Origin of the sequence: Pseudoalteromonas sp. AS84 (assembly GCF_038900255.1) — a bacterium.
Taxonomy (GTDB): domain Bacteria; phylum Pseudomonadota; class Gammaproteobacteria; order Enterobacterales; family Alteromonadaceae; genus Pseudoalteromonas.
In genome coordinates, this window is record NZ_JBBMQY010000015.1 from 1 (window position 1) to 104,000 (window position 104,000).

101 protein-coding genes and 3 pseudogenes are annotated in these 104,000 nt (G+C 37.5%); 37 read left to right on the forward strand and 67 right to left on the reverse strand.

The features are described from left to right. Window positions 1–374: 374 nt before the first annotated feature. Both WNY79_RS14545 and WNY79_RS14550 read left to right on the forward strand, forming a co-directional pair. Window positions 375–587 (forward strand): hypothetical protein, encoded by a 213-nt coding sequence (locus WNY79_RS14545; RefSeq protein ID WP_342876208.1) that lies wholly within the window; start codon window positions 375–377, stop codon window positions 585–587. A 192-nt stretch (window positions 588–779) separates the two neighbouring features. Further along, window positions 780–1,220: a helix-turn-helix transcriptional regulator gene (locus WNY79_RS14550; protein WP_342876209.1), complete on the forward strand. Its 441-nt coding sequence runs from the start codon at window positions 780–782 to the stop codon at window positions 1,218–1,220. A 32-nt stretch (window positions 1,221–1,252) separates the two neighbouring features. Here the strand turns inward: WNY79_RS14550 and WNY79_RS14555 are convergent. Beyond that, a pseudogene (locus tag WNY79_RS14555) lies at window positions 1,253–1,453 on the reverse strand (IS110 family transposase); the annotation flags it as partial. Window positions 1,454–1,547: 94 nt separating this feature from the next. Here WNY79_RS14555 and WNY79_RS14560 point away from each other — a divergent pair. The 3 genes and pseudogenes from WNY79_RS14560 to WNY79_RS14570 all read left to right on the forward strand — a co-directional run bounded on the left by WNY79_RS14560 (window position 1,548) and on the right by WNY79_RS14570 (window position 4,126). Next, window positions 1,548–2,592, forward strand: a pseudogene (locus WNY79_RS14560) (transposase). Window positions 2,593–2,949: 357 nt separating this feature from the next. Continuing rightward, window positions 2,950–3,546: a DUF6624 domain-containing protein gene (locus tag WNY79_RS14565; RefSeq protein WP_182693769.1), complete on the forward strand. Its 597-nt coding sequence runs from the start codon at window positions 2,950–2,952 to the stop codon at window positions 3,544–3,546. A gap of 157 nt (window positions 3,547–3,703) precedes the next feature. Next, window positions 3,704–4,126: a retropepsin-like aspartic protease gene (locus tag WNY79_RS14570; RefSeq protein WP_342876210.1), complete on the forward strand. Its 423-nt coding sequence runs from the start codon at window positions 3,704–3,706 to the stop codon at window positions 4,124–4,126. A gap of 116 nt (window positions 4,127–4,242) precedes the next feature. On the opposite strand, the gene WNY79_RS14575 is transcribed toward WNY79_RS14570, so the two are convergent. Both WNY79_RS14575 and WNY79_RS14580 read right to left on the reverse strand, forming a co-directional pair. After that, a complete protein-coding gene (locus WNY79_RS14575; RefSeq protein ID WP_170070936.1) occupies window positions 4,243–5,277 on the reverse strand; it encodes a methionine synthase in 1,035 nt (344 codons plus the stop codon). A 91-nt stretch (window positions 5,278–5,368) separates the two neighbouring features. Next, window positions 5,369–6,346 carry a DUF1852 domain-containing protein gene (locus WNY79_RS14580; protein ID WP_024599076.1) on the reverse strand — a complete coding sequence of 326 codons (978 nt, stop codon included), beginning with the start codon at window positions 6,344–6,346 and terminating at the stop codon, window positions 5,369–5,371. A 610-nt stretch (window positions 6,347–6,956) separates the two neighbouring features. Here WNY79_RS14580 and WNY79_RS14585 point away from each other — a divergent pair. From WNY79_RS14585 to WNY79_RS14605, 5 genes are all read left to right on the forward strand, one after another. Continuing rightward, on the forward strand, window positions 6,957–7,706 hold the full coding sequence (locus WNY79_RS14585; RefSeq protein WP_342876211.1) for an ATP-binding protein: 750 nt from the start codon (window positions 6,957–6,959) through the stop codon (window positions 7,704–7,706). A gap of 136 nt (window positions 7,707–7,842) precedes the next feature. Next, a complete protein-coding gene (locus WNY79_RS14590) occupies window positions 7,843–8,856 on the forward strand; it encodes a DUF5924 family protein (protein WP_342876212.1) in 1,014 nt (337 codons plus the stop codon). 71 nt (window positions 8,857–8,927) lie between these two features. Next, window positions 8,928–9,164, forward strand: a complete 237-nt coding sequence (locus tag WNY79_RS14595) for a hypothetical protein (protein ID WP_342876213.1) — start codon at window positions 8,928–8,930, stop codon at window positions 9,162–9,164. An 11-nt stretch (window positions 9,165–9,175) separates the two neighbouring features. Then, complete coding sequence (locus WNY79_RS14600) at window positions 9,176–9,619, forward strand: hypothetical protein (protein WP_342876214.1); 444 nt, start codon at window positions 9,176–9,178, stop codon at window positions 9,617–9,619. A gap of 122 nt (window positions 9,620–9,741) precedes the next feature. Continuing rightward, entirely contained in the window at window positions 9,742–10,545 is an 804-nt protein-coding gene (locus WNY79_RS14605) for a hypothetical protein (RefSeq protein WP_342876215.1), read from the forward strand. Between the two features lie 68 nt (window positions 10,546–10,613). Here WNY79_RS14605 and WNY79_RS14610 read toward each other — a convergent pair whose 3' ends face one another. Next, on the reverse strand, window positions 10,614–10,934 hold the full coding sequence (locus WNY79_RS14610) for a hypothetical protein (protein WP_342876216.1): 321 nt from the start codon (window positions 10,932–10,934) through the stop codon (window positions 10,614–10,616). 12 nt (window positions 10,935–10,946) lie between these two features. Beyond that, entirely contained in the window at window positions 10,947–11,993 is a 1,047-nt protein-coding gene (locus WNY79_RS14615) for a YHYH protein (RefSeq protein WP_342876217.1), read from the reverse strand. A 250-nt stretch (window positions 11,994–12,243) separates the two neighbouring features. On the opposite strand from WNY79_RS14615, the gene WNY79_RS14620 reads away from it, so the two are divergent. Both WNY79_RS14620 and WNY79_RS14625 read left to right on the forward strand, forming a co-directional pair. Then, window positions 12,244–12,903 (forward strand): NAD(P)H-dependent oxidoreductase, encoded by a 660-nt coding sequence (locus tag WNY79_RS14620; RefSeq protein ID WP_342876218.1) that lies wholly within the window; start codon window positions 12,244–12,246, stop codon window positions 12,901–12,903. Between the two features lie 121 nt (window positions 12,904–13,024). Then, the gene (locus WNY79_RS14625; RefSeq protein WP_342876219.1) at window positions 13,025–13,471 is read left to right on the forward strand and encodes a hypothetical protein; all 447 of its coding nucleotides are present in this window, start codon (window positions 13,025–13,027) and stop codon (window positions 13,469–13,471) included. A 114-nt stretch (window positions 13,472–13,585) separates the two neighbouring features. On the opposite strand, the gene WNY79_RS14630 is transcribed toward WNY79_RS14625, so the two are convergent. Beyond that, window positions 13,586–15,601, reverse strand: a complete 2,016-nt coding sequence (locus WNY79_RS14630; RefSeq protein WP_342876220.1) for a TonB-dependent receptor — start codon at window positions 15,599–15,601, stop codon at window positions 13,586–13,588. 225 nt (window positions 15,602–15,826) lie between these two features. Here WNY79_RS14630 and WNY79_RS14635 point away from each other — a divergent pair, with 225 nt between their 5' ends. After that, window positions 15,827–17,647, forward strand: a complete 1,821-nt coding sequence (locus WNY79_RS14635; protein WP_342876221.1) for a serine/threonine protein kinase — start codon at window positions 15,827–15,829, stop codon at window positions 17,645–17,647. 20 nt (window positions 17,648–17,667) lie between these two features. Here WNY79_RS14635 and WNY79_RS14640 read toward each other — a convergent pair whose 3' ends face one another. The 4 genes from WNY79_RS14640 to WNY79_RS14655 all read right to left on the reverse strand — a co-directional run bounded on the left by WNY79_RS14640 (window position 17,668) and on the right by WNY79_RS14655 (window position 20,411). Continuing rightward, entirely contained in the window at window positions 17,668–18,081 is a 414-nt protein-coding gene (locus tag WNY79_RS14640) for a hypothetical protein (protein ID WP_342876222.1), read from the reverse strand. 41 nt (window positions 18,082–18,122) lie between these two features. After that, window positions 18,123–18,773 carry a hypothetical protein gene (locus WNY79_RS14645; protein WP_342876223.1) on the reverse strand — a complete coding sequence of 217 codons (651 nt, stop codon included), beginning with the start codon at window positions 18,771–18,773 and terminating at the stop codon, window positions 18,123–18,125. Between the two features lie 92 nt (window positions 18,774–18,865). Beyond that, window positions 18,866–19,390, reverse strand: coding sequence for a hypothetical protein (locus WNY79_RS14650; protein WP_170070923.1), 525 nt, complete (start codon window positions 19,388–19,390; stop codon window positions 18,866–18,868). Between the two features lie 13 nt (window positions 19,391–19,403). Next, window positions 19,404–20,411 carry a YHYH protein gene (locus WNY79_RS14655; RefSeq protein WP_342876224.1) on the reverse strand — a complete coding sequence of 336 codons (1,008 nt, stop codon included), beginning with the start codon at window positions 20,409–20,411 and terminating at the stop codon, window positions 19,404–19,406. Window positions 20,412–20,615: 204 nt separating this feature from the next. Here WNY79_RS14655 and WNY79_RS14660 point away from each other — a divergent pair, with 204 nt between their 5' ends. Further along, window positions 20,616–21,047, forward strand: coding sequence for a DUF3859 domain-containing protein (locus WNY79_RS14660; RefSeq protein WP_197186188.1), 432 nt, complete (start codon window positions 20,616–20,618; stop codon window positions 21,045–21,047). 100 nt (window positions 21,048–21,147) lie between these two features. On the opposite strand, the gene WNY79_RS14665 is transcribed toward WNY79_RS14660, so the two are convergent. From WNY79_RS14665 to WNY79_RS14675, 3 genes are all read right to left on the reverse strand, one after another. Further along, a complete protein-coding gene (locus WNY79_RS14665) occupies window positions 21,148–21,564 on the reverse strand; it encodes a VF530 family protein (protein WP_024599091.1) in 417 nt (138 codons plus the stop codon). Between the two features lie 72 nt (window positions 21,565–21,636). After that, window positions 21,637–22,629 carry an MDR family oxidoreductase gene (locus WNY79_RS14670; protein ID WP_342876225.1) on the reverse strand — a complete coding sequence of 331 codons (993 nt, stop codon included), beginning with the start codon at window positions 22,627–22,629 and terminating at the stop codon, window positions 21,637–21,639. A 49-nt stretch (window positions 22,630–22,678) separates the two neighbouring features. Then, window positions 22,679–23,314, reverse strand: a complete 636-nt coding sequence (locus WNY79_RS14675; RefSeq protein WP_342876226.1) for a TetR/AcrR family transcriptional regulator — start codon at window positions 23,312–23,314, stop codon at window positions 22,679–22,681. Window positions 23,315–23,713: 399 nt separating this feature from the next. Here WNY79_RS14675 and rmf point away from each other — a divergent pair, with 399 nt between their 5' ends. Beyond that, window positions 23,714–23,884, forward strand: a complete 171-nt coding sequence (gene rmf / locus WNY79_RS14680; RefSeq protein WP_002960897.1) for a ribosome modulation factor — start codon at window positions 23,714–23,716, stop codon at window positions 23,882–23,884. Window positions 23,885–23,951: 67 nt separating this feature from the next. Here the strand turns inward: rmf and fabA are convergent, their stop codons facing one another. After that, a complete protein-coding gene (gene fabA / locus WNY79_RS14685) occupies window positions 23,952–24,467 on the reverse strand; it encodes a bifunctional 3-hydroxydecanoyl-ACP dehydratase/trans-2-decenoyl-ACP isomerase (RefSeq protein ID WP_007582756.1) in 516 nt (171 codons plus the stop codon). 203 nt (window positions 24,468–24,670) lie between these two features. Between fabA and WNY79_RS14690 the strand changes: the two genes are divergently transcribed. From WNY79_RS14690 to WNY79_RS14700, 3 genes are read left to right on the forward strand one after another with little or no spacing between them, the layout of a single operon-like run. After that, the gene (locus WNY79_RS14690; RefSeq protein WP_342876227.1) at window positions 24,671–25,528 is read left to right on the forward strand and encodes a 6-carboxytetrahydropterin synthase; all 858 of its coding nucleotides are present in this window, start codon (window positions 24,671–24,673) and stop codon (window positions 25,526–25,528) included. Beyond that, complete coding sequence (locus WNY79_RS14695; RefSeq protein WP_342876228.1) at window positions 25,521–26,339, forward strand: M23 family metallopeptidase; 819 nt, start codon at window positions 25,521–25,523, stop codon at window positions 26,337–26,339. The genes WNY79_RS14690 and WNY79_RS14695 overlap by 8 nt, the downstream gene beginning before the upstream one ends. Window positions 26,340–26,344: 5 nt before the next feature. Then, window positions 26,345–26,776, forward strand: coding sequence for an acyl-CoA thioesterase (locus tag WNY79_RS14700; protein ID WP_342876229.1), 432 nt, complete (start codon window positions 26,345–26,347; stop codon window positions 26,774–26,776). A gap of 485 nt (window positions 26,777–27,261) precedes the next feature. On the opposite strand, the gene WNY79_RS14705 is transcribed toward WNY79_RS14700, so the two are convergent. From WNY79_RS14705 to WNY79_RS14725, 5 genes are read right to left on the reverse strand one after another with little or no spacing between them, the layout of a single operon-like run. Then, complete coding sequence (locus WNY79_RS14705; protein ID WP_342876230.1) at window positions 27,262–28,584, reverse strand: Na+/H+ antiporter family protein; 1,323 nt, start codon at window positions 28,582–28,584, stop codon at window positions 27,262–27,264. A gap of 8 nt (window positions 28,585–28,592) precedes the next feature. Further along, window positions 28,593–30,563 carry a DUF3488 and transglutaminase-like domain-containing protein gene (locus tag WNY79_RS14710; protein ID WP_342876231.1) on the reverse strand — a complete coding sequence of 657 codons (1,971 nt, stop codon included), beginning with the start codon at window positions 30,561–30,563 and terminating at the stop codon, window positions 28,593–28,595. Next, entirely contained in the window at window positions 30,563–31,549 is a 987-nt protein-coding gene (locus tag WNY79_RS14715; RefSeq protein WP_342876232.1) for a DUF58 domain-containing protein, read from the reverse strand. Before WNY79_RS14715 ends, WNY79_RS14710 begins: the two co-directional genes overlap by 1 nt. Before the next feature lie 6 nt (window positions 31,550–31,555). Next, window positions 31,556–32,461, reverse strand: a complete 906-nt coding sequence (locus WNY79_RS14720) for a MoxR family ATPase (RefSeq protein WP_197186193.1) — start codon at window positions 32,459–32,461, stop codon at window positions 31,556–31,558. Window positions 32,462–32,474: 13 nt separating this feature from the next. After that, window positions 32,475–32,858 (reverse strand): response regulator, encoded by a 384-nt coding sequence (locus tag WNY79_RS14725; protein WP_096793086.1) that lies wholly within the window; start codon window positions 32,856–32,858, stop codon window positions 32,475–32,477. Window positions 32,859–33,387: 529 nt separating this feature from the next. On the opposite strand from WNY79_RS14725, the gene WNY79_RS14730 reads away from it, so the two are divergent. From WNY79_RS14730 to WNY79_RS14755, 6 genes are all read left to right on the forward strand, one after another. Next, complete coding sequence (locus WNY79_RS14730) at window positions 33,388–34,716, forward strand: hypothetical protein (protein WP_342876233.1); 1,329 nt, start codon at window positions 33,388–33,390, stop codon at window positions 34,714–34,716. 152 nt (window positions 34,717–34,868) lie between these two features. After that, window positions 34,869–36,173: a sugar ABC transporter substrate-binding protein gene (locus tag WNY79_RS14735; protein ID WP_197184326.1), complete on the forward strand. Its 1,305-nt coding sequence runs from the start codon at window positions 34,869–34,871 to the stop codon at window positions 36,171–36,173. 146 nt (window positions 36,174–36,319) lie between these two features. Continuing rightward, window positions 36,320–37,192, forward strand: coding sequence for a sugar ABC transporter permease (locus tag WNY79_RS14740; protein WP_002960879.1), 873 nt, complete (start codon window positions 36,320–36,322; stop codon window positions 37,190–37,192). A gap of 2 nt (window positions 37,193–37,194) precedes the next feature. Next, window positions 37,195–38,025: a carbohydrate ABC transporter permease gene (locus WNY79_RS14745; RefSeq protein ID WP_002960878.1), complete on the forward strand. Its 831-nt coding sequence runs from the start codon at window positions 37,195–37,197 to the stop codon at window positions 38,023–38,025. 10 nt (window positions 38,026–38,035) lie between these two features. Continuing rightward, window positions 38,036–39,037 (forward strand): ABC transporter ATP-binding protein, encoded by a 1,002-nt coding sequence (locus tag WNY79_RS14750; RefSeq protein ID WP_342876234.1) that lies wholly within the window; start codon window positions 38,036–38,038, stop codon window positions 39,035–39,037. A gap of 248 nt (window positions 39,038–39,285) precedes the next feature. Then, on the forward strand, window positions 39,286–40,245 hold the full coding sequence (locus WNY79_RS14755; protein WP_342876235.1) for a sugar-binding transcriptional regulator: 960 nt from the start codon (window positions 39,286–39,288) through the stop codon (window positions 40,243–40,245). Window positions 40,246–40,678: 433 nt separating this feature from the next. Here the strand turns inward: WNY79_RS14755 and WNY79_RS14760 are convergent, their stop codons facing one another. The 14 genes from WNY79_RS14760 to WNY79_RS14825 all read right to left on the reverse strand — a co-directional run bounded on the left by WNY79_RS14760 (window position 40,679) and on the right by WNY79_RS14825 (window position 55,663). Continuing rightward, the gene (locus WNY79_RS14760; RefSeq protein WP_170070910.1) at window positions 40,679–41,503 is read right to left on the reverse strand and encodes an alpha/beta hydrolase; all 825 of its coding nucleotides are present in this window, start codon (window positions 41,501–41,503) and stop codon (window positions 40,679–40,681) included. A gap of 447 nt (window positions 41,504–41,950) precedes the next feature. After that, window positions 41,951–42,376 carry a response regulator gene (locus tag WNY79_RS14765; protein WP_076925984.1) on the reverse strand — a complete coding sequence of 142 codons (426 nt, stop codon included), beginning with the start codon at window positions 42,374–42,376 and terminating at the stop codon, window positions 41,951–41,953. Window positions 42,377–42,379: 3 nt separating this feature from the next. After that, complete coding sequence (locus WNY79_RS14770) at window positions 42,380–45,265, reverse strand: hybrid sensor histidine kinase/response regulator (RefSeq protein WP_342876236.1); 2,886 nt, start codon at window positions 45,263–45,265, stop codon at window positions 42,380–42,382. Beyond that, window positions 45,262–46,428 (reverse strand): hypothetical protein, encoded by a 1,167-nt coding sequence (locus WNY79_RS14775; RefSeq protein WP_342876237.1) that lies wholly within the window; start codon window positions 46,426–46,428, stop codon window positions 45,262–45,264. Before WNY79_RS14775 ends, WNY79_RS14770 begins: the two co-directional genes overlap by 4 nt. Before the next feature lie 9 nt (window positions 46,429–46,437). Next, window positions 46,438–47,253: a secretion system protein gene (locus WNY79_RS14780; protein ID WP_170070906.1), complete on the reverse strand. Its 816-nt coding sequence runs from the start codon at window positions 47,251–47,253 to the stop codon at window positions 46,438–46,440. After that, the gene (locus WNY79_RS14785; protein WP_342876238.1) at window positions 47,250–48,125 is read right to left on the reverse strand and encodes a type II secretion system F family protein; all 876 of its coding nucleotides are present in this window, start codon (window positions 48,123–48,125) and stop codon (window positions 47,250–47,252) included. The genes WNY79_RS14780 and WNY79_RS14785 overlap by 4 nt, the downstream gene beginning before the upstream one ends. Then, window positions 48,118–49,416 (reverse strand): ATPase, T2SS/T4P/T4SS family, encoded by a 1,299-nt coding sequence (locus WNY79_RS14790; RefSeq protein ID WP_342876239.1) that lies wholly within the window; start codon window positions 49,414–49,416, stop codon window positions 48,118–48,120. Before WNY79_RS14790 ends, WNY79_RS14785 begins: the two co-directional genes overlap by 8 nt. Before the next feature lie 6 nt (window positions 49,417–49,422). Then, complete coding sequence (locus WNY79_RS14795; RefSeq protein WP_342876240.1) at window positions 49,423–50,190, reverse strand: hypothetical protein; 768 nt, start codon at window positions 50,188–50,190, stop codon at window positions 49,423–49,425. An 83-nt stretch (window positions 50,191–50,273) separates the two neighbouring features. Continuing rightward, window positions 50,274–50,663 (reverse strand): hypothetical protein, encoded by a 390-nt coding sequence (locus WNY79_RS14800; protein ID WP_076925982.1) that lies wholly within the window; start codon window positions 50,661–50,663, stop codon window positions 50,274–50,276. A gap of 289 nt (window positions 50,664–50,952) precedes the next feature. Then, window positions 50,953–51,630, reverse strand: coding sequence for a hypothetical protein (locus tag WNY79_RS14805; RefSeq protein WP_342876241.1), 678 nt, complete (start codon window positions 51,628–51,630; stop codon window positions 50,953–50,955). Continuing rightward, complete coding sequence (locus WNY79_RS14810) at window positions 51,627–53,546, reverse strand: pilus assembly protein N-terminal domain-containing protein (RefSeq protein ID WP_342876242.1); 1,920 nt, start codon at window positions 53,544–53,546, stop codon at window positions 51,627–51,629. The genes WNY79_RS14805 and WNY79_RS14810 overlap by 4 nt, the downstream gene beginning before the upstream one ends. Before the next feature lie 212 nt (window positions 53,547–53,758). Continuing rightward, window positions 53,759–54,331 carry a tRNA-(ms[2]io[6]A)-hydroxylase gene (locus WNY79_RS14815; RefSeq protein ID WP_007586685.1) on the reverse strand — a complete coding sequence of 191 codons (573 nt, stop codon included), beginning with the start codon at window positions 54,329–54,331 and terminating at the stop codon, window positions 53,759–53,761. A 47-nt stretch (window positions 54,332–54,378) separates the two neighbouring features. Further along, entirely contained in the window at window positions 54,379–55,011 is a 633-nt protein-coding gene (locus tag WNY79_RS14820; protein WP_342876243.1) for a sulfotransferase, read from the reverse strand. 274 nt (window positions 55,012–55,285) lie between these two features. Continuing rightward, window positions 55,286–55,663, reverse strand: coding sequence for an MAPEG family protein (locus tag WNY79_RS14825; RefSeq protein WP_342876244.1), 378 nt, complete (start codon window positions 55,661–55,663; stop codon window positions 55,286–55,288). Between the two features lie 151 nt (window positions 55,664–55,814). Here WNY79_RS14825 and WNY79_RS14830 point away from each other — a divergent pair, with 151 nt between their 5' ends. Beyond that, the gene (locus WNY79_RS14830; protein WP_342876245.1) at window positions 55,815–57,167 is read left to right on the forward strand and encodes a DUF2254 domain-containing protein; all 1,353 of its coding nucleotides are present in this window, start codon (window positions 55,815–55,817) and stop codon (window positions 57,165–57,167) included. Window positions 57,168–57,169: 2 nt separating this feature from the next. On the opposite strand, the gene WNY79_RS14835 is transcribed toward WNY79_RS14830, so the two are convergent. The 3 genes from WNY79_RS14835 to ggt all read right to left on the reverse strand — a co-directional run bounded on the left by WNY79_RS14835 (window position 57,170) and on the right by ggt (window position 61,664). Further along, the gene (locus WNY79_RS14835) at window positions 57,170–57,895 is read right to left on the reverse strand and encodes an SIMPL domain-containing protein (protein ID WP_024598391.1); all 726 of its coding nucleotides are present in this window, start codon (window positions 57,893–57,895) and stop codon (window positions 57,170–57,172) included. 153 nt (window positions 57,896–58,048) lie between these two features. Then, entirely contained in the window at window positions 58,049–59,743 is a 1,695-nt protein-coding gene (locus WNY79_RS14840) for an NAD-dependent malic enzyme (protein ID WP_170070897.1), read from the reverse strand. 142 nt (window positions 59,744–59,885) lie between these two features. After that, a complete protein-coding gene (ggt, locus tag WNY79_RS14845; RefSeq protein WP_342876246.1) occupies window positions 59,886–61,664 on the reverse strand; it encodes a gamma-glutamyltransferase in 1,779 nt (592 codons plus the stop codon). A gap of 97 nt (window positions 61,665–61,761) precedes the next feature. Between ggt and rrtA the strand changes: the two genes are divergently transcribed. After that, on the forward strand, window positions 61,762–62,382 hold the full coding sequence (gene rrtA / locus WNY79_RS14850; protein WP_342876247.1) for a rhombosortase: 621 nt from the start codon (window positions 61,762–61,764) through the stop codon (window positions 62,380–62,382). An 89-nt stretch (window positions 62,383–62,471) separates the two neighbouring features. Here rrtA and WNY79_RS14855 read toward each other — a convergent pair whose 3' ends face one another. The 5 genes from WNY79_RS14855 to WNY79_RS14875 all read right to left on the reverse strand — a co-directional run bounded on the left by WNY79_RS14855 (window position 62,472) and on the right by WNY79_RS14875 (window position 69,793). Next, entirely contained in the window at window positions 62,472–64,976 is a 2,505-nt protein-coding gene (locus tag WNY79_RS14855) for a prolyl oligopeptidase family serine peptidase (protein WP_342876248.1), read from the reverse strand. 132 nt (window positions 64,977–65,108) lie between these two features. Next, on the reverse strand, window positions 65,109–66,284 hold the full coding sequence (locus WNY79_RS14860; protein WP_342876249.1) for an endonuclease/exonuclease/phosphatase family protein: 1,176 nt from the start codon (window positions 66,282–66,284) through the stop codon (window positions 65,109–65,111). Window positions 66,285–66,408: 124 nt separating this feature from the next. After that, window positions 66,409–67,557 (reverse strand): 5-(carboxyamino)imidazole ribonucleotide synthase, encoded by a 1,149-nt coding sequence (locus tag WNY79_RS14865; protein ID WP_342876250.1) that lies wholly within the window; start codon window positions 67,555–67,557, stop codon window positions 66,409–66,411. Between the two features lie 2 nt (window positions 67,558–67,559). Further along, a complete protein-coding gene (purE, locus tag WNY79_RS14870; protein ID WP_002962540.1) occupies window positions 67,560–68,042 on the reverse strand; it encodes a 5-(carboxyamino)imidazole ribonucleotide mutase in 483 nt (160 codons plus the stop codon). A 161-nt stretch (window positions 68,043–68,203) separates the two neighbouring features. Continuing rightward, window positions 68,204–69,793, reverse strand: coding sequence for an ABC-F family ATPase (locus WNY79_RS14875; RefSeq protein ID WP_076915491.1), 1,590 nt, complete (start codon window positions 69,791–69,793; stop codon window positions 68,204–68,206). A 639-nt stretch (window positions 69,794–70,432) separates the two neighbouring features. Here WNY79_RS14875 and WNY79_RS14880 point away from each other — a divergent pair. After that, entirely contained in the window at window positions 70,433–71,641 is a 1,209-nt protein-coding gene (locus WNY79_RS14880; protein WP_342876251.1) for a porin, read from the forward strand. A gap of 789 nt (window positions 71,642–72,430) precedes the next feature. Here WNY79_RS14880 and WNY79_RS14885 read toward each other — a convergent pair. The 3 genes from WNY79_RS14885 to WNY79_RS14895 all read right to left on the reverse strand — a co-directional run bounded on the left by WNY79_RS14885 (window position 72,431) and on the right by WNY79_RS14895 (window position 74,575). Then, the gene (locus WNY79_RS14885; protein WP_342876252.1) at window positions 72,431–73,312 is read right to left on the reverse strand and encodes an alpha/beta hydrolase-fold protein; all 882 of its coding nucleotides are present in this window, start codon (window positions 73,310–73,312) and stop codon (window positions 72,431–72,433) included. 30 nt (window positions 73,313–73,342) lie between these two features. Next, window positions 73,343–73,954, reverse strand: coding sequence for a MarC family protein (locus WNY79_RS14890; protein ID WP_076924648.1), 612 nt, complete (start codon window positions 73,952–73,954; stop codon window positions 73,343–73,345). Between the two features lie 138 nt (window positions 73,955–74,092). Continuing rightward, on the reverse strand, window positions 74,093–74,575 hold the full coding sequence (locus WNY79_RS14895; RefSeq protein ID WP_342876253.1) for a GNAT family N-acetyltransferase: 483 nt from the start codon (window positions 74,573–74,575) through the stop codon (window positions 74,093–74,095). A 106-nt stretch (window positions 74,576–74,681) separates the two neighbouring features. Between WNY79_RS14895 and WNY79_RS14900 the strand changes: the two genes are divergently transcribed. After that, the gene (locus tag WNY79_RS14900; RefSeq protein ID WP_002962626.1) at window positions 74,682–74,882 is read left to right on the forward strand and encodes a hypothetical protein; all 201 of its coding nucleotides are present in this window, start codon (window positions 74,682–74,684) and stop codon (window positions 74,880–74,882) included. A gap of 324 nt (window positions 74,883–75,206) precedes the next feature. Here WNY79_RS14900 and WNY79_RS14905 read toward each other — a convergent pair whose 3' ends face one another. Next, window positions 75,207–75,401, reverse strand: a complete 195-nt coding sequence (locus tag WNY79_RS14905; RefSeq protein ID WP_342876254.1) for a CPXCG motif-containing cysteine-rich protein — start codon at window positions 75,399–75,401, stop codon at window positions 75,207–75,209. A 280-nt stretch (window positions 75,402–75,681) separates the two neighbouring features. Between WNY79_RS14905 and msrA the strand changes: the two genes are divergently transcribed. Next, window positions 75,682–76,281: a peptide-methionine (S)-S-oxide reductase MsrA gene (gene msrA / locus WNY79_RS14910; RefSeq protein WP_165735155.1), complete on the forward strand. Its 600-nt coding sequence runs from the start codon at window positions 75,682–75,684 to the stop codon at window positions 76,279–76,281. A gap of 69 nt (window positions 76,282–76,350) precedes the next feature. Here msrA and WNY79_RS14915 read toward each other — a convergent pair whose 3' ends face one another. From WNY79_RS14915 to WNY79_RS14935, 5 genes are all read right to left on the reverse strand, one after another. Next, window positions 76,351–76,590, reverse strand: a complete 240-nt coding sequence (locus tag WNY79_RS14915) for a hypothetical protein (RefSeq protein ID WP_342876255.1) — start codon at window positions 76,588–76,590, stop codon at window positions 76,351–76,353. 242 nt (window positions 76,591–76,832) lie between these two features. Continuing rightward, a complete protein-coding gene (locus WNY79_RS14920) occupies window positions 76,833–78,944 on the reverse strand; it encodes a TonB-dependent siderophore receptor (protein ID WP_342876256.1) in 2,112 nt (703 codons plus the stop codon). Between the two features lie 15 nt (window positions 78,945–78,959). After that, window positions 78,960–80,282: a DUF3526 domain-containing protein gene (locus WNY79_RS14925; protein ID WP_342876257.1), complete on the reverse strand. Its 1,323-nt coding sequence runs from the start codon at window positions 80,280–80,282 to the stop codon at window positions 78,960–78,962. Next, window positions 80,279–81,727 (reverse strand): DUF3526 domain-containing protein, encoded by a 1,449-nt coding sequence (locus WNY79_RS14930; protein ID WP_342876258.1) that lies wholly within the window; start codon window positions 81,725–81,727, stop codon window positions 80,279–80,281. The genes WNY79_RS14925 and WNY79_RS14930 overlap by 4 nt, the downstream gene beginning before the upstream one ends. Continuing rightward, window positions 81,727–82,539 (reverse strand): ATP-binding cassette domain-containing protein, encoded by an 813-nt coding sequence (locus WNY79_RS14935; RefSeq protein WP_342876259.1) that lies wholly within the window; start codon window positions 82,537–82,539, stop codon window positions 81,727–81,729. Before WNY79_RS14935 ends, WNY79_RS14930 begins: the two co-directional genes overlap by 1 nt. 360 nt (window positions 82,540–82,899) lie before the next feature. Here WNY79_RS14935 and WNY79_RS14940 point away from each other — a divergent pair, with 360 nt between their 5' ends. The 5 genes from WNY79_RS14940 (at window position 82,900) to WNY79_RS14960 (ending at window position 88,042) form a co-directional block, all read left to right on the forward strand. After that, window positions 82,900–84,162: a hypothetical protein gene (locus tag WNY79_RS14940; RefSeq protein ID WP_342876260.1), complete on the forward strand. Its 1,263-nt coding sequence runs from the start codon at window positions 82,900–82,902 to the stop codon at window positions 84,160–84,162. A 2-nt stretch (window positions 84,163–84,164) separates the two neighbouring features. Further along, window positions 84,165–84,611 (forward strand): hypothetical protein, encoded by a 447-nt coding sequence (locus WNY79_RS14945; protein WP_024598374.1) that lies wholly within the window; start codon window positions 84,165–84,167, stop codon window positions 84,609–84,611. Beyond that, window positions 84,598–86,226: a sensor domain-containing diguanylate cyclase gene (locus WNY79_RS14950; protein ID WP_342876261.1), complete on the forward strand. Its 1,629-nt coding sequence runs from the start codon at window positions 84,598–84,600 to the stop codon at window positions 86,224–86,226. The genes WNY79_RS14945 and WNY79_RS14950 overlap by 14 nt, the downstream gene beginning before the upstream one ends. A 164-nt stretch (window positions 86,227–86,390) precedes the next feature. Continuing rightward, complete coding sequence (locus WNY79_RS14955) at window positions 86,391–87,092, forward strand: metal-dependent hydrolase (RefSeq protein WP_342876262.1); 702 nt, start codon at window positions 86,391–86,393, stop codon at window positions 87,090–87,092. A 347-nt stretch (window positions 87,093–87,439) separates the two neighbouring features. Continuing rightward, window positions 87,440–88,042, forward strand: a complete 603-nt coding sequence (locus WNY79_RS14960; RefSeq protein WP_342876263.1) for a thiamine biosynthesis protein ThiC — start codon at window positions 87,440–87,442, stop codon at window positions 88,040–88,042. A 263-nt stretch (window positions 88,043–88,305) separates the two neighbouring features. Here WNY79_RS14960 and WNY79_RS14965 read toward each other — a convergent pair whose 3' ends face one another. From WNY79_RS14965 to WNY79_RS15000, 8 genes and pseudogenes are all read right to left on the reverse strand, one after another. Further along, window positions 88,306–88,578: a hypothetical protein gene (locus WNY79_RS14965; protein WP_342876264.1), complete on the reverse strand. Its 273-nt coding sequence runs from the start codon at window positions 88,576–88,578 to the stop codon at window positions 88,306–88,308. Window positions 88,579–88,967: 389 nt separating this feature from the next. After that, window positions 88,968–89,111: pseudogene (locus tag WNY79_RS14970) on the reverse strand (transposase); the annotation flags it as partial. A gap of 128 nt (window positions 89,112–89,239) precedes the next feature. Next, entirely contained in the window at window positions 89,240–91,804 is a 2,565-nt protein-coding gene (locus tag WNY79_RS14975) for an AAA-like domain-containing protein (protein WP_342876265.1), read from the reverse strand. A gap of 5 nt (window positions 91,805–91,809) precedes the next feature. Beyond that, window positions 91,810–93,162, reverse strand: a complete 1,353-nt coding sequence (locus WNY79_RS14980) for an ATP-binding protein (protein WP_342876266.1) — start codon at window positions 93,160–93,162, stop codon at window positions 91,810–91,812. Window positions 93,163–93,610: 448 nt separating this feature from the next. Then, the gene (locus WNY79_RS14985; RefSeq protein ID WP_342876267.1) at window positions 93,611–93,766 is read right to left on the reverse strand and encodes a hypothetical protein; all 156 of its coding nucleotides are present in this window, start codon (window positions 93,764–93,766) and stop codon (window positions 93,611–93,613) included. 60 nt (window positions 93,767–93,826) lie between these two features. Next, complete coding sequence (locus WNY79_RS14990) at window positions 93,827–94,087, reverse strand: hypothetical protein (protein ID WP_342876268.1); 261 nt, start codon at window positions 94,085–94,087, stop codon at window positions 93,827–93,829. Window positions 94,088–94,166: 79 nt separating this feature from the next. Next, complete coding sequence (locus WNY79_RS14995; protein ID WP_342876269.1) at window positions 94,167–94,382, reverse strand: hypothetical protein; 216 nt, start codon at window positions 94,380–94,382, stop codon at window positions 94,167–94,169. A gap of 244 nt (window positions 94,383–94,626) precedes the next feature. Continuing rightward, window positions 94,627–95,214, reverse strand: coding sequence for a cold shock domain-containing protein (locus tag WNY79_RS15000; protein WP_342876270.1), 588 nt, complete (start codon window positions 95,212–95,214; stop codon window positions 94,627–94,629). A 394-nt stretch (window positions 95,215–95,608) separates the two neighbouring features. Here WNY79_RS15000 and WNY79_RS15005 point away from each other — a divergent pair, with 394 nt between their 5' ends. Continuing rightward, window positions 95,609–96,226 (forward strand): trimeric intracellular cation channel family protein, encoded by a 618-nt coding sequence (locus WNY79_RS15005; protein ID WP_076924633.1) that lies wholly within the window; start codon window positions 95,609–95,611, stop codon window positions 96,224–96,226. A gap of 98 nt (window positions 96,227–96,324) precedes the next feature. Here the strand turns inward: WNY79_RS15005 and WNY79_RS15010 are convergent, their stop codons facing one another. Genes WNY79_RS15010 through WNY79_RS15020 form a run of 3 tightly spaced genes read right to left on the reverse strand, consistent with a single transcriptional unit; the run spans window position 96,325 to window position 97,722 of the window. After that, a complete protein-coding gene (locus WNY79_RS15010; protein ID WP_182769241.1) occupies window positions 96,325–96,837 on the reverse strand; it encodes a YetF domain-containing protein in 513 nt (170 codons plus the stop codon). Window positions 96,838–96,871: 34 nt separating this feature from the next. After that, the gene (locus tag WNY79_RS15015; protein ID WP_342876271.1) at window positions 96,872–97,228 is read right to left on the reverse strand and encodes a hypothetical protein; all 357 of its coding nucleotides are present in this window, start codon (window positions 97,226–97,228) and stop codon (window positions 96,872–96,874) included. Between the two features lie 41 nt (window positions 97,229–97,269). Further along, window positions 97,270–97,722 (reverse strand): DUF302 domain-containing protein, encoded by a 453-nt coding sequence (locus WNY79_RS15020; RefSeq protein ID WP_342876272.1) that lies wholly within the window; start codon window positions 97,720–97,722, stop codon window positions 97,270–97,272. A 148-nt stretch (window positions 97,723–97,870) separates the two neighbouring features. Here WNY79_RS15020 and WNY79_RS15025 point away from each other — a divergent pair, with 148 nt between their 5' ends. Both WNY79_RS15025 and WNY79_RS15030 read left to right on the forward strand, forming a co-directional pair. Next, window positions 97,871–98,500 (forward strand): response regulator transcription factor, encoded by a 630-nt coding sequence (locus WNY79_RS15025; RefSeq protein WP_342876273.1) that lies wholly within the window; start codon window positions 97,871–97,873, stop codon window positions 98,498–98,500. Further along, window positions 98,487–100,076: an MASE1 domain-containing protein gene (locus tag WNY79_RS15030; protein WP_342876274.1), complete on the forward strand. Its 1,590-nt coding sequence runs from the start codon at window positions 98,487–98,489 to the stop codon at window positions 100,074–100,076. Before WNY79_RS15025 ends, WNY79_RS15030 begins: the two co-directional genes overlap by 14 nt. Before the next feature lie 5 nt (window positions 100,077–100,081). On the opposite strand, the gene WNY79_RS15035 is transcribed toward WNY79_RS15030, so the two are convergent. From WNY79_RS15035 to WNY79_RS15060, 6 genes are all read right to left on the reverse strand, one after another. After that, complete coding sequence (locus WNY79_RS15035; protein ID WP_342876275.1) at window positions 100,082–100,624, reverse strand: hypothetical protein; 543 nt, start codon at window positions 100,622–100,624, stop codon at window positions 100,082–100,084. Window positions 100,625–101,021: 397 nt separating this feature from the next. Next, complete coding sequence (locus WNY79_RS15040; RefSeq protein ID WP_342876276.1) at window positions 101,022–101,180, reverse strand: hypothetical protein; 159 nt, start codon at window positions 101,178–101,180, stop codon at window positions 101,022–101,024. A gap of 307 nt (window positions 101,181–101,487) precedes the next feature. Further along, window positions 101,488–101,961, reverse strand: a complete 474-nt coding sequence (locus tag WNY79_RS15045; RefSeq protein WP_342876277.1) for a hypothetical protein — start codon at window positions 101,959–101,961, stop codon at window positions 101,488–101,490. A 79-nt stretch (window positions 101,962–102,040) separates the two neighbouring features. After that, window positions 102,041–102,724 carry a GAD-like domain-containing protein gene (locus tag WNY79_RS15050; protein WP_342876278.1) on the reverse strand — a complete coding sequence of 228 codons (684 nt, stop codon included), beginning with the start codon at window positions 102,722–102,724 and terminating at the stop codon, window positions 102,041–102,043. Between the two features lie 2 nt (window positions 102,725–102,726). Beyond that, window positions 102,727–103,275 (reverse strand): polymorphic toxin type 15 domain-containing protein, encoded by a 549-nt coding sequence (locus tag WNY79_RS15055; protein WP_342876279.1) that lies wholly within the window; start codon window positions 103,273–103,275, stop codon window positions 102,727–102,729. Between the two features lie 260 nt (window positions 103,276–103,535). Then, window positions 103,536–104,000, reverse strand: a 465-nt coding sequence (locus tag WNY79_RS15060; protein WP_342876280.1) for a hypothetical protein, incomplete at its 5' end; no start/stop codon positions are given.

Below are 104,000 nucleotides of genomic sequence, written 5' to 3' on the forward strand. Positions count from 1 at the left end.
TTAAATCCAGAGAAAAAAGAAGCAATGCGGGCGGCATAAAATTTAATTTGATGCGACAACTAACTTGAAAAACTCCGTATAGATAGTCGGCATTACGACAATCCCTGAGTATGCGTATTGAAACAAATAACTCCTGTTGGTCCGAAAGTCTTGTTACAAACATAGATTGTTTCCGCTCAAATATTCGTGACCAACAGAAGCATATTCCATGTATTAATGAGATAGGTAAATACATTAATTAATGGAACGGAGTAACTATAAGTTGCTCAAACACCGTTACGGCCGCAAAAAACGCGGCCTCCACTGGACGCGCAACGCGCGCCGTTTAGCAAGGCGTTATAACTCACCACACTGTAGAGTGTAAGGATGCACAAATGAACATAAACGCAACAGTTGCAGGTCAAATCATATTTATCAATTTCTTAGTTATGCTGTATTTTACTTTGAAATTTGCCAAAGGGAAGTCTGATAACTTACCACTTGTAGGGTTTTATACCTTCCTTCTAAGTTTTCTTTTCTTTCCTGCCAGTTGGTTATATTGTTGGTTCTGGTCAAAAAAGAAGCCTGAAGTAGCAAGTGAGTTATAACAAGCTAATTAATAAGGACAAAAAACAGTTGGCTGTTTTCGTTCCTCAACATTATAGCCAACAATTTTTTGCCCATTATTAGGGCGTTATATGCCTTTGTCACATGTGTCACATTTCAAATGTCATATGTTTAACGTATACGGAGTTATATTTTTTTGAGATTGTTATCAAAACAACTTCAAGGAGATAATTATGGATATGAACGTAGATATAAATTTAATAAAAGTAGAAAGAAATAAAAGAGGCTGGACTCAAAGTCAACTGGCTGATATTTGTAGTCTTAGTTTGCGAACAATTCAGCGAATTGAAAAGTTAGGCTTAGTTTCCCATGAATCAGTTCAATCTTTAGCTGCCGCGTTTGAAGTAACTGTGGATGAGTTGACTATTAGTGAAATGAAGGCTGAAAACACATTATCAATCAACTTGGATAAAGGTTCTTGGAGGAATAAGCCTTTTTATTGGTTAGGCTCAGTTGGTTTTATTATAACCGCGCTAATGCATATGCTTATGGCTATTCTTTTATCCTCTGAACCAGGTTACTTTAATCATTCGATGTGGTTTGCTTTATATGTAGTATGGGGAAGCTTCTTAATAATGGGTATACCCAAGAAGCAGAGTTTATCAGGCATATAACAACACGCCCTGAGGTGGACGACTAGTAAAATTTAGCTATTAACTGCAAATTTTAAAAGTGGTGAGCCTCTGCGTTTTAAGGCCGCTAAATACGTCGATTCATCGTAGGGTGTATTCGTTTTCCAACACCTAAATACAATCCTTATCCATTTAAATGCCAGTGATCTAATTATGCTGTTATGCGGCTTACCCTTGGCTTTTTGTTGCTCATAATACGCTTTAGCCCAAAACGAATGCAAGAATAACAGTGACACCCATCCTAAATTTTGCTCTTTTCAAAATTAAGGACTACGTTTTATCTAGTCTAAAAAACAAGCAGGGTGTTTTATGGCAATCGCGAGAAAACGTCAAGTAAGTTTGGTTGATACAAAATACTACCATTGTATTTCACGTTGCGTGCGTCGTGCATTTTTATGTGGCGAAGACCGTTTTACAGGTCAATCTTACGAGCATCGTAGAGGTTGGGTTGAAGATAAGTTACTTATGCTCGCAAAAATATTTTGTATTGATGTATGTGCTTATGCCGTAATGAGTAATCACACCCATTTGGTACTATATGTAGATGATAAGAAAGCAAACAGGCTGAATGATAAAGCGATTGTTATTCGCTGGCATAAACTGTGTAAAGGCACATTGTTAACGCAAAAATATGTACAAGGTGAAAAGCTAAGTAAAGTTGAACTCATCTTTTTCAACCAAACGGTTAATCAATACCGCGAACGCCTAGCAAGTATTAGCTGGTTTATGCGGGGTTAAATGAAGACATTGCCCGCAGAGCAAATAAAGAAGATAACTGCACAAGACGATTTTATTCGCAGCCATTCATGGCGCTCACCCTTCGGGCCGCCTAAGGCGTTCAAAGTTGTTCCATACAACTTTGTGGGAGGGTAGATTCAAATCGCAAGCATTACTAGATGAAGCAGCACTTGCAGCCTGTATGGCCTATGTTGATTTAAATCCCATTAGAGCTAAAATGGCTAACACACCAGAAGAGTCAGACCATACCAGTGTACAAAATCGCTTAACATGCGCGGCAGAAGGTAAACAACCTAAGCAGTTACTACGTTTTGCAGGCATGCCACGTCAAATTATGCCTGAAGGGCTGCCGTTTGAGCTTAAATCGTACCTTGAACTCGTTGAGCTAACAGGGCGAATAATACGAGAGGATAAGCGCGGGCATATTGATAATATGAACCTTCCTTTACTAGAAAGGCTTAATATATCCCCAGATAACTGGCTAAAACTCACTACGCAATTTACGCGCGTATTTCACGGCGCAGTAGGCAGGCCGACCTCACAAGCAAGTTACTGTGAAAACTTAAAGCGAAAGCGGCGAGCGAATATCAGTAACTGCGAAAAGCTATTAGCATAAATTAAAAACCATTCAGTAAAAGTTAAAACTGCCATTACGGAGTTATTTTCATGCGTGTAATTTGGGTTTAAGAATGTAGTGACTTATTTAATAGATGAAATGAAAGTGACCCAGTAATAAAAGATAAATTTTGAATCTGAAGGGCTAATTTTGTGGCACAGTTTTGTTTGTTCAATTAAAGTGGCTGTTTGGTTTGGTCAATTAAAACAACACCAAACTCTTTTTATATTCTGCGTAAAAATACAGTAATAAATTGAACCAAAACAGGAACTCAGCTATGGTTTGTTTATCAATAAAAATAAATAAAAAAGCGAGTTAATCTAAAGACTCGTTATATGTACAAGGAGGGTTTAGTTGATGCGTTACCTATTTTTACTGTTGATAATACCTCTTCATTCTTTTGCCGAAATTAACCTTCCTCTGCAAAAAGAACTAATTGAAATGGAAATTGAAGATCAGCATATTCGAAACAAAATAGGAGAAGCTGGGTGGCAAAACCCGCCTAAAGCACTCCTAGAACAAATGATGAAAATAGATGAAAGTAATACAGGAAAACTTAAAGCTATCATTAAAAAGCATCATTGGTTAACAAGAGATTTAGTCGGAGTTAAAGGAGTTGGAGCAGCATTTTTAGTCATCCAGCATTCACCTGATGTTGCATTTAAAGTAAAAATGCTTCCTTATTTAAAGCAATCATATTTGAATGGCGAAGGTGTTAGCGGACAACAAGTTGCTCTTTTAACTGATAGAGTTCTTATTGCACAAGGAAAGAAACAAATCTATGGTACTCAAGCTGACGTGAGTGAAGGTAAAGTTGTGTTTAGCCCTATAGAAGATGAAACTAATGTAGATATACGGCGTGAAGAAATGAATATGCCCTCTTTAGATTTTTACTTAAAAATAATGGAAAAAATGTACGGGATTAAAGAACACCCTGAAATAGACTTGAATTAATGTACATACAACAAAATGTCCTGAGGTGGGCAATTAGTAAAATTTGTCTATTAATTGCAACTTTTAATAGTGGAGCTTTAAAGCCGCTAAATAAGTCGATTCATCGTAGGGTGTATTCGTTTTCCAACACCTAAATAAAATCTAACAAGGAACGTATATGAATATATTTGAAGACAAAACCGTAATTGAGTTTGAAATATCAGAAACAGGCCACCAAATTGTTGAAGCTAAAATTAACGGTAAATTGTTACGTTTTATTTTAGATACTGGCGCTGGAACATCTGTTTTAGACCGGGCATGCCTAAGTGAGCTTAGCATTGAAGAAACACTCAATGTTGAGAATGCAGCAGGCTTGGGCACTTCGGATCACGCTATGGGTGATATAGAAGTTCATTCAATAGAGTTTGGAAATGCCTTGTTTGAAAGTCCTGACTTTGTGTCACTTAATCTTGACCATGTTCAGGTAGCGGGTGGTGAAAAGGGAGTACATGGTTTGTTAGGCTCTCCCTTTTTTACTCAATACCAAGCAGTTATCGATTTTTCAAAAAATAGGTTAGAGCTTTTTAATAAAAAAAATTAAATATCTAACCTAAATTTTGTTAGTAGATTTTAACTAACGCACCATGTTTATGGATTTTACTATGGCATGGTGCGACAGCTGTTATTGTTTACAATCTGTATTTTATAGCTACTTTTCTAATTCTCTTTTAGTAATTCTTTTCTTATAATTTCTGCCCCTGCGCTCAAAGCATTTAATTTGCCGTTAGCTATATGGTGAGGTAGTGGAGCCATGCCGCAGTTTGTACATGGGTAGAGTTTGTCGGCATCTACAAATTGGAGTGCTTTACGTAGCGTATTAGCTACTTCTTCTGGCGTTTCGATAGTATGATTTGCTACATCAATAGCGCCTACCATTACTTTTTTACCGCGAATGAGTTCTAGTAAATCCATTGGTACATGTGAGTTATGGCACTCTAATGAGATAATATCGATATTAGATTGCTGAAGCTTAGGGAATGCTTCTTCGTACTGGCGCCATTCGCTTCCTAGTGTTTTTTTCCAATCTGTATTGGCTTTAATGCCGTAGCCATAGCAAATATGCACGGCTGTTTCGCATTTAAGGCCTTCAATTGCGCGCTCTAAACAGGCAATTCCCCAGTCGTTTACTTCATCAAAAAATACATTAAACGCGGGCTCGTCAAATTGAATAATATCAACGCCTGCGGCTTCTAACTCTTTTGCTTCTTGATTTAGAATTATGGCAAATTCCCACGCTAGTTTTTCGCGGCTTTTATAATGGTCATCGTAAAGCGTGTCGATCATTGTCATTGGGCCTGGTAATGCCCATTTAATAGGTTGTTTGGTTTGCTTGCGTAAAAACTTGGCGTCTTCAACAAACACAGACTTTTGGCGGCTGACAGGGCCCACAACGGTGGGCACGCTTGCGTCGTATCGGTCACGAATTTTTACTGTTTTACGTTTTTCAAAGTCAACGCCATTTAGATGCTCTATAAATGTAGTTACAAAATGTTGCCTTGTTTGCTCGCCATCGCTAACAATATCAATACCTGCTTGTTGTTGGTCGAATAATGACAAGCGTAGGGCGTCGTGTTTGCCCTGGGTTAATTCATCACCTTGTAATTTCCAAGGTGACCAAAGTGTTTCTGGCTCTGCAAGCCATAAAGGCTTAGGTAAACTGCCAGCGGTAGATGTAGGTAGTAATTTTTTCATAATAAATAATGCCGTATATTTTAGTTAATTATTAAACGTAGCGTTATGCGCGTTATTACTGGTTGTTACTATTAGTTGTTACTATTAGTTGTTATGACAGATAGCTAGTAGAGAATTGCTCAAGAACCGTTTGGTACGGCTTGATAAAATGCTCTTGTGCAAACTTGCCTTGCTCATTCGCTAACTTGCCGCGCTCTTCTCGGTCATACACAATTTGCGTTAGTGAGTGATCCAAGTTTTTTAAGTTTGGTTTATATGATTTACCCGCTGTTGCGTTGGCATTATAAATCTCTGGTCTGTAGATTTTTTGAAATGTTTCCATCGTACTAATGGTGCTTATAAGCTCAAGATTGCTGTAATCATTAAGTAAATCACCAAAGAAAAACAATGCTAAAGGCGCGGCACTATTTGGTGGCATAAAATAACGTACCTGTAAGCCCATTTTTTTGAAGTATTGCTCAGTTAAAGATGATTCATTTGGTTCGTATTCAACGCCAAGTACCGGGTGTTGGTTTTCAGTGCGGTTGTAGGTTTTGTTATCTGACACACTTAGGCATATAACCGGTGGTTTTTTAAAGTTTTGTTTGTATGTATCCGAATTTACGAATGACTGAAATAGCTTGCCATGTAAAACCCCAAAGTCATCAGGAATACTAAATTGAGGCTTGCCTTTATTGTGCTCTTGTAGGAGTACGCTAAAGTCGTAGTCACGCACATACGATGAAAAGTTGTTTCCTACAATGCCTTCAATGCGCTTATTAGTTTTATGATCAACAATATTTGTTTTTAATATTTCGATTGATGGGAAGCTTTCGCCGCCGTCTTCAATACCTATCTCAACAGAGACAATTTCAAGCTCAACAGCATAACGCTCACCTTTGGTGTTATCCCAGTGGGCTAGGGCATTAAAACGGTTGTTAATCATGTTTAAGGCGTTACGCAAGTTTGCTTTGCGGTATTCACCTCTGGCTAAATTAGCAAAGTTGGTTGTGATACGCGTATTAGTTGATGGATGATAATTTTCGTCGAGTGAAACGCTCTTAATATTAAATGTAAAATCTTTTTTCATCGTGTTTATATCCAATTTTATAATTTAAACCTGATTGATGCTCTGCGCTCTATTAGCCTTGCAACTTACTTAGCTGGCTTAGGTATTCAGCGGCTTTAAGTTGTTAAATAGTGTTTAGCGCTAAGGGATGAGTAATTTATACGTTGATTGGTATATGAAGAAAAACGGTTTAATTTCACATAAAACATGAGTCATATTCATTAATCATTATTGTTAAATTCGATTACGTAGTAATTGACGAGAAAAAGGCAAAAATCCGTAAAAATAAAGGATGGATGTTTAGCCGTTTAGACTTCTTTGTTGGTGGTGTGTACTTTATTCATGTTGAACATGAGGAATATTCAAAGATTTTTTTATAGCTATAACAGTACATTAGCCAAATTTTTAGTATGTTAAGTCGTTGCTTGTACTAAGAGTCATCACTGGAAAGTGTTAATTAGCTATAAAAGCAGATACTTCAGCTCATCTAACCTAAATGATAAACCGACCTTTTTGAGTACGGATATAAATGCTTGTAAATTAATAAAAGCGTTATTAGCCATATTAGTAGCAATGGTAGTAGGTTAACTAAGTTATACTCGTTTTTCATCACCTCACCTATTGAGTATTCGTGGATATCAAAGGCACTTGTATTGCATCAACTATTGATGAGCATGGCCCTGTTTATGTATATCAAACAAAAAAGAATCTTATTCTCAGCTTTGACGGAAAAATTTATCAAAGCTGTATTAAATTAAATAATATTAACGGGTTAAGCTTAGCTTATACGCAAGCTATGATGGCTGCGCTTTTTTTTATACCGCACTTAAAAACCGCGATGATAATGGGACTTGGGGCGGGCTCTATAGCAAAAAGTCTTTATCATGCGTTTCCCGCGCTGACTATACATACCGTTGAATACCGTAAAGCTGTTGCTGATATGGCTATAAAATATTTTGAAGTTCCCGTGTCAGAACGTTTGTTTATTCATATTGATGATGCGGCAAACTACATGAAAAAAACGCAGATAAAAACGGACGTTATTTTTTCTGATTTATATAGCTCAGAAGGGATGGAGTCAGATCAGGTGCAATCATCCTACTTACGTGATTGTAAAAATGCGCTCACTTTTGATGGTGTTTTAGTACTTAATATTTGCCATACCAAAATTGGGCAGAGGGAAGTGTTTGATCAACTACTTGAGAAAGAATTTGCAGGAAAGATTCTTAGTTTTATTATTGAAGGCGGTAATAAAATTGTGTTCGCTTTTAACAATAAAATGCCTGCACTTAGTGAGGATGAATTACTGGTAAAAGCTCACGCGTTACAAAAATTAATAAACGTACCAATGACGCGCTATGCAGAGCTTTTATTTAATTAAAAATGGTTAGTTTGATGTACTGTTAAATGGCGCGTTTAAATCCATCCATCTATCTGTTGTTCATTTAAACTTGGTTAAACTAATCATTCTCTGAATAAAAATAATAAAGTACGTACCCGTACGGAAACACTCATACATGGATTACTGTAAAAATATAATCGCTAAGTTTATAAGCTCGATGCAAAAGCGGCCTGGATTATTGGCTGTGCTGGCGTTTTTGTCGGGCGTTGCTAGCTTTGCACTTGTAGATAGAAAAGAGTCTTTTTCGCAATTTATTGCGTTATTTTTACTTATTAGTTGGTTGTGGCTAATTATTGATAATTGGCTTCGTGATAAAGTAGAAGAAAAGTTTGGTGTGGCAGTATCTCCTAATGTAATGCGTTTTGCGCTACAAATGGTGCAACAAGAAAGCCTATTTTTTGCGTTGCCATTTTTTTTAGCGGTTACGCAGTGGGATCATCCTCAAGCAATTTTTACTTCCCTTATTGCTTTGTGTGCAGTTATATCGGTTATCGATCCCTTTTATTATAAAAAACTTGCTAGAAACCGCACGCTATTTAGCGTGTTTCATAACTTTGCTTTATTTGTTGTTTTGCTTGTTACGTTACCTATTTTGTTAAACCTTACAACGAGCCAAAGTTTAGCTGCCGCACTTGTAACTGCTGTAGTGATTACTCTTCCGAGTTTAAACAATTTAATGCCTAATGCTCGCTGGTGGCGTTTTCCTATTCTTGTATTGATTTTATGTGCTTTAAGCACAGCAGTGTGGCAATTAAGAAGCTATGTTCCTCCTGCAGCGCTGCGATTAACCGATATTACGTTAGCTCATGAAGTTGATTTACAACATAGAAAGCCAGTTGGGAGTATTAAACACTTAGATTCTTATACGCTGCACCATCAAGGTTTATATAGTTGGACTGCTGTTAAAGCACCAAGAGGCTTAAACGAAAAAATATTTCATGTGTGGCTTCATAATAAAAAAGAAGTTGATCGGATCACGTTAAATATAAACGGTGGGAGAGAACTAGGTTATAGAGCGTGGACACACAAAGTAAACTTTCCTAAAGACTCTCTTGGTAAGTGGCAAGTAAAAGTAGTCACCGAATCAGGTCAGTTAATAGGTTTAACGAAATTTACTGTTACACCTTAATGATGGTAATAGGTTTGTAATCGAATAAATATTTGATAGGCTATTTTTACAGTGTTTATTGGATGAACGTTATGAGTTTTGCATTTGATCTGTTTATTTGGTTAATGGTAGAGACTATTTTAGGTTTTTTAATTTACTCAACAGGTTGTACTATTTTAAAAATAGTTACCTTTGGTAAGTTTAAATGTGATATTACCGATTACGTATCGTTTAAGGCGAATAAAGCTAAAAATGTTTATTTAATTTGTGTGCTCGGGTTTAGCTTTTACGTGCTATTAATTGGCTTTGTTGCCTACATGAGTCATTAAATTATAATTACATGAATAACAATACGTTATTTACAGCAGGCATTTTAAGCTTTATAGCATCACTTTTACATGTAGCCTGTGTTTTTGGAGGGCCTGACTGGTATCGCCTTTTGGGTGCTGGTGAGCAAATGGCTCACATGGCAGAGCAGGGCAGTATGTATCCTACTTATGTAACTTTAGCTATTTCAGTTATTATTGCTATTTGGGGCTTTTATGCGCTCTCTGGTGCGGGCGTCATTTTAAAACTGCCACTTTTAAAAACTGCGCTCGTATTAATAACCGCAGTGTATTTAATACGAGGTATTGCCGGTTTAATCATTCCTTTTTTAACTTCAAGCCAAATCGTTCACCAGAATTCTATTCAACTTTGGATTATAAGCTCGATAATTTGCTGCATTTATGGGTCATTTTACTTATTTGGTACCCTTAAATTGTGGCGAATAAAAAATGTATGAATGCTAGATTTCCTGATCTTTTAAATTCAAATTATTAAATACTGATAGCTTATTTTTATATTGCGAAATACTATGTGCGACTATTTTTTACGCGCATATATTTTGGCTTTAGGTATCTATAAATGAATAAAACGTTATTGAGTACTTTGCTTGCAGCTCTTATTTGTACATCTCTTTTAGTTAAAGTGCAGGCCCAAGACGTTCATGCACTTGAGCCTGAATTAGGTGTTGGCGGAAATATTAAGCTAGATGAGGCAAGTACAGCTTATGTTGATGACGGTTTTGATTTTCATGTGCATCCACTTTGGGAAAGCCGATATGTAAGTGAGGGCCGTGACAACTTAGCGGGTAAAGGTATTGCCTCAATCGCAACTGAATTTAATTATAATGAAATAGCTATTATTCCGTGGGTTGCAACGGGTGTTGATAGCGATTATACCGAGTTTAACTTAAATGCTATTTACGCAACTCAGTTATTTAATACCGTTGATATGTTTATTGGTTACAACCATTTAAGATCGCGTGAAAATACCTCTAATGCTCACGACAATGAGGTTAGCTTAGATTTTTCGTATTTTTACGATGATAAATTTCAGCTCACTAGCAGCGCATATTATTCGTTTGATTCTCAAGGCACATTTATAGAGCTTGCGATAAACAAAGGCTACGAGATAAATGAAGCTGTTAATATCGATTTTCAAACGGGGCTAGGGTTTAATGCAGGTTATGTAAGTGATGGCCATAATGGTATTAACAACCTTAAGCTTACAGCTAACGTGTCGTATCAAGTTATTAAGCAACTTGAAGTATACGCATATACTAGCTACACCATGGCAATTAATAAAAACGCTGAGCGTTTTGTGGGTGATCAAACCTTAAAAAACGTGTTTTGGAGTGGTATTGGTCTGAGCTATCTATATCGTTAAAAGTTAGCAGCACAATAAAATGGTTGTGCTGCTTATAAAGAGTTTATCAATAAAAATTAGCCCTAAATTTACATAGCTTTATTAACGTTGATTTTTAAATCACTCTTTTCTTTTTCGTGAGTGTGGCTTTTTATAGGGGCGGAAATTCCATTATCAATTTTTTGAATCGGCTGGCTTCGTACACACATTAAATCATCAGCCATATACTGGCAGCTGCCAATATATAAATCGTTATGGCCGCCTTCGTATTTACATGATTGAGATTTTACTTTATCTGCGCAGGCTGTAACTGCAACACCATTTAACGGCCCTGAATGAGCATTTAAAAATGTGGGTGCTGCAAGTAAAGCCATACCAAACAAGCTTAAACATCTACTTTTTATAAACATAACAACTCCTTTTTAATGTTTTTCAGGATCATGGCCTGGCGGTGGACCATTATGATCACCCGGTGGCCCACCTGCAGGCCTAACTGATTCTCCATGTAGGCACCCTATAAACATATTTTCACTAGGACTGGCTGCGTGGTAGTGATAACCCCTTACTTCATCTGTATTACCTCGGCATTCATCAAGTGACTCTTCTTTACCGCTTGTATCACGCATTGCATAAATACCATAACCGTCTATTACATAACCTATAAGAGGTGCATGTCCACCTTCTGTAGCAGCTGAGTCAGTACAACCAGTGGTAGAGTGATAGTGATAACCTTGGTGTAAATTTATATGGCCACCACAATCATCAAATGCCGCAATGGTATAGCTCTCTAAAATTGCATTAATTGGAGCAGGCCCTGATAGCTCAGTACCGTCTAGTGCTATACCTACTGTTCTTAATCGGCCAGTATCAGATGCTGGAATAGGTGTAACAGGAATTAAATACGTTAATGAAAAATTATCTTCTAAATACGACAGTTCACACTCAATACAATTTTGTTTATATTGCTCTTCAACATCAGGGCGAGCTGCACCAGCGCAAGACTCTTTTGTAGCTGTATATCTAATTTCATTTGTTTTAGTGTCGTAAAGTACCCACTTTTCATCGCCGTAGTATTCATCAAGCTTTAGGACAAATTGGCCTGTTAAATCAACTAAATCACCAGTACCTTCTTTACTAAACCAACTGCCAGTTACATCAGCGCCATCGGTCGATGTGCGCGGGCAAAATGGACCTGGCTCTCTACCTGCGGGTGCGCCTGATGTAATTAACTCATAACACTTAGTTTTAGTTCCTTGCGCCGTTTCGCAATCAACAATGTTAGGCTCAGATAAAAAGGCCCCTTTTTTAAACATAGATAAATTTATTGTTTGATTCGTTTTTTGTACTTCACTAAGGGAGCTACTGACTTGCTTAGTATTTTTATTCGTTGGTGAGTCGTCGCAGCCACTTAGAGTTAAAACTATTGCGGTAATAATGATTGCAAACGCGCTGTAATTATATGAGCCCATTACTTGTATCCTTTTCAGTATAGGTTTTGGTGTACTTATACTGTGGCATATTACTGGCTAAATGTGCAAAAAGTATGGAGAACGACAAAATAAGCACATGATAAAAAACCTTTAACAGTGTGTGGTTGCTAAAGCGCAGTTTTAAATTTAATTATTAGTGTTCAAAATTAATAAAAACGGATATGTGTAATACACATTAGCTAAAAGTGTTAGTGTTTAGATGTTATTCAAATACATATGAGGATTACATATGAAGTTTTTAGTGTTTTTAGGGACAGTGCGTAACAGCACGCCACCAAAACCTGCTCGCTTAGGTGAGAGAGTGTCTAAAGCCTGCATGGAGTGCTTAAACGAGCAATTCTCCGAACATGAGTTTGAGCTTATAGATGCACTTGATTACCCAAGTGAGCAAGTTTTTAAACCACATTTTGCCTATGCTCAAGGTAAGGCGCCTTCAATGCTAAATACTTTAGCTGATAAAATTAAAGCGGCTGATGGATATGTAATGGTTAGCCCTGAATATAATCACAGTATGAGCCCAGCTCTCGCTGACTTACTTAATCACTTTGGTAGCTCACTATTTTCATATAAGCCCAGTGCTATTGTTACTTACTCTGCTGGGCAGTGGGGTGGACTCAGAGCGGCAATTAGTATGCGCTCGTTTTTATCAGAGCTTGGCTGTTTGCCTGTATCTGCAATGATCCATGTTCCAAAAGCGCAAGAAGTATTTAATGATAATGGCTCTGTGCAAGCTGGTGAAGAGCAGTCATCGTGGTTTAATTATTTTCACCGTACTTTTGGGCAATTGGTTTGGTGGGCGCAAGCGGCTAAAAATCAGAGTGGCGTTGAAGATCCTGAGCAGATGCTAAAAAGCTTTAAATCAAATCCATCGCAGCGAAATGCCCCATAACGAATACTTTTAAAATATAACTAATTTAGCCCTTAATTGGGCTAAATTTGTTTCTTTTATAGAAACTTAAAATATATAAATGTTACTATTAACATCTACTTATAAAAAAGGATGTTATATCTTGAAATACCTTACTCTTTTAAGTGTATTAACACTTAGTGCTTGCAGCTCTGTACAACACTTACCGGCGCTTGGCGAAGGCACTATTGCTAATATGAATTTAATAGCTCTTTCGGAGCAGAGCGCGCCACAAGGTGTTAGCGGTACATTTAAGTTTTATATTAAAACTGCAGGCTCTCAGTACGGTGACGTATTTTTAAATACCGAAGCTGACTATCGTGATCGACGTGCTATTACAATTTCAATTGATTCAAAAGTAGCTGCTAAACTCACAGAAAAATACGGACAATCAGCAGACACATTTTTTATTGGTAAAACAATTGAAGTAACAGGTGAAGCGAAGCGGGTAACTATCGATTTTTTAAGTAAAGGCAGAAAAACCAATAAATATTACTATCAAACACATGTTGCTGTTAACTCAATAAATCAACTTCGCATTGTTGAGTAACATCAGCCAGCTTGTTGAGGCATCGGATTAATTACTAAGATACTTATTGGCTAAGGGTATGTTTTACAGTGGCACTGTTTTTATATACAGTGCCTCTGTAAATCTCAATGAATACTAAAATAATAAACTTACACTTAGTCGCGCTGTTCTTGGCTCTATTGGATGAAAGTGGTTATCTTCAACGCCTTGTGCTGATTCGCCAGGTAAACGCGATGCATAATAGTAATCTATATCGTGGTCGGTGCTATTAAATAAGTTAAGTAATTCAAAGTTTACTTTCCAGTGAGTCTGCTCATAGCTAATTGCGCTATTTACTACTGTTAAAGGCTCCGAACGCTCGTCACCATCGCTAGTTAATGTACGTTTGCCAATATGGCGAACTCTAACTGATGACTGCCATTGCTCACTTAAGTGCCAATTTAAACCTGTACTTGCAACAACCGGAACAGCACCTTCTATATAATCATTATTGTCATTAATATCTAAACGTGAATGCGTGAACGAGGTTTCTGCGTCGATACTAAAGCTGTCGTTAATCCAATAATAAGCGCTTATTTCTAATCCGTAACGCTTAGATGCATCACTTGGTTCTGTGTTACCCGCATCGCCAACAAATAAAAGCTCTGAGTCGAGTGTTAGCCACCAAAGTGCAGCTGATAGATTAAACTTTTGCTCATCAGCAAATCGGACGCCTATTTCAGCGCCTTCACTTTTAACTAATAAGTCAACTTGCTCTGCTTGCTCACCGGTAACAGGGTCAATATTAATAGTAGATCCGCGCGCATCATTTGAATGAAAAGATTGTCCCCAATTAGCATATGCAGCTACTAAATTTGTAAAACGGTAATTTAAACTCCCTTTAAAACTTACTAAATCATCCTTTGCTTTTCCTGAATTTACGACGGTAATACTAGTCACGTTTGTATCAAAATAGTCGTACCTAACGCCAACGGTTGCTTCAAGTTTTGGAGTAAGTAAAAGTTTGGACTCCCAAAAGCTTGAGTAGCTAGTTTGCTTTAGTTCATCTTGCCTAACCGTACTAAGTCGCTCTCTTGCTTGTGTGTTATAAAGCCCTACGTTATCTATGTCGTCGTGGCGAAGCTCAATACCTACGGTATGTTGTATGTTTATATCTGATGTTTTGGTTTCAAACTGATAGCTTATATCTGTTCCATAGATATTTCGGCTATCTTGCTGATTAAACTGATCGCCATTAATAGGATCATTTAAAAAATAACTAAAGTTTGAATACAAAGTTAAATCGTAATTTATGGCATAAATGCTGGCTTTAATATGCTCACCTTGCCAGTTACTAGATAAACTATAACGGCTAGAGCTGCCACCAAGTGTGGTGTCAAGAGAGCCTAATTGAGTAATTAAATTTTGTGATATAGCGCGCTGTGGAATTTGATCTGCTGAATTCCATGTATTGTCGTATGCCATGGCACTTATTGACAAGTCACCATCAAAGGCTTTACCAACATAGCGCAGTAGGGCATTCTTTTTATTTACGTCTTCGTTAATATTATCCCATGGGCCGTCATAGCCTTGCCATTCTGCCGCTGCAATGAGCTTACCTGTTGCAAGGTTAGTAGATCCCAGTACAACAGCGCGTTTATAATTATCTTCTCCTATGCTGAGTTCTACTTGGTGGTGTTTTAGGTTATCAGCAAGTTGAAATTGAGCACTACCAGCGGTTGAAAAGTCACCTTGGCTTGCGCTGTATGAGCCTTTTTGATAGTTAATTGTTGAAATAGACTCAGGGATTATAAAGTTTAGGTCGGTGTAACCTTGACCGTGACCATGGCTGCGCATATTAATTGGCATGCCATCTATGCTGGTGGCAAAGTCGGTGCCGTGATCTAAATTAAACCCCCTAATAAAGTACTGATTAGCTTTACCAGAGCCACTATGTTGAGTGACTGCCATACCTGGAATTAACTCTAACATTTCGGCGCTTCTTAACATTGGGCGCTGCTGAATTTCACCTTGACCAATAATACCGCTAGATGCGCTGATTGACTCACCAATTAACCCATCTCTGTGACCATAAACGGTTAACTTTTCTATGTTTGCATAGCTATAACCACTATACAAAGTGCCTAGCGCTAAAATTGCTAATGTTTTCATGATTAAAATCCCTATCTAATGTATTTGTTATTAATGCAGCTAAGTTAAATACGGCTTAGATAATTTATTGGATGCAACATTTGTTGGTTATTTGTAATTATTTAGAGGTGAGTAAAGATGGGTAACTTAAAAACTACGCCGCACGCTATTGTAATCTTATTACATAAAACTAATAATCGAGTGCTTTAAATGACTACATAACACTAACAAAATAGAGAGCCCGTATTGAAAGCCAAAGAAATCCGCAATTTTTACATCAACGAAGAGCAATCAGTTTATTTGCTATCGCATCATGATGCTAAAAAACACCGTCAGTGGCTTAACATTTGTATTAAGCAGTTAACAGTGTTGGGTTATAAAAACGTTGAAATGATTGGCTCGGGTGCTTTTGGTTTTGTGTTTGCAGGAGATGACGATAACGGATTACCTTGGGTGTTTAAATTTTCACGGATAACGCTTGCCCAAAGTGTACGTGACCGCCTTGAAGATGAAGCGTATATGCTTTCGCAAATTAATAACCCCCTAGTACCTACTTTTTATGCATTTGAACGCGTTAAAAAGCAAGGGATTTTAATGATGGCACGTGCCATAGGGGAGGACCTTGAAAAAGTATCACTTAAAACAGGGCGCTTTAGCGCGGCACAAATAATGTCGCTAGCAGTTAGGTTACGCAACGTGCTAATTGATTTACGCCATCATAAAAATGGCATTAGCCAGCAACCTATAGTGCATGGTGATATAAAGCCTTCAAACTTAGTATGGGATGCAAACACTGATGCGCTCTCGTTAGTGGATTGGGGCAGCTCTGTGTATGCACAGCTAGATAGCGATGGAAACCCAGTTGCTAGTAACTTTATGGATTTAATGTCGGGTGATTTAAGTACTACCAATGCCCGTATGGGGGATGTGTATTTTATTGGCGAAGCGCAAATGTCGGGAGAGCAATCATCACCGCGTTTTGACGAACAAGGCGTAGCCGCCACGCTGTATGCGTTAGCATCGGCGCAGTCGTGTCGGTTTGGCGCACAAGCAATTCCTGCAAGCAGTTTAGGTCTACCAAAGGAGCTGGCGAAAGTAATTGATGGCATGCTTTCTAAGAGTAAGGCTATACGTGATGGAGCTGGCGATTACTTTATGCGAAACATTACAACTATGGCTAAAGTATATTTACCTGAGTTTGATAAAAAACAACAAAAAGCAGATATCCCGTTTTGGTATGGCAAGGCTGAGCAACCCGATACTGTTGTGTACAGTTCAAGAAAACAGTTTTTACGCCAAGCCGATCATAAACAACAACTACTAGATGTTAACGATGCGCAACTTGATCGGTATTATAAAGAGTTTTTGTTTGATACTGGCGATAACGAAAAAGCATTTTTAGCATCTATAAGCCGATTAGCAAAGTATCCTGTAGTAGGCGGGCTTAGTTTTCATTGGAGAGATGAGTCGTTATTTGTTGAATCGTCTTTAATTATGCATGACGAATCATTGGGTGATGCGTTTAGTGATGCGATTAATAACACGGTGATGCTTGCGCAAGCGATTAATCAAAAAGGGCTATTTAAGTGCTGTTTGTTTGATGCCCGTAAAACTATTCAACTAGAGCGAGATGGCACGGGGGCATTTAAGTTTGATAGCCTACCAGAGCTTGAATACGAAGTAGTAAGTATGAAAGCAAATGACATAACCCGCCCGCATTCATATTTTGAAGACGGTAAAGACCCTGACGAGCAACTACAGCTACCTAAAAAAGTTATTAAGTGCGTATTTGAGCTTAACCAAATTCATCATACCGGGTGTATTATTTTTGAAGCACTGCCGGACAGAATGAAAATTCACCATTACTACCGATTACTCGATTCGACCAAAGAAGTTGAGTTTAAACGTTTACTAAATAAACTTATGCAATATGCGGTAAATATTACTGATGTTGGTGTTGCGGGCTTTATGAAACTCCCATATAAAAACACCCGTGAGTTTAGTTTATGTGAGCAGCAAGAAGAGCATTACTTTCCTAAAAATCCGAAAATAAGAGGTGTTATGTAACACCTCTTATACAAACTTAATTATAGCTCTTTTTCTATAGCATTTTGAATAGAATATGCGCGATCATCTACTTGATTGGCCGCATTCAAAATTGGAGAGTGGTTTAATGTCAGTACACCTTTATTATAAGTAGCAAAGTTGTTTGCGTTATGTACATCACCGTAATTTTGTATAATTATTTTTTTCAAATCTTCTTGAATAGCTTCTTGAGACAATTCATCCGAGCATAACTCTTTGAAAGCTTTGATAGTTGGCTCAAAGTATACTAAAGGCCAAGTTTGATCAAATAAATGAGCGTAATCATCTATAGCAATCGTATCCCAGTTAACATCGATTTCGAATTCAAATTTAGCTGCTTTAAAAATTTGTTTTTTCAAAGAATCTAGACGATTTTCTTGAAATTCTCTTGCAGCTCTTTTCTCTTTAAGTCCCATTGTCATTCCTTTATATTTGACAGGTTAAAATATATAATTGGTTACAATACTTTATTGAAACCTTTCTCTATTAAGTTATTAATGTTTTTCGGTAGTTGTTGATTAAAATCCATTGTAATGTATATTTCTGATCCAGAAAGTCTCATAGAAAATTTAACATCTCTTTTATCATGAAAATGAAACTCTTTTACTTTTTTTAGTGAAGACATAAAAAAATCATCACTAGCTAAATCTTTTATATTTTCAGTTAAAAAATCTAATAAAGTTGAAATGCTTTCTGTTTCAGTTTTATTTAGCTTACCGCATTTATCAAATTTAAATTCAAATTCTAAAGAGTAGTTCTTGTTTAACATTTCTTTTATTAAATCTGTTTTCTCATCTATATTAATTAGCTCTTTTTTATTTTTATTTTTTTGAGGTAGGTTTCCTGCAATGAAATTAGAGTGGGTACTAGAATCGTGCAGAATTAAATGAGAGATGTATTTCATATTGAAAAAAGTAATGTCATCTGAGCTATCAATCAAGGTTAGGAGGCTTGAATTAGTATCTAATGAATCAAAAATACCAGAGTATTTATTACCAAATTGATCGTACACTGAGACTTTAAAATCAATATTAAAATCATTTTTACTATTTTGCATACGCTCAAGTAATTTTAAAGGGGTATTAGTATTTGTAGAAGTATTAAACATGATAGTCCTTATCATTGATAGTGCATCCTATGATGTAAATATAACATTTTTTTTCAGGGACAAACAATACCTTTAAAAATAAAATTTAATTATTAAAACACTTTACTAAAGGGCGACGTTGGTGATAGCTCAAATTGGTGAGTAAGTTTTTGCGTTTTATTAGTCGCTGTTATTTGATAATGCTGCTTGTGCTCATTGTTACTAAATAGCTTAACGTTAAAGTTAACTTTGGTTAATTTACTGGGCATAGAGTAGCGCCCAGTAATGGTTACTTGGTCTATATTGTCGCTTTTATGTGTATGCGACGCTTCTGGGTTCAGCAAAAGTCCGTCAATAGTAAATTTATACTGATGATCCGCTAAATAAACGTTCTTTGTAACTCGCTTACTTATTTGTTTTTTGTGAGCATTAAACTCAACTATTGATATTTTGCCATCTTTATTTTCATCAACCCCTTTAAAAGCCGACATAGGGATTGAAAGTACAATAAACACGTTATTATCAACAAAGTTTAGCGTGCCGTGCTCTGCAACCATTAAATGTGCGTTTGCTAAATTTGGCATAATCAACAAACCCAAGGTAGTCATGCTTAGCAGATGTGATTTTATATAAGGCATAGCTTACTCCTAACTAAACTTCGCCTTTAACGCAGCGTTGAAAAAACGGGTAAGTGTCTGTTGCGTAATAGTGGTATATCCCATCGGGAAACTCAGGTGTTACACCAACGCGGCCATTACATTCATCTAGATCACCAGAGCCTGCTACGTACTCCCAATCTTGTCCAAATGTACCTAAGGGATATATATCGGTAGAAGGGCGGTTTGCGCTAACGGTTGTTACGTGTTGGTAGCTACCGGTCATTGCGGTTAAAGCTGAAGTTGCATCACTTGAGTCCGAATAGCCGTAACGTGCATAAATAGGAAAGCCGTCTGCTGCCCAGCCTATTAAAGTCATAGTGGTGCTATTGCCACCTCGCAGTGCTACAAAGCCTTCAGGCATACCGTGATAGTGGTATGTACCATCGGGTTGCACGTGTGCGTTGTTGTCGTCTGTTCCAAAACTAAACGTGTCTTGGCTTAGAGCTTCAATGTTCCAGTTTCCGCTGTTGTCGCCCAAATCGCAATCGGTGCCCGAATCATCGCAACTCCCGCCTGTGCCTGCGTCTATTTTAATGCCGTTAAGTACAACGCCTATCATTCCACGAGGACCACCAAGCATGGTTGCTTGTGTTGTTTCTATAGGCTCAAGTGTGTAGCTTTCATTTAAAGATTGCTCAGAAATAGTATTTGGGTTGTCGGCATTAGGAAAAGTGCCTACTTCATGATCGGGTATGCCATTAGCTACTAAGTCGCGTGTAGTTCCTGTGCATGACCAATCTGCTGCGCTGGTGGCTTGTACGGACTCAGATTCGTTATATTCGCTGTAGCTATATTCACAAAGTACACCCTGAGTTGAGCTACTCGTACCTGTGCCATTATCTGTGGTGGTTTGGGATGAATCTGTAGTTGTTGAGTTATCAATAGCTATGCCTTCTCCATCTCCGCATGCAATTAATGATGAAACAATTAAAGACAGAGAAGTGAGCTTTAAAGCATTTACCCTATTTCTATTTTTATTATTAAGTTCGTATTGTTTCATTGCTGCCTACCTGATCAATTAAGTTAATCAAATAATAATCAGCAATTGTGCAAATAGTGTGTAAACAATGATGACAAATTAGCAATTATGTAAATAGGCAGATTATTAGCGCTAAGTTGAAATTTAACTTTATTAGATTGTGTTTTATTTTAAAATTTCAAAAGTTAAACTAACAGTAATTAAGTAATATAAAAGGCTATCTTAATGGCTAAAATAAAACCTGTTGTTACGCTACAAAGCCACGGCATTTACTCCACGTGGGATAGCGAAAGTAAGGCGTTGCCACAAATAGAGCAATTTACAACAAATGTAATAGCTGAGGTAGATATTGAGTTTGGTTTAATCGTAAATATTAAAAAAGGTAAAGGCGAAAAGCTTCATTATTGTATTTACCATCCAGATATTCCAGATAGTAACGGCGATGTAATGGACCCATTTGAAGGCGATGTATACGTTAAAAATAGCGATTGGAACTTTTACTTAGGCGATACGCTTTGGCTGCCAATAGAAAATAAATTGGGTGATTGGCGTATGACGATTGAGCTTAATGGCAAAGTTATTGCGGATAAAACATTTAACGTGGCATTAGAGGCAGAGCGCACTGAAACAGACTTTTGGAAAAACCGGGGATATTGATTGTTATTTATTGTATGTAGCGCGGATATAATTGAAGTTAATGAGAAGATAGTCGAAGAGCTACTTATAAATAGCTCTTTGACCTTAAATTAGTAAGTTTTTAGTTACCCCAAGGGTTACTCGAGTTCGAACGCTGTTTGCGATCGCGAGCACGTTGCTTTGATTCTTTCTTTTCTATAATGCGTTTAGCGTCAACAAAGCTAAGTTCACATGGCTCACCAGGTTTATGATCAGCTGGAATCACACGATCTCGTGGCGGCAATTCGTATTGAACATCATCAGGCTTAGGTAAGTTTTTAAGACGATAAAGGTAAAAGTTATCTACTTTTTCTTGTGCCCATTGTGTTTTACGTAAAAATTTAACTGCGGATTTTATATCAGGATTGTTTTTAAAGCAGTTAAGTTGTAAATAAGCGTGTAGGAGTTCCCACCCATATTGTTCAACCAGCTCTTCAACCACTTGTTCTAATTTTACGCCTTGCAGTGGGTTATTACTGAAAAGTTCTTGGTTGCTCATAGGTGTTGCCTCGTTATTAAAATACAAATTGCATTATAAATTTAATAACGAGGCTTTAACAGAGTAAATATCTTAACTTTGGCAATTAACTACAACACGACCACGAATTTTACCTTCCATAAGTTGCTCTGCGTTATCAATTACGTGTTCGAGTGATATTTCAGTAGAGATTTTATCTAAATAATCAGCGCTTACTAATTTAGCTAAACGCTCCCATGCTTCGATTCTGTCGACTTTAGTGCGCATTACGCTATCAATCCCCATTAACGATATGCCACGTAATATGAATGGCGCAACTGACCCTGGTAAATCCATACCTTGTGCAAGTCCGCAGGCGGTTACTACGCCACCATATTTTAATGATGCACAAATATTGGCAAGTGTATGGCTCCCTACAGAGTCTATTGCCCCAGCAAAGCGCTCTTTTTGAAGGGGCTTACCTGGGTTTGAAAGCTCATTTCTGTCAATTACGTGTTTAGCGCCTAACTCTTTTAAATACTCACTTTGATCTAATCGGCCCGTTGCTGCTGTTACGTTAAACCCAAGTTGATTTAATAAATAAATAGCAAAGCTGCCTACGCCACCATTAGCACCCGTTACCAGTATTTCACCAGATTCAGGCGTAATACCCTGTTTTTCAAGCGCTATAACACTTAGCATGGCGGTATAACCGGCTGTACCAATTTGCATGGCTTGTTTTGGTGAAATACCAGCAGGCAAGGGGATTAGCCAATCGCTATTAAGTGCCGCTTTTTGAGCAAGCCCACCCCAATGTTTTTCGCCTACACCAAAGCCATTTAATATTACGTTATCACCGCTTTTAAATTCATCGCTGGTGGAATTTGTAACCGTACCTACTAAATCAATACCTGGCACCATAGGAAAACTACGTACAACGGGGCCTTTGCCTGTGATTGCTAAGCCATCTTTATAGTTAAGTGTGCTGTATAGCACGTCGATAGATACGTTTTCGTTTGGTAAATCACTATGTTCGATAGTAGATAATGAAGCGCTATAGTTATTATCTTCTTTATTAATAACAATGGCTTTAATTGGGTTACTCATGGGATATCCTTTTAGACCGATCGTCTTTTAATTGGTAAATAAAAACGCATTAGGTTAATAATGCGCGTAAAAACATTTCTGTATACAAAGTAAGTGGGGTATTTGATTTAGTGAGCTTGGCGCGCATAACAGCACCTTCCCAACCAATCCAAAAGTACTCACTCATTAATTTTGTGTTTACATGGCTTGCAATAGTGCCTTGCTGCTTAGCTTGGTTTAAGCAAACTTCTACATGGTTTTGCCAAGCGGTGTAGCTTTGCATTAATCTGGTTTTAAACTCTTCACTTAAATGATTAAGCTCTTGGTTTAAGTTACCGACTAAGCAGCCACGTTTGTAATCGTATTTTTTCATCCCCTTAATTGCGCTTTGGGTAAAATTAACGATTCGCTCCAGTGGGGGAACATCTTCTTGCTGTAAGTAATAGGTAAGCTTGGCAATAAAATAATTGTCGTATGCATCAACTAACGCAATACCGTAGGCTTCTTTACTTTTAAAGTAATGATAAAAAGAGCCTTTAGGTACAGCGGCTTTTTTTAAAATAGTATCGAGGCCTGTGGCGCTAAAACCAAATTCGGTTAGTGTTTCTAGGCCCGTGCGAATAAGTAACGCTTTTGTATCGGCGTTCTCTCTGGCTATTTTAGGTGGGCGACCACGGCGTATTGGTATTGATGTATTTTTGTTCATAGGTATATATTAGACCGATCGACTTTAAATAATCAAGTGTAAATTTAAATTGTTTAAAAATAGTTTAAATTAGGCGAGTAATAATAACTGAAATAAAAGTGTCACGATTACATTTTTGCTTGGAACTTAGTTAAATTACTCAGGTCGTAATTTATGTACTTAAGTACATTTTAGCGATTATTGAGTCGCATTTTATTTAGCATAAAACCGGTCAAATTAAATGTTGTATGACCACTTACTTTTTTAAATGTTAATTCATTTTTGCATCAGCAGCTTAGTTAAAGTCAAACAATTTAATTGCTTTTACGATTTGAATTTTACATTTTTATTAACTATTCATTAAATGTAGATTTCACTAATGCTACACAATATATAAATAAAAAGGTGAGGATATTACCGATGAAGAGACAGAAAAGAGATCGTTTAGAAAGAGCTCATTCTCAAGGTTTTAAAGCAGGTTTAGCAGGCCGCTCAAAAGAGCTATGCCCTTATCAACAAGTAGATCCAAAATCAGAGTGGTTAGGAGGTTGGCGTGAAGCGATTGAAAACCGCAACATGTACAAAACCTAAAATCAATAATCGAATTTAAGCAAAAAGGCCTCCACATTGGAGGCCTTTTTGTTTGTGCATTTAAAAATTAAAATGCGCTAGTGTCTTGGAACAAGCCCACTTTTAAATCTTTTGCTTCGTAGATTACTCGGCCATCTACTTCTACAGTGCCGTCAGCAACGCCCATAAACAATTTACGTTTAATTACGCGTTTCATTACAAGGCGGTAAGTTACTTTTTTATTAGTTGGTAAAATTTGGCCAGTAAATTTAACTTCACCCACACCTAGCGCGCGGCCAAGACCAGGGCCACCAGACCAACCTAAGTAAAAACCAACTAGTTGCCACATAGCATCTAAGCCTAAACAACCTGGCATTACTGGGTCGCCTTTAAAATGGCAATCGAAAAACCAAAGGCTAGGGTCAATATCAAGCTCAGCAACAATCTCGCCTTTACCATGAATTCCGCCATCAGCGGTAATAGAGGTAATGCGGTCCATCATTAACATGTTGTCACTTGGTAAACGGCAGTTGCCTTCACCAAACATTTCACCTTGACCGCAAAGGATCAAATCTTCTTTTGTATAGCTATTTTTAGGTTCCATAACACTTATCTTCGCTTAGAAATTGCCAAGTACTTTAGCGTACACTTGTACGCTAAACAACTCGGAGCAGTTAAAAAATCAAAATATTGCATATTAAATCACCAATCAATCAGCGCGATTGGTTTTTGCACTATAAAACCGCGCAATTACAATCAGAAATCATTATAATTGGCACTGTCTTATAACCAGTCTAAAGGAAGTTTATGATCCTTTTTGTTAACTCACTAACTGTGATTGATTTTTCTTACTTATGTAACAAACGCGGCGCCGTTGGCGAGAGCTGGATTGTTGATTTAACTTTGCACGGTAAACTTAACGAAGAGTCTATGGTTTTAGACTTTGGTTTAGTTAAAAAGCAAATTAAAGGCATTATAGATGAGTGTATTGATCACCGATTAGCAATTCCTACGGGCCTTAATGGCACTGTATCTGAATTTGACGAGCATAAAACACTCGACTGTACATTTGGTGAAAACAACCACTTGGCTATGAGTGCTCCTCATCAAGCTTATTGCATTATTAACGCAAACGAAGTCACTGTTGAATCGGTAACTGAATTTTTAATTGCGACTATTTTACCAAAGCTACCAGATAACATAGAAAAAATTGAGTTGTCTCTTAAGCCTGAGCACAGCCAAAGCTTTTACTATCATTACAGCCATGGCCTTAAAAAGCATGACGGTAACTGCCAGCGTATTATTCATGGGCATCGTTCTCAAATTGGTATTAGCCTAGATGGCATCTCTATGCCGCGCTTGCAAAAAGAATGGTCTCAAAAGTGGGAAGATATTTACTTAGCCACTAGTGAAGATCAAATTAACGCACCTGATTTAAAACACCTAACAGCCAAAGCGGATGATGTATGTTTTGCTTACACATCGGCACAAGGCTATTTTGAAATGGCTATAAGCGAGTCTCGTTGCGACATTTTACCAGTAGACACCACTGTAGAATGTATTGCTGAACATGTAGCTAGCCAAATTAAAGCCCAATACCCAGAAAAAGCAGTAAAAGTTACCGCTTATGAAGGGGTTGGAAAAGGATCGATTAGTTATGTTTAAAACACTTATAGCAACAGCGCTTGTCGCTTCTGCTAGCTTTAGTGCTATGGCGCTTGAGTTAAAAGGGCATTTAACACAAGGCGGTTTAGTTACAGGTAAGCTAGAAAACGCTAAATCAGTAAGTTTAGATGGCAAAAGCTTAAAGCTTTCGCCAAATGGTGATTTTGTATTTGGTTTTGGTCGTGACGCTGATACTACTCATACTTTAAAATGGGTAGATAACAATGGTAAATCGCATTCACAATCGATAGCTATTACTAAGCGCGAGTACAAAATTGATAAAATTACTGGTGTAGCTAAAAAGTATGTATCTCCGCCAAAAGAAGTCAGTGCACGTATAAGCCGCGAAGCTGTTGCTGTTCGTAAAGCGAGAGAAGTTGACTCTGATTTACTGTACTTTTTAGACCCTGTGTTAAAGCCTGCAGAAGGGCGTATATCGGGTGTGTATGGCAGCCAACGTTATTTTAATGGCGAGCCTCGTCGGCCACACTTTGGCTTAGACATCGCTAATAAAACAGGCTCTCCTGTTTATGCTCCTATTAGTGGTAAGGTGGTATATGCTGAACCTGATTTATATTACTCAGGCGGTACATTAATTATTGATCATGGTCATGGTATTACCTCAACTTACATTCACTTAAGTAAGCTTGATGTAAAAGTGGGTGATAAAATTGAGCAAGGTAACAAAGTGGCTGAAATTGGTGCAACAGGGCGTGTAACGGGTCCTCACCTAGATTGGCGTTTTAACTGGAAAGGCGAACGCCTTGATCCTGCATTACTAATGCAAGATACATTAGCAAACAAAAAGTAGAGATTATGACTGACGTAAATCGCGATGCAATAATTGCTCAGCGTATTGAAGACTCAACCACATCGGTAACTAAAACAGTGTTTCCAGGGCGCACCAATCATCACAATACATTATTTGGTGGTGATGCACTGGCGTGGATGGATGAAGTTGCATTTATAGCGGCGACTCGTTTTTGTCGTAAGCCTTTGGTTACCATATCCTCTGATAGAGTTGATTTTAAAGAAGCGATACCAGCAGGTACGTTTGCAGAGTTAATAGCTAAAGTAGTGCATGTAGGTAACACAAGCTTAAAAGTTGATGTAGATATACTCTTAGAAACTATGCACAGAGACGATAAGCACTCAGCTATTAGTGGTAGCTTTACGTTTGTTGCAGTTGATGATAACCACAGACCAACACCGGTAGTATGCGATAAAATGATTCATGGTTTTGACTAATTAAAGCTTTAAATACAAGATAGAGTAAAGTTATATAAGCACCTTAGTAGGTGCTTATATAAAAACCCATAAAGAACACATCATACTGTATGTTTATTAAATGCAATCTCAACAGCTCAATTAATATTTACTAATAAAGTAATCAAAATAGGGGGCCAATTGATAAGGCTGAGAATTGTTAGAACCAAAAAAGGCATGCTTTAAACATACCTTTTTAGTTACATTTAGCTTTTAATTAAATGTTTTAATACTTACAGAATACTACTTATACCAATCTGCTTATATATGGGGTCTATTTAACGTTAAGAAAATTACGCTAGGCAAAAGTTTTTATATCTAGTTGTTCTCGGCAATTGATCCCTGCATTGCTCTACCTCCTGCATCCATGCATCCATGCATCCATGCAGTCGTAAATAAAAAACTTTTAACGACGTTATAGTGCAATTTAATTCGTTAAATTGATCAAAGATTTATGCAGGTTGGTATTAAAGCACCATTGCTGCAATCCAGCCAAATATCAGCAGCGGAATGTTAAAGTGAATAAACGTTGGAATAACAGAGTCTCTAATATGGTCGTGCTGACCATCGGCATTTAAACCTGAGGTTGGGCCAAGCGTTGAGTCTGAAGCAGGAGATCCGGCATCACCTAAAGCGCCCGCAGTACCAACAAGTGCAGCGGTAGCCATAACAGAAAAGCCAAGGTCTAAACATAGAGGTACAAACAACGTTGCAATAATAGGCACTGTTGAAAACGAACTACCAATTCCCATTGTAATTAATAAACCAACTAACAAAATAACACCCGCAGCAAGGGGTTTATTGCCATCAAAAAGGGCGGCTCCACTGTGTACTAAGCTCGCTACATCGCCGGTAGCTTGCATAACCGATGCAAAGCCTTGTGCCGATATCATAATAAAACCAATCATCGCCATCATCGCAATGCCTTTACTAAATACGTCGCCGTTTTCTTCCCACTTAACTACACCAAATACACTAAATATCATTACACCTACTAGACCACCTAAAATCATTGAGCCACTTAGGTTTTGTGCAACAAGTGAGGCTAACACAGCGCAAAGTCCTACAATCATTACTTTTTTAGGCTTTTCGACATCAGCAGATTTACTCTGAGTTGTTAATGGGAACTCTGTGTATTCACGGCGTTTTTTGTAGGTAATAAATACCGCAATAAGTAATCCAATAAACATACCCAATGCAGGAATAATCATCGCCATAGGGACTTGTGTATTTACAATATCTAAGCCGTTATCGACCAGGTTTTTATGCAAAATAGAATATAAGTAAATACCCCCAAAGCCATAAGGCAGCACCATATAAGAGGTTGCTAATCCAAATGTTAAAATACATGCTATAGCACGCCTGTCTAACCTTAGCTGATTAAAAACAACGAGTAACGGTGGAATTAAAATAGGAATAAAAGCTATGTGTACAGGCACTAAGTTTTGAGAAGAAATCGCACAACCTAAAATAATTAATAAAATGAAGTAACTTAAAAATGTTTCATTCCCGCTGCCTTTAGCATTTACTTTAGCAAGTAACTTATCAGCCAGAATGCGTGTTAAACCCGACTTAGAAATAGCAACGGCAAACGCACCAAGCATGGCATAACTTAGTGCAATTTCAGCTCCAGCAGAAAGGCCAGAATTAAATGCATCAACACTTTCTTTTATGCCCAAGCCTGCGGTTAAACCAGCAACTAAAGCACTTATGATCATGGCAACAATGACGTTAACGCGAGCCAGAGATAGCCCAAGCATTAAAATAACGCCTATAACAACAGCATTCATAGTATTCTCTATTTGGAAATTTTAATTAATTTTATCAGATCTTTAGCCTGAGTTTTACGCTCTTTCGTAAAAGGTTTTTTACCATAGCGTACTTGGTTAAATAACTGGCTAAATGTGTTTATAGATTGTGCAGAACGTGGGAATTTGTCAGCAAAAAAATGTAACTGCTGACTCGGTGTTAAATTATCGGGTGTATTTATTTTTTGTTTTTTCGCCCATGCTTTTACTTCATAAAATTCTTTAACCATAGGCGCTAATTTAGCCGGGCGTTTTGGTAAATTTAAATAAACAAAATAACCGACAAAACAAAAACCAGATGTTAATAAAACTATTAATGGTACAAGCCAAATATTATTACTACCAAAAATTGATTTTAAAAAATCATTTTGTTTTTCTTCATCAAAACCAAGTACCCAGCTAGACCATTGATAATCGAGATTTTCAAGTTCCAACCTTAACCAATTAATAGCGGGGAAATTACTTAAACTCACTAAACCAAAATCAAGGTTACTTTTAAATTCGTCATTCAGCTCTTGGTTTTGAGAAAGTGAGCCATTTAAACGCTCTGGTGCTACAACAGCGGTTGCATCAAAAATAACCCAACCTTCGTTTTGTAAATATACTTCTACCCACGCATGCGCATCGTACTGGCGAACTGTTAGCGTATTATTATCTTGATTTAATTCACCACCTAAATAACCACTTACTAATCGAGCGGGTATACCTGCAGTTCTAAAAATGTACGCAGCAGCGCTTGCATAATGACCACAAAAACCTCGTTTATTATCAAATAAAAATTGGTCAATGGTATTATCGCCACTCATAGGTGTAGGAGTTAGCGTGTAAGTAAATCCCGTACCTGTAAAGTATTGCAATAAGCTATTGTAAAAATCGCGGTCAGAGTGTGTTTTTTGCTTTAAGTTTTTAGCAAGTGATGATGTTTTTATATTCTTTTTATGGGTTAGGTATTTGTAGCGTTTTTCTTCAAATTCGCCAAGCGGTAAAGTTGCAAAGTTAAAGCTATTTACATCGTATTGTAAGTTTTTAGCTTGTCGGTTTTTTTTTCGCAATAAACCTAGCGAATTACCTTCAACATTTTGTGAGTTACTACTGGAATAGGCTAAACCATACAGCCACTTTTGTGTAGCAGGCTCTGTAATAACTGAGTAGCTTGCAATAAGTTGCTCATCATTTTTGCTCTGCGTATTTGCTTTTAAATTATTATATTTTAAAAAGTCAGACGTAAGCCACGCATTGCCATTAAATTCATCATGGACGATTGCTCGCCAATAATAAGGCGCTACAGGTTTTTCTTCGTTAAATTTAGCTCTAAATACAAGTTCATCTGAGTTTGAAAGCTTTGCGATATCGAATGGATCGACTTGTTCAGAAAGCCCTGTTTTTGCAAGCTTAGGTCCAGGAAGTTGCCAAAAGGCGGGCATTTTGGGTAAAAAAAGCAGTAAAAATATAGCTAAAGGAAGCGCTAAAAGTAGCAATTTACCACTTTGCTTAGAGGCTATTTTTAAATTATGTTTGGACTCGAGTAGGCCAAGTACTGCAAAGTTTAATATGTATAAACCACTTACAGTTAAAGTCGTTAAAATGCTTTGGTTGAATAAATACACAGATGAGAGTGAAAAAAATGTAAGCGTTGTAATTACATGATAGTGTTTTTTGGTTTTAGCCTGCAGCAGCTTAAATAAACTAGCAAGTAGCAGCATGGCCACAAATAAAATAACCGTATTCGACATGCCTATGGTGTAGAGCATTAAAACTAGTGACACACCTGCGAGTATGTTTGCCAGCCAAGCATTTGGCTTTGGTTTATTACTCAGCGTTATGTAAAAGTTCCATGCACAAATAAGTGCAAGTACACCAACAAAAACAAGGGGTAAATGCGCTATAAAAAATACAATCAAACAGGCATATATAAAAGACAGTGAAAAATTTATTACTTTTTCGTTTTTAATTATGCTCATTAAACACCACCATTATATGAGCATAATAACGCTAAACATTGCTGCTTATGCTGCTGTCCGGTATTTGTGTTTATCGTTTTACTCGGTAGCTTTAACATAAAAGGGGTGTTTTTCTCGGTTGCTTCACACACTAAAAAGCATAACTGACTTAAGCGCTGCTCTGTATCTCCATTCATTAACGTAAAATCGAAGAGCGCATTCGCTATTTTAAAGTCTACAAACTCTTTAACTAACAATTGCTGTGTTTTTGCGTAATGCTTCCACGACACTCTTTGCAAGCCCATTTCCGGTAAGTGTGGGATGAGTGCCTCAAACTCTTCGCTGCCCGATTGTGTAGAAATACCTTTATCGGCTTGCTCATCTAGCATAGAAACATGCGCATCACTGTGCACTTGTTCAAGCGACGGGTATACAAATACACCTGTCTGTAATTGAATGTAGCTCCAAACAGTTATTAAACCAAATGGATAGTTACTCGCTATTTTAATACGTTGCACTGTGTATTTACCGCGTGAGCTGTAGGGTAAGCAAAGAGTGAGTATCTGAGGTTTATTATCAACTTCGTCGGTATATTTGTGAGTTTGCTCACTACCTTGATATGTTAAATTAATAGATTGGGTAACTGTAGGACTTTGTAATTCAAATACAATACTCGGTTTTTGAGGAGCGTAGCTGTTAAATGCATCTTTAAATTTAACTGTTAAGCCTTTAGCGTTACTGTAGCCCATTAATACAGCAATAATCATAACCACAAACATAAGATAAGACATTATTAAAATTAAATTATTTTGATAATTAATGCCCATTACAAAGTTTAAAATAGCCACAATTACAAAGTACCAACCAAGGGATGATGGCAATACATAAATTGTTCTGTGTTCAAGTGTAATTGAGTTTTTTAAATGCTTATTTTTTAATAACTTATTAAATACACTTTGCTTAAATGACTTAAATAAAGAAGGGCGCTTAGCTGTTTTTTTTGGCATAAAAGCTTATACCGGAACTAAAACGTTTTTTAAAATATCATTTACCTGCGCCTCACCCGACTCATTATGTAAACCTAATCGATGCTGACACACACTTGCAAATACGGCTTGAACATCCTCTGGCATTACAAAGTCACGGCCATCAATAAAGGCCCACGACCTAGCCGCTTTAGCCAGAGCCATACTGGCACGAGGTGATAACGATGCTGCAAACGCATTGCTTGTGCGTGTGTAATTAACGAGTTCAATAACGTAGTCAACTACTGGACTACTTAAAGTAATTTGGCTTATCTGGGTTTGAATTGCCGCTAACTCTTGTTGGTTAATACGCTGTGGTAATTGGCTATAATCTCGTTTTTGCATATTCAAAATTAAGCGTTTTTCGGCATCTTTAGGAGGAAACCCCAAGCTTATGCGCATTAAAAAACGGTCTAATTGTGACTCGGGTAACGGATAAGTACCCGATTGATACAGCGGGTTTTGTGTTGCGATAACAAAAAATGGATTTGGCAGCGTATATTTTTTTCCATCTACTGTTACTTGTTGCTCTTCCATTGCTTCAAGCAACGCACTTTGTGTTTTGGGGCCTGCGCGGTTTATTTCATCTGCTAAAACTACTTGGCTAAAAATAGGGCCTTTATGAAACGTAAAGCTATGCTCGGTAGAGTTAAATACATTAGTCCCAAGAATATCAGCAGGAAGAAGATCACTGGTAAATTGTATACGTTGATACGATAAACCTAATACAGCTGACAATGCATGAGAGAGAGTGGTTTTTCCCATACCAGGCAAATCTTCAATGAGTAAATGCCCTTCGCTAAATAAGCATGTAAGTGCCAGTTTTATTTGCTGTTGTTTACCAAATATAACAGTCGAAAGATCTTCTATAATCGCAGTAACAGTACTATGCATGCTAACCTTATTATTATTCTATTATTTCAAGACGCTTCATTACAGTGTCGACTTTTTTTGTGTTAAAGGGTTTTGCAATAAAGCCTTTAGCACCCATTTCCCACGTGTTTTGTACGTTTTCGAGACTATTGTGGCCCGAACACATAACAACATGAGTGTGTGGGTAAGCACTATTAATGTATTCCAATATCTCTTCACCGTTAGAGTCAGGTAAATCGACATCTACAAATATTACGCCTGGCGGTTTATTGTCCATAATAGGTTTAGCAGAGCTAAAATCAGCGCTTTCTAATATATCTTCAAACCCTAAGTCAGTTAAAATTTGGTTTAGATAATCACGAATTTCCTTAACGTCATCAATAATGAGGATGGGCTCTAGCGGGCGAACAAATTCCATATGTAGGTTACTTCTATTTTGAATACATCTAAGTGCTTTAATACTAAGCTAACCCCATCATAAGCTCAAGAACGTTACTTAAAAAACACTAATAAATAAACTGTTTATAGGTTTGCCCAACAGCCTATTTTTAAAGGATTACCTGCTTTTATATCTTCTACTAACTTATATATACATTAATTGTATTGAACAATAATGACGCATCTACAATAAATTCGTTAACCCAACACCTTATTTCCTCAAAGTTTGATGTAACAAATTTGCTACTTAACTTATTGATTCAAAAATATTTACATATAAATTCGATTTTTTGTAAACGTTTTGTAATAAAAAATCGTTGACCTTCCAAATTCATTCTGTGATTATGCTCATCAGATGGGCTTATGCTCACAAGTGCAACTTCATTAACTGTTTAATGTTTTGCTCAAATAGCCTCATCTATACACACTGAATTAATACCAATTTCATTAAATGCATATGTAATTTAATAAAGTTGGCATCACACACCACACTAAATAAAGAGCTTATTATGTTGAATAATAAAAAGACTAAATTTGCAATTTCTCTCATAGTGGCAGCTATGGCTACATCAGCACCAGCACAGGCTGATATTTCTGAATATTTAGATCGCGTTGACGTAGACTTTTTACTAATGCAAAACTTTCAGTCAATTCAAGCTAAAGACGGCGCATTTCGTCCAGAAGATGAAGAACAAGAATCAGGTTTTGGCCGTATTAGAGCTAATCTAATGCTTAAATTTCATATTAACGAGTTCATCACTGCCGATATAGATATTGCAGAAGAGCCTAATGACTTTGGTGGCGAAGATCGTGACTTTTCATTTCACAACGATTTCGCAGGTGTTGAGTTTGATTTACTAGGTCTTTATGGCACACCAAAAGAAAACGCTAATTTAACACTGCGTTTAGGTAACATTGGTGGCTCACCTTTTCAATTTAAAGGTTTTCAAGACGGCGCAGATAACCAAAGTAATGCACTTATTGGTAATGGTATTACCGATTACGCAACCGCAGAAAACGGCGCACAGTTAAGTTACAGCGAAACTTTCGATAGTGGTGTCGTACGTGCTTATAATGTTACAGGTCACATTACGACTTCTAGTTTCGGTGAAGCGTTTCAAGAAGACAGAGGTTACAATTACCGACTTCAAGGTACTCTAGAATTTGAAGGTGGTTTTAAAGCAGGCTTAAATTTATTAAAAGCGAATCAAGGCGACCAGTTACGTTTTGAAAATGGTGTAGCCAGCCTTGATGGTGTAACCACAACAAACTATCGCTTCGGCGATGGTGAAAACTACAATTTCTCAGCGTCACCTTCAAACGAGCGTGACACACATGTTGGCGCCATGCCTGGCCTTGAGCAATCAATTATCCAGTTAAATTTAGCTTATCAACCATCTGACGAAACTAGCTTAATTTTTATGATTGGTAAATCATCTGATGATTATACGTTCGCAGATGCAGCTGGTAATGCAGTTGCCGGTATTACCTACTTTGGTACTAATGGCATAGCTGATGAAAGCGGCACTACTTTTGATTCAAACAGTGTAATAGAAGGTGACTCATCGGTTGAGTACTTCGTGTTTGAAGCACAACAATATTTAATCCCTAAAAAACTATATGTAGCGGCTCGTTATGCAGAAGCCGAAAACACTTCCGACTTAATTGAACAAACAGACAACACAGTAGAGCGTATTCAAGTAGCTGCAGGTTACTGGTTTAACGATAAAACGCTTTTAAAAGTTGAGTATGTTAACCAAGAAGAAGGTGTTAATTCGGGCGGCCAAATCGGTAAAGGATTTGACGGCTTCACTTCTGAGATCTCTGTTAAATTTTAAGTCGTTAACCGACTAGTCTAACTATTTGTACAAAGAACCTAAAAAGGGACTTTGCGGGCAGTTTTATGTTTTAAAACTGCCATAAATAGAATTGGCAATAGATTAAAATTTAATAGCACTTGTTAAAACATAACGTGTATGGGGAATACCCGATGAAAAATAAATTAATTATGCTCGCGTGTGGCTTCATAAGCATGGGCGCTGCGGCAAAAGAAACAATTACAATAGCGACTGTTAACAACGGTGACATGATCACCATGAAAGAATTAAGCAATGACTTTACCAGCCAAAACCCTGATATAGATCTAAAATGGGTCACCCTAGAAGAAAACATTCTTCGCCAACGTGTCACTACCGATGTAGCAACAAAAGGCGGCCAATACGATGTGATGACCATAGGTACTTATGAAGTACCAATTTGGGGCAAACAAAATTGGTTAAAAGAGTTAAATAATTTAGGTGAAAATTACGATTTAGACGATTTAATCCCAGCAATCCGAAGCGGTTTGACGATTAACGACAAACTTTATGCTGCCCCATTTTATGGCGAAAGCTCAATGGTTATGTACCGCACCGATTTAATGGATAAAGCGGGGCTGACAATGCCTAAAGCCCCAACATGGGACTTTATACGCAAAGCTGCTAAAGCGATGACAGATAAAAAAGAAGGTGTTTACGGCCTTTGTTTACGTGGTAAAGCAGGTTGGGGCGAAAACGTTGCGCTTATTACATCAATGGCTAATTCGTTTGGTGCTCGTTGGTTTGATGAGAATTGGAAGCCACAGTTTAATACCCCAGAGTGGGAAAATACCCTTCAGTATTATGTCGATGTAATGAAAGAGTCGGGACCTGCTGGTTCATCTGCAAACGGGTTTAACGAAAATCTTGCACTATTCCAAACCGGAAAATGTGGTATTTGGATTGATGCAACCGTTGCAGGCGCATTTGTTACTAATAAAAAAGACTCGGAAGTTGCCGATAAAGTAGGGTTTGCACTTGCGCCAGATAATGGCCTAGGTAAACGCGGTAACTGGTTATGGTCTTGGACTTTAGCCGTACCGGCAAGCAGCAAAAAACCAGATGCCGCAATGAAATTTATTAGCTGGGCGACATCAAAAGAATACACTCAACTTGTAGCTGACAAAAAAGGTTGGGCAAAAGTACCGCCAGGTACACGTAAATCACTTTACAGTAATCAAAAGTACATGGACGCAGCACCGTTTGCGCAAATTACCTTAGATTCTATCCAATCTGCAGATCCTAAAAATCCAACCGTTAAACCGGTGCCTTATGTAGGTATTCAGTTTGTAGCTATTCCTGAGTTTCAAGGAATTGGTACAGCTGTTGGGCAACAATTCTCAGCAGCATTAACTGGCCAAATGACCGTTAAGCAAGCGCTTAGTACGTCTCAGCACCTCGTTGAGCGAACAATGCGTAAAGCTCGCTATCCTAAATAACATGTAATGGGCGGGTAAGTACTCAAACTTACCCAATATTTTATGTCAATTCTATTTACTTGTTAGTTATAAACGCTATCAAGGGTTTCTGATTTTCACTTGATAGTTAACAAGTAAATAGAATTGGCTTTTTTAAGGTCACCTTTATGGCAACAACTAACTCGCGCACGCTTGCTCGGTTTATGCTTCTTCCAAGTGTAATTTTATTACTTGCTTGGATGATAGTTCCGCTGTGTATGACACTGTATTTTTCTTTTATTGATTACAACTTACTCGTTCCAGGGGATAAAGAGTTTGTAGGCTTTTTAAACTATGAATTTTTCCTAACTGATCCGGCTTTTTTTGAATCATTTTTTAACACGCTCTACCTAGTAACTGGGGTTTTACTTATCACTATTTGTGGTGGTATTGGCTTAGCTATTTTACTAGACCAAGCAATATGGGGGCGAAATTACGTTCGCATTATGGTACTAGCCCCATTTTTTGTAATGCCAACTGTGTCGGCATTGGTATGGAAAAACATGCTAATGAACCCAGTTAATGGCTTATTTGCACACTTTGCTATTTGGCTTGGCTTTGAACCTATCGACTTTTTTGCTCAAATGCCGCTATTTTCAATCATCATAATTGTGTCTTGGCAGTGGTTACCGTTTGCAGCTTTAATACTGCTAACAGCAATACAATCACTCGACCGTGAACAATTAGAAGCGGCTGATTTAGACGGAGCTGGCCCATTTAGTAAGTTCTTTTACATCGTTTTACCGCACTTATCGCGCGCTGTAACTGCGGTTATATTAATCGAAACTATATTTTTACTGTCAATTTTTGCTGAAATATTAGTTACAACCAGTGGCGGTCCTGGTTATTCGTCAACCAATATAACGTACTTAATTTATACGCAATCGCTACTTCAGTTTGATGTAGGCGGCGGTTCGGCAGGGGGCATAGTTGCAGTTATTATTGCAAATATAGTCGCTATATTTTTAATGCGCTTAATTGGCAAAAACTTGGAGGGTTAATTATGACTATAAAAGATAGCCGTCGTTCCAAACTAATTTATACCATTGCTGCATGGACAATAAGCGGCATGATTTTCTTTCCAATTTTATGGACGTTAATCACCAGTTTTAAAACGGAAGCCGAAGCAATTTCAGCAAGCCCAAGCTTATATGCGTTTGATTGGACGCTCGAAAATTACCGCGATGTACTGTCGCGCTCGCCATACTTTAACCATTTTTGGAACTCTGTAGTTATATCACTAGGTTCAAGTTTACTGGGGTTATTAATTGCGGTACCTGCTGCGTGGTCTATGGCGTTTGTGCAAACTAAAAAAACAAAGCACTTATTAATGTGGATGCTTTCAACCAAAATGTTACCACCAGTAGGCGTACTTATTCCTATCTATTTACTGTTTCGCGACTTTGCATTACTCGATACAAAATTAGGTTTGGTTATTGTAATGACACTCATTAACTTACCAATAATGGTATGGATGCTTTACACCTACTTTAGAGAAATACCAAACGAAATACTTGAAGCTTCTCGTATGGATGGCGCAACAATTGGTGAAGAAATATTCCATGTTTTATTGCCAATAGCCTTACCGGGTATAGCCTCAACGCTATTACTCAATGTTATTTTGTCGTGGAACGAAGCGTTTTGGACACTTATTTTAACCGCTGCAAATGCTGCACCTTTAACGGCATTTATTGCCAGTTACTCAAGCCCTGAGGGGTTATTTTACGCTAAGTTATCGGCAGCATCTGCCATGGCCATTGTGCCAATTTTAATACTTGGTTGGTTTAGTCAAAAACAATTAGTGCGTGGATTAAGTTTCGGCGCGGTAAAATAGGAGAATACACATGGGCAGCATCACACTAAAACAAGTCACTAAAAACTTTGATGAAGTTAACGTAATTAAACCGCTCGACTTAGAAATTAAAGACGGTGAGTTCATCGTTTTTGTTGGGCCATCGGGCTGTGGTAAATCTACATTACTTCGTATGATCGCAGGTCTTGAAGATACCACCAGTGGGAATATAGAAATTGATGGTATAGATGCCACAAAAACACCGCCGGCAAAAAGAGGCTTGGCAATGGTGTTTCAGTCCTATGCGTTATACCCGCATATGACCGTGCGTAATAATATTGCTTTTCCTTTAAAAAGAGCCAAGGTAAGCCCTGCTGAAATTGAGAGTAAAATTGCTAACGCTGCTAAAATTCTTAATTTGACCGATTATTTAGATCGAAAGCCAGGACAATTGTCGGGCGGTCAGCGCCAGCGAGTAGCGATAGGGCGCGCAATTGTACGTCAGCCTTCGGCATTTTTGTTTGATGAGCCACTGTCAAATCTTGATGCATCATTGCGTGTAAATATGCGCCTAGAAATATCTGAGCTACATAAAAGTTTAGCTACAACAATGATTTATGTTACGCACGATCAGGTTGAAGCCATGACAATGGCAGATAGAATCGCGGTATTTAATGCCGGTATTATTGAGCAAGTAGGCACACCTTTAGAGCTTTATAAAAACCCTGTAAACAAATTTGTAGCCGGTTTTATTGGCTCCCCAAAAATGAATTTTATAGATGCTCCACCAAATGAAGATGCGAATGTTAGCTGTATTGGTATACGACCAGAGCATATAACACTCTCTACTGAGCAAGGTACTTGGGCTGGAACCGTAGGTGTAATTGAGCGTTTAGGTTCGGAGAGCTTTTTACATATAAATATTGAAGGCAAAGGTACCGTAACAGTAAAAGCAGACGGTGATTGCCCATTAAAATATGGCGACAGTATTTACCTAAGCGCACCGGCTGATAAAGTATTAAAGTTTGATAATAACGGTTTAACAATTCGCTAAAGCCTATTTTTAATTACCTTAAATAGCACCTTTATAAGGGTGCTATTAACTAAATTCTAATTACATAATCCTATGAAACCTAGGTATTTTTTATTAAGGGATGGTATATTTACAATTATAAATAACAAAAACGTTATTGATAAATAGATGCTCCAAAATTAATAAAATAATTTATATAGCAGCACATATAATTAAAATTATGTAATGAAAATAAGGACTTGGTTTTCCTTCTATTTTAAGAGGTTTACGTGGTAAAGCTATCAAATACAGAAATTAGAAAGCTAGATGATGCAGCCAGAGCAGGGTGGTTATATTATGTTGGCGGTAACACACAAGATGAAATTGCTAAAAAGCTAAATATATCGCGTCAATCTGCACAAAGAATGGTCGCATTATCTGTTAGCCAAGGATTAATTAAAGTTAGACTTGACCACCCGATTGCTAAATGTATGGATTTGGCCGAAAAATTAAAAAGCCGTTTTGGGTTAGATTCGTGTGAAGTTGTACCGAGCGATCCGTCTGAACCATCATCTACATTAGGTTTGGCTCAAGCTGGCGCGGCAGAAATAGAACGCCATTTAAAATCAGAACAACCCAAAGTACTTGCTATGGGAACCGGTCGAGTTTTACGTGCATGTGTCGATGAGCTTAGAACCGTTGATTGTCCGCAACATAAAATTGTAGCAATGCTAGGTAATATGGCTTTAGATGGATCGGCTTCACCTTATGATGTTGTAGTAAGAATGGCCGAACACACCAATGCAAAACATTACCCAATGCCATTACCAGTTTTACCAAGAAGTATTGAAGAAAAAGAACAGTTACATGCACAACAAAATATTACCGGTAATTTAAAACTCGCTAAAGATGCCGATGTAACATTTGTGGGTATTGGTAGCTTAGGTGAAAAGTCGCCATTACATATAGATGGTTTTATTGATGCGCAAGAACTTAAAGAGTTGCAAGATCTTGGTGCCGTTGGTGAAATGATTAGTTGGGTGTTTGATAAAAACGGTAAGCTTTTAGATTGCACAGTTAATCAGCGCGTAGCAAGTACGCCATTAAAAACAAATGCTAACAAACAGATTTATGCGATAGCTGCTGGTGAAGAAAAAGTGTTTGCCATTTTGGGCGCAGTAAGGTCAAACATGATCAGTGGATTAATTACTAACGAATATACAGCTGATCGTTTACTAAGTGTTGATTAAACAATTTGGTAAATAAAGTATCCGTATTAGTAATACCAGTTATTGTAATAAAAGCACTTAATGTCCGATACCGTCTAGTATTGGACATAGCAAGGGCGCATTTAAGCGCTCTTCTTATACATACATTAACTACCTATAATTTATATTATGTTAAATAGCATAAATAAATACATAACCAAGTTACTCACCTTCATTAATTAACGTATAAACGCGATATTTTGACTATTTAATAAGCATTAACCTACTTATCTTAATAGTTAATGTTTTTCCCATTTACGCTATTAGCTTCTTGAACATATAAAAATACCGCTTGGTTATTAATATATCCAAGCGGTATTAACAATAACTTCCTAGTAGATATTTCATCCAGTAAAATTCAAGATGTTGAATTTAATGGCTTTTTAACTATCCTACTGATGTACTTGCTGAGACTTTAGAATTTTTTATCATTCATAAATTCACTAATAAGCTCAGATACTTTATCTGGATACTCATCAACAACCCAATGTGCGGCTTTATCTATCCAAACCAATGATGAATTTGGAATTGCTTCTTCTAACATTGGCGCATATTTTGGCTTTTGAAATTTGTCTTCTTCACCCCATAATATGAGTGCTTCATGAGGTAAGCTTTTAAGATCGCCTGCAATAGCTTGTGTATATTCTTTATTGAGTCTGCGCATGTTACTAAATAAAGCGGCTTTTCCTTGCTCGTTGCTCCATGGTTTTAAGTATATTTCCATTAACTCTTCAGTCATTACGCTAGAATCGTATACACCTTTAGGCATGAAATCTCTTAATGTATCAACAAATTCAGCTACACTTGTCTTTTCTTCTACACCAGGTTCTAGCAAAGGTTCAAATTCTGGTATTGGCCAAGAATCAAAACATACACTATCTATTAAAACTAATCCGTTTACTTTATCAGGATGATTTACCGCCATTAATTGAGCAACACCACCACCAATATCATGTGCAGCAATATTAACTTTAGAAATACCGAGTTCTTCCATAAACTTACACATTATTCTACATTGCGCATTTATAGATACATCGGTGTTAATTGGCATATCTGATTCACCAAAGTTTAGTAAATCAGGCGCTATTACTCGATGTTCTGATGCGAGTTTGGGCATCACATTTCGCCATAAAAATTTGTTGGTTGGTATGCCATGTATTAATAATAAAGGTGTGCCTTGTCCCATTTCTTGATAAGCAATTTGATGACCTTCTACTGTAACGTACTGTGTTTTGCTCATAATTTTGCCTCGTTAACTTTAAAAATTATAATGTTTAATAAACTATAAAATTAGAATATAACCTTATAAAGCAAATTCCATCCCAAGATGAGTACCTATTAGTTATTAAAAAATATTAATGTTTTAAAAGTTAAACCCTTGTGATACGTGGGCTCTAGACTAAATAAATTTACTAACTTTATAATATTACAGCGTTTAATAATTGAGATTATTAAACCGCTTTAAAAAGTGTGAAACGATGACTCGTATACATGCAACAATTACAAAAGCGTAGTTTGTAATAATTTGAAGTAATTATTCTTATTAAAGGATTTTTACAAATTTAAATAAATTAAAGGTTCATATACACAAAAGTACTAAATAAATATTAGTGCTTTAAAAAATTATAATTTGATTTTTTAATAAGCTATAAATAAAAATAGTTAACCGCCCTACTGTTTCTATTTATCATTCCAAGAAAGTTCTAATATTTTCAATTAATACGCTTTGCTTAACTGGCTTTAACAAAAGACCATTAAACCCAAGCTTCACGTACTTATTATCACTATTTTCGTTTTCACTAAATGTATGAGCTATAATTTTTGTTGCTGATGCGTCAGCATGCTTCCTGATTTTTAGCATTGCATCAGTGCCTGTAAATTGCGGCATTACTATATCCATTAAAATAATATCGTAAATATTTTGAGAAACCATCAATAGCGCCTCTATAGCACTTGATGCGAAATCTATTAAAATATTTTCTTCATTAAGCATTTTTCTTATTACTATTTCTATTAGTAAGTCATCATCCACTAAAAGTAGTCGTTTAGTTTTATTTATTGGCGTTACTTTAAACTCGATAACTTCTGCCATATTTTCATTAATGTTTTTCATTTATTACCCCAGCGGCTTATTTTTTAAAATACGTGTTATTTGGTTTATTAAAACACCTTGTTTCACTGGCTTTAATAACATGTCATCAAAGCCCTGATTTACATATTTAGATTCTGTATCGGGTGTCGATGTATGCGCAATTATTTTAGTTTTAGAATTATCACTGTGTTTTTTAATTTTTAACATAGCGTCAGTTCCCGACAATTCTGGCATTACTATATCCATTAGAATAATGTCGTAACTATTTTGCGAAACCATCAACATAGCCTCTATCGCACTGCATGCGTAATCTATTATGATATTCTGATCTTTTAGCATTGCCCTAATCACAATTTCTACAAGTGGATCGTCATCAACAAGTAGTAGCGTGTTTTGGTGATTTTTAGTCACTAAACTCGCTTTTACTAAATCAGTATTTAATGAGCTACTTGGTACTTTTTGCACATTGTCTTTATCTTGCTTCGTTACTTTGTTTACCAGCATAGAAAGCGTTATCGTTGATTTATTCGCGTTACTACTTGCAGTTATCGCTTTACCACCTAACATTTTAAATATTGAGATAAAAAACTTTAACTCTAATGACACGTCTTTATCATCTATAAAGCGTGCTATATCATCACCCGATATACTTTTAAGCTCAGTTATAAAGTAACTACTGTCGATTAAATTGCTTAATGAAAAGTCTAGGTGTAAGTAATTACGATTACTTTCATTTTTAATCTGAGCGTTAATAGATAGCGTTGTATTATTTGATGAATCCAAAACCTCTGTCACTAACTGAATAACCAATTGAGAAATTAACTTTTCATCGCTTACTACGGTTAACTCAGGCGTAATATTATTTTTAAGAATTATTTTTTTGTTTTCAGCTTCTTTAGTTAAAATCGAAATATTATTATTGATCATATGATTCAGGTTAACGTTTTTGGCCTGTAGTTTTAACTTATCTATTTCCGATTTATTTATATTTACGAGTTGTTGAATTACACTTTCGAGCTGATCGCATGCATCAGAAATATTCCCCACATTGTTTTTAAATTCGTTAAAGCTTATTGGATCTTTAGATATTTCAACTAATGACTTTAAAGATGATAAAGGCGTTTTTAACTGACGGCTAAGCCTTGTAACAAATTTTTCTTTTAATTGATTTGTCTGTTTTGATTTTTCAAGAACATCAGCGAGTAAACATTCTTTTTGATGTGCCTCTGTATCATCTCTAAAGTAGCAAACGAAACCATTAAAATCTGTATGTCTTTGTAATACAGTTATCCACTTCCCGTCGGTAAAACCTATATCTATTAATTGGTTACGATCATCATCAAGCTTATGATGTTCATGGTAGTGATTTATAATATTATTCTGCTGCGCAATACTTATTAGCTGGCTATACGATAGCTGACTGTTTTGTTTATTCACTTGTGAAAATAAAAGGTTAAATGCATTGTTGGTAATCACAGGAAATTCGTGGCTATTAAAAATAGCAAACCCATGCGGCAGTGCATCAAGAGAACTTGAAAAAAGCTCTTCTCTATTGAGTATTAACTGATTTTTTTGTTTTATTTCGTTGTGTAAACGTCTTGGCAAACGTAAAAAATAATACACAAACGCAAATACACAAAAAGAGATTAACCCCAATCTAATTAGGCTATATTTAGTTATTTGTGGTCGTACTATTTTATTCATAGGTTGGACATGCAAGCGCCATGTAGGTGGAAAACGACTACTTAAAGCGCTAATACTATTTTTAATTATACTCGGGTTAACTTCCCCTTGTTTTCCTAAAGTAAACTGTGGTGTTGCTATAAAAACGTTATAATTTTCAGTATTTAATTTTCCGATAACGGCTTTTAAAAACTTACTTAAATCAAAAGCAGTAAGTGTATAAATAGAGCCTTGTTTTATTTTTATTTTTATTTCAGAAATTAAGAAGGCTGTATCTGCAACCGTAAATACTTCTACTGCTTGTTTGTTCGCTCTTTTATTAAATTTTTCTAACCAGTTTGTAAACCCATACGCGGCTAAATCAAAATTATTTTTTGACCATAGTGCAAGCTGGTTATACTCAGAATCAAAAACAACATACCCTTTGTAGGTTAAGCTTTGTGAAACTTGGCTCTGCACTAAATCATTAAGCTGTTCTTTTGTATAGTTATTTTGACTTTGTAAAAAACCTGCAATAACTAAATCTTTTTGCGATATATACAATCCTTGATTATCAAATCGCTCTAATGCATTAAATAATGTTTTACGTAATTGCTGGATTTGTTGATTATAATTATTTTGTAACTCTTTTTTTTCTACTGTATAAAGCAGTAATGCAGTGAATGAGCATAATACTAATGCAATTAAAAAAGCGACAGGCGCTAAACTAAATACATGAATATACTTTTCTCCATTATTTTTTTTTGAAGGCTTAGTATTTTGATTACTTATTGAATCTGAATTTTTATTTAACTGAGTCTGTAATAATTGAGAAAATGAAATAAACTGATCTTTTTGTGAACCTATTAATGTTTTAGGTGCTAAATCGGCCATCAGCATTACGCCGATTATTTTATTAGTGGCACTATAAATTGGATATTGTGCATAAAAACGAATTAATTTTTGAGTGTTGTTTGATACATCGTCAAAAAAGGTATCTTCAAACAAATATAGTTTTTCTTGTGTGCAGCGTTGCTGATAGCTTAGTAACTCATTTTCAACGTTTTCTTTATCGTTGCAAGTTATTAACTGCTCAGAATAAATGTCTCTAAAATCTATAAATTTAACAATTGGAACATCATAAAACTGTTTTAGTAGTGTTAGCGTTTCTTTAATTTCTGTTGATATTTCATCAGTATTTGCATCTACTAAATTATCAGGTGAGGTAAATATATTTGAGGCGTTCATTGACGTTCTCCTTCCCCTTTGGGGGGAGTATGTATCCACGTTGTACTGTTTTGACCGCTGTGTACTGGCAGTAAAACTTTAAATGGTGGCGTTAAGCTACTAAGCGCAGGTTCACCGGTGGTGATATTAATTACTTGTTCTGCATTAACTAAATTCAGTGATGTTTTACAGTATGTAACGCCTGGCTCAATCCCTATTAAGCTTAGTGTTTCGCTTATAATCAGGTTGTTGACTAAGTCGATTCCGACCAGCTCAAACGTTGTTTTTAAAACAGTAAAAACAAGCGTTTCTACAATGTTTTCATCTTCTTCTAAGCGTGTACCTTCTGGACAGCATATTGTGCCAAGCTCTATATCAACATTTGTGCCTATACCAACTAATGACAGCGCATTAAGGGCTGTATTTAAAAGTGGTTCTACTTGGGGTAAATATAAATCAAGTATGTCACCTTGCGATTCGTATCCTGCTTGGCATGTATCACACGATTGCGATAAACCTTGGTCGCTTGTACCTAAAAGTGGATTACCTAAAGCTGTTACCCCAACTAAACAACTGCTATCGGCCGGTTGTTTATCTATTTCAAAGCTTTCACAAGGTGAACCTGTTACTACTTTTTGCGATACATAACGAGATAGAATTTGTTCACTATTAGCAGGGCATTGTTGTGGCGTACTTCTTAATAACTGACCAATAACGGTATTACCTAACTGCCCTATTGCGTAATTTGGACCTTGCTGCAGCGCATTTATATAACTTACATTACCGGTATTATTTAACTTGCTCACACCTTGGCTGTCGCTTGCTTCGTCGCTTAAGCCTTTTAAACATGGGTTACCTTGGCAGTTTGGTGCATCGTAATAAACAGCTTCTCGCGAGGTAAACCTATCATCTCGTATGCCTATTAATGCCCTGTACGTGTTGTTTGCTCCACGGTCTGTATAAAAAATGAGTGGTGCTTGGTGTTCATCAAAACTTACTGCAATACCGAGTGGTCTATTATTAGCGTCTACTACAGTAATTTGATTATCTACCTTAGTTTGATGGCGCTTAATAAGGGCATCCCTTACTAAAATAACCCCGCCAATTGAGCCAATAATTAAAATTGTTATAATTAATATAAGCTCAATAGTAAGTATGTACCCTCGTTGATAATGCTTTTTCATATCAGGCTCCTATAACACTTCTACAAGCATTTTAAGTACGTTCATTACTTGTAATGCTGCGGGAAAAAACACCAATACCAAAAACATCGGAAAACAAATTAAGATAATGGGAAAGGTTGTGTGCATCGCTTTTTTGTTTACCTTTTTAGCGAGTAAAATGTTCTTTTTTAGAGCTAGGCCTTCAAGTTGAGCCTCTACTGCTTGGATAAGTGGGGTACCAAGTTTTGACCCTATTAACATTAAGTTGGCGAGCTTCTTGATGCCCATGACACCCGTTCTTTCGAAAAGTGAATTAAATGCAAATTCGCGATCTTTTCCTGCGCTTAGTTCGAATAAAAATAACTTTAGCTCTTTGTATAATGGGTGTTTTTGACTTAGCCCATGATCAACCGCCAGTGCAAATGAACGTTCTAACGAAAACCCGGCGCGCATGTAAACCAGTAACACCCGTAAAAAAAACTCTAAGCTGTTATTTATAGTGGTTTGACGTTGATTTTTACGTAATAAAAACCAGCATTCGGGTGCAAAAAAACACATAAAACACAGTAATAATTTAATCGATTGGCTCAGCTCATACCCTGTTAGCTCTATAACCGTAAATGCACTAAAAGTAGCAGCCACTTTAAAGCAGTACAGGCTTATTAATATTTTATTAATTTGAATCCCTGCTTGTCTTAGTTGACGTTTAGAGATGATAATTAGCGGATACCAGTTAATGTTTTTAGTATCGGGTTTATCTAATTCGACTTTAAGCGATTGCCTATGAATATGGATAAATGAGCCCATACTTACTAAAAGCCCGATAAGTAAAAGTATATCAATCATAATGTTACCCTTAAGCTAAGGCGTAGCCATAAAAAGCCAAATAGCTGACAAAGAAGCGCAACCGTTATAAATGCAATCCCATTAGGATCGTTTAATAATGGTTCAAACCAGGTTGGATCGGTATAGCTAAATAAAGGAATTAGTGCGTAAGGTAAAAAACCACTAAATACAGCAGCGTATTTAGTACCCGAAAGCTTAGCTTTTAACTGTTGGCGGTCGAGAGTTCTTAGCGACATCATGTTACATACGCTTTTTAGCATGTCAGTTAAATCGCACTGGCTTTGTATATGTGTAATGATGCTATGAGCAAATAACCTTACGGTCTCGCAGTTGTATCTTTCAATTAATGGAGCAAACGATGTTTCTGCATCACTACCCATGCTCATGCGTTGTATTAGTAAGGTGCTTTGTTTTTTTATATATGGGTCTGCATGTTCATCAGCAAACTGCATTGATTGCTGTAGCGATAGCCCTGTGCTTAAACACGATTGTACGGTTTCAATAAATTCTAAAAAGTGATGCTCAAATTTTGCTAATTTATAATGAGCCAAGTCAATCACAGTTATAAAACAGGTTACAAAAACCACGATTGAAATAATAAACGCGCTGGTTGATGCCTCTGGGTAATATAATTTAGCTAAAAACCAGGAGCTACTAGAGAGCGAGCACGCCATGCTTATAAACCAGGCGTTACTAATATTTAAACCAAGCACTCGTAGTGACAGAGTAAGGACATCTTTTTCTTCTAAAATATCTGCTTTTTTAGTGCTTTGGTTGCTTTTATTATTCACATACAAAGAAGCCAATACACTCGCAGCCAGTACAAAAGTTATAACCGCCGCAATAGCTAATAAATAATCAAGTTTAGTCATTGTTAGCCTCCGGGTTATTGTGCAGTAATGCTTTCAATTCTTGTGCATTTGCGCCTTGGCCTTTCATAAACTCAATAACACTTGAGTTATCTATTAAATCACTTTGTACTGGTTCTGCTTCGTTAATACTATAAAGCGGGCTAAATTGTGCCCCGCCATTAACACGCTTAATTTCACCAATACTTTTTAGAGTGCGGATGCCATTAGTTGAGCGAGAAACATGAACTATGAGCTGAATACTCGACGCGATTAGCGAACTTGTATGGGTATCGCTCAGTTGTGCATTGTGTAACTGCACTAAGGTAGATAAACGAATAACGGCATCATTTGCACTGTTAGCATGTATGGTCGTCATCGAACCTTGGTGGCCACAGTTCATTGCTTGGAGCATATCGATTACTTCGCCAGAGCGTACCTCACCTACAAGTATTCTATCTGCGCGCATTCTAAGGGCTGCTTTTACTAAATCTCTTAGGCTTACTGCACCTTTACCATCGCTGTTAGTGTCGTGGGCTTCCAATTGCACAACATGGTTGTGATGCAAATTAAGCTCAGCGCTTTCTTCAATGGTTACAACACGTTCGTTTGGATTAATTGAGTTGGCAAGTACGTTTAATAATGACGTTTTACCAGCCCCCGCATTGCCACACACTAAAATATTAACGCCTGTTTTAACGGCATTTTTTAAAAATAATAAGATGTTTTTATCTAAAAAATGGTTATTAACTAAAAAGTCATCGTTTATTTTTTTATGATTAAACTTACGAATAGACACAATTGCGGCGCCGGTACACGCAGGCGGTACAATAATATGAACACGGCTACCATCTTTTAATTTGCCATCAACAATTGGCATAAGCGCATTTACCTGGCGACCACAGCCATCAAGTAAGCGATCAACAAATCGGCGTAAATGGCGTTCGTCATCAAACTTACTGGCTGTGCAAAGTAGTTTGCCTTGCTTATCAATCCAAATATCTTGCGTGTCGTTTATTAAAATATCACTTACCTGATCGTCCAGCATAAACTGTGCAATAGGACCCAGACCCTGAATTTCATCAAATACAGCCTGAACAACCTGCTCTTTTTGATGCTGATTAAATGAAGATTGATTGAATTGTGGGATTTCACTGCACAATGCAGAGATTTTTTCGAGAACATTACTTGATAAAAGCGCGGTTGGTTCTTGTTCGTACTCTTCGATAACGGCATCATGCAATAGCTTTTTAAGCTCTTCAAAGGTACTTAAACTGGTTTGAACTTCTTCATGTTTGCTTGATAAATTAAACATAAAAACTCACTTAGCTACATATACAGCTTCATTTTTAACGCCTTTAACCACTTCGATTGTGCGACTGGTTTGTAAGCGTGAAAAGTTTTGCAAACGACCTTGTTCAATGTCATAAGCGCTATGCACAATAATTGAAACTTTGTCAGCGTTATCTATACCCGCCAACGAATAAACATCTTTTGGAAGTACCGCGAGTACTAATGAAACACCGCCCGCAGCAGAATTAGACTCTTTAGCTAAATTATCCATTACGCCACTTTTAGAGGCTTGCGAGTTAGGACCTTTTGAAACACCAATAAGCTGTACATCACGGGCAACGGTTCTTACTAAGCGATTAGTTTTAGCGACTATGTCGAGTCGGTCACCTTTGTGTATGCGCGAAAGCGGAATATCCAAGGTGTTTAGTTTTAAAGTATATAAAACACGCCCTGCCGGTATGGCTTCTGATAAGTTTTGGCTTTTTGCTCTGATAAAATCGGTGTCAAACAAGGGTTGTTCAACCATTTTATTAGTAGCTAATTTTTGACCGATTAATGCACGCGGATTTTGAACGCTCAGTGCAATATTTGAATAGTTACTTGGATCTATACTTTTTTGCTCTACATCGTGAACGGTTACAGTTTGGCCGGCCGACATATTTTTATTTACTACCCAGGCTGTTACGTTATTTTCATCGTTTACCTGTCTAATTCCCAAAGCTGAAGCTAACATGCCAGAGGTGATGAGTAATGTGAGAGCCGCAGTGGTTGCGCCTTTGTTACTTTTACTTTTCATAATATTCCTCCGGAGTAACTTTCACTGCCACACTTTTGTGGCAGTGAGCCTTAAGCTTGGTATTCAAACCTGGTTACCTTGCGTTAGTTACCTTGTGAACCGCCTGCTGCTGTACGTGTTGCAGCATCGCCGCTTGGTGTTGCATTAACAAGTGCGGCACTTTCACTAAAGTCTGATGCAACAAAAGTGAATGAACTACCATCGCCTGCGTACACGTCAACTGAATCTACAAACCCAGAGCCAGACACTTCAGCTGTGCCTTCGGCGTTAATCATGCCGTCAAATACATAGCTTTGGTCAAGTGAGCCAATTGCTTCAGCTACATCTTCAAGCTCGCTGGTTACAGAGTCACGTAATGTAGATAAACCAATTACAAGTGCTGCTACCATTGATGTAGAAAGAATGATTAGCTCTGACGTTAGTACAAAACCTTTTTGCTTTTTGCCATTTAAGTTATGTTTAATAGTTTTCATAATCGTAGCCTTTAAATTAAAAGAGCTTATGCTCACTTTATATATAGCGAGGACCATGCCAATTGAAAATGGCTATTAAATACAGGTGGTTATAGTTTTTATGTGTGTGTTTTTTAGCTTTTTTTATTTTTGATTTGCAAAATGCAAATCAATATTAAAATGAGACTTGTGAGATTACGTATAAAACGTAGGATGAGCGAAAGCTTTACTCCTATTTTTAATAAATAATAAAGTGGTTTTGGCTCTTTAATAATGCCAAATTGTAGGCATAAAAAAAGGCCCTGAGGCCTTAAGAGTAGCAATTACCTAAAACGGAGAGTTTTCCGCGCCTAGCAAGTGCTTTTTGATGCGTGGGTTCTGCACGTAAAACTTGCTCATAGTAGCCACAGGCCAATAAATTATTAGCATTCGCTTCTTCAATTAACCCTTTATGGTAAAAATAGGCGGTGCTATTTAAACCAAACTTAACCGAAAGCTCTAAGTAATTTGAAGCTATAACGTAACTGCCCTGCGCATAATGTAAAGAGGCCATTTGTAGGTATGGTGAAGCATGTGTACCAAAAACATCAACGCCGTATTGAGCAATGCTTTTTGCTTTAGCTAAATTACCTTGCTCTATTGCTAACGTAACCCCTAAAGTTATTGCGTTTAACGGCGGGTTAGCTTTATTAAGCAGAGTATTTATAACTTGTTGAGACTGATTAGCACGGCCACTTTTATAAAGTACATAGGCCGATATCGATAGTATTGCCGTGTTATCAGGGTGTTCAAGCATGAGCTGATTCACCTCATGGACTAAGTTCAAACAGTTACTTGCATTAATACCTTCGCACTTTAATGGTTGGGCATTTAATTGGTATTTTTTTACTATATCACCCAACGCGTTGTAAGGATTTACTGTTGGCTTGTAATCAATATGAGCGCAACCCGATAAAGTAAGCAGTAAAATAATATAAAATATTTTCATAGCCCTTGCTCCTGTATGTAGCTAAGTACCTGGGTGTCTATATTTGCGTGTTCCCACGAACGTAATGTGTTAATTGGTTCACGCACCAGATTTGGAGTTACAACAATTATCAGCTCACGGTTGTTTTCACTTTTGCTGGTTGTTTCACTTAACTTTCCAAGCATACTATTGCCGTTGCCATCAGGTATAAAGTCGTGGCTTGCATTGTTATCAGTGCTAATTAAGCCACCAATAATAAGAGGCTGCCCATCTTTTAAACGCGTTGACGTTTGCATGCTGCGTGTATTAAATGCACTACTGTTTAAACTGCTGCCTGTGCTTTGTGCAATTTCGGCTGTTAACGTGGTATCGGGTAGTGAAATTACTGGGTTTAGATCAAGTGTTATTCTGTCTTTGTCGTCAACCATAGCGCGTACATTTAATTCAACTCCGAATGATTTAAATTCCGTACCGCTAAACACCGACCCACTACTACCTTGCTGACCGCTTGTAATGCCAGATGGGCTATAACTTGTAGGTACAGGTACTTCACCACCGACTTTAAACACGGCACTTTCGCCGGCTAAAACCGTGATTGTAGGGCGAGAAAGCGTTCGCGATATACCTTCTTGTTCAAGTAATGAAAACAACATATCAATAGCAAACTGTGAGGTAGAAAGCTGTAAGTTATTAGTTAATTGACCACCAATTAATTGCAGCGCATTTTCTATTGTTGCAGAGCCAGATTCGCGATTAGTCATACCGTCACGGCCAAACAAGCCTGCTTCTTTTTCGTATCCATTTGAGAGCACACTAATATCTGGGCGCCATTGCTTTAACCTACGTTGATTTACTTCGTATAATTGCACCGACACACGAACTTGCGGTAAATCTTCAACTTCAATGCTCGACAAAACTTTACCGCCAGCCACTGAAAGAAGCGTTGCTCTTGCAATATTAGAACTCACATTACTTAAGTTTAATCCTGATGTAGCATCGTTTATTAACCCGCCCGACTCGTTGGCAAGTACTTCAATACCAGAGCTTTTATCCTGCGTTGCGCCGCCCATTAAGTTATTAGGATCAAGAGGAGAACCCTGAGTTTGTAATGCTTGCTCTGGTTCGAATAATTTATTAATTGTATTTAATAAGCGCACTAGCTCAATTTGATTTTTTACAAAGCCCGAGAGTAAAAATACATCGTTATCGTCATTGGATAGCTCATCAACCGAGATGCGTTTGATGGTCACTTTATCTGCGCCCATTGATTTAATTACTTCGTTAATACGTTCTTCTTTAGGCTTGGGTGCTTGAGTTACTTTTATTAAATTAATAATAGCGACTTTGCTCGAGTTTTGAGAGCTACTACCACTTGAGTTGCCCAAGCCTTGTAATCGCTGTGCAAGCGAGTTAAACATTCCCTGATTGGGGTTTGATGTAATAACGGGTTGTGATGCTTGTGAGCTACTTGCATATAGGTAGTTTTTTGCAGCTTCATAAGCAGCATGACGATAATTTATAGTCGGTACTTCACCACGTAATACAACAGCATGGCGATCAGGCGCTATGGTTAGCTGCACGTCAGGATGAATATCGTTGAGGGCATTTTCAAGCACGCTGTAATCTTCGGTTACGCCAAGTAAAAATGTTTCCGAGCTTTTATCGTCGTACCACACCATCATAGATGTACGGCCCAACTTTTTTGCTAAAATTAGTAGCTCACGGCCATTAACCACGTTCACATCAAGTGTTGTTTCGTGGCCAAGTGCAATGCGAGAAATATCACGGGTAAACACAAAGCGAGTATGCGTCCATTTAACCAAGTGCGATACTTTTTGTACCCGCTCACCATTTGCATTTTCTATATAATCTAAATGACTTTCGCTGCCCATGGCGGTAAAAGATATTAGTAATAGTATAAAAATAAACTTTAACATAAGCCTTTCCCTCAATTTGCTTATTGAATAGGTAGCAAGTATGAGACCAAGGGTTTTTATTTTTATTATCAGTAGATTGAAGTTTATAAATGTGGTTTTTATTATTTTGATTCGCAAATTGCAAATCAACAAGTCATGAAGAGATTATCATAGGAATAAGAGCAGAGGGGTATGGCGCAAAGCGAGTAAAATAAGCTATGCGCTAGTTTTAGTTAATGCAAAGCGGCTGTAAACGGGATGCTTTCACAGATTTTAGCTTCAGCTATAAGCAGCTCTTCTAGGCGAACATCAACCTCTTCTTTTTCAAAGTATTCGTAAGCTAGCTCTACAAATAGGTTTTTATGTTTTTCTTCTGATTTGGCAATAGCAACATAAAAGTCTTTTTCTTTACCCTCAGGAAGTGCTTGTGCTACTAAAGAAAAACGCTCGTGGCCACGTGCTTCAATTACACCACCTACTAGTAATCGGTCCATTAAAAAACCATCACGACCGTGTCTAAATAGTGCACGTATTTGTTTTATGTACGGATCTTTTTTGTCGTCACCTAGGTTTACATCGCGCTCTAAAAGTAACTTAAGCACTTGTTTAAAGTGTATTAATTCTTCTAGTGCTAAATCGGTCATGGCTTTTACTAATTTACGTTTGTCTGGGTAATGCGAAAGCATAGACATAGCCATACCCGATGCTTTTTTTTCAGCAGCGGCATGATCTTGTAAAAAAGTATTAAAGTCAGCAAGGACAACTTCGGTCCATTCAAATGGGGTGTGGTATTTTAATTCAAACATGTTCTGTACAACTTAAATAATAATGCGGGGATTTTAACGTATTTGATTTAAAAAATCTTGTAAGGCAGTAATTTATCTATGCGCCCTTTAGCCGTAGACTCAACTTTTAACGGGTGTTTAATATCGTTCCATGCGGTGACTTTTCCGCCCATATTCATTTTTTCAAAATTAGTTTTATCACTTTCTAACCCTAAAAAATTACACAACTTTTTGTAACTATCAGGCTTTGCTATATCAATGGATAAAAAATCGTCGTCACGGTTATTAAAGTACGTTTGAGCATCATTAAAATGTGTTTCATAACAGTCTGCTAAGTAACTATCGTCGCTAATATTATCAAGCGAAAGCTCACTAAACATATTTAAATAACAGCGTTTTATATGAATATTAAAGCCCCCGTCTGCACGGGTTAAATTAGTGTGCATACGCGTTAAAAGCTGTTTTATTGAAGGTAGCCATGCACTCAGTTCGCGCTCTAAATAAATAAACTTAGAGTCTGGATAATGAATATCAAGTGCTTTAAAGTCATTAAATATGGGAGTGTCGGCAATCGCGTTAGCATTTTCAAAACAAGCATTAGTATACGCGGTATGCGCCGTTGTAATGCCGAGCTCTAAAAATGCGTGGCACACACTCGTTGTGCCGGTACGCGGTAAACCTATTATAAATATTTTGCTCATTAGCTTTTCTTTAATTAGCCACGTGTTACAGGGGCGTGTTGACCTTTGTGGATTGAAATTTGTTCAATCTAGGGGCGATTAAATCGCAGCGCGAGGTTTGTAACCTAGTGGGCTAAGTAAAAACCGAGCAACAAAGAGTTAATCGTCCCTAGAAAGAACCCAAAGGGCAGCGCATGTTTGGCATTTATACTGCGTTATCGCCTATTTATGGGGAATAACCAAACTACATAGGCTCTGCCTTGTCTAATTACCAAACAGTCTGCTGCAAAATCAATCACGAAATGTTAACACGCCCTAGCAATACAAAGGCGCTAACAATAATCACCAAAAATGTAGCAATAGTACCAATTTGGCGATATTTCAGACTTTTTTCTACTATGCCTAAATTTTGAAATACACGCCCTATTAATAACGCACCACCTAATATATGGCAGTAATGGCTAGCAAGTCCTTGGTACTCTGCCAAAAAGAGTAAAATTAAAGCAATTGGCACGTATTCCATAAAGTTAGCGTGGGCACGTACAGCACGTTGCAGCGTTGCGTTACCGTTATCACCAAGTGATATCTGCTCAGCGCGGCGCACTTTTATTACGTTAAAGCTCAAATAAATGTAAAAGAATGAAAGTAATGCAGCATAAGTTGAAATGATCACGGCGTTTTCCTGTTATTTTTATCGCATAAGCATGCGCTTTATTATTGTGGGCGTGATAATAACATATAAATTTGGGCAGCATTATCAGAAGTTTAATAAATGCCTATGCTAAGCTAGGGTATTAAGTAAGTAGAAATTACATAAGGATTTTATGTTTGTACCTCGCAAAGTAGCCGACAGTTACCGTGAAATGATTAACAGTATTGGCTTTTACCCTTCGATGCTTTCAGTGGGCTTTTTAGCATTTGCCATTATTACTATGTCTGTTGAATATTTAGCGCCTATTGAGCAGCTAAAATCGTTTATATCGGTTGTACTTGTTGATAGCGCTGAAAACGCACGTACTATTTTAAGCACCTTAGCGGGGAGTATTATTTCGCTTACCGTGTTTAGTTTTTCAATGGTAATGGTCGTTTTAAATTCGGCCAGTGCGAGTTTATCGCCTCGCGTAGTACCTGGGCTTATTACGCGTAAATCACATCAAATGGTTTTGGGCTTTTATTTAGGCAGCATAATTTACTCCATTATTATGCTTATAAATATTAATAAACTTGAAGGTGGCAGTACGGCTATTCCTTCAATTGGTGTGTTGTTCGCACTTGTTTTTGGATTGATTTCATTAGGTTTATTTGTATTTTTTATACATTCAATCTCTCGTGCCATTCAGGTTGATAACGTATTAAATGGCTTGTTTAGCCAAACTAAAAACGAAATTAAAACAATAATACAAAGACAACAAGAGAACCCAGTTGAAGACTTTCCAGACTTTAGTAAGTGGCATTCGGTTAGCAGTAAAACAGAGGGCTATTACAAAGGCGTGCAAACCGATAAGCTCTGTGCCATTTTGGCAGAGCAAGATATAAAGGTATATATCTCTGTTAACCAAGGCTATTTTACAGTTAAAGGCTATCCGTTTTTAAAGTGTAATAAAGACATATCAAACGATGAAGAGCTGATAAATAAAATTCTCGACTGCTTTATTTTTTATATAGAAGAGTACATTAGCGATCATTACCGTTATGGGTTAACGCAAATATCAGAAATTGCAGTTAAGGCAATGAGCCCGGGCATAAACGATCCAGGTACTGCGGTTAAATCAATTGATATGCTGAGTATTTTACTTATTCAACGGCTGTCAATTAACGATATTAACTACTCGTTTAAGCACAGTGATAATGCCCCATTGTTGTACCTTCATGAAACAAGCTTTGATGAGTTATTACATGACAATTTTACACCGCTGCGTAATTACGCCAAAGGCGATGCATACGTAATGACAAATGTGCTTGAGGCATTTAAAAATATTTTGTTTATTGCCCATAAAGATACCGATGCACGAAACAGTTTATTTAATTACTTAAATGCGATTGTTGATGACATAAATGAACATGTAACTAATAAATACGACAGACGCGAAGTGACTAATATGCTCAACTCAATAGCGCGCATTAGCCAAGAGCAAGGTGAGAAGTTGGTGGCACGTTTTGAGCACCACCAAAAATAAATTTAATCTATGTAGTACACGGCATAGCTTGAAGCTGTTACTTTAATCTCTCCAGCATGGTAGGCATCAGGTACATAGTTACTTGGTGCGCTATCAGCCATCATTACTTTTTCTGCGCGCATATAAGGCTGCGACTGCACATTGAGTGGACTCAGTGATGCGCTGTACAATCCTTTTAAATCAACTCCATAATCTTCACTAAATTCTTTTGCTGCATCCCGTGCGTCTTTAATTGCTAACTTTTGCGCTTTTTTGTGCAGCTCGTTGTAGTTACTTGCTAAAAATTGCGTTTGATTAATTTCGTTAATACCGTTGTTAACTAAGCTTTGTAGTAATTCAGGGTATTTATTTATATCGCTAAGTTTTACAGTTAATGTACGAGAAACCTTAAAGCCTTTAAATTCTTGATTACCGGTAGTGCGGTTATATTGGCTATCACGGTTTATTGAAATTTGTCCGGCGTTTATATCTCCCTCTTTAACACCAATTTCTTTTACGAGCTTAATTGCTTTAGCGATGGTTAGGTCGGTTTTATTTTTAGCAGCAATTAAGTCTTTATCAACTTCGGTAATACCTACACTAAGCTGTACGTAATCTGGCATTGTGGTAAGAGTTGCTTCGCCTTTAACATAAATATGAGGAGCATCGGGGGTCGCTGCCGCAAGTGCATCAAAACTAAGTACGTTAAAAGCCAGTGCACTACCTAAAACGAGTGTCAGTGTTTTCATTAAGTCGATCCTTTAATTTTGTAAATGCTATTAAAGACCTTACGTGGTTAATTAAATATGAACAAGCACAAAAAAACAGGCAATTGCCTGTTTTTTGTTAATGGCTGTAACTTAACGTACAGCCTCATTTACTTTAAATTACGGGTACCGTTATTAAACACTACAACGTTTATAGTTACGGTATTTTGGTAACCAGTAATTTTTGTCGATTGCTGCCCATAACGCATCATCAGTAATCTCAAGAGCAACGCCCTCTTCGATTGCTTTTTTAGCAATGGCAAATGCAATACGCTTACTTAGCGTTTCAATTTCCGTAAGGGCTGGTAATAAACTACCTTTACCTGTGTTTGCACGTGGCGACGACTCTGCAAGCATTTCGCTAGACACACTTAACATTGCATCTGTAATGCGTGTCGCTTTAGCGGCAATAACACCTAAACCAATACCCGGGAAAATATAGCTATTGTTGCATTGTGGGATTGGAAAAATTTCACCGTTGTGTTCTACCGGATCAAATGGGCTACCTGTTGCAACAAGTGCTTTACCGTCAGTCCACTTAATTACATCAGCAGGATGCGCTTCTACCTGCTTAGATGGATTACTTAATGGGAAAATAATTGGCTGTTCACAACCGGCGTGCATTGCTCGAATAGCTTGCTCAGTAAACAAACCAGGTTGACCTGAAACACCAATTAAAATGTCTGGTTGTGCACAGTGCATAACATCAAGAAGTGATGCGTATTCACCGCTGTAAGTCCAATCACTTACTGAACCTTGAGGTTGTGCAAGTGCTTGTTGGAAATCGCGTAAGCCTTCCATACCCTCTGTAAGTAGGCCAAAACGGTCAACCATAAATACTTGGCTACGCGCTTGAGCTTCACTAATACCTTCAAAAACCATTTGGCTAATAATTTGCTCAGCAATACCACAACCAGCAGAGCCTGCACCCACAAAAACTACTTTTTGTTGGCTAAGGGTTGAATTTTTAACGCGACACGCTGCAAGTAAAGAACCTACCGTTACAGCCGCAGTACCTTGAATGTCATCGTTAAAGCTACAAATTTCATTGCGGTAGCGCTTAAGTAACGGCATTGCATTTGGTTGTGCAAAATCTTCAAACTGAAGTAACACATTTGGCCAGCGACGTTTAACCGCTTTAATGAATAAATCTAAAAACTCATCGTATTCGTCTTGGGCAATACGCTTATGGCGTGCACCCATGTACATAGGATCGTTTAAAAGCTTTTCGTTATTAGTACCCACATCAAGCATTACAGGTAATGTGTATGCTGGGCTTATACCACCACACGCAGTGTAAAGTGACAATTTACCAATTGGGATACCCATGCCGCCAATACCTTGATCGCCAAGGCCTAAAATACGCTCGCCATCGGTTACAACAATAACTTTTACTTTACCTTTAGTAGCGTTGCGTAAAATGTCGTCAATTTGGTATCTGTCTTCATACGAAATAAATAAGCCACGCGCGCTGCGGTAAATGTCTGAGAATTTTTCACAAGCATCCCCAACTGTAGGCGTGTAAATGATTGGCATCATTTCTTCAAGATGATCCCGCACTAAACGGTAGTAAAGTGTTTCGTTGTTATCTTGAATCGCACGTAAGTAAATATGCTTATTAAGGTTGTCGGTAAAGCTAGAATATTGCTGATAACAGCGCTCAACTTGCTCTTCAATTGTTTCAAAGCGAGGAGGAAGTAAACCAGCAAGATTGAAATTTTCGCGTTCTTTTTTACTAAAGGCGCTGCCTTTATTTAATAGCGGTGTTTCAATTAGGCCAGGGCCAGAATGATGAATATATAAGTAGTTAGGATCAGTATTAGTTGTCATATTTCCAGGCTTTAACGGAGTCTTAAGTTATGATCTGTCATTATCAGTGTTAAAGGTTTAATTGCAACGACAATTAAGCTAGTCAGACCATTGAGAGAAAATACATGCAGGCTTCACTGCCCGCATGTATATTATACATAATTTAAAATTGTATAGTGGCGTTATTATCAGTTAAATCAGATAACGCAACACCTTCACGGCGTGGATCAGCTCCGCCGTAAAGTTTGTCATTTTTAACTTCAACTGCATGTAAGCCCGAGTTTAAGTCAATAATACGTACATTGTGGCCGCGTTTAGTAAGCGCAGGCGCAATGGCTTCAATAGCTGTGCCTTTTTCAAGGCTGGTGTAATCGTTACGATTTGTTGTACGCGGTAAGTTAATAGCGTCTTGCGCTGATAAATTCCAGTCAATAACACCCACAACAACTTGTGCAACGTAATCTATGATACGACTACCGCCAGGTGAGCCTACAATTAAACGTAAGCTGCCATCTTTATTAAATACCATTACCGGTGACATAGAGCTACGCGGGCGTTTACCAGCCTCTACACGGTTTGCTACAAGCTTGCCGTTTTTACGTGGCGATAACGAAAAGTCAGTTAGTTGGTTATTTAAAATAAAGCCATTAACCATAACCGTGGAGCCAAACGCCATTTCAATTGAACTAGTCATCGAAACGGCATTACCTTTACTATCTACAATAGAGACATGAGAAGTAGAAGGTAACTCGTATGAATCATCCATTGCATAACTTAGGTACCCTACTGGATTACCGGCTACGGCTTTTTGGTCTGTTTCGGTAATTAATTTAGCGCGTGAGGCAATGTAATCTTTGTTTAATAGCTCTTTTGTAGGTACTTGCGTGAAATCGGGATCGCCCATGTACATATCGCGATCGGCAAATGCAATACGCGAAGCTTGGCTAAAATAATGAATCGCCTTTTCGCCATTTGGTTTAAGTGCGCTCATATCTTTATGCTCAAGTAGGCCAAGCATTTGTAGCACAGCTACACCGCCACTACTTGGTGGCGCCATAGAACACACGTTATAAGCACGGTATTGTATACATACCGCATCGCGTTCTTTACTTTTGTAATCTGCTAAATCTTGCACACTTAATTTACCAGGGGCTATTTTAGAGTGCTGTACAGCATTAACCATTTGTTTAGCGTTTTCGCCTTTGTAAAATGCACCAATGCCCTGCTTTGCAATGTCTTTGTATAAATCAGCAAGCGGTTGATTCTTTTTAACACTACCTACTTCAATTAACTTACCATTTGGGTAAAAGTATTCGTTAATAATCGGCATACTCAATACACCAGGGTTTAATTGGCGTGCTAATAAGCCATGTAAACGCGGCGAAATTACAAAGCCTTGCTCTGCAAGTTCAATAGCCGGTTTAAAAAGCGCTTCCCATGGCAATGTACCGTATTGTTTATGCGCGCTTGCAAAGGCATGTAAAATACCAGGCACACCAACAGAGCGTCCGCCTACTACAGCTTCAATCCATTTAACGGCTTTACCGTGCTTATCTAAAAACAGCGTTTCGTCTGCATTTGCAGGTGCTGTTTCGCGGCCATCAAAACTAGTCAATTTATTGTTTGCTTTGTTGTAGTACATCATAAATGTACCACCACCAATACCTGACGATTGCGGTTCAACTAAAGTAAGCACTAGTTGAGTAGCAATGGCTGCATCTACGGCACTGCCACCTTGGGCTAAAATTTGTTGACCGGCTCTTGAGGCATATGGATTTGCCGCAGCAACCATGTATTTATTACCCTGCACTACTTCTTTATGGATTAATCCGGTAGCGGCTTCAGGTTCGCGAGTTTCAATTTGAGTTGCTTGTTGTGCAAATGAAGGCAGTGATACTGCACACAGTCCAATGGCAAATAATGAGTTAAGTTTAAAATGCATAAAAATACTAAAAACACTTAATTACGTAGTTGTATTTGGCATCTTAAAGTTAAACGGGCACAATATGCAAAAATTTTGACTAAAAAAATATAATAAAATGCTTAATTTACCTATTCAACCTCGTTATATATTACCGCCTATTATTCTGCTGCTATTTAGTACCATTTTTGCTGCATTTGATTTAAATAATTTACTTGAATTTAACCGAAGTCTAATTGATGAAGGTGAACTATGGCGAATCTTTTCAAGCCAATTTGTTCATGCTAATTGGGCTCATTTGGGATTAAATGCCAGTGGTGTTTTATTAATATGGCTTTTACATGGCGAATACACATCACCTACTCGCTACGCTTTTAATACAACTGCGCTAGCACTGTGGTGCGGACTCGGCGTGTATTGGTTTTGCCCAAGCATACATATTTATACCGGATTAAGTGCCCTACTACATGGTGTAATTATTTGGGGTGCGGTTAAAGATATAACTGTAGGGCTCAAATCGGGTTATTTATTATTCATAGGCGTATGGATTAAAATAGGGTTTGAACAATTTAGCGGCCCTAATGCTGATATAGGAAAGCTTATTAACTCCACTGTAGCTATTGATGCACATTTAATTGGTGTTATTGGCGGGACTCTGCTTGCCATACCATTGGCTATAGAGCTCTTTAAAAAGAACTTTAAAAAGAACTTTAAAAAGAACTTTAAAAAGCAAAAATAAAGTTAGATTTTGTTCAATCCAATAAAAATGCCGCATTAGTTAACTAAACTAATGCGGCATTTTTGTTTTTATACTTTAAGAGTTAAAGATTAAAGTGTTTCTTTAAATAACTTATGAATACGGCGGTATTCGTCTAACCAGCTTGAAGGCTGTACAAAACCATGTGGTTCAACAGGAAATATAGCTGTTTCAAAGTTTTGTTTTTCAAGCTCTATCAAGCGCTGCACTAAACGCACTGAATCTTGAAAAAATACGTTATCGTCAACCATTGGTGAGTTAATTAATAAACGCTTGTTTAAACCCTCAGCATAATAAATTGGCGAGCTGCGCTCATACGCAATCGGGTCAACATCAGGGTGGTTTAATATATTAGCCGTGTACCCTGTGTTGTAATGAGCCCAATCGGTAACAGGTCTAAGTGCCGCACCCGATTGAAATAACTCAGGCGCGGTAAACAATGCCATAAAGGTCATAAAACCGCCGTAAGAGCCACCATAAGTACCGACTGCTTTGGTATCAACGTTGGCATTTTGCGCCATCCATTTAACGCCATCGGCTAAATCTTGTGTTTCAGGCGTGCCCATTTGACGATAAATCGCAGTACGCCAATCACGCCCGTAACCTTTAGATGCGCGGTAATCCATATCCATTACTATGTAACCTTCATCAGCGAGCAATGAATGAAACATAAATTCACGAAAATAAACCGAAAACCCCATGTGTGAATTTTGTAAGTAACCTGCGCCGTGGTTAAAAATAACCGCTTTACGGTTTTTGCCTTCTTCACCCTCAACGTAATCTGCTGGATAATATACTTTTGCATATATTGGTTGATCAGTATGGCTCGATGGTACGGCAACAATTTTAGGGGCTGTTAGCTTTTTAGCTAAAAACTCATCCGACACAGTATGCGTTAAGCGCGTTGCTTTTGTATTTGCTTTGGCATCTGCTACGTAAAGCTCATTAGGCATAGTAATTGTAGAGTGCTTAAGGAGTAACTTATTTTCATCTGGGCTTAACGTGTAGTCAGTCATGCCGTTTAAGTCAGTAATTTGCTCGCTATTACCTTTTTGCGGGTTAACGCGGTAAATTTCGTAAAGCCCTGGATGCTCAACATTCGCTTTATAATAAATTGCGCTGTCGTCGCTGGTAAGCGTTAAGTTAGAAACCTCAAATTGGCCTTGTGTTAGTGCAGTTGCACTACCATTTACAGGCTTTTTATAAAGCTGGCTGTAACCTGACTCTTCCGATAGGTAATAAAGCGTGTTTGAGTTATGTAACCACCCAAAGTCGTTAAATGCGTAAGCAATCCATGCATCGTCATGCAGGCGGTGTTGCGACACAAGTTTGTTGTTTTTAAAATCTACCGTTGCAAGCCAGCGGTCTTTGTTGTCCCACGCTTCTAGCATTATAGCTACTTGCGAGCCATCGTCGTTCCATACTATTGGGCTTTGCTCAAAACCCCAGTCCATAATAAGGTTAATACCACGAGGTGCCTTTTTAGACTTATATGTTTTACCATCACGTGCATAATTTTCTTTTTTAACTGAGGCTAAAACATCTTCGTCAAAGCCCGGTAAGGTATTAAAGCTAAGTGATGTTTGCTCTTTGTTAGTTAAATTGATGTAGACAAGCTTTGAGGTTTCTTCTTTAGCGTCGGCTACACGGCAGCGTGCTTTTTTAGGTTCTATAGTGGCGTCATTTGTAATGTAGTTAGGCATAATATCGCCATCACTACGCCAGTCTGTTTGCTTTTGTACAACGACTAACAGCGCATCACCATTTGGCGAAAGCTGCGCTTCTGCAACGGTATTTCCTTCGCCTAAGTAATAAGCTGTGTTAGCAATTGAATCGTTTTGTTCATTAATTTGCTCACTGCGAGCTTGCTTATCTTTTTTATTTTTTTGTTGAAGCGCCACAAATTTAATCAATTTATGCTGCTCTTTAGCAATATACGTGCTTGGCTCTTCAATACCTTTTGGCTCATCAGCAAGTTTTAAGTTAGCAAGCTCGCTCGTTAAGCCTGTTTTTAAATCAACTTTAAAAAATACATTGCCTTGGCGGTAAACTAAATCGCCATTATTTAAAAATTGTGGCTTTGACTCGCCCGCTGATGTAGCTGTAATTTGTTTAAGTTCGCCGGTTTTTAGGTTTTTAACAAATACATTGCCTTTAAATGTGTAGGCCGCCATTGTTTTATTTTTAGAATAAACGGCTTTATTTGAACCCACAGTATGAAGTTTATTAAGAGCTACTTGCTCTGCTGTTTGGCTAGTAACCGATTGGCTAAATAAATCGCGTAGTGTATTACCCTGCTCTTTTTGAGCATAAATAATAGTAGACGAATCGCTCGCCCAGTAAGCACCCTCTGGCTGATTACCCATCCAATCCGGATCGGCCATTGCTTGTTCTAGCGTTATTTTTTGTGAGCCGATATCTGCTGGCGTGTTTACAACCGCAGCAATTTTAGTTGCTGGTAATGCACTTTGCTGTGTTGAAGAGGTGTTAGCGGTAGCGCTACAACCTGCAAGCATGACACTTGAGGCAACAGCTAAGGCCACTAACGTTTTAGATGAAGAAAGATTAAAAATCATAGTGCTTCTATACGGTTATTATAATTAAGCCGTATTTAAGCAGAAGCACTCAAGTTATTGCAATTTTTTAAGATAAATAGCCATTAAACAGGGTAAAGCTCAGTTTACTAACGCCCCCTTTATTAGTGGACGTTATTCAACGATTAAATCAAGCCACACCATGCGGTGATCGCTCGATGCGTTTCTATCTTTAATTAAACGATATTCACTACTAGTTTTAGTAGGCCAAAATACACCACCGTCCTTAATTTTTAAGCCATAGTTTGAGGGTAGTACGTAATCAACACGCGCTTGCCAATTTGCACTGTAATTTTGTGCATAAGGCACGTCATACTGCTCTTTAGCGCCTTCACTTTTTGGAACAAATTGAGCGTTAATAAGTGGATTTTTAAGCAGTTGGTCGGTGGTATTTGTACGGGCTTTATCCCCCTCTGGTGCGGCATTTAAATCGCCTAAAATAACAAAACGAGAGTAAGTTTTTAATCCGCCTTTTTGGCCTTTATCATCGTAAATATACTTGGCGTTTGATACATAGTCGGCAATTAGCCTTACTTCATCGTGGTTACGCTTGCCATTCCTGTCTTCTTCGCCATCAAATACAGGCGGTGTTGGGTGAGATGCAATAACATGAATGGTTTTATCATTTACGTTAATAGGTAAATCCCAAAACGATTTAGAGCTGAGCCTAAGTGCTTGCCATTCTTGTGCGTTATACCAGTTTTCGCCTGTTTTAAGCATCACTGGCATTAGTGCATTTGGCATGTCTTTATATTTAAAGGTTTGAAGAGTTCTTACTTTATCAAAATCGATTGGGTATTTTGACAAAATAGCCATACCATAATGGCCTTCAAAAAAACCAAAGCCTTGTGCATCGCCCATCACGCCATTTTTTTTGCCATCATTATCTAAATCAAACTCGGTGGCTAGGCCTGTATTTACCGGGGCTATATAAGTGTAAGGGTAGTTAATAGCCGCTTGTTTTTGCTGACCTACATTTAAATAATGCTTATTAAAGTATTCAATGCCCTGCTCTTTTGGGATGTAATCAAATTCGTTAAGTAAAATAATATCAGGGCGAACACGTTGAATAATTTCGGCTATGTTTTTAATTTGCTGGTGGTTTGCTTTAAGTGCATTAACTAAAGCATCACTTTTAATTTGCTCACCTTTAGGCGTGTGATTAGTTGCATCCATACTTACATTAAAAGTAGCAACACGAAGAGAGTCTGATGCAAATGCACTGTTACTAAAAAAAGTACTAAAAGAAGCGGCAACAAGGAGTGCGCTATAAATTGCTTTAAGTTTCATTAAATAATTTCACTGTAAAATTTTAGACTCAATCATTATTTCACAAACTGGGTATCCACGCGCCTTTTTTAAACATAAAAAAGCCGAGCAAGCTCGGCATTTAATAAAACGAGTATTTAGCCGTTTAATGAAGGATTAAATTAGCTGCCGCTTTTAAAATACCTGGGTAGTCTTGCTCAGGTAAATATTCAGTAAGCTCACCTAATTTATCTGCTAGGTCGTTCATACTAGTGGCCGATACGTTTATATGGCCCATTTTACGACCTGGTTTTGCAGTTTTACCGTACCAATGGCTAGTCACATCTGCGTATTTTAGTACGTCAGCTGGAATACTAGGTTGCCCTAGTACATTTATCATCGCGGTAATGTGTTTAAGCTCTGTATTACCGAGCGGTAAACCTGCAACAGCACGCATGTGGTTTTCAAACTGCGAACAGTGGCAACCTTGCTGCGTCCAATGGCCAGAGTTATGTACACGCGGTGCAATTTCGTTAACGAGTAACGTGCCTTGTACATCAAAAAACTCAATAGCGAGTACGCCAACATAGTTAAGTTCGTTTGCTATTTTAGTAAATGCATCATTTGCTTGAGCTTCAACGCTGCGATTGTTTTTACCAGCAATAGAGAGCGTTAACACACCATTTGTGTGCTCGTTTTCTGTTAGCGGATAAATAGCCACATTACCGTGTTTATCGCGCGCACCAATAATAGATACTTCACGATCAAACGGGATCATTTTTTCAGCAATAATTGTATGTGGCGAAAGCTCTGTGCCCGATGCAATAAAATCAGCCATTAGTGACCAAATTTCGTCTATTTGACTATCTGATTTTAAACGCCATTGGCCTTTCCCGTCATAACCCGCTTGGCATGTTTTAATAACAAGTGGCTTACCTAGGGTTTTAACAGCGTGTTCAAGGTGCACTTTTTCAGTAATTAATTGATATGGCGCACAGGTTACGTTTGTTTTATCAAGCAATGCTTTTTCAAGCGAGCGATCGCCACCGGTTTTAATAGCGGCCTTACCTGGGTAAAATTTATTGCTGTTACAGCAAAGTGTTAGTACATCATCAGGAATGTGCTCAAACTCTGCAGTAATGGCATCAGCGTTCGATATTGCTTGCTCAAGTGACGTGCTATAAACCTCACCAGTTAGCGGGTGCATAATTTGCTTGCTGCCTACATCATACGCCACTACGTTTAAATTAAGCGGCGCACCTGCAAGGCTCATCATACGTGCAAGTTGCCCTGCACCTAATATTAAAATATTCATTATTACTCTGCAGGGTTTGGATTAGCTAATATAGTGTCGGTTTGAGCTTTACGAAACGCTTCAATTTTTGCAAAAATTTCTGGATTTTGACACCCTAAAATTTGCGCGGCTAGTAAACCTGCGTTTGCTGCGCCCGGCTCACCAATTGCAAGTGTGCCCACTGCAACGCCTTTAGGCATTTGGCAAATAGATAAAAGTGAATCAACACCATTTAATGCTTTTGATTTTACAGGCACGCCCAGTACAGGAAGCGACGTAAAAGCAGCAGCCATACCCGGTAAATGCGCAGCGCCGCCAGCGCCTGCAATAATAACTTTAATCCCGCGTTCTGCGGCTGAACTTGCATAATCAGCAAGTAATTGAGGAGTGCGGTGTGCAGACACGACTTTAGTTTCGTACTTAATGCCAAAATGCTCTAGCATAAGTGCTGCATGTTCCATGGTTGGCCAATCTGATTTAGAACCCATAATAATGCCAACAGTCATAAATACTCCTCAGTAATGTATTTTCAAAATAGCGGACTTATGTCCTGTTTAAGCCGGGTATTATACCCAAAGCCATATTAATTGCGACTAATACAAAGCCACAAAAACAAAAAAAGCCATGTTTAAACATGGCTTTTTAGGGTTAACGGGTAAATAGCTAATTAAGCTTCTTTACTCGCTAGGTATTCTGCGTAGTTGCCTCTAAAGTCAATAATTTTACCATCTTTAACTTCCCAAATACGGGTAGCTACCGATGATACAAATTGACGATCGTGCGATACAAACATTAATGTACCTTCGTAGGCTTCAAGTGCTAAGTTAAGCGCTTCAATAGATTCCATATCCATGTGGTTAGTTGGCTCATCCATTAACAATATGTTTGGTTTGTGCATCATAATTTTACCAAACAGCATGCGGCCTTGCTCACCACCTGAAATTACTTTAACTGACTTTTTAATATCGTTTTGAGAGAACAACATACGACCTAAGAAGCTGCGAACCACTTGCTCATCGTCGCCTTCTTGTTGCCACTGTTCCATCCACTGAAACAAGTTCATGTCGGTTGCAAACTCATCTGCGTGATCTTGCGCGTAGTAACCAATGTTCGCGTTTTCAGAAAACTTAAACTCACCGGCTTTAGGTGCTAAGCGCCCTGCTAGTGTATTAAGTAATGTTGTTTTACCAACACCATTTTCACCAATAATAGCAATACGCTCGCCAACTTCTACTAAACCTTCAAGCCCAGAAAACAACGTGTTGTCGTCAAAACCTTGCGTTAGGTTATTCATTTCAAGCGCGTTTCTGAATAACTGCTTTTCTTGGTCGAAACGAATAAATGGCGTTTGACGTGAAGAGGCTTTAACTTCGTCTAACTGAATTTTGTCGATACGTTTAGCGCGCGATGTTGCCTGTTTAGCTTTAGATGCGTTAGCAGAGAAACGTGATACAAACTGTTGAAGTTCAGCAATTTGGTTTTTCTTCTTCGCGTTTTCGCTAAGTAGCTGCTCACGTGCTTGCGTTGCTGCAAACATGTATTCGTCGTAGTTACCTGAGTAAATACGTAGCTCGCCGTAGTCAATATCGGCCATGTGAGTACACACAGAGTTTAAAAAGTGACGGTCATGCGAAATGATTATCATGGTACAGTCGCGTTGGTTTAACACGTCTTCTAACCACTTGATGGTGTAAATATCCAAGTTATTGGTAGGCTCATCAAGTAGCATTATATCCGGGTCTGAAAACAACACCTGTGCAAGTAGCACGCGTAGTTTAAAACCAGGTGCAATTTCTGACATTGGGCCAAAGTGTTGATCCGTACCAATACCTACGCCTAATAAAAGCTCGCCTGCTTTAGATTCAGCAGAGTAACCATCCATTTCGGCAAATTCAGTTTCAAGATCGGCTACTTTCATACCGTCGTCTTCACTCATTTCTGGTAAAGAGTAAATACGGTCGCGTTCTTGTTTAATTTTCCACAACTCTTTGTGACCCATGATCACAGTATCAATTACTGAGTATTCTTCGTAGGCAAACTGGTCTTGGTTTAGTTTAGCAACGCGTTCATTAGGATCAGTACTAACATTACCTGAAGACGCTTCAAGCTCACCACTTAAAATTTTCATAAATGTTGATTTACCACAACCATTCGCACCGATTAAACCGTAACGGTTTCCATCGCCAAATTTTGCTGAGATATTTTCAAATAATGGTTTAGCACCAAATTGCATGGTGACATTAGCTGTACTAATAATAGCGCTACCCTCCAAGGGAGTATGGATGTAATTAAATTGCGCGCAGTTTAAACCAAAATGGCCTGTTTTTCTATGAAAGTTTAAAGGCAAACTAACGCGTTTTAGCCATTTATTAGCGCTGTATAGTGGGTAACTCAAATAACAGATTAAATTAAATGGTTTTGTAAATTTTTATTCAGCTTACACAAGTAAAAATTCATCAATATATTCACTTTAATACGTCCAGGGAGTTTAGAATTACGTATACTGAATTAGAGTAAAAACACTTTTAACGTGTTTGTGTGTTTACTTAACTCATTTTTGTACACGAAGTAACAATAAAAAGTTATATTTATGAAAATAAAGCACTTTTAGAGCTTTTGCACTAGTTGCTACTTTTTGAACAAGATGAAATTAATTCAAATTAAATTTTTAACACACCACAAATTTACCATCCTATTTACCTATATATTTAATATAAAAACAAACTTCTGCAACACCTGAAAAACAAAATTAACCTCTAGTGAATATCAATAGAATTTGCCTGTCAATTTTGTTGAGTATTTTTCACTTTTGAGCTCTTTATTGCTTTGTTAGTCTTCAAATCTGAATTTTTACCTACGTAAAAACACTAAAAATTTACACAGGGCAACACACAAGATGAGCAAAAAATTAGCGACACTGATTAGCGCAAGTATTGTATTCGCACCCGCTATTTCAGCGGTAGAGTTATACAAAGATGACAAAAACACTCTAGAAGTAGGTGGGTATCTTGATGTGCGTGTAATTAACACACAAAACGAAACCGAAGTTGTTAACGGTACTTCGCGCATTAACTTTGGCTTTACTAGAGAGCTAAAGAAAGATTGGACTGCTCTTGCTCTTGTAGAATGGGGTGTAAACCCTGTTGGTAGTAGCGACATTATTTATAACAATCGTTTTGAGTCAATTCAGGACGAATTTTTGTATAACCGTTTAGGTTACGCAGGCCTTTCACACGAAAAGTACGGTCAACTTACCATTGGTAAACAATGGGGTGCATGGTACGACGTAGTTTATGGAACAAATAATAGCTTTGTATGGGATGGTAATGCAGCAGGCGTTTACACCTATAACAAAGACGATGGCGCTGTAAATGGCACTGGCCGTGGTGATAAGTTAGTCCAGTACCGCAATAGCTATAACGATTTTAGCTTTGCAGTACAAGCGCAGCTTAAAAACAGCGAGTTTTATACCTGTGACGTAAGCGATATTTCAGAAGAAGAATGCGAAACACTTTGGAACTCTGGCGATAGTGCAGCCCAAGAAGTTGAATTTAACTACACATTTGGTGCGTCTGTAACTTATACCCCTACCGATATGCTAACGCTTACGGCAGGTGTTAACCGAGGTGAGTTTGATTTAACGTTTGGTGATGGCTCTACTCGTAATGTTGAAGATTTAATTTATGGTGCCGGTATTATGTGGGGCAGCATTGATAAGCGCGGCCTTTACGTTGCTGCCAACGTAAATAAAAACAAAAACCACGACACAGATAACATTGGTCGCTTAATTAAAGACGCAATAGGTATAGAAACATTCGCATCATACCGTTTTGATAACGACTTTCGCCCTTTTATTGCCTACAACGTGTTTGATGCCGGCGATGATTACGTAATTCAGCCAAACTTTAACGCCGATCCTAACGATGTATTTAAGCGTCAGTTTGCTGTTATTGGCCTTCATTACCTAATTGACGAAGCCACTATTGCCTACATAGAAGCACGTAAGGACTTTAGTGACTTTGAAAGTGATAACGACGATCAACAAGCACAAATGGAGCAGTCGGAAGACGACGGTATAGCATTTGGTTTTAGATATAAGTTCTAAATATAAGCTCTAAATATAAGTTTAAAAACGACTACAACTTCCCTAAGCACAACCCTTTTAGCCCTTTTAACTTTTTTAACTGGGCTTTTTTTATTTCGCCATGCTTTGTTGAATATTTGGTTTTGCATTTAAGGCTATTTCAACAAATGCATTAACAGCCGCACTGGTATTGTTTTTTTAATGTGTAATACCATCAACTCACGATGCCCCTACTTTTTACGTCTACCGTTTGCTGCCCAATACAATGAACGAGCAAAATTTTAACGAATCACAAATAGGTTAACTACTCGCATCTATATCTTTATTGGCTGAAGTTACCGTAGGCTTGATTATTTGCACTACCTTCCTGATTAGTTTTTTCTAATTTGACTCCATTGCTAAGTTTAGCATTATAGCAATATTTAGTATGATGTGTTCTTTTGCTATAAAGCCACCAGCTAATATATAATAATTGCATTAAGAGTATAAAAGATGGTGAAACAATATTGAAATTGCAAAGTAATTACACTGTCTATTGCTGATCACAAAGGCGTAAGGCTAATTAAAAGCAGTAACAAATAGGTGTGATATATGCTCATAGGTACTGCCTGTATTCTAACCCAGCACCTACGCACTGTATATAAACACAGTGCGCGTATTTACTGTGTAAAAATAAATTAAAACAACTCCCTTTGTAAGTCGTTAATAACATTAAACTAAGTAAAGTGCTATGAAACTGATTCGTTATCATAAATAGTTAAAACACCGGTAGCTGTATATGCATACAGCTACCGGTTATACCTATCTAACCTACTTTTTAATAAACTTACTAAAACCAGCTAATGCCTTTGATACACTCAGTGTTGGATTATCTGAATGCTCAGCACCTTCGTTTATAGCGCTTTGCCACACAAGGTTATTATTAGGGTTTGCTGTTAAAGCAGACTCTAAATCATCAAACGCTTTTAACATTAACGGATGCTCTGCTCCACCCACCGAAAGGTATAAATAAGTAGGCGACTTAATTTTATTTGCTTGAGTAGTTAAAAATGCTTCTACATTATTAACCACTGTCATATCGTCATACCAAGCCGCGGGGCTAAATGCAAAGTAGCCATTAAACAGTTCAGGCCTTGTATGCAGTGTATAAAGTACAAAGCTGCCACCGGCCGAAAAACCACTTAACACACGGTTATTACTAAGCTTATATTTTGCTGATAAATAAGGGAGTAACTCAGTTTCAATAAACGCTAAAAACTTGTCGGCTTCACCATTTGGCTCTATAAGTGTTTCACCTTCTGGGCGCGCTTGTGTATTTACATCTTGGCGAGCATAAGGAGGCACTAAATCGCGATTACGTGTATCTGTAAAAAACAAATTAGGAATAGACACCAATATAGCCTTATCCCCTTTTTCGCTCTTAGCTTGTTTTGTAAGTGCTTTATCCCATGTATCTAAATTAAAGTTACCGTCGGTTTTAATAATTAACGGATACGCTCTTTTAGGATTGTAATTAGCGGGTAATCTTATAAACACTTTGCGCGACTCATTAAGCACGCTTGAATTAAGTGTTATATCTGTATAAGCCGATACATAATGGTTGTAATAACGTATAGCTAAAATACCGATAGCAAAAATGACTACGGCTAAACTTAAATTAATAAAATAGTGTTTTGTTATTTTTATTGCCATGCGGCATTCCTTTAAATGTTTAGGAGTTATTTAATCGAGCTTAACCCATTGTTTTATTTCAAGCGCGGTCATAATAAGCTCAACCGAAAATGCGGCTAAAATCATCCCCATAACACGCGTTAAAATAGACGCGCCGCCAGTACCAATAAGCTTAATTATTTTACCCGAAAGCAGCAACAATATTAATGTAATGCCAAGCACCCCAAGTGTAACAAGCGCTGTGCCTATTTGAGTGGTAATTGGGTGTATGTGGTTATCGGTAAGTAGAATCACCGCCAAAATAGCACCAGGGGTCGCAGTTGCTGGTATAGCTAGCGGAAACACCGCAATATCATGTTCGGGGTCTTGTTTAGCTTTGTTAGAATCGTTTCCAAAAATCATTTGCAGGCCAAACAAAAACAATATGATACCGCCACCTAATTGAAACGACACCAATCTAATTCCCATTGCATTAAGTATTAGCTGCCCTATTAAAATAGAACCCAATAATACACAGCCTGCATAAAGCACCGTTTTAAAAGCTGTTTTACGACGTTGTTTATCGGTTAAGTGAGAAGTAAGCGCAGCAAACAACGCCATCGTGCCTATTGGATCAATGGTAGCCCAAATAACAAGTGCATCTTGAGAGAGTTTTTCTAGCATATAAAATCCTTGTTAAGCGTAAATATTTAATAAAACACGGGTAACAAATTCATTTGCTTACGCTTAACTATAATAGAAAGCCGTTATTTTTTGTATTTTATTTACACTCGCAAAGATTTAAAAATTTGTCATCTTTCGTTAAAGCGATTTATGCCAAATAGAATTTTCTCTTAAACTAAAGCCTAACTTCATAAGTAAATTATGAGAGCGTGCATTGTGTGCACTCACCTCAGCCGATAAATGTTTAAGCGGAATATGCTCAAGTAACTCTTTAGTGAAACCAGTGACTACTTCAAACATTACGCCTTTATCCCAAAAGTCGGGGTGCAGCTCAAATCCTATAAATGCATTACTTTTACAGGGCGTTAAATTATAAAGCCCACAAGTACCCATTAACTTTCCAGATATATTATGTTCAATTGCAGCTCTAATCACTTCGCCTTCGTAATAGGCGCTAATATCATCTTGTATTAATTGTTTAATTTGTGTTTTGCTAAGAGGTGTTTCGTAGTCGTTAAATTCTGACACGTGCGGATGGTTTAAAATATTAAATAAACACGCAGCGTGTTTGTGGGTAATTAAACGCAGCGTAACGCGCTCAAGTTTTGTGGTATTAAACATTTTATTTAAGTGGTTAGTTAAATTAGCTCTTTATGGGCAAGCATTATTAACTTACCATACCCCATTAACAAGCATTATCTTTAAAGCAAAAAGAGTAGATAACGTAATGAGTGACGATTTTAAAGTAATACAACCCACTACCACAGTATATTGCCCAAAGCGCGGCGAAGGCTGGACCTTAACAGGCATTACTAATATTAACGAGTTTACCTCAGTAATGTTTGACGGCACACGCTATACACTTCCAGCACGTGAAATAGTAGAAGAACTTCTCCCTAACCAACTAGCGCGAGAACAAAATAGCTAACCAAAAACATACGCATTAAAAAGGCTGCAAAATTGCAGCCTAGGGTCTGTTGATCTTTGCGGATTGAAATTTGTTCAAACTAGGGGCTATTTAATCGCGGCGCGAGGTTTGTAACCTAGTGGGCTAAGTCAAAACCGAGCAACAAAGAGTAAATAGCCCCTAGGAAGAACCCTTTGGGCAGCGCCTGTTTGGCATTAATGCTACGTTATCGCCTATTTATGGGGAATAACCACACTGTATAGGCTCTGCCTTGCCTAAATACCAAACAGACTGCTGCAAATTTAACCTTGAAAGATCAACAGACCCTAGTATTTAATTAACTAGTTAAAACGCTTCGTCTTCGCTATAAACATTAACGTTTAACTCGTTTTCATCTTCAAATACTACAAACGAAATAGGCTTACAGCATACTTGGCAGTCTTCTATGTATTGCTCATCAATATCTGCTGCATCAAGTAATACTTCTATACTTTCGCCGCAATAAGGGCAGCTTATTGATTTTTCAGTTAACTGGTTCATTTATCACCTGCTAATTTATATCTCGAATGTTGTCACTTTAATGAACAAGCCAGCATAATTCAACACCCCATTAAATAACACTTATATGGCTAAACTAATTAAACCATGCTGCTTACTTAAAAAGTGATCTAACGACAAGCCCTATCACTATAAAACTTATTTTACACCATAGATAAGTGTTAGCCTGATAATACAATGCCTCTACAATGAAATAGTATTAGCACTTAGCGGGTCTAACTTTACAAGCATTTATAAACTCACTCCACAGGTGGATAATTTTATGAAAAAATCACTCGCACTCGCATTAACATCTGCCGCAATATTGTTTAGCACATTTACTCATGCAGCTAAAACCGAAAAAGCCGTTTTAGCTGGAGGTTGCTTTTGGTGTATGGAAAGCGACTTTGAAAAACTAGAAGGCGTAACCGATGTAATATCGGGCTTTACTGGCGGTAAACTTAAAAACCCAACGTACAATGGTAATCATAAAGGCCATTACGAGGCCGTAGAAATTACTTACGACCCAGCCATAGTAAGCTACAAAGGCATACTTGATCATTACTGGGTTAATATTGATCCTTTTGATGCCAGAGGCCAATTTTGCGATAAAGGCCCTAGTTACTTAAGTGCTATATTTGTTGAAAACGACGAACAACGTAAATTAGCTGAAAAAACAAAAGCTGCAGTAGTTGCCGAGTTCCCTAATCAAACTGTGGTTACACCAATACTAAACGCAAGTACCTTTTACCCTATTAAAGGAAAAGAAAGCTTTCATCAAGATTATTACAAAAACAACCCAATCCGTTACAACACCTATCGCTGGCGTTGTGGCCGAGATAGCCGCCTAGAAGATATTTGGGGCGACAGAGCAACTCATTAATTACGTCTAATTAGGTATTTCACTGTAAAAGATTAAAAAGCCGCTTAAATTAGTCGCTTTTTAATCTTATTAGTTATTTCGAGATTCTTTAATAAATCGATATCTAAATTCAGATAAGTAACCAACAATGCTAACAAGCAAAGCAGAATTAAAATCACCATTCACAAGCTGTGTCCAAACACTTCCCTCTCCATTAAAGCTAATGTAAATAACCATAATAAAAGCAAGAAACGCTGAAACTTTATACATCCAAGAATATTCACCAAAAAATTTCTGTGTCACACTTTTTTCTTTTAATTTATCTTCCACAATTAATCTCCATTTTATATTGCTATTAAATCCTAGCTATAACATTGGCAAAACAAGGAATTTATAATAATGGTTTATTTATCCACCGTCTATTTCATAAAGCCTTTGTCATTAAGTTAAGTGTTACTTGTTGATGCAAAACAGCGCTAGACAGACCCTAAAAACCTAACGGTTTATAACCAATGTAAAAAGGCTGCTTAAATAAAGCAGCCTTTTCATTTGTATCATTTTAATGTGTACGTTTAAAACTTATAAGTCGCACTTAACCTTACGCTACGCGGTGTCCCCGGTTGAACCCACGCATCAGCAAATGAGTTAGTGTAATAGGTTTCATCAAACAGATTGTCTACCTCTGCGCGTAAACCAAATGCTTTAGTTACGTCAACATCAACAAATACACGCGCTGTTGTGTAATTTGGTAACTCAAAATCGGTACCAAAAAAGCCGTTTCGTGAGCCTACATAAACTAAGCCTCCACCAAATTTAACGGCTTTACCATATAATTCAGACGATTTAACTAGTTGTAAACTAAATTGATGCTCAGGAATATTTAATAAAGAGCTTCCCGCTTCTACTGTATAACCAAAGTTCGCATCAAAAAATGAGTTTTCAATGGTTGCATCAACATACGCATAAGATAACCAAAGGCTTACATCATCAGTAAGATCACCGTTTATATCAATTTCTATGCCTTTGCTTTGTGCTTCGCCAATTGCAGCAAAAGTAAATGCAGTCGGATCGTCAACTACCAGCATATTGTCTTGCTCTACTTTAAATACAGCAACGGTGCCAAACAGAGCGCCATCGTTTAAAGTAAATTTAACCCCTACCTCTGACGAAGTTGATTGATTTGGCTCAAAACCATCGCCATTTGTATCAGTGCCTGATAAAGGCCTAAAGTTTTCGCCATAAGCGGCATAAACAGATACAAACTCACTCGCCTCATACACAACACCAAACTGCGGGCTAACTCGCGATTCGTTTTGCTTTGATTGAGTATCAGCTAAACGGTTATTAAGTGTTTGTTCGTAGTCATCAAAACGTGCACCAATACGTATATCAAGCTTATCGGTTAGGCTTATTTGGTCTTGTATAAATATACCTAACGACTCTTGCACTTCTAACTTATCGGTATTGGCCGTTGGCGTAGGTAACTCATACGCACCATACACGGGGTTAAATACATTAATAAACTGATCGCCACGCACGCGAAGAACAAATTGATCATTTTCGAATTTATCAGAGTCCACACCAATTATTAAACGATGCTCTAACCCTGCAACCTCTAAATTACCGGTTACTTCTGCACGGTATACTTGATATTTAGCATCGTAATCACGATAACGCCTAAAACGATTTACCTCGCCATCAACAACACCTGCAAAACCGGTTTCGGTTGCAAACCCTTCAAGCGATGTATCTCGGTAGTTAGCGCCCAGCAACACGCTCCAGTTATCATTAAAGTCATGAACAAACTCTAATTGATGACCAAGTACATCTGCCTCTATTGGGCCATCACCTGGTTCTCCTAAAAAGCGACTTTCTGGTATTAAACCAAGTTCACCATCAATAGCTAATACACCTCTATCAAAAGGGACTTCTTGGTCGCTGTATTCAAGCTCATATATTAGTTGGCTATTATCATTAATATTCCACGTTATTGATGGGCTAAAGCCTTGTTTAGTTGTTTCTATCGTATCGCGAAAGCTTTTTGCGTCTTCATAAAAACCAACCAGTCTAATTGCTACATCGTCGTTAAGGGGCGTTGTGTAATCTACATCAGCACGGTAGGTATCAAAACTGCCTACACTTAGCTTTAGCTCGCCACTTGTATCAAACGTTGGGCGTTTGGTAACAAGGTTTACTGTACCACCAGGCTCTCCTCGGCCAAATAAAGCCGCGCGTGGGCCTTTTAAAACTTCAACCGACTCAATACCCGATAAATCACGCGAACCACCAAAACCACGCCCGGCATTAAACCCATTTACAAGGTAATTACTTGGTAAGTTTTCATCGCCTACAAAACCACGTAGTGCAAAGCTATTCCAAAGCCCACCAAAGTTATTTTGACGAGCAACCGAAGCCGACAAATCAAGTGCTTGGTTTAAATCTATCGCACCTGCGTTTTCAAGCGCTTCTAAATCTATTTTCAGTTCTGATTGCGGTGTTTCTAACGCACTAAATTTACCTTGATACGCTTGACGCGAACCCATTACAGCCAATCTTTCAATAGGGCTATTATTAACGCTGTCATCTTTTTGGTTTTGCTCAACAGCCATAGCATGGCTGCTAAATAAACTGACTAAGCATGCGCTTAAATAGGTGAGCTTTAGCCCTTTATTATTGGTATTCATTATAAACCTTGTTAATTAGTTAACTGATAAATTTTCTTTTAGCTTAACGCCTGTAACTTCAGGCTCATCCATTTCATTAAGCATTGTTTTTTTAAAGCTAGGCATATTCTCAAGCGCCGCTTTTGGTGGGTTACCCTTTATAAAGAGCCAAGGGTAGTAAAACTCCCTTAAACTTTTATGAAATCCTCGCATACGGTATTCGTATCTAAATGCAGCTAAAGCATCAGTGCTCGCCAGTCGTGTAAAACTGCGTTGTAACAGTAATGGCGGTGAAAACCACGATACAATTCCCGCTAATTGATACTTTGTATGCGCTGCATCACGATACGCATGTGAAAGTTCACCTGCTTTTTCGTCTCCAACTTGCTGAAATGCGTAATACCATTTCCACTCAAACTCGCTTTGCATATCAACGTGATCTTTCCACTGTGGATTTGATGCAACAAAAGCATCCATTGTGGTTTTCTTTGGTAAGTCCCATGCATCGTTAACGGCCTCTCTTTGAGTAAGCACAATGTCGCCGCCCTTTGGTGAGTGCACCGTTTTGTTTATAACTAAATCGCCTAAAATAGGAATAATAAAAGCAACTAACACCCAAAAACCAATTAACGTTGAAGCAACACGCGGCGCACTACTGGCGTTTTTACCCCACCACACACTGAGCGCAGTCCAAAACGCAATGTAAATTACACAAATAAAAGTAACAACCCCCACATCAGCAAGGGCCGAATGACTAAGCAATGTACCTATATAAAATGGCAGCATTAAACACACTATTACTGCAATCAACCTCACTGCTATTCGTGCCCCCCATAATGCAAAGTACGACTTAGCAGTAGTTACTAATAAATCATGCCTACCGCTTGTTCGCTCATTAGCAAATAAATCATGAAATAGTAAAATAACTATCAGCGGTGCTAATGCACTTACTACAAATACAAAATCAATTTTACCTGCCTGCGCTAGCTCTGCGTTTTGCGCATCGCTTTCGTAAATTTGTCCCTCTAGCGCAAGTAAATTTAAGCGGTGTTTCCATGGGTAAATATCGCGCTCGCCTAAAGCAGCAAACGCTAAATTTGAAGGCGATGAATACGTTAAGTGAAAACTGTAATAGGCAAGCGAGCCTGGGTCTTCGTATTTATGTTGAACGTTAGTTAAGTCTGTTAAATCGGCGGCTTTTAAGCGCTCAATAGTTTGCTTTTGCTGTGTTACTTCACTAAGCCCGCTGAAAACTGCAAACCCCGACATTACAAAGGTACACACCAGTAATACCACTAAGTATTTTTGGCGAAGTAAAAAGCGCCATTCACGCGCAAACTGTTTTAATAGGTAACTCATAACAAACGCCTCCCTACAAATTTAATACCGCCTAACAGCACCGCAATCCAAAGTAATAACTGTAAAAAAGCAGGTATGCTTCGCTGCGCTCTCGCTTTTGAGCTGTCTACATTAAAAGTAAAGTCCTGCAGTATTTGCCAATTTTGAGCACTTACACGTGCCTTTTGGGTTGCAGCAGTATCGGCATTGCGGTTCATGTCGTCTTGGTAGCTAAGCTTTTCTACATGAACTTTGTTAAGCCCTTGCACAAAATCAAAACGCAACTGCTCGGTTTCGCGTAAAAAGCGATGATGGGTTTCAATACTCGTGCCTACCACAATCATCGATAACGATCGAATAGCCACCATAGGTGAAACCCAACCAAAATAACGCGATACCTGTGTTTGTTTAAGTTCAGCTTGCATACGCTGCTCAGCAAACTTATTGAGTACGCTCGTTAGTTTAGCCTCAGACTCGCTTGCCACTAGCCCTCTAAAATTAACGGGTAACTCATCAATACTGCTCACGTTGTATTTATTAAGGAGCGATTGTTTAAATTGCTTAAATGCGGGGTCGTTTGTGTTGTGGCCGTCGCCTAGTTTTCTAAGTTCGGCTTTTACAGCAAAGTCGGTTTCTATTTTGCCTGCTGATGGCACTGCCGTGGAGGCTGTTGTACTTGCTACACGTGGCATTACAATACACAGTAAAATCCAAACAAAGGCAAGTGCTGTAAAGCTTCCGCTGTTTTTACTAAACACACTCGATGCCAGTAAAATAAGCAGCACCCACACAATTAAATATAAAGCGTAGCCAAGCACAAAGCTTACAACCGCAAGTAAGCCTTCGCCTGAGCCAAGTGTAAATAAAGCCGACACCGTCAGCGGAGTTAAAATTAAACCCACAACAGAAAGTAGCGCCAATCCTTTACCTGCAATAAGCGTTGCGCCCGATGTACCTTGCGATAACAAATACGAGAGCGTTTGCGACTCACGCTCGCGGCTAATACCGCTGTAGCCAATTAATATCAGTAATAAAGGTGCGAGTGTTTGTACAATAAATGCAGGCGTTAAACTACCTAATTTAGTTAATGCAGTACCTTGGCGGCTATCTGCAAACATTGCGCTATTTTGTCTGTGCCCTTCTAAAAATATTGAGTTGCCTGTGTAGGCATCAATACCAGGGTCAAGCGTACTAAGTGGTGAAGGCGTTCTAAATGCATAATGCCCATAATGCACCATTCTGTGTGGATGACGGTCGGGTTGATCAACAAAGCTTTTATCGCTAGTTGCCTGTAACTCATGCCGTGTGTGGCTTAGCTCCATCATGGTAATAGCCGTTACAATCACCGAAGCAACCGTGAGCACCAAACCAATAGCAAGCACGGTCATTGCTAATTTTGAGCGAAGCCAATAACGCCACTCATCTTTGGCAACAATCACCACCTTTGAAAAGTTATTTATACTCATTAAGCACCTCTATTAGCGTGATGCCCAAATGCAGCGTGTACTTGCTCGGTATCAATACGCCCACTTTGGGGCGCATCATACTCTCCCACCAGCTCACCGTTTTTAAGTAAACCAATACGATTTGCCACTTGGCACGCGCCATATACATCGTGGGTAACCATTAAAATAGTCGCACCAGTTAATGCAAGCTCGCGTACAAGTTGATTAAATTCATCAATAGCAACAGGGTCTAGGCCCGATGTAGGCTCATCTAGTAAAAATATCGGAGCTTCACGCAGTATCGCAAGTGCAATTGCTGTTTTTTGCCTCATGCCTTTTGAATAAGTTTGCATGTGGCGGTCCCACGCATCGCGCTGTAATGCAACACGGTTAAAAGCCGCGTTAATTTGCTCATCTGATTTTTTAATATCAGCAAGTGATAAAAAATATTCAACATTTTCGCGAGCAGTTAAATGCGGGTAAAGTGTTGCCGACTCTGGCAAATACGCGGTTTTGCCACGTACAAAATCAAGCGCTTGTGTAACCTCTTTACCGGCTACTTTTACAGAGCCTTGAGTTGGTTTATTAAATCCGAGTAACGTTTTTAATGTAGTTGATTTACCTGCACCATTACCACCGAGTAGCGCATACACCTCGCCTGCAGCCACACTAAAGCTTAAGTTTTTTAAAATAGCGTTATTTTTAATACTAAAATTTAAAGAGCTCACTTCAATCATCGTATCGTTTAAAGCGGCGCCTGTGTTGCTAACGTGTTTATCAAACGTTTTTTGTTCAATTGGTGGTGTTTTATTAATCGCGGTAGATGTTGTCACACTAAAACTCTATTTAGGGAAATTACATAGGAGTGAATGTTATACTATATCAAATATTCATTGCAACAATATAACATTGTAAATTAACAAATAAGATAAATAACGTTACGTAGTTAATATAATATTACTTTGAGAGGTAAAAATTAAAGCAACTTAAAATAGCCTCTTTTATGTGAAACTTAGAATAGTGTTATGTTTTAAATTTACAATTTAAGTTAAATTAAAAACCAACACTAAAGAATGTAAGCTGCCTGTCCATGCCATCCTAATGCCTATGGTAAAAACGTATGTTAGTAAAGTTGGTAATTTAAAAAAATGTGCTATCTTTTTATTATCTATATCATAAAAATAAGCGCTAACATGTTGTTCCGAGGTACAATTGCCATAGCTATATTGGTAATTTCTGCTGCTAATAAAAGCTATGCAAATGAAATAGACGTGCAATTTAGCGGTTTTGCATCCTTAACACTCAGTTACACTGACGATTCAGATATCGCCTTTGCATCTAATTACTTAAACGAAAACGATACAGGCTTTTCAGCGGCGCGTGATTCAATTTTAGGTGGGCAAGCTAATATCTCACTCTCAAAAAACTGGGACTCCGTGGTACAAGTCGTTTTACAAGATCATACCTTTAAAAGTCTTGATAATTTTTTAGAGCTCGCCTTTGTACGTTACCGCCCCTCACGCCATTGGGCTATCCGTGCTGGCCGGCTAAATAGCGATCTTTACTTACTCTCTGAATATCCTTATGTAGGATACGCCTACTTATGGATACGCCCTCCTCACGAATACTACTCTTTTGCAAACATTGCAGGAAATTACGACGGCGTGGATATTGAATACAGTAAAGCCATTGATGAAGGATTTTTACGCTTAAAGCTCGCCTATGGGAGCTCTACTGCAAAGCTGCAAGCATACAACAAAGACTTTTTTATAGATTTTGATAATTTAACAACCTTAAGTGCTACCTATTCACTGGATTCTTGGACAGTGCGCTTTTCACTTTCAAAGTCTGATTTTGGTGACTATAAGCTGGACTCACTAGATGAGTTTTTAGCTTTACTAGACGCTGTCCCACAAAGTATATGGCCACAAGCAGAGACTATATCTAACAAATTTAATACCAAAGGCCACAGTATAGAATATGCCGCGTTTGGACTTACCTACGATCATGATAATTGGCTTATTCAATCTGAAGTAGGTATTTCAGAATCCGATTGGATAATTGCACCATCAGTTTTCAGCACTTATATTAGCGCTGGGTATAGGGTAAACAATGCAATATTTTACACGAGCTTTTCAGCAGCAAGAAATCGTCATGATGTTATACAAGTAAACGATCCTGTTTTTTCACCAGGCACACCCGAGCAAATTTCAGAACCAATACAACAGCTAGCACTTGCAACACAAGCTGCTATTAAAGTGCCTTATGTTCATCAGCATTCAATTAACATAGGTGTAAAATGGCAGCTATCGGAGCGCTTAGTGCTAAAAGCCCAACTAGACCGCTTTGATATAAAGCCCGTAGGCGCGGGGTTATGGAGCCTTAGTAATCCGGCTGATGTAGACGAAGGCCACAAAGTACATATGCTAAGTTTGAACGCTAGTATGGTGTTTTAACAATGATGAGCTATCGTAACGTACTCCTTTATCTGTTGCAGCCGCTATGCCTGCTCCTTGTTAGTGTTAATGCAAAATCTACAGAATTTGTAGTGGTGGTAAATAAAAGCAATACAATTAACGCCTTGTCCAAGCGCGAAGTTATTGATATTTACATGGGCCGTTATTTAACGTTCCCTGATGGTGAAACCTCTAAACCACTCGATTTACCGGCGCAATCAACATTAAAAAATGACTTTTACCTACAACTGGTCAACAAAGATGAGCAAAAAATTAATGCTTATTGGGCTAGGTTATTGTTTTCAGGGCGCGCAAAGCCCCCAACACCGTCAACATCCGTTGAAGACGCGTTAAACAAAATAGCGGCATCACAATTTGCAATTGGCTATATTCCCCAATCGCAGGTTACAGACGCAGTAAAAGTGGTATACACATTTGATAAAAATTAGCCAAGCACTCTACGTACGCGTTGCTATATCAATCGCCATTGTCGCTATTGTAGTTACGTTAGTATCGTCAACTCTTTCTTATTACTCGGGTTTTAAAGAAAAGAAAAACACCAATTATCTACTCGTGCAGCAGTTAGCACAAACAATGGGAAAAACAGCCGCAATAGCAGCCTACTTAAACGATCGTGAATTAAGCCAAGAAATTATTAATGGCTTACTAAGTAACGATTTAGTGCAAGGCGCAAGCCTAGAAGGAGAAGCAAACGCAAAAGGCGAAATGGAGTTATTTATTGCAAGTGGCTCTACTAACAAAAAAAATGAAGCTGTTTTAATTAAATTAATTCACCCCTTTATAGAAGGCTCCTTTATAGGTGTACTTGCCATATACCCCGACGATAAATTTATTGAACAACAAGCACAGTCATCACTTATAAAAGAATTTCTTTTAATGCTGATTCAATCAATCGTCATCGCTTTTTTTGTGTCGTTAGTTGTACGCAAATGGCTTACTCAGCCTATTCAAAACCTAACCGACAGCTTTGCGACAATTGACCCCACTAATCCCGAAACTATGACAATGCTAGAATTTAGACAAGGTAAGCGAGACGAAATAAGCAGGCTAACGCATGGTATAAACGCTCTAATGCATGAGTTAAAGTTAACCATAAGTAATGAGCAATCCCTTCGTAAAAAAACTCAAGAACTAGAAGCTAAATTTAGACTTATTTTTGAACAAGCCAGCGCCGGTATTTGTTTATTAGATGACAATAATATTATCACCACCTTTAATCCCGCGTTTAAACATTACTTTACCGTACCCGGCGAAGAAGAATTATCAACCTTGCACTTTCCCGCTCTATTAAATAACGTAGATGAGTTACAAAGCCTGCTTGCAGATATTCGTTGTGATAAAAACCCGCCACAAGCGACCCTAGATATAGAGTGTAAAGTTGGCCATAAAACCATTTGGTTGCACTGCTTATTTGTAAGATTAACTGAGCAACGTGAAACAAAGCGAAGCGCTCATCAAGAACACTTAGTTGAAGTCATTTTACATGATGTAACTGAACGCGCCGAACGCGAATTTCAAACCCGTTTTGAAGCCGATCACGACCCACTAACTGACCTACTTAACCGCCGCGCGGGTGAAAAACGCCTTAAAAAATCGCTTCGTGAGTGTGTTAAACATAATCAGCACCTTGTACTAATGATGATTGATTTAGATAAGTTTAAACCAATAAATGACACCTACGGCCACGAAGCCGGAGATAAAGTACTTATTGAAATAGCGCACCGATTTAAAAAGCGTTTTAACCAAGAAACCGACATATGTATCCGCCTCGGCGGTGACGAATTTATTGTTGCAAGGCAAGTTAATACCTACAACAAAGCAACAACGCGTGAGCAATCCATCGCTTTGCTAAACGAGTTACAACAAGACATTTATATTTCACAAAATAAAACATGCGCCGTAGGTGCAAGCATTGGTATTGCAGTAGGCCCTAATGATGGTGAAGAGCTACTCGAATTAATGATCAATGGTGACAAAATGCTCTACCACGTAAAAGAAACTGGCCGAGGGCAAATTGCATTTTATGACGAGTTTAAAAAGTAAGAGGGTTTATTGAGCACTTTAAACACAGTTAGCACCAAAAATAGCTGCCAAAGAGTGGCTTATTAACCAGAGCCAAGGTTATTTACAGTTCAATCATTAAAGAATATTGAACAATAAACTTTTCAATTGATAGAATGCCCTACTTTTTCCCATCAAGAGATACAATGGCAAACTTCAATACTCATCTTAATACTGCCGTAATCATCACAGGCTTAGCCTCCGCCACCTTATTATCTGCAGGACATATTGAATTAAAGGGCGCGCTCTGGTTATGGTTTTTAGGCTCAATCGGCGGCTTATTACCCGACATAGATTCAGATAACTCCACATCACTCGATACTATTTTTAACTTATTTGCACTCAGCGCTGTATTACTGGTACTGCATTACATAACCACCGAGCTCATTATTACAATTAGCTTTATCGAGTTAATCGTAGTGCCCTTATTAGTTTACGGATGTATGAAATATATTATTAGGCCCATTTTTGAGTGGATCACAGTACATAGAGGCAGTTGCCACTCTTTACTATTTATACTGTTATGCGCACTATTAACGACTCAAGTAGTATGGAAACTAAATGACCAATCAACCACACAAGCAGCCGTTTTTGCCTGGTTAACGGGTGGGTTTATTTTATTAGGCGGGTTAATTCATTTATTACTAGATGAAATTTACAGTGTAGATTTAAGCAATGTCACTATTAAACGCTCTTTCGGGACAGCTTTAAAAATAGCCGACTTCGATAACAAATTAATTACGCTAGCATCAATTATTGCCATTGCAGGTTTAATCTATGTTGCGCCCCCTACAAAGCAAACTATTACAGCGTTAAGTGACTGGTCTCATTTTACGTTTTTATCTTAACGCCGTAAGTATTAAGCTGTTTAACCACATACTCAAAATGTGTGCCCTCTTGATAATTAAGATAGTTAAACGTTGATTTACTGAGAGGGAATTAGTAGCTGCGCTTTTAGAGGGCATAAATGGCTTGAACCTAAACGATTCCCAATTTAAGTTTTGAATAAAACCAAAATTTGAGCCTATTTGTAATTAATTATTATTTTTATAGGTTTAAGTGAAATAATTAAATAGCTTTACCTGTCTTATAGGCTAAGTGTAAAAGCTAATTAGCTAAAAAGCTCCCTGTTTGATGTATTCAAACCTGTAGAATCTTTTTAAAGCATTAAATATAAAATTATAAGAGGTAAATAATGGAATTTACGAATAAACGCACCATGCTAATTACAGCATCTTTATTATTGGTATTGGCGATATCACAGGGTATTTATTCTGTTCTTTACAGTGCAGAAATTAGTTTTTCAAGGCAGGTGGCTTGGGGGCTAGAAGCGCTGGTATTTACTTTACTTGTTGCCTTTGCAGGCACATCTATGGTGCAAGCAAAAAACGCTCAACTAGGCTGGTCGGCAATCGCGTTTAGTGCGGTACTTAACATAGTACAAGTGAGTATTGGCCTTACTTTGTTTTCAACATTTGGAAAAGTTGCGGGCACTGTAGAAGGCGCACAACCTTTAATTGGTGGCGTGGTTTCTTTGTCATTCATGATTTACTACGCAGCTAAATTATTATTGGGATTAGCAGCTCTTGTTTTTGGCCTATCTTTTATCGCTAAAGGCGGCAAAGCAATTGGCGGACTTACAGCCCTAGCAGGCGGAGTTGCAATGTTAGCCAATGGTATTTTAATAACCTTTGGCCGTGATGGATTCCTTCCATCAGCTGTTGCTGGCGCGTCAGGTATGATTGCAACGTTACTTTTAGCAATATGTTTGATTAGTCTTTACCGTAAACAATACTAAGGCTTAATACCTTACAAGTAATGTGCTTATTTAAATAAGTTATAAACATCGGCGTATATTAGAGTGCTAATTCGCCGATGTTTTACGTTTAAAGTGACGCCCACTTTCAACTTAAAACGTTCGACTACCGCATCCCAAGTTAATGCCCTCTTCGCAATCTAAAGGCTAATTCACAAAGAGGATATGAGGCGCTGCGCTTTTAGAGGAGATAACAGCTTAAATCAAAACTTAAATGGGTCGACGATCCCTTAGGGTGTAAATTCTCAATCATTTTTTATAAATAACTTGGTGATATAATTATTGCCGTTATCTTGGATATAATGTATTTCAACATAACCTCCATTAATAATAACCTTATCGTTATATTTCCGATTTGCAAAAAAATATGGCGCAGTTTGATAGTTATTATATTTAAAAGACACTCCTGACACTGAAAAACTCTGTGTTCGACTTGCTCCTTCTTTTTCTACTAATTTTTCAATTTCGCCTGTTACAACGCTCTCCTCATGCGATTTTATTTTAGCTATATATTGCATTTTCGAATATAAAGAAGCTATAGAAGCTAGATTGTAAATAATAAATATAAAAAATAAGACGAAGAAATTAAACTTAAAAAAACGTTTAATATATAAATCGTATAATTTTTTGAGCCTCCCAATAAAGATTAAACTGATAACTATAAAAAGCACATATGGCAAAAATTCAATACTATTAAAGGGAATTGTTGTCTCGTAGTAAATTTTCATCATATGCACTTAAAATGTCTCAACTTTGGCACAACTAAATACACCACTATGATCGAAATACAAAGAGCTCTCTCAAAATCCATTCACAAAGAGTGTAAGAGACGCTGCGCTTTCAGAGGTTACATCAAAAACTTTTAACCAATTGATGTATGAAGTCAAGATTTGACCCCATTAGCTTTTTCAACCCACCCTCGTCGATGCTCATAAGATTGACCAGTAAAACGATCTTCCCCACATAAAAATGCACGACGAACACAGCGTGAAATACAGTGATAGTATTTTGTATCAACCAAACTTACTTGACGCTTTCTTGCGATTCCCATATAACACCCTGCTTACTTTTCACACTACAACTACATAAAAGCTAGCCTCTAACTTCAAAAAGTGCAAAATATAAGATGGGTGTCACTGTTAATTTGGGACTGTCTATTAAATAAGATCATAAGCGGGCTTAATTAATTATCGTACAGTTTCCTTTCTTAATGTCCTCTTGTATATACTTGTACTTTTTAGTCAGCACTGACTCGTCTTTGAACTGCACTTTTACTAATTCATTTCTACCATATTGCTTTCCTTTTCGAATGACTTGATTTATTGGTGTTTCTGAAACAATTGTTGCTATCACTTCATTTTTAATAGACTCAAAAGTTTGCTCATTAATATGGGATAAATGTAAATCTTCTTTTTTTACTTTGTCAATTATCAAGTTTAACTCTTGAGCCTGCTCTAACTTATCTTCTCCCTTTTGCAAACACCTCATTTTCAGCAATAAAATAGTTAACAACTGAACTTTTATATCAAGGGAATAGAGGCCTTCTAGATTTATAATCAAGTCGCAATACTTAACAGCAGTGCCAACATCTCCCCCATGTAATAAATTCATAATTTTTATTTCAAAAAGTAAAACGTCAATACGATCTATGGAATCTGTATAATTTTGGAAGCCTTTAAAGTATGAGTCACCTGCTTTTAAGTTTTCTCTATCTATAAATAAAAGGTATTTATTTGAAAGAAAGAAGTCATTCGGCGATATATAAATTCGATCAAGCTCAGATATGAAGGTTAAAATAAATTTTGAAGCTTTCCTTCTATTAGAGTTCAATAAATGAATAGCTATTTCTAGTAGTACAGTGGAGAAGTTGTTTTTCTCTTTCAAGCAGTAGCTTTTTACATTTTCCAAGAATTCAATTAAATCATCGATTTTGTCGAGTTCGATAGCAATATTAATCAAACCAGCAGTTTCGTTTAATGTTGTCTCCATTCCATAAGGTTCAATACCGCTATCAAATACGATATCGCCTGAGGACAAAACATTAAGTATTTTTGACCATATCGAGTTAAACTTACCATAGTCTAAGCTTAAAGCGTTAATAAGAGGTTTCAGTTTATAGGAGTTAGTTGCGCTTTCGTAAGCGTTTAAATAGTAATTAAATGATATTTTTTTATCATCTAAACTCTCATTTAATGTGCCAAGATTATAATATGCACTACATATTGCTTCTGGCGCCACAATGTTGTCATCAATGCTTTGTTTTACAACCTCCTTGTTTATTTCAATTATTTCTTCACGGTGTTTTGGTAAATCTATTTTACCGAGAGTTGATGCACGATTGACCAATGCTATAAAATAGAAATCGTTCGGTTTTTCCTTAATTATTTGGTTAAAGTACTCTTCTGATTTTTCATAATTTTTCTGTTTCAAGTATGAAAGGCCGAGAATATATAGTTGCTCGATGTGTATATCTCTAAACCCAACTTTATTAAAAAGGTTATTTTCCATGCAGTTAATAGCTTTTTGATTTTCACCCAGCTTCGAATAGCAAACCCCTAATTTATAGCTCGAATTCAATTGATCGGCACTGGAAAACTCTGGATTGTCAACTATGTTCACATATATTTCAGATGCCTTTATGTAGTCTCCATTCAGAAAGAACTCTTCAGCTTTGACTATAGACAATGTATTTTGTTTGCTAATCTCTAGCAGCCATGACATATCCAAACTTTCTTCTATTATTCTGTTTTTTATTTTGATATCACCTGATTCATAATCAGAAGATAATATTCCCGCCAAATACAACCTACTTTTTACTTTGTCACTTAGATCGTCAATACGCTGGTAATAAATAGATAACACTGCTTCTCTTAATTCTGTGTCCGATTGAATTAGAGTTCTGATATGGTCTACTGGAGGCCTATTAAAATTTGTTGTGTATAAGATACTGACTATATTATCTATCGTTTCACAATCAACCTTAGCATTTTCAATGATTATATCTTCGACTTTAGAGCAAATTTCCCAGCTCAACCGTGGATTTCCACTCGCCCAATAGAAAATTCTGTCTATTACCTCATCAGATAACGATAGATCTGTTTTTACGAGTAACGAATGAAATTCTTCTAAACTAAAATCACCCAATAATATTTTTTGACCTATATTAAATGGTGAAATAGATTTATCTTTAATTATGTCGCTAGGCTCTGCAACGCCTGAAAGTATGTAGCTCAAGCGTTCAAATTCACTATAATTGACCCTTTCAAAGTAGACACTTCTGACTTGAGCAAATATTTTGTCTGAATATTCAGCAGCGGTAAGCGAGTCTATTTCATCCAAGTTTATAATTAGTTTTCCTGTAATTTCAGAAAGAATTAACCTCAATTCACTTACATGTTCTCGATGTGCAACAGTTTTACGTTTCTCTCTATTCGAGTATATTTTTTCAGATATACTTTCCAACTTTTCATAATTAACATCTAAAATAGTATCTATAATATTTCTAAAGCATTCTCTGTCAGTCTCGAATTTGTTTGAAAGATCGATGTAGGCAAATATATCGTTAACACCTTCCAACTTCCTTTTAGAGTTAATTAGAAGATTAGTCTTTCCCATTTGTCTAGCAACAAGTATATATCCCGGGCGACCCATATCTCTTATAATTTGTCTTAATTGGACATCGGCATTTCTTTCTACATAAAGCTCTTCAGGGATTATGGTGCTTGGAATTAATTTTTTACTCATAATCATTATGCCTTTACTGGTTGTCTAGATAATTCATCTTTGAAGTGATTTTTTACAAGTCTTGGAATACCGCCAAATGTATCAATATCTACATCAACCAAACCTATTCCCGTGTGCTTTTCAATCAACTTTATTAAACTCCTTATTTCGTCATTACTCCATGGAACCCATTCCTTTACTTTGAGTACTTCAGAAGTTTTTGTTAACTCATTTGATAATTCATTCGGGCGATATATTGAAGATAATGCAATTTTGAAATTAATATGGCTTAGAGAGTTAATTAAAGCGAATATATAATTTGAGAAATCAACAAACATATCGTTATTTGAGATAGGTATTTCTTCGACAAATAAGAAATATTCATCTTCATCAGCTTTATTAGCGATGAAGCTAGATATTTGCTTTATGCAGTCTTGAATATTATGTGTTTCAGCATATACTTCTTCATCTAGCTCTGTAAGTATCCCATCGAAGATTTCATGTACGCTACTTCCTATATAGCTACCCAAGCTAATATATTTAAAATCAATATCTGATTCATATAATGCTCTAAAAATCGACGTTGTTTTTCCTGTACCTGACTCACCACAAATCCAAATACTATACTGACTTATAGTTTGGGTTAAATGAGCATCTACGTCCCTAATAATTGTATATTCTTTATGTTTAGGCTCATATCTGTTAAACAAAGCATTTTGTATATCTGAAGACTTTTGATTGATTGGCGAACAAAAAGCCTCATCAGTAATATAATCTAATAAAAATTCGTGAGAGGCGCACAATGCTGATGTTGGTTTAACTATTGATGAGTGGTCAGAATTAGGAATTAATTTCCTATTATTAAAATATCTAGCCGCAGAGTCTTTATTTACTACCCTATATCTCGTAAAAGGAATATTAAAAGGCGCCTTATTTTCAAATGCTTCTATTCCTGTAATATTAATACTCTTCTCTGCTAATAGTGTATTAAACCTATCATCTATATCTTTAAGAATATCACTTGCCCAATTCAATTCTTGTGCTAATTGATGGTTTGTTACTTTAGAGAGTAGCCTTCCCAAGAAAGGAATCTTTGAGCCATATGAAGGTGACGCGTATAGGCATAAACCTATTTTTTTGTTTCTAAAAGTTGCGCGATAAGAGTCGAGAATGTAACGAGCTATAATGCCACCAGTGCTATGTGTTACAAATATAATGTTCTCTTTAGAGATTGGAGGAAAATTTCCATTTTCATCTTTTCTCATCAGCTGCGAATGAACCTCTTTCGCGCACTCACTGATCCCATAGTCGTTTGAAACAGCTTCTGTATAAAATTCAGCGAGAAATATACTGGGTTTGAAAATTCTTTTATCTTTCAAAATTAAGTCCGGCCAGAAGACGTTACATTTACTTGTCCAGCACTTAGTGCTATCGGAAAAAAGTCCGTGGATGAAAACTATAACAGTATTCGACTTATTTACTTCATACCAACCTTTCATATGTCACCGTAGGTTTATTTAACTAACGCTTAGTATTAAGCTATCAAATATATCAATCAGGCTAATTCCTTGATCTATATTATGAACTAATTCTTTAAATGCTTACTTTTCCATAAGTTGCTACATTTCCCGTAATCGACCTCGTTAAATAACCAATACTTTAAACAAGTAATCAACTGAATTATTACTTGAATCAAGCCTCCGGAATGCAATATTCGCTCCTGCAAAAAATCTGTCAGGGTGTGAGTCAAACCAAGCTTCTTTCCAACAGTCTGTAATTATGTATTAAGCATTCAGTAACTTTGACTTTGTTGGCAATTTATCGCCATTAAGTAATGTAAGTAGACGGCATAGTTTTTATATTTTGTAATAATGCCGAAATTGTTTTGTAAAAGGCAATAGCATCATCGCCTGTAAATAAATTACCAATTCGATAATCTGATGCAGCTCTGTGAGTTAATCTATACCACCCATTTTCTTTCATAAGCCCCATGTTAGGTTTATTGCTTGCAGTTTGAAAAGTTTATATTGATCGATTAAATCTTTATATTGATGACAGCAATACACTTGGCATTCCTTCACCAACACAATGCAAACCAAACGCATTTGAAAATGGGTTTAATCCCATGTTATGAGGGTTGCCATCTAAAATGCGTTCCAGGTCGATTTTATCGATCCAATCAACTCCGACGGATGATGGCAGTCCTCTTTTTTGTGCAGGTCTTGACGATATATGGTATGGAAGGCCAAAAAGTTGACTATCTCTTTCTTCAAATGCATAGCAACAAACTACTACATTGATCATTTGAAAATCATCATCACGCTCACGATAAAATTCAATAGCTTCATATGATGGTTTACATTATTCAAACCACTTGTCAATTTCAGAATTTTGCTCTCATCGGCTGATTACCATCAAGATCAAATAGGTCATGACCCAAAAAATCACCGAGGGCACCATTTAAATCTATTTGAAAACTACCAGAAGGTAAACAGCCATAATCAGGAAGCTTGAATAACTCTTTTGGTCTGTTTTCTATATCCGCTGCTTCTTGTGCAATAGCTTTCCCTATTAGGTATAACAGTTTATTGAACGCCACTCTGCTGGCTTATAACCCCCAAAACAGCGTATATTACGTTGTTCGATAATTACACCAAACAACTCGTTTATAAACAGGTAATTACAATTTCTCTTCAGTAGCCTTTGTTATTTAGCCTCAGAACAACTTTCAATAATGTTATGGGAAAAATTGCAAGTAACTGTGTTTATACACAGCCTTTAATTGGCTCTGTTTTTATTCACCCTATCCTTTCGCTAAACGATTTATATAATCACCACTCATTTTAAAACCGTGAATCACTTTCACAAGGTTTACCATCGCCGTCACCATCCATTTTTGTATTCGTGCAGTTATTAATAAAAAATACGGCTTCGGCTCGTGAGTTCATCTCAGTACAATATTGCCTTCCATCACACCTAAAATTTTGCGTGTTTTTAGGAGTAACTAGCTTCGGATATTGTTCATCAAAGGTTGCTAAATCGGCATTAGTAATAATGGGAGTTTGGCTGCTTGAGTGAGTGTTGTATTTATTAATCGCATAAAAACAAAGTGCAGCAATAAGCGCAATTGAGGCAACTTTACCTAAAAAGCTACTGGCAAAGTTAGATTTAGCAATGCGATATGGCTGGTTATTGTGTTTTGGATAAGGTGCTTTAAGCTCTGCAACGCCTTCTATGCGGCAGTTAATTGCTTTGGTTTTACCGTCGGGCTGAGTCGCTACTTCAAAACAAATAGTGTCGCCAACTTTAGGCTTACGGCTCATGTGTTTGAGCGCTGATATGTGAATAAACGTGTCGTGCTCTAGGGTGTCTGATTTAATAAAACCAAAACCTTTGTCGGTTTTCCACGTCTTTAACAATCCTTTATGCATGTATCCGCCTATTATGCTTAAGCTGCGTTTTACGCAAATTCCATTTAATTAACACTTGTTATTATACGTTCCTAAATTAAAACCATGCAACCGATTATTCATATTGTGTTAATTTTTTACGCTTTACCTATTTAAATAAACTTAAAAATAAACGTGCTAAAAAACACTAAACCTCAACCTATTTTATTTATAATTTGCGGCCATATGTCCTTTAATTCATTACAACCACTGCGCACTCACTCATTAGCTTAACACCTTGTTTACACTGATTTTTGTTATTAGTTATTTCTATCTGAATGATGCTTTTTTAGTATGATTTTTCATTCGTTATTTACTTAATTTATCTATACAATCCACACCTTATTTTTACGCACGAATTTCAAGTGATTATCTCATGCTACTAACCGTTGTTTATATTATTGGTATTACCGCAGAAGCCATGACCGGCGCACTTAGCGCTGGGCGAATGAAAATGGATTGGTTTGGCGTAGTGCTGGTAGCTAGTGCGACCGCAATTGGTGGTGGCAGCGTACGAGATATATTACTAGGCAATTACCCGCTTACGTGGGTACAACATCCAGAGTATTTATTAATTACCTGTATTGCCGGTATTGTTACTACGTGGCTTGCTAAATGGGTAGTTAAATTTAAAGGCATATTTATGCGCTTAGACGCCCTTGGTTTAGCTGCCTTTAGTATTATTGGCTGCCAAGTGGGGCTTAATATGGGATTACATTACGGTATTTGTGTAGTGGCAGCGGTTGTTACTGGCGTATTTGGTGGGTTACTGCGCGATTTAATATGTCGCCAAGCACCGTTAGTATTACACAATGAGCTATATGCCAGCGTATCGTTAATTGTAGCGTGCTTATACCTAGCATTGCACCATTACAATATTGACGACAACATAAGCATTATTGTGAGCTTGGTTGCGGGGTACTTAATACGTATGGCATCAATACGCTTTAAGTGGCGCTTACCTACATTTAGTTTATTAGAACCCGCTAAGTAAGTAAGTAAGTAACTTAAATAAATTAAATGAGACAGGCTTGAATCTGCTAGGCAATCTCACCTGTCTCCTCTTTTATTATTCTTTAATGCTCTCTATCACTATTTAACACTCACTACATCGCTTAACGCGGTTTTTAACCCACTGTTATTTTGCTTTAGTACGCTAAAACTACCATCGGTTTCTAGCACTACGGCAGCTACATCTTCTATGGCTAATATACCCGCACCACGAATAGCAGCGCGAATTTCTGATTTTGTTACTCGCTGCGATTTAAGGGCTGCCGTGCAATATTCACCATCACTCAGTAACAACGTGGGCTCAGCTTTTACTAAAGCTGCAAATTTAGATGAGCGAACACTGAGCCAGGTAATTAAATATTGCAGCCCTATTAAAACAACAAATGCCAATATGCCTTCAAGCAGCGCGACACTTTTTGAAATAATTACCGAGGCAAGAATAGAGCCCAGCGCAATGGTGACTACAAAGTCGAACACGTTCCATTTAGATAGTGTTCGCTTGCCCGATACACGCAACCAAAACACCAGCGCTACATAGCCCAATACGCCAATAATAAGTACGCGCACTAAACCCTGAACATCATCAAAAAACATGATTACTCCTTTATTTTTAAAGCCACTATTAAATTTAACCCTTCTTTAATTTAGTTAATAACTTTGCACCTAAAATCGTACCAATGGGGATAAATAAAAGCCATAGATACGCATAAAACTTTAAAGCAGGTTTAAGCAATGCAAAGTCATTTACGCGTTTATTTTTAAGCAACATGTAATTTATAAAATAGCCTACTATTGCTGGTGCAATTTGTATTAACGAAATTACAATACCTGATGAAATATGCCCTGCTATTAATTTAGGGTCGCCACCAGCAAATGCTGCATAAGCATTGTAAATACCTGTAAAAAAACTAGTTAGCGAGATTAGCAAAAAAGCCTGTAAAAACAGGCTTACTACGGCTAAAAATACAATTGAAGATTGTTTCAAAATCATCCTTAATTTAGCTAATGCATTGTTTAAAGTTAGTTTTATGGCCCAACGGTTTTATCTGCCAGTGCTGCTAATACTTTACTTAATTTTGTAGCAACTAAACAGTTTGGTACGTTATGGCGCGCAGCTATATGAGCAGGATCGTTATAACTTAACCATACCTGCGATTGTGCATCTTCCCATACCAGTGCTTTTAGCGGTAAATCAATACCTATTGTTTGTGCGCACTGCATAAGAGGTGTGCCGCCTTTTGGGTTACCAAATATAAGAACCTCTGTTGGGCGTAGTTGTTGTTCTACTTTTTTAGCTCCAGCTGCGTGATCTATTCGTGCAAATATATTTAGCCCTTTTTGTTTTGCCAAATTCTCAAACTTATCCATAGTGGCTTTAGCGTTTAATGAGCTTTTTACTGAAATTAGTCCCTCTACTGCGTTAGCATTTGTAATAACAAAGAGTAATGCGAGTCCAAAAATAATATTTAGTGTTTTCATAGTGTCTCCGTTTAAATATATAAATACTGAGCGTTATTGCTCCTTTAATTTTTACAATGTACATTTTTTGCTAGGTAATTAAATTTAATAAAATTTTTGGCTGATGGTTATCTGTTTCAATGTATAATAAATTTAAAGGGAGAAATACATGCACATTGGAATAATTGAAGATCATCAATTAGTACGCGACAGTTTTAAAAAACTACTAGAGCTACAAGCAGACTGGGAAGTAATAATAGAAGCCTGCAATGTTAGCCAAGCAAAACTGGCTGTTGAGCTTGAACAACCCGATATATTTATTGTTGATATATCACTTAATGAATCAGAAACCGGCCTTACATTTTTAACCTACCTTAACGAAAATTTCCCTGAAATTAAAACCATTGTTGCCTCCATGCACGATTACGAACCTTATGTAAGTAATTCGCTACGATTAGGCGCACTTGGTTACGTGTCTAAACGATCTGCGTCGGAGGAGTTAATTGATGCAGTTAAATCGGTTGCATTAGGTAAACGCTATATAAGTGAAGATGTAAATTTTGCTTTAAATACGTCAAACTCAGCGTTAACTATTTTAACTAACCGAGAGCTCGAAGCTTTACCACTGTTAGCAAAGGGCTTTAATGCAAAGAAAATAGCACAAAAATTAGAAATAATGCCTAAAACAGCGCATGTGCATAAAGCAAATATTTACAGCAAGCTTAATGTAACAACATCGTTTGAACTGCTAAAAATAGCGATTGATGCGGGAGTAATTCAGCTAGATGAACTTACCTAGTACATTACCTGCTTTTAATTTTTCTATTGCAGCAACCGCTAAAGAAATTACAAAGCAGTTTGTAGTTGGCGTAATTTATTTTATTGCCTGTATTGCTGCTTTTTGGGTTGGAGCTAATTTAGAAACTGTCCCTGAAAGTAGCGCTATATTTATTCCTGCAGGGATAAAAATTGCTTTTTATTTGCTTTCGCCAACTCGGTATTGGATTACGTTGTGGATATCGTCTCGTGCTTTGGCTGCTCACTTAGGTTATACAATGACCGGGGTTTGGGAGTTTAATCTACTGCATGGTTTTTGGCAGGAGCTTTGCTTTTTTGCCCTTGTGTATGTGTTTAAACATAGCCGCTGGCCACCAAGTATTAATAATAGTTTAGGTATACTTTCGTTGATTTTATTGTGTGTTGCGAGCACCTCAATAAAGTGGTTTTTGTTTTCTAGTGCGTTTGAATTTACAAACATATTGGTTGCTAAAGAGCTATTACAGTATCAGTTAAATATGTGCCTTGGCGATATAACAGGCTCGTTATTAGTTGCGCCGTTTATTATGCTACTTCACTCTTTAAACCTTTCGTTAAAGCGCCCGGCATTACTTAAAGTAACTAATTTAACGGTTACGTTAGCTACTGTTTTACTTGTTGCGATGCTTGTATATCTTATACGGCCCGATACTTACCCATTACTACGCCTTGCATCGTTATTACCTATTATTTGGTTTTCGTATCGCTTTGGCATACTTGGCGCAGTAAGTAGTGCGACACTTATAAATGCACTCATAATAGTTGAAGCAAGCATGACCCATGAGCCTAGCAATACCTATATTAGCCAGTTGTTTATTTTGGCTAATGCGATTACCAGCATGGTGTTAGGCGCGGCAATTACAGAGCTTAAACGTAAAAATACTGAATTAAAAAAGATTAACCGTGCACTGACTAAGCAACTTAATCAAAATACCCTTCTTGGGGCTAAAATGGTGAGCGTGCAAGAAAACGAGCGAAAGCACCTTTCACAAGAGTTACACGACGAACTTGGGCAAAACTTAACAGCTTTAAAAACCGACTTGGCTATTTTATCGCACCTTTGTGATGAAAAAACACAATCGTTTGTGGCTACGTTAAAAAGCAATGCAAACTCCATGTACGATTCTGTTTACCAATTAATGCACTACCTTCGCCCTCGTGAATTAGACGAGTTAGGGCTACAAAATGCGATGACTCAAGGACGATTAAAAAGTTTACTTACAAAAGCAAATATAAGCTATGAGGTTAATTTTAACGTAGATGATACACTCACTAAAGAGCATGAAATTGCCGTTTACAGGATTTGCCAAGAAGCTGTTACCAATTGTATTAAGCATAGCAACGCGACCAAACTTATTATAAATATTAAAACGGATAGTCAGTTTATAAAATTAGAAATTAGTGATAACGGAAGCGAAGTAAAGCCAACAGAAAACTCAGGTCACTATGGTTTAGCTTTTATACAAGAGCGAGCTATTGCGCTAGGTGGTAGCTTTAAGGTTACTAATCAAGCCGGCTTTACCATTAAGGTAAAACTGCCTATAAATATTGGCCGTTAAACACTTTAACAAATTGATACTTGCTTAGTGTAAAACTTTTGCCTTGGTTGCTCATCAAATGCGCTATCTGGGTTTACCTGAATTTCAACTTGGTTACCCACCAGCTGTAGCAATAGTCCGGTAGCTATTTGGCAATTGCCTAAGGTTGACTTTACTATCACCTTTTTGCCTATAGCGTCTTGCAGCCTTGGTTTTGGTAAATTAGGGTTAGTAACAGGCCTCAAACCTTCTGCTTTTACAAATAAATTTATACAGTAAAGTTTAGCTGCGGCGACTCTTTGCTCGTTCATCTTAGCTATATCAACATTATTCAAAAAATGAATAATAGCTTGGTTAGCGCGGTTAAAGTCACTGGTAACATCATCTAGTTCGCGCCCTTCTGCCCACTTTCGGGTAATTAAATACTTGCCAGCTTCCACTCTTGCTAAGGTAATCGACGCTCCGGTCATTTTACTAAACCACTCAATACAATAACTTGCTGTATTGGTGTTATGAAGTAATACGCTCATGCTGCCAAATTCTTTTGTACTTTCATCTAATAAAGTCATATTTGTATCTTAACGTCCCAGTTTTCAATAGTTTATTAGCAATTATGAAAGTAAAAAATCATCCATATTCCTAATCAACCTAGGAAAATGGCTTAGAAAATAACACGTGCTATTTATAAAGCTCCGTTTTGACAGTCAATTCCACGATTAATGGTTAAAAAGTAAAGCAGTGGTTTAAATTTATAATAGTTAAACTAGACAGCGACTCTAATTTTTAAACTTTTAACTTTTAATGCTAACTCTCCTCGATAACTTAGGTAATTATCCCAAATGTCATCATGAGTAGCAGGCTCTATCTGAAAATAACTCAAAGCAGGTCCACCGCCTAGTTGTTGACGATACTTCAATCGACTTTCTTGAATCACTGTACCTAGCAATAAGATTTCTGCTTTTTTGATTATAAAGCAATTTTTAACAGCGTTGGTTTTATTACATTTTTCAAGAAAAGTTGAGGATCTTTCATTCCTGCTTTTTGAGAGTTATATAAGGCAAGCTTTTCATTAATTTTGCGGAAAGTAGCATCATTCGGATTTATTTTTCCATCGGATCGAACCATGTTTAACACTTAGCTTTGGAATAACTTAATAGCAGCAATAGTTTTTGAGTTTTCTGGGCGAGGGTTTAAGCGACCATCAACAACTAAAACTTGTGTAGGTGGAACAAGTTTTAGTAATTTATTCAATGCGGTTTGTACTGTTTTTACAGTTTTTACAGTTTTTACATCATTTAAACTGTTAGTGCTGTGCCGCCCAATCCAACAGATTGAGTTATTCTTATTGATGACATATTAAAGTGCTTTTTATAGTTTTTATATAGCTCGTTTAATATTTAAATATAAGTTAGTGAAAGATGGAAAGCTCAACCTATCCCTTATCTACTTCTTTCAATGTATTTAATAAAATATCGTTATCATTTTTAGAGATAAAATTTGCATGTATATATAACCTATCTTTTTCAGTAAGGTATATATCAGTGTTTGATATCTTTGTTAAATAGCTTTTAACTAATTTTGATTCGTTACTATCCGGGCTTCTAAAGAGCGTTGACCCTTCCAATTTATCTCTATTTTTTAAAGCAAAAAACGCTGAAAGATTGGCCATAAAATGTGTCAAATCTTCTTTAGTTACTTCTAAAGACTCCAAAAACTTTATAAAAGCTTCATCGAAAACTTCAGCGTTGTCAGTACTCGCTCTTAAAAAAGATTCAACATGCCCGCCAAGGTTTGCACCATGATTATGTTGGTCAAAGTCAAGGGTTCTTACGAAGTAGTTTTTTTCTCCACGAAAAAAGCTATTTGTTTCATTTTTTTTTATCGAAGCTTTAAATAAATTATTCATGTAAAATCTCTTAGTCAATGACAGTAAAGGTGTAATTGCTCAACTTATATTTCTAGTTAGCAACTTACTAAAATCATATCTACTTTTTATGTAACTCATTTGACATAGCAACAATATCAGCCATTACCCGTTTTTCACCTAAGTCAGCTAAAAAGTTTAAATGCTCAATAACCTTTACCTTTTTTAGATTTTCTAGTTTGTTTGTGCCACCTAAGGCCAATGCAGGTACAAACGCATACATTTCATCAAATTCTAAGGGACCTAGCTTTTTGCAGGCTCTTTCAAACAATAACTTCTCATCGACGTCTTTTTCATCTAGAGGATCTTTACTCATAGTAGCAAAAAATAAATCGACCGTTAATGTTTCACCATCTTCTTCTAAATCTGTAGAATTATCGGTAGGAAAGAGCATACCAAAATTTGAATTGATATCTATACTCTGCCCAGATGTACTACCCCAAACAATTAAATCCCCAAAGGCACTTCGCCCAATAACATAATAACTATCGATACCTTGCTCTTCCCGTTTAGCAAATTCAGTTCCTTGCAACCACGTTTGCAGAATGTCATGGTACTCACTAGGGTTAACTAGCCAAAAAATGCCATCTCCCCACCCACAGAAACCATATTCTTTCCAATATTCAATTAAACGTTCTGGCAGTCTATCTTTATAAAAGTCAAGTGTTTCTTGATTAGGTATACTTGCTTTAATTGAAGGACCAAACCCCTCATAATTGTAAAAATCATCAAAATATTCATTCATTACTAACACCTATGTAAGTTTACATTCATCATTGCATCTGGTCCCAACTCTTCTAATGCACTTTTAGCTTGAGCGTCCATAGCTTCGACTCGGCTCAACGACTCTTTATCTCCAATATCGTTAACCCCTTTATTTTTCCATTGAGAACCAATTGATTGATTAACACTCGCATCATCTAAGTCAAGTAAATCGCCATTATCATCGTTACCCCCAGCAATCATATCAGGATTATGGAGCGCATTGAGTGTTTTCATATCTCTTTTGGCCAATAATCCAGCTTTAATTGTCAGCGGTTCACCTCTCAATTTTTCAGTTTTTCTGAGCTCTTTTTTATATTCTTTTATTAAATTCGATTTAAATCGTTCTCTTGCTTTCCTTTGCGCTGCACCAGTACCTTTTCGACCAATTTTCTTGTAAGCTTCGCGATTATCTAGATAGTTTCTAACTGTCATATCATTAATGCCGTTTTGTTGGCCTTTCAATTGACGATCATATTCTGCTTCTGTACCTTTTGCATTTTTCTTAAAACATGCAACCTCGTGCAACTCCATTTTTTTATCATCTTCATCGGATTGCAGTTTTTCTGTACTTTCGAAATTACTAGATCAATACAATAAACTAGACACCCACTCTAAATTAGCAAGCAAAGTTGTGCCTAGATTTATTTTTTTAGGCTAATAATTTATTTTTTAAGACTGCGTTACTTCTTTTCATCTACTAAATAAGCCACTTTCATCTATAAACCTAAATTATACGCATAAAAATAACTACATTGGTGCAGTTATGATTTATCTACTGAGTAATATAACGTTTATGCTAGTAACTCACAGTTACTGATATTCGCGCGCCGTTTTCTGTTTAAGCTTTCACAGTAACTTCCTTGTGAGCTGGGTCGCCCTACTGCACCGTGAAATACGCGGGTAAACTGTGTGGTGAGTTTTAACCAGTTTCCTGGGGAAATATTGACTCTTTCGAGTAAGAGTAATTGTGTACTCTCAATATACCCTCGTTTGTCCTCTCGTATACAGCGCCCTGTTAACTTAACAAGTTCAAGGTACGATTTAAGTTCAAACGGGAGTCCTTTTGGCATAATTTGACGTGGCATGCCTGCAAAGCGAAGTAGTTGTTTTGGCTGTTTACCAACTTTTGCGTATGTTAGTCGCTTTTGAGCACTGGTATGGTCTGATTCTTCGGGTGTATTTGCCATTTTGGCTCTGATAGGGTTTAAATCTACATACGCCATGCAGGCCGCCAATCCAGCTTCATCTAATAACGC

Coding starts and splice junctions, on each gene's coding strand:
- WNY79_RS14775 (WP_342876237.1), bottom strand. CDS start 46,428: ATGAAAAAGCATTATCAACGAGGGTACATACTTACTATTGAGCTTATA.
- WNY79_RS14655 (WP_342876224.1), bottom strand. CDS start 20,411: ATGAAACAATACGAACTTAATAATAAAAATAGAAATAGGGTAAATGCT.
- WNY79_RS14690 (WP_342876227.1), top strand. CDS start 24,671: ATGATCCTTTTTGTTAACTCACTAACTGTGATTGATTTTTCTTACTTA.
- WNY79_RS15050 (WP_342876278.1), bottom strand. CDS start 102,724: ATGAATGAATATTTTGATGATTTTTACAATTATGAGGGGTTTGGTCCT.
- WNY79_RS14615 (WP_342876217.1), bottom strand. CDS start 11,993: ATGGGCTCATATAATTACAGCGCGTTTGCAATCATTATTACCGCAATA.
- WNY79_RS14855 (WP_342876248.1), bottom strand. CDS start 64,976: ATGATTTTTAATCTTTCTTCATCTAAAACGTTAGTGGCCTTAGCTGTT.
- WNY79_RS14645 (WP_342876223.1), bottom strand. CDS start 18,773: ATGTTTAATACTTCTACAAATACTAATACCCCTTTAAAATTACTTGAG.
- WNY79_RS15040 (WP_342876276.1), bottom strand. CDS start 101,180: ATGGTTCGATCCGATGGAAAAATAAATCCGAATGATGCTACTTTCCGC.
- WNY79_RS14640 (WP_342876222.1), bottom strand. CDS start 18,081: ATGGGACTTAAAGAGAAAAGAGCTGCAAGAGAATTTCAAGAAAATCGT.
- WNY79_RS14630 (WP_342876220.1), bottom strand. CDS start 15,601: ATGAAAACATTAGCAATTTTAGCGCTAGGCACTTTGTATAGTGGTTAT.
- WNY79_RS14815 (WP_007586685.1), bottom strand. CDS start 54,331: ATGTTTGAATTAAAATACCACACCCCATTTGAATGGACCGAAGTTGTC.
- WNY79_RS14725 (WP_096793086.1), bottom strand. CDS start 32,858: ATGGAATTTGTTCGCCCGCTAGAGCCCATCCTCATTATTGATGACGTT.
- WNY79_RS14705 (WP_342876230.1), bottom strand. CDS start 28,584: ATGAATGCTGTTGTTATAGGCGTTATTTTAATGCTTGGGCTATCTCTG.
- WNY79_RS14765 (WP_076925984.1), bottom strand. CDS start 42,376: ATGAAAAACATTAATGAAAATATGGCAGAAGTTATCGAGTTTAAAGTA.
- WNY79_RS15005 (WP_076924633.1), top strand. CDS start 95,609: ATGCTACTAACCGTTGTTTATATTATTGGTATTACCGCAGAAGCCATG.
- WNY79_RS14665 (WP_024599091.1), bottom strand. CDS start 21,564: ATGAGCAACCAAGAACTTTTCAGTAATAACCCACTGCAAGGCGTAAAA.
- WNY79_RS14595 (WP_342876213.1), top strand. CDS start 8,928: ATGAGTTTTGCATTTGATCTGTTTATTTGGTTAATGGTAGAGACTATT.
- WNY79_RS14590 (WP_342876212.1), top strand. CDS start 7,843: ATGGATTACTGTAAAAATATAATCGCTAAGTTTATAAGCTCGATGCAA.
- WNY79_RS14550 (WP_342876209.1), top strand. CDS start 780: ATGGATATGAACGTAGATATAAATTTAATAAAAGTAGAAAGAAATAAA.
- WNY79_RS15045 (WP_342876277.1), bottom strand. CDS start 101,961: ATGAATAATTTATTTAAAGCTTCGATAAAAAAAAATGAAACAAATAGC.
- WNY79_RS14780 (WP_170070906.1), bottom strand. CDS start 47,253: ATGATTGATATACTTTTACTTATCGGGCTTTTAGTAAGTATGGGCTCA.
- WNY79_RS14785 (WP_342876238.1), bottom strand. CDS start 48,125: ATGACTAAACTTGATTATTTATTAGCTATTGCGGCGGTTATAACTTTT.
- fabA (WP_007582756.1), bottom strand. CDS start 24,467: ATGGAACCTAAAAATAGCTATACAAAAGAAGATTTGATCCTTTGCGGT.
- WNY79_RS14670 (WP_342876225.1), bottom strand. CDS start 22,629: ATGAGTAACCCAATTAAAGCCATTGTTATTAATAAAGAAGATAATAAC.
- WNY79_RS14835 (WP_024598391.1), bottom strand. CDS start 57,895: ATGAAAACACTGACACTCGTTTTAGGTAGTGCACTGGCTTTTAACGTA.
- WNY79_RS14925 (WP_342876257.1), bottom strand. CDS start 80,282: ATGAGTTACCTATTAAAACAGTTTGCGCGTGAATGGCGCTTTTTACTT.
- WNY79_RS14955 (WP_342876262.1), top strand. CDS start 86,391: ATGGCAAACTTCAATACTCATCTTAATACTGCCGTAATCATCACAGGC.
- WNY79_RS14990 (WP_342876268.1), bottom strand. CDS start 94,087: ATGATCAATGTAGTAGTTTGTTGCTATGCATTTGAAGAAAGAGATAGT.
- WNY79_RS14830 (WP_342876245.1), top strand. CDS start 55,815: ATGTTTGTACCTCGCAAAGTAGCCGACAGTTACCGTGAAATGATTAAC.
- WNY79_RS14710 (WP_342876231.1), bottom strand. CDS start 30,563: ATGAGCATAATTAAAAACGAAAAAGTAATAAATTTTTCACTGTCTTTT.
- ggt (WP_342876246.1), bottom strand. CDS start 61,664: ATGCATTTTAAACTTAACTCATTATTTGCCATTGGACTGTGTGCAGTA.
- WNY79_RS14920 (WP_342876256.1), bottom strand. CDS start 78,944: ATGAATACCAATAATAAAGGGCTAAAGCTCACCTATTTAAGCGCATGC.
- WNY79_RS14900 (WP_002962626.1), top strand. CDS start 74,682: ATGAGTGACGATTTTAAAGTAATACAACCCACTACCACAGTATATTGC.
- WNY79_RS14890 (WP_076924648.1), bottom strand. CDS start 73,954: ATGCTAGAAAAACTCTCTCAAGATGCACTTGTTATTTGGGCTACCATT.
- purE (WP_002962540.1), bottom strand. CDS start 68,042: ATGACTGTTGGCATTATTATGGGTTCTAAATCAGATTGGCCAACCATG.
- WNY79_RS15025 (WP_342876273.1), top strand. CDS start 97,871: ATGCACATTGGAATAATTGAAGATCATCAATTAGTACGCGACAGTTTT.
- WNY79_RS14740 (WP_002960879.1), top strand. CDS start 36,320: ATGGCAACAACTAACTCGCGCACGCTTGCTCGGTTTATGCTTCTTCCA.
- WNY79_RS14695 (WP_342876228.1), top strand. CDS start 25,521: ATGTTTAAAACACTTATAGCAACAGCGCTTGTCGCTTCTGCTAGCTTT.
- WNY79_RS14820 (WP_342876243.1), bottom strand. CDS start 55,011: ATGAGCAAAATATTTATAATAGGTTTACCGCGTACCGGCACAACGAGT.
- WNY79_RS14860 (WP_342876249.1), bottom strand. CDS start 66,284: ATGAAACTTAAAGCAATTTATAGCGCACTCCTTGTTGCCGCTTCTTTT.
- WNY79_RS14610 (WP_342876216.1), bottom strand. CDS start 10,934: ATGTTTATAAAAAGTAGATGTTTAAGCTTGTTTGGTATGGCTTTACTT.
- WNY79_RS15035 (WP_342876275.1), bottom strand. CDS start 100,624: ATGACTTTATTAGATGAAAGTACAAAAGAATTTGGCAGCATGAGCGTA.
- WNY79_RS14975 (WP_342876265.1), bottom strand. CDS start 91,804: ATGAGTAAAAAATTAATTCCAAGCACCATAATCCCTGAAGAGCTTTAT.
- WNY79_RS14620 (WP_342876218.1), top strand. CDS start 12,244: ATGAAGTTTTTAGTGTTTTTAGGGACAGTGCGTAACAGCACGCCACCA.
- WNY79_RS14580 (WP_024599076.1), bottom strand. CDS start 6,346: ATGAAAAAAGATTTTACATTTAATATTAAGAGCGTTTCACTCGACGAA.
- WNY79_RS14940 (WP_342876260.1), top strand. CDS start 82,900: ATGTTGTTCCGAGGTACAATTGCCATAGCTATATTGGTAATTTCTGCT.
- WNY79_RS14795 (WP_342876240.1), bottom strand. CDS start 50,190: ATGAAAAGTAAAAGTAACAAAGGCGCAACCACTGCGGCTCTCACATTA.
- WNY79_RS14650 (WP_170070923.1), bottom strand. CDS start 19,390: ATGCCTTATATAAAATCACATCTGCTAAGCATGACTACCTTGGGTTTG.
- WNY79_RS14985 (WP_342876267.1), bottom strand. CDS start 93,766: ATGAAAGAAAATGGGTGGTATAGATTAACTCACAGAGCTGCATCAGAT.
- WNY79_RS14720 (WP_197186193.1), bottom strand. CDS start 32,461: ATGCATAGTACTGTTACTGCGATTATAGAAGATCTTTCGACTGTTATA.
- WNY79_RS15030 (WP_342876274.1), top strand. CDS start 98,487: ATGAACTTACCTAGTACATTACCTGCTTTTAATTTTTCTATTGCAGCA.
- WNY79_RS14810 (WP_342876242.1), bottom strand. CDS start 53,546: ATGTTAAAGTTTATTTTTATACTATTACTAATATCTTTTACCGCCATG.
- WNY79_RS14750 (WP_342876234.1), top strand. CDS start 38,036: ATGGGCAGCATCACACTAAAACAAGTCACTAAAAACTTTGATGAAGTT.
- WNY79_RS14675 (WP_342876226.1), bottom strand. CDS start 23,314: ATGAACAAAAATACATCAATACCAATACGCCGTGGTCGCCCACCTAAA.
- WNY79_RS14545 (WP_342876208.1), top strand. CDS start 375: ATGAACATAAACGCAACAGTTGCAGGTCAAATCATATTTATCAATTTC.
- WNY79_RS15010 (WP_182769241.1), bottom strand. CDS start 96,837: ATGTTTTTTGATGATGTTCAGGGTTTAGTGCGCGTACTTATTATTGGC.
- WNY79_RS14895 (WP_342876253.1), bottom strand. CDS start 74,575: ATGTTTAATACCACAAAACTTGAGCGCGTTACGCTGCGTTTAATTACC.
- WNY79_RS14600 (WP_342876214.1), top strand. CDS start 9,176: ATGAATAACAATACGTTATTTACAGCAGGCATTTTAAGCTTTATAGCA.
- WNY79_RS14575 (WP_170070936.1), bottom strand. CDS start 5,277: ATGAAAAAATTACTACCTACATCTACCGCTGGCAGTTTACCTAAGCCT.
- WNY79_RS15020 (WP_342876272.1), bottom strand. CDS start 97,722: ATGAAAACACTAAATATTATTTTTGGACTCGCATTACTCTTTGTTATT.
- WNY79_RS14735 (WP_197184326.1), top strand. CDS start 34,869: ATGAAAAATAAATTAATTATGCTCGCGTGTGGCTTCATAAGCATGGGC.
- WNY79_RS14760 (WP_170070910.1), bottom strand. CDS start 41,503: ATGAGCAAAACACAGTACGTTACAGTAGAAGGTCATCAAATTGCTTAT.
- WNY79_RS14700 (WP_342876229.1), top strand. CDS start 26,345: ATGACTGACGTAAATCGCGATGCAATAATTGCTCAGCGTATTGAAGAC.
- WNY79_RS14885 (WP_342876252.1), bottom strand. CDS start 73,312: ATGGCAATAAAAATAACAAAACACTATTTTATTAATTTAAGTTTAGCC.
- WNY79_RS14605 (WP_342876215.1), top strand. CDS start 9,742: ATGAATAAAACGTTATTGAGTACTTTGCTTGCAGCTCTTATTTGTACA.
- WNY79_RS14945 (WP_024598374.1), top strand. CDS start 84,165: ATGATGAGCTATCGTAACGTACTCCTTTATCTGTTGCAGCCGCTATGC.
- WNY79_RS14770 (WP_342876236.1), bottom strand. CDS start 45,265: ATGAACGCCTCAAATATATTTACCTCACCTGATAATTTAGTAGATGCA.
- WNY79_RS14730 (WP_342876233.1), top strand. CDS start 33,388: ATGTTGAATAATAAAAAGACTAAATTTGCAATTTCTCTCATAGTGGCA.
- WNY79_RS14800 (WP_076925982.1), bottom strand. CDS start 50,663: ATGAAAACTATTAAACATAACTTAAATGGCAAAAAGCAAAAAGGTTTT.
- rrtA (WP_342876247.1), top strand. CDS start 61,762: ATGCTTAATTTACCTATTCAACCTCGTTATATATTACCGCCTATTATT.
- WNY79_RS14715 (WP_342876232.1), bottom strand. CDS start 31,549: ATGCCAAAAAAAACAGCTAAGCGCCCTTCTTTATTTAAGTCATTTAAG.
- WNY79_RS15000 (WP_342876270.1), bottom strand. CDS start 95,214: ATGCATAAAGGATTGTTAAAGACGTGGAAAACCGACAAAGGTTTTGGT.
- WNY79_RS14880 (WP_342876251.1), top strand. CDS start 70,433: ATGAGCAAAAAATTAGCGACACTGATTAGCGCAAGTATTGTATTCGCA.
- WNY79_RS14790 (WP_342876239.1), bottom strand. CDS start 49,416: ATGTTTAATTTATCAAGCAAACATGAAGAAGTTCAAACCAGTTTAAGT.
- WNY79_RS14960 (WP_342876263.1), top strand. CDS start 87,440: ATGGAATTTACGAATAAACGCACCATGCTAATTACAGCATCTTTATTA.
- WNY79_RS14660 (WP_197186188.1), top strand. CDS start 20,616: ATGGCTAAAATAAAACCTGTTGTTACGCTACAAAGCCACGGCATTTAC.
- WNY79_RS14805 (WP_342876241.1), bottom strand. CDS start 51,630: ATGAAAATATTTTATATTATTTTACTGCTTACTTTATCGGGTTGCGCT.
- WNY79_RS15055 (WP_342876279.1), bottom strand. CDS start 103,275: ATGGAGTTGCACGAGGTTGCATGTTTTAAGAAAAATGCAAAAGGTACA.
- WNY79_RS14930 (WP_342876258.1), bottom strand. CDS start 81,727: ATGAGTATAAATAACTTTTCAAAGGTGGTGATTGTTGCCAAAGATGAG.
- WNY79_RS14570 (WP_342876210.1), top strand. CDS start 3,704: ATGAATATATTTGAAGACAAAACCGTAATTGAGTTTGAAATATCAGAA.
- WNY79_RS14905 (WP_342876254.1), bottom strand. CDS start 75,401: ATGAACCAGTTAACTGAAAAATCAATAAGCTGCCCTTATTGCGGCGAA.
- WNY79_RS14840 (WP_170070897.1), bottom strand. CDS start 59,743: ATGACAACTAATACTGATCCTAACTACTTATATATTCATCATTCTGGC.
- WNY79_RS14745 (WP_002960878.1), top strand. CDS start 37,195: ATGACTATAAAAGATAGCCGTCGTTCCAAACTAATTTATACCATTGCT.
- rmf (WP_002960897.1), top strand. CDS start 23,714: ATGAAGAGACAGAAAAGAGATCGTTTAGAAAGAGCTCATTCTCAAGGT.
- msrA (WP_165735155.1), top strand. CDS start 75,682: ATGAAAAAATCACTCGCACTCGCATTAACATCTGCCGCAATATTGTTT.
- WNY79_RS14865 (WP_342876250.1), bottom strand. CDS start 67,557: ATGAATATTTTAATATTAGGTGCAGGGCAACTTGCACGTATGATGAGC.
- WNY79_RS14965 (WP_342876264.1), bottom strand. CDS start 88,578: ATGCAATATATAGCTAAAATAAAATCGCATGAGGAGAGCGTTGTAACA.
- WNY79_RS14565 (WP_182693769.1), top strand. CDS start 2,950: ATGCGTTACCTATTTTTACTGTTGATAATACCTCTTCATTCTTTTGCC.